The sequence below is a fragment of the Xylanibacter brevis ATCC 19188 genome (assembly GCF_000621725.1).
GTDB lineage: Bacteria > Bacteroidota > Bacteroidia > Bacteroidales > Bacteroidaceae > Prevotella > Prevotella brevis.
In genome coordinates, this window is the sequence record NZ_JHXM01000003.1 from 115,344 (window position 1) to 230,686 (window position 115,343).

General features: G+C 51.1%; 76 protein-coding genes, 1 tRNA gene and 1 riboswitch (2 of these 78 cut by a window edge). Of the genes, 25 read left to right on the forward strand and 52 right to left on the reverse strand.

Features of this window, described 5'->3' with window-relative positions; all coding sequences use genetic code 11:
• The 3 genes from secDF to T433_RS0102410 all read right to left on the reverse strand — a co-directional run.
• Nucleotides 1-914, reverse strand: partial view of a protein translocase subunit SecDF gene (gene secDF, locus T433_RS0102400; RefSeq protein ID WP_027454712.1) — the 5' end (the start) only. Its footprint begins 2,131 nt before the window's first position; only the first 914 of its 3,045 coding nucleotides appear in the window; its start codon is at nt 912-914; the stop codon falls past the left edge of the window.
• A 167-nt stretch (nt 915-1,081) separates the two neighbouring features.
• Nucleotides 1,082-2,173 carry an endonuclease/exonuclease/phosphatase family protein gene (locus T433_RS0102405; RefSeq protein WP_027454713.1) on the reverse strand — a complete coding sequence of 364 codons (1,092 nt, stop codon included), beginning with the start codon at nt 2,171-2,173 and terminating at the stop codon, nt 1,082-1,084.
• A 14-nt stretch (nt 2,174-2,187) separates the two neighbouring features.
• A complete protein-coding gene (locus T433_RS0102410) occupies nt 2,188-3,138 on the reverse strand; it encodes a rhomboid family intramembrane serine protease (RefSeq protein ID WP_027449221.1) in 951 nt (316 codons plus the stop codon).
• A 227-nt stretch (nt 3,139-3,365) separates the two neighbouring features.
• Here T433_RS0102410 and T433_RS0102415 point away from each other — a divergent pair, with 227 nt between their 5' ends.
• The 4 genes from T433_RS0102415 to T433_RS0102430 all read left to right on the forward strand — a co-directional run bounded on the left by T433_RS0102415 (nt 3,366) and on the right by T433_RS0102430 (nt 7,255).
• Nucleotides 3,366-3,638: an HU family DNA-binding protein gene (locus tag T433_RS0102415; protein ID WP_027454714.1), complete on the forward strand. Its 273-nt coding sequence runs from the start codon at nt 3,366-3,368 to the stop codon at nt 3,636-3,638.
• Between the two features lie 136 nt (nt 3,639-3,774).
• Nucleotides 3,775-5,967, forward strand: a complete 2,193-nt coding sequence (gene rnr / locus T433_RS0102420; RefSeq protein WP_027454715.1) for a ribonuclease R — start codon at nt 3,775-3,777, stop codon at nt 5,965-5,967.
• Nucleotides 5,968-5,973: 6 nt separating this feature from the next.
• On the forward strand, nt 5,974-6,633 hold the full coding sequence (trhA, locus tag T433_RS0102425; protein WP_027454716.1) for a PAQR family membrane homeostasis protein TrhA: 660 nt from the start codon (nt 5,974-5,976) through the stop codon (nt 6,631-6,633).
• A gap of 10 nt (nt 6,634-6,643) precedes the next feature.
• On the forward strand, nt 6,644-7,255 hold the full coding sequence (locus T433_RS0102430) for a DUF4294 domain-containing protein (RefSeq protein WP_027454717.1): 612 nt from the start codon (nt 6,644-6,646) through the stop codon (nt 7,253-7,255).
• Nucleotides 7,256-7,278: 23 nt separating this feature from the next.
• Here the strand turns inward: T433_RS0102430 and T433_RS0102435 are convergent, their stop codons facing one another.
• Nucleotides 7,279-8,271 (reverse strand): M28 family peptidase, encoded by a 993-nt coding sequence (locus tag T433_RS0102435; RefSeq protein ID WP_027454718.1) that lies wholly within the window; start codon nt 8,269-8,271, stop codon nt 7,279-7,281.
• Between the two features lie 161 nt (nt 8,272-8,432).
• Between T433_RS0102435 and cysS the strand changes: the two genes are divergently transcribed.
• The 4 genes from cysS to T433_RS0102455 all read left to right on the forward strand — a co-directional run bounded on the left by cysS (nt 8,433) and on the right by T433_RS0102455 (nt 14,672).
• The gene (gene cysS / locus T433_RS0102440; RefSeq protein WP_027454719.1) at nt 8,433-9,926 is read left to right on the forward strand and encodes a cysteine--tRNA ligase; all 1,494 of its coding nucleotides are present in this window, start codon (nt 8,433-8,435) and stop codon (nt 9,924-9,926) included.
• A gap of 107 nt (nt 9,927-10,033) precedes the next feature.
• Entirely contained in the window at nt 10,034-12,901 is a 2,868-nt protein-coding gene (locus T433_RS0102445; RefSeq protein ID WP_027454720.1) for a M16 family metallopeptidase, read from the forward strand.
• A gap of 89 nt (nt 12,902-12,990) precedes the next feature.
• The gene (locus tag T433_RS0102450) at nt 12,991-14,235 is read left to right on the forward strand and encodes a U32 family peptidase (RefSeq protein ID WP_027454721.1); all 1,245 of its coding nucleotides are present in this window, start codon (nt 12,991-12,993) and stop codon (nt 14,233-14,235) included.
• Between the two features lie 17 nt (nt 14,236-14,252).
• Nucleotides 14,253-14,672, forward strand: a complete 420-nt coding sequence (locus T433_RS0102455; RefSeq protein ID WP_027449230.1) for a SufE family protein — start codon at nt 14,253-14,255, stop codon at nt 14,670-14,672.
• A 9-nt stretch (nt 14,673-14,681) separates the two neighbouring features.
• Here T433_RS0102455 and T433_RS0102460 read toward each other — a convergent pair whose 3' ends face one another.
• A complete protein-coding gene (locus tag T433_RS0102460; protein WP_027454722.1) occupies nt 14,682-16,010 on the reverse strand; it encodes a histidine-type phosphatase in 1,329 nt (442 codons plus the stop codon).
• A 119-nt stretch (nt 16,011-16,129) separates the two neighbouring features.
• Between T433_RS0102460 and T433_RS0102465 the strand changes: the two genes are divergently transcribed.
• From T433_RS0102465 to ispG, 5 genes are read left to right on the forward strand one after another with little or no spacing between them, the layout of a single operon-like run.
• Nucleotides 16,130-16,777: a hypothetical protein gene (locus tag T433_RS0102465; protein ID WP_027449231.1), complete on the forward strand. Its 648-nt coding sequence runs from the start codon at nt 16,130-16,132 to the stop codon at nt 16,775-16,777.
• Nucleotides 16,778-16,780: 3 nt separating this feature from the next.
• Entirely contained in the window at nt 16,781-18,325 is a 1,545-nt protein-coding gene (gene rpoN, locus T433_RS0102470; protein ID WP_027454723.1) for an RNA polymerase factor sigma-54, read from the forward strand.
• Nucleotides 18,326-18,333: 8 nt separating this feature from the next.
• Nucleotides 18,334-18,990, forward strand: a complete 657-nt coding sequence (locus T433_RS0102475; protein WP_248616459.1) for a phosphatase PAP2 family protein — start codon at nt 18,334-18,336, stop codon at nt 18,988-18,990.
• Between the two features lie 13 nt (nt 18,991-19,003).
• On the forward strand, nt 19,004-19,510 hold the full coding sequence (purE, locus tag T433_RS0102480; protein ID WP_027454724.1) for a 5-(carboxyamino)imidazole ribonucleotide mutase: 507 nt from the start codon (nt 19,004-19,006) through the stop codon (nt 19,508-19,510).
• Nucleotides 19,491-20,885: a (E)-4-hydroxy-3-methylbut-2-enyl-diphosphate synthase gene (gene ispG, locus T433_RS0102485; protein ID WP_027454725.1), complete on the forward strand. Its 1,395-nt coding sequence runs from the start codon at nt 19,491-19,493 to the stop codon at nt 20,883-20,885. Before purE ends, ispG begins: the two co-directional genes overlap by 20 nt.
• 139 nt (nt 20,886-21,024) lie before the next feature.
• On the opposite strand, the gene T433_RS0102490 is transcribed toward ispG, so the two are convergent.
• Genes T433_RS0102490 through T433_RS0102515 form a run of 6 tightly spaced genes read right to left on the reverse strand, consistent with a single transcriptional unit; the run spans nt 21,025 to nt 31,532 of the window.
• Nucleotides 21,025-22,308, reverse strand: a complete 1,284-nt coding sequence (locus T433_RS0102490; RefSeq protein WP_162164157.1) for a leucine-rich repeat domain-containing protein — start codon at nt 22,306-22,308, stop codon at nt 21,025-21,027.
• A 43-nt stretch (nt 22,309-22,351) separates the two neighbouring features.
• On the reverse strand, nt 22,352-24,442 hold the full coding sequence (locus T433_RS0102495) for a glycoside hydrolase family 97 protein (protein WP_044109086.1): 2,091 nt from the start codon (nt 24,440-24,442) through the stop codon (nt 22,352-22,354).
• Between the two features lie 41 nt (nt 24,443-24,483).
• Entirely contained in the window at nt 24,484-25,911 is a 1,428-nt protein-coding gene (locus T433_RS0102500) for an alpha-galactosidase (protein ID WP_027454728.1), read from the reverse strand.
• 5 nt (nt 25,912-25,916) lie between these two features.
• The gene (locus tag T433_RS14405) at nt 25,917-26,729 is read right to left on the reverse strand and encodes a SusF/SusE family carbohydrate-binding protein (RefSeq protein WP_162164158.1); all 813 of its coding nucleotides are present in this window, start codon (nt 26,727-26,729) and stop codon (nt 25,917-25,919) included.
• A gap of 22 nt (nt 26,730-26,751) precedes the next feature.
• On the reverse strand, nt 26,752-28,503 hold the full coding sequence (locus T433_RS0102510; RefSeq protein WP_428837366.1) for a RagB/SusD family nutrient uptake outer membrane protein: 1,752 nt from the start codon (nt 28,501-28,503) through the stop codon (nt 26,752-26,754).
• A 26-nt stretch (nt 28,504-28,529) separates the two neighbouring features.
• Nucleotides 28,530-31,532 (reverse strand): SusC/RagA family TonB-linked outer membrane protein, encoded by a 3,003-nt coding sequence (locus T433_RS0102515; protein ID WP_027454730.1) that lies wholly within the window; start codon nt 31,530-31,532, stop codon nt 28,530-28,532.
• 245 nt (nt 31,533-31,777) lie between these two features.
• Here T433_RS0102515 and T433_RS0102520 point away from each other — a divergent pair, with 245 nt between their 5' ends.
• Together T433_RS0102520 and T433_RS0102525 are read left to right on the forward strand one after the other, a co-directional pair.
• A complete protein-coding gene (locus T433_RS0102520) occupies nt 31,778-33,427 on the forward strand; it encodes a DUF6377 domain-containing protein (protein ID WP_027454731.1) in 1,650 nt (549 codons plus the stop codon).
• A 23-nt stretch (nt 33,428-33,450) separates the two neighbouring features.
• Complete coding sequence (locus T433_RS0102525) at nt 33,451-33,813, forward strand: helix-turn-helix domain-containing protein (protein ID WP_027449242.1); 363 nt, start codon at nt 33,451-33,453, stop codon at nt 33,811-33,813.
• A gap of 69 nt (nt 33,814-33,882) precedes the next feature.
• Here T433_RS0102525 and T433_RS0102530 read toward each other — a convergent pair whose 3' ends face one another.
• The 5 genes from T433_RS0102530 to T433_RS0102555 form a co-directional block, all read right to left on the reverse strand.
• On the reverse strand, nt 33,883-34,065 hold the full coding sequence (locus T433_RS0102530; RefSeq protein ID WP_211249738.1) for a hypothetical protein: 183 nt from the start codon (nt 34,063-34,065) through the stop codon (nt 33,883-33,885).
• Nucleotides 34,066-34,241: 176 nt separating this feature from the next.
• Complete coding sequence (locus tag T433_RS0102535) at nt 34,242-35,891, reverse strand: InlB B-repeat-containing protein (protein ID WP_428837367.1); 1,650 nt, start codon at nt 35,889-35,891, stop codon at nt 34,242-34,244.
• A gap of 371 nt (nt 35,892-36,262) precedes the next feature.
• Nucleotides 36,263-37,696 (reverse strand): amidophosphoribosyltransferase, encoded by a 1,434-nt coding sequence (locus tag T433_RS0102545; RefSeq protein ID WP_027454734.1) that lies wholly within the window; start codon nt 37,694-37,696, stop codon nt 36,263-36,265.
• Between the two features lie 68 nt (nt 37,697-37,764).
• Nucleotides 37,765-38,724 carry a phosphatase PAP2 family protein gene (locus T433_RS0102550; protein WP_027454735.1) on the reverse strand — a complete coding sequence of 320 codons (960 nt, stop codon included), beginning with the start codon at nt 38,722-38,724 and terminating at the stop codon, nt 37,765-37,767.
• The gene (locus tag T433_RS0102555) at nt 38,715-39,728 is read right to left on the reverse strand and encodes an NAD-dependent epimerase/dehydratase family protein (protein ID WP_027454736.1); all 1,014 of its coding nucleotides are present in this window, start codon (nt 39,726-39,728) and stop codon (nt 38,715-38,717) included. Before T433_RS0102555 ends, T433_RS0102550 begins: the two co-directional genes overlap by 10 nt.
• Before the next feature lie 74 nt (nt 39,729-39,802).
• Here T433_RS0102555 and T433_RS0102560 point away from each other — a divergent pair, with 74 nt between their 5' ends.
• Both T433_RS0102560 and T433_RS15765 read left to right on the forward strand, forming a co-directional pair.
• Nucleotides 39,803-40,447, forward strand: a complete 645-nt coding sequence (locus T433_RS0102560) for a M15 family metallopeptidase (RefSeq protein WP_027454737.1) — start codon at nt 39,803-39,805, stop codon at nt 40,445-40,447.
• A 125-nt stretch (nt 40,448-40,572) separates the two neighbouring features.
• Nucleotides 40,573-41,553 (forward strand): TlpA disulfide reductase family protein, encoded by a 981-nt coding sequence (locus T433_RS15765; protein ID WP_052356953.1) that lies wholly within the window; start codon nt 40,573-40,575, stop codon nt 41,551-41,553.
• Between the two features lie 434 nt (nt 41,554-41,987).
• On the opposite strand, the gene T433_RS0102570 is transcribed toward T433_RS15765, so the two are convergent.
• A complete protein-coding gene (locus T433_RS0102570) occupies nt 41,988-42,791 on the reverse strand; it encodes a gluconate 5-dehydrogenase (protein ID WP_027449251.1) in 804 nt (267 codons plus the stop codon).
• 233 nt (nt 42,792-43,024) lie between these two features.
• On the opposite strand from T433_RS0102570, the gene bamJ (T433_RS0102575) reads away from it, so the two are divergent.
• The 5 genes from bamJ (T433_RS0102575) to T433_RS0102595 all read left to right on the forward strand — a co-directional run bounded on the left by bamJ (T433_RS0102575) (nt 43,025) and on the right by T433_RS0102595 (nt 48,052).
• On the forward strand, nt 43,025-43,633 hold the full coding sequence (bamJ, locus tag T433_RS0102575) for a BamJ family beta-barrel-assembly machinery protein (RefSeq protein ID WP_027454738.1): 609 nt from the start codon (nt 43,025-43,027) through the stop codon (nt 43,631-43,633).
• Nucleotides 43,634-43,688: 55 nt separating this feature from the next.
• The gene (gene bamJ / locus T433_RS0102580; RefSeq protein ID WP_027454739.1) at nt 43,689-44,540 is read left to right on the forward strand and encodes a BamJ family beta-barrel-assembly machinery protein; all 852 of its coding nucleotides are present in this window, start codon (nt 43,689-43,691) and stop codon (nt 44,538-44,540) included.
• Between the two features lie 2 nt (nt 44,541-44,542).
• Complete coding sequence (gene bamJ / locus T433_RS0102585) at nt 44,543-45,445, forward strand: BamJ family beta-barrel-assembly machinery protein (protein WP_027449254.1); 903 nt, start codon at nt 44,543-44,545, stop codon at nt 45,443-45,445.
• 361 nt (nt 45,446-45,806) lie between these two features.
• Nucleotides 45,807-46,280, forward strand: a complete 474-nt coding sequence (locus T433_RS0102590) for an Lrp/AsnC family transcriptional regulator (RefSeq protein ID WP_027449255.1) — start codon at nt 45,807-45,809, stop codon at nt 46,278-46,280.
• Nucleotides 46,277-48,052 carry a membrane dipeptidase gene (locus tag T433_RS0102595; RefSeq protein WP_027454740.1) on the forward strand — a complete coding sequence of 592 codons (1,776 nt, stop codon included), beginning with the start codon at nt 46,277-46,279 and terminating at the stop codon, nt 48,050-48,052. The genes T433_RS0102590 and T433_RS0102595 overlap by 4 nt, the downstream gene beginning before the upstream one ends.
• Before the next feature lie 51 nt (nt 48,053-48,103).
• Here T433_RS0102595 and T433_RS0102600 read toward each other — a convergent pair whose 3' ends face one another.
• The 11 genes from T433_RS0102600 to T433_RS0102650 all read right to left on the reverse strand — a co-directional run bounded on the left by T433_RS0102600 (nt 48,104) and on the right by T433_RS0102650 (nt 60,236).
• Nucleotides 48,104-48,919, reverse strand: coding sequence for a TrmH family RNA methyltransferase (locus T433_RS0102600; protein ID WP_027449257.1), 816 nt, complete (start codon nt 48,917-48,919; stop codon nt 48,104-48,106).
• A 21-nt stretch (nt 48,920-48,940) separates the two neighbouring features.
• Nucleotides 48,941-49,012, reverse strand: a tRNA-Arg gene (locus T433_RS0102605).
• Between the two features lie 244 nt (nt 49,013-49,256).
• Complete coding sequence (locus T433_RS14415) at nt 49,257-50,651, reverse strand: DUF5723 family protein (RefSeq protein WP_044109088.1); 1,395 nt, start codon at nt 50,649-50,651, stop codon at nt 49,257-49,259.
• Between the two features lie 22 nt (nt 50,652-50,673).
• Complete coding sequence (locus T433_RS0102615) at nt 50,674-52,569, reverse strand: hypothetical protein (RefSeq protein ID WP_155808301.1); 1,896 nt, start codon at nt 52,567-52,569, stop codon at nt 50,674-50,676.
• Between the two features lie 208 nt (nt 52,570-52,777).
• Nucleotides 52,778-54,079 carry a tyrosine--tRNA ligase gene (tyrS, locus tag T433_RS0102620; protein ID WP_027454742.1) on the reverse strand — a complete coding sequence of 434 codons (1,302 nt, stop codon included), beginning with the start codon at nt 54,077-54,079 and terminating at the stop codon, nt 52,778-52,780.
• Nucleotides 54,080-54,237: 158 nt separating this feature from the next.
• Entirely contained in the window at nt 54,238-54,480 is a 243-nt protein-coding gene (gene yidD / locus T433_RS0102625) for a membrane protein insertion efficiency factor YidD (RefSeq protein ID WP_027449260.1), read from the reverse strand.
• Complete coding sequence (rnpA, locus tag T433_RS0102630; RefSeq protein WP_027454743.1) at nt 54,473-54,871, reverse strand: ribonuclease P protein component; 399 nt, start codon at nt 54,869-54,871, stop codon at nt 54,473-54,475. The genes yidD and rnpA overlap by 8 nt, the downstream gene beginning before the upstream one ends.
• A gap of 21 nt (nt 54,872-54,892) precedes the next feature.
• On the reverse strand, nt 54,893-55,642 hold the full coding sequence (locus tag T433_RS0102635) for a uroporphyrinogen-III synthase (protein ID WP_027449262.1): 750 nt from the start codon (nt 55,640-55,642) through the stop codon (nt 54,893-54,895).
• Nucleotides 55,643-55,663: 21 nt separating this feature from the next.
• A complete protein-coding gene (locus T433_RS14420) occupies nt 55,664-56,446 on the reverse strand; it encodes a DUF4271 domain-containing protein (protein WP_052356955.1) in 783 nt (260 codons plus the stop codon).
• Nucleotides 56,443-57,699, reverse strand: coding sequence for a methionine adenosyltransferase (gene metK / locus T433_RS0102645; RefSeq protein WP_027449263.1), 1,257 nt, complete (start codon nt 57,697-57,699; stop codon nt 56,443-56,445). The genes T433_RS14420 and metK overlap by 4 nt, the downstream gene beginning before the upstream one ends.
• An 89-nt stretch (nt 57,700-57,788) precedes the next feature.
• Nucleotides 57,789-60,236 carry a TonB-dependent receptor gene (locus tag T433_RS0102650; RefSeq protein WP_248616460.1) on the reverse strand — a complete coding sequence of 816 codons (2,448 nt, stop codon included), beginning with the start codon at nt 60,234-60,236 and terminating at the stop codon, nt 57,789-57,791.
• 848 nt (nt 60,237-61,084) lie between these two features.
• Between T433_RS0102650 and T433_RS0102660 the strand changes: the two genes are divergently transcribed.
• On the forward strand, nt 61,085-62,314 hold the full coding sequence (locus T433_RS0102660; RefSeq protein WP_027454746.1) for an LL-diaminopimelate aminotransferase: 1,230 nt from the start codon (nt 61,085-61,087) through the stop codon (nt 62,312-62,314).
• On the opposite strand, the gene pnuC is transcribed toward T433_RS0102660, so the two are convergent.
• A complete protein-coding gene (gene pnuC / locus T433_RS0102665; protein ID WP_345938755.1) occupies nt 62,295-62,924 on the reverse strand; it encodes a nicotinamide riboside transporter PnuC in 630 nt (209 codons plus the stop codon). The genes T433_RS0102660 and pnuC overlap by 20 nt on opposite strands.
• 6 nt (nt 62,925-62,930) lie before the next feature.
• On the reverse strand, nt 62,931-65,303 hold the full coding sequence (locus tag T433_RS0102670; RefSeq protein WP_027454748.1) for a TonB-dependent receptor: 2,373 nt from the start codon (nt 65,301-65,303) through the stop codon (nt 62,931-62,933).
• A gap of 49 nt (nt 65,304-65,352) precedes the next feature.
• Nucleotides 65,353-65,452: riboswitch (TPP riboswitch) on the reverse strand.
• A gap of 203 nt (nt 65,453-65,655) precedes the next feature.
• Between T433_RS0102670 and pyk the strand changes: the two genes are divergently transcribed.
• Entirely contained in the window at nt 65,656-67,101 is a 1,446-nt protein-coding gene (gene pyk, locus T433_RS0102675; protein ID WP_027454749.1) for a pyruvate kinase, read from the forward strand.
• A 467-nt stretch (nt 67,102-67,568) separates the two neighbouring features.
• On the opposite strand, the gene T433_RS0102680 is transcribed toward pyk, so the two are convergent.
• From T433_RS0102680 to pnp, 22 genes are all read right to left on the reverse strand, one after another.
• Nucleotides 67,569-67,850: a SemiSWEET family sugar transporter gene (locus tag T433_RS0102680; RefSeq protein ID WP_027449270.1), complete on the reverse strand. Its 282-nt coding sequence runs from the start codon at nt 67,848-67,850 to the stop codon at nt 67,569-67,571.
• A gap of 183 nt (nt 67,851-68,033) precedes the next feature.
• Complete coding sequence (locus T433_RS0102685) at nt 68,034-70,040, reverse strand: hypothetical protein (RefSeq protein ID WP_027454750.1); 2,007 nt, start codon at nt 70,038-70,040, stop codon at nt 68,034-68,036.
• 22 nt (nt 70,041-70,062) lie between these two features.
• Nucleotides 70,063-72,096 carry a sialidase family protein gene (locus tag T433_RS0102690; RefSeq protein WP_248616461.1) on the reverse strand — a complete coding sequence of 678 codons (2,034 nt, stop codon included), beginning with the start codon at nt 72,094-72,096 and terminating at the stop codon, nt 70,063-70,065.
• Between the two features lie 3 nt (nt 72,097-72,099).
• Nucleotides 72,100-72,627, reverse strand: a complete 528-nt coding sequence (locus tag T433_RS0102695) for a T9SS type A sorting domain-containing protein (protein ID WP_027454752.1) — start codon at nt 72,625-72,627, stop codon at nt 72,100-72,102.
• A gap of 81 nt (nt 72,628-72,708) precedes the next feature.
• On the reverse strand, nt 72,709-74,610 hold the full coding sequence (locus T433_RS0102700) for an FG-GAP repeat domain-containing protein (RefSeq protein WP_044109091.1): 1,902 nt from the start codon (nt 74,608-74,610) through the stop codon (nt 72,709-72,711).
• Nucleotides 74,611-74,692: 82 nt separating this feature from the next.
• Complete coding sequence (locus T433_RS0102705; RefSeq protein ID WP_248616462.1) at nt 74,693-75,775, reverse strand: family 43 glycosylhydrolase; 1,083 nt, start codon at nt 75,773-75,775, stop codon at nt 74,693-74,695.
• Between the two features lie 33 nt (nt 75,776-75,808).
• Nucleotides 75,809-77,422: a RagB/SusD family nutrient uptake outer membrane protein gene (locus T433_RS0102710; protein WP_027454755.1), complete on the reverse strand. Its 1,614-nt coding sequence runs from the start codon at nt 77,420-77,422 to the stop codon at nt 75,809-75,811.
• A gap of 21 nt (nt 77,423-77,443) precedes the next feature.
• Nucleotides 77,444-80,488 carry a SusC/RagA family TonB-linked outer membrane protein gene (locus T433_RS0102715; protein ID WP_027454756.1) on the reverse strand — a complete coding sequence of 1,015 codons (3,045 nt, stop codon included), beginning with the start codon at nt 80,486-80,488 and terminating at the stop codon, nt 77,444-77,446.
• A gap of 120 nt (nt 80,489-80,608) precedes the next feature.
• Nucleotides 80,609-84,613, reverse strand: a complete 4,005-nt coding sequence (locus T433_RS0102720; RefSeq protein ID WP_044109093.1) for a hybrid sensor histidine kinase/response regulator transcription factor — start codon at nt 84,611-84,613, stop codon at nt 80,609-80,611.
• A gap of 9 nt (nt 84,614-84,622) precedes the next feature.
• The gene (locus T433_RS0102725; RefSeq protein WP_027454758.1) at nt 84,623-85,612 is read right to left on the reverse strand and encodes a family 43 glycosylhydrolase; all 990 of its coding nucleotides are present in this window, start codon (nt 85,610-85,612) and stop codon (nt 84,623-84,625) included.
• A gap of 800 nt (nt 85,613-86,412) precedes the next feature.
• Nucleotides 86,413-87,354: a glycoside hydrolase family 43 protein gene (locus tag T433_RS14425; protein ID WP_044109094.1), complete on the reverse strand. Its 942-nt coding sequence runs from the start codon at nt 87,352-87,354 to the stop codon at nt 86,413-86,415.
• 14 nt (nt 87,355-87,368) lie between these two features.
• Complete coding sequence (locus T433_RS0102735; RefSeq protein ID WP_155808303.1) at nt 87,369-87,743, reverse strand: hypothetical protein; 375 nt, start codon at nt 87,741-87,743, stop codon at nt 87,369-87,371.
• A gap of 218 nt (nt 87,744-87,961) precedes the next feature.
• Nucleotides 87,962-90,100 carry a M6 family metalloprotease domain-containing protein gene (locus tag T433_RS0102740; RefSeq protein WP_027454760.1) on the reverse strand — a complete coding sequence of 713 codons (2,139 nt, stop codon included), beginning with the start codon at nt 90,098-90,100 and terminating at the stop codon, nt 87,962-87,964.
• Nucleotides 90,101-90,250: 150 nt separating this feature from the next.
• Complete coding sequence (locus tag T433_RS0102745; RefSeq protein WP_027454761.1) at nt 90,251-92,104, reverse strand: RagB/SusD family nutrient uptake outer membrane protein; 1,854 nt, start codon at nt 92,102-92,104, stop codon at nt 90,251-90,253.
• 39 nt (nt 92,105-92,143) lie between these two features.
• Nucleotides 92,144-95,410, reverse strand: coding sequence for a SusC/RagA family TonB-linked outer membrane protein (locus T433_RS0102750; RefSeq protein ID WP_248616463.1), 3,267 nt, complete (start codon nt 95,408-95,410; stop codon nt 92,144-92,146).
• Between the two features lie 33 nt (nt 95,411-95,443).
• A complete protein-coding gene (locus T433_RS0102755) occupies nt 95,444-97,300 on the reverse strand; it encodes a fasciclin domain-containing protein (protein WP_081778327.1) in 1,857 nt (618 codons plus the stop codon).
• 78 nt (nt 97,301-97,378) lie between these two features.
• Complete coding sequence (locus T433_RS0102760) at nt 97,379-99,538, reverse strand: fasciclin domain-containing protein (protein WP_027454764.1); 2,160 nt, start codon at nt 99,536-99,538, stop codon at nt 97,379-97,381.
• A 29-nt stretch (nt 99,539-99,567) separates the two neighbouring features.
• Entirely contained in the window at nt 99,568-101,340 is a 1,773-nt protein-coding gene (locus tag T433_RS0102765; protein ID WP_027454765.1) for a RagB/SusD family nutrient uptake outer membrane protein, read from the reverse strand.
• Nucleotides 101,341-101,373: 33 nt separating this feature from the next.
• On the reverse strand, nt 101,374-104,784 hold the full coding sequence (locus tag T433_RS0102770; protein ID WP_027454766.1) for a SusC/RagA family TonB-linked outer membrane protein: 3,411 nt from the start codon (nt 104,782-104,784) through the stop codon (nt 101,374-101,376).
• Nucleotides 104,785-104,803: 19 nt separating this feature from the next.
• Complete coding sequence (locus T433_RS14430; RefSeq protein WP_155808305.1) at nt 104,804-107,626, reverse strand: fasciclin domain-containing protein; 2,823 nt, start codon at nt 107,624-107,626, stop codon at nt 104,804-104,806.
• Nucleotides 107,627-107,872: 246 nt separating this feature from the next.
• Nucleotides 107,873-111,409, reverse strand: coding sequence for a hypothetical protein (locus tag T433_RS0102780; RefSeq protein ID WP_027454767.1), 3,537 nt, complete (start codon nt 111,407-111,409; stop codon nt 107,873-107,875).
• A 613-nt stretch (nt 111,410-112,022) separates the two neighbouring features.
• Nucleotides 112,023-114,383 (reverse strand): polyribonucleotide nucleotidyltransferase, encoded by a 2,361-nt coding sequence (gene pnp / locus T433_RS0102785; protein WP_027449288.1) that lies wholly within the window; start codon nt 114,381-114,383, stop codon nt 112,023-112,025.
• Between the two features lie 147 nt (nt 114,384-114,530).
• Here pnp and T433_RS0102790 point away from each other — a divergent pair, with 147 nt between their 5' ends.
• A protein-coding gene (locus tag T433_RS0102790; protein ID WP_248616464.1) for a TlpA disulfide reductase family protein crosses the window boundary here: on the forward strand, nt 114,531-115,343 show its 5' portion. The gene runs 321 nt beyond the window's last position; the window shows 813 of its 1,134 coding nt (coding positions 1-813); the start codon lies at nt 114,531-114,533; its stop codon lies beyond the right edge, outside the window.

Genomic DNA, 115,343 nt, shown 5'->3' on the forward strand with positions numbered 1-115,343 from the left:
TCAGCAGCCTCGCTATTGTCGGCAGCATTCTTGCCACTAGCCAGCTTTGTAGCCAGGTCGTTCTGAACAGCAGCGGTGTCAGCCTTAGCCCCCTCGGCAGCCTCAGCTACCTGAGCGGTGGTGTCGGCTACCTCGCCAGTCTGATGGCTCAGCTCGGCAGCATAGTCAGAGTTCAACTTTGACAGGTAAGGCAGGATCTCCTGAGCATTGTAGGTCTCCCAGAACTCCAGGTTGGCGCTACCCTGCAACAGTTTACGAACACGCTCGGGCTCTTTCACACCAGGCATCTCGACCATGATACGGCTCTGACCCTCCAGCTTCTGGATGTTGGGCTGAACCACACCAAACTTATCGACACGGGTGCGAACAACGGTCTCGGCATTATCGATGGCAGACTGTACCTCAGCACGGATGGCAGCAACAACCTCAGCATTGGTGCTGCGGGTTGACACCTTGTCGCGCATCTGCTGGGTAGCGAAGATGGCAGCCATAGGACGAGTCTCGTTCTGCTCCCACATACGGGCAAAGATAGAAACGAAGTCTCCCTGAGTCTTCTTCTCTTCATCACGAGCCAGATTCAATACTTTGCGGAAACCAGGGTCGCTCTTGTGGTCGGCCAGCATATCAACGATATCGGGAACCGATACTTCAAGAACAACGTTCATACCGCCTTTCAGGTCAAGACCCAGGCCGATTTCCATCTCACGACACTCCTTGAGGTTGTAGGCCCAGAACCATACTTTAGAGTTCTCGACCGAATCAAGGTACTCCAAGCTAGCCTTCTCACCCTGCTGAGCAGCAATCTCAGCAGCCTTGTTCTCGTGGTAGCGAGTCACAAAAGAGAAGGAAAGATAGAAGCAGCAGATCAGCACAAGTGCGACTGCAATAAACTTTACAATTCCTTTGTTTTGCATGTTATTTATTTGTTATTTATTAAGTATTTCAAAAATTTAGCTTGCAAATATAGTGATTTTTCTACACTTACCGAAATTTTCAACCGATTTTCCTTCATTTTTTAAGGTTTCTGCACTATTTCCTTGGGTTTTAGGTTTATCGGTGATAGGTTTTTAGGGGGGTTAGGTTACTTTTTTGTCCATTTCAACGAGCAATAGATGGGGTTATGATCACTGTAGTCGGCCTCACTATCAACCTGACAGTCATAGGGTTGAAAATGGTCGGAGCAGAAGATATAGTCTATCCGCACGTTGAAGCCTTTCTTATTGTATGAAATGCCTGGCCCACAACCAGTTTCGGCATAACAGTCTATCAGTCCCTGCCCCACCGTGCGGCGGGCAAACGAGATGGGGGTGTCGTTGAAGTCGCCACACACAATCAGGGGGTACTGACGGTGATTTTCGATGTATTGATGCACAGCCTTGGCCTCGCTGGAACGCAGCACCATGGCATCAGAGAGTTTTTCCAAGAGCAACAGGGTTTCTTCCTCCGCCGCATCGCGCTCCATATTGCCGCGCAGCACTTCCTTGTAGCGCTGACGGTCGTCTAACGACAAATGGGTGCTTTCCAGATGGTTGTTGATCACAATGACGGTATCGTCATCCACCTGTAGATAGTATGCCACCGAACCGTTTGTAAGTGATTTATAGTCAATGCGTTCCTTCTTCACTATGGGATAGCGGGAGTGGATGCCTAACGCGTTGATATTGACACTGCCAGGGATGCTCACGTGCACCGTGTCGTTGTAGGGATAGGTGTCTTTGAAGAAGGTGAGCTGATTGATCTTGGTGTTCTGTTCCTCCTGAATACAAACAATGTCGGCATCGACTTTCTTCAGGTAGGAATAGATAGTGTCGTAGGCATTGTCATAGCGGAAATTACCGCCATAGCCACACACGTTGTAAGACAGAATCTTGATGCAGTCCTTGGGCTTCTCACTGCCGAAATGAATGGGAGCGTAATTCCTAATTGGTACGTACGCGAACGCGAATGCCAGGAGTGGTATCCAGACATACTTCCATTTGAAGAGCACCCACAGCACAAGGATGACCAGATTGGCCACGACAAAGAAGGGGAAAGTCATGCCCAAGCATGCCAGCAACGGATGGTCCACGGGATCCAAACGGTCGCTATAGCCCACCGCCACCATGGCCAAGGCTGTGGCCGTGCTGGCACCAAGCAGGATGCCTACCAGGAAATGTTTGATGCTCTTAAGCATGTGCGGCTACGGGGTTAACGATCATGACTGGCTTCAAAGAGTCGTCTCTTCTCGTCTTTCGACAGGCTGTCATAACCACTGATACGTATCTTGTCCAGGATACGGTCAATCTCTTCCTGACGTTCCTTCTTTCGGGCGTTATACTCCATGTCGTTGTTGGAAGTGCCATCGGTACGTGTCTGACTCGAGAAGTTGGATGTGGTGGTGAAGTTGTTGTGCCACGTCGTTTTTCTCTTGCGATCATGAGACCACCGACCGAAGAACTGGCGTCCGCCGTTCACCGTGAATCCGTTATCGGCATGATTTCGCCAGTAGCGTATCAACAGGAAACCAGAGAGCATACCGCCGACGTGCGCCATGTGCGCAACGCCATCGCCATACGAGAACATCGCTGAGAACAGTTCGACAACAATATAGAACAAGACAAACCACTTGGCCTTGATAGGAATAGGCAGAGGGAAGATAAAGATGCGCTCGTTGGGGAATGTCATACCAAAAGCCAGCAGAATGGCATAGACTGCACCCGAAGCACCTATTGTCAGAGAATGATTCAGGTAAACAGCATTGTCCGACAAACTATTGAAGACATCTATTACAGAAGCCCCGGAAACCTGACTAGCCACAATGAAATAGTAGCTCACAAACTGCACCAGCTCCTGACAGACACCTGCAAAAATTCCACACGCAATGTAATAAATTAAGAATTTCTTTGCACCCCACTCACGTTCAATCACGCAACCAAACATCCACAGGGCAAACATGTTGAAGAACAAATGGGTGAAACTGCCATGCAGGAATTGATAGGTCACAAACTGAAACAAGTGGAAATTGCTGGCCAGGAAAAAATAGAGACCACCCATCTGCTTCAGATCTACGCCAAGGGGTGCCAGCACCAACGTAGCTAGAAAAGCCAACACGTTGATGATGAGCAGATTCTTTGTAACTGTCGGTATATTAGCAAACATACGCAAATTTCGATATAAAACTACAATTAACGATGTATAACACTTTTGCGGGGCAAAATTACGAAAAATATCTCTTTTTCACTATAAAACGAGGGGTTAAACAACTTTTTTTAGGCAAAAAACAAAATTTTTCTCATTTTTTGCTTGTTATATAAATACTTTCCTTTATATTTGCGTCAGAATTTTGATAATCTTTTTGTATTATTCACTAAAAAAACTAAAAAATTATGAACAAGACAGAATTGGTAGAGAAAATTGCAGCTGGTGCTGGTATCTCAAAGGTTGACGCAAAGAAGGCTCTCGATGCAACTGTAGCAGCTATTAAGGGTGCTCTCGTTGCTGGTGACAAGGTAGCTCTCGTAGGTTTCGGTACATTCGCAGTTAACGAGCGTCCCGCTCGTGAGGGTATCAACCCCGCTACTAAGGCTAAGATCAAGATTGCTGCTAAGAAGGTAGCTAAGTTCAAGGCTGGCGCTGAGCTTGCAGACGCTCTGAACTAATTAATTCTGTAAAGAAAAAGTTAAGGTGCTTCTTTTCGCAAGAAGCACCTCTTTTTTTTTATTAACCAAGAAAAGTTGCCGCATTCAATAAAAATATGTACTTTTGCGAATGCAATCATAATTATAAGCTTTTATCATGGGTAAGAAAAAAGGTGGAAAACGCATGTCAAAGCGCGATATCGCTGACGCACTACAGGCATTGTTTCAGGCGCATCCCGGTGAAACGCTCAGTTTCAAACAGATCTTTAAGTCGCTCAAGCTGAGCACCCATCCCGCCAAGATGCTGGCCATCGACGTGATGGAAGAGCTGGCTTGGGACGACTGGTTGTCGAAGGTGTCGGACAACAGCTATCGTCTGAACCTGAAGACGCAGGTGCAGGAGGGCACGTTCATCCGCAAGGCCAACGGCAAGAACTCGTTTATGCCGGCCGATGGCGGCAAGCCTGTGTTTGTGGCTGAGCGCAACTCGATGTTTGCACTCAACGGCGACCGCGTAAAGGTGGCCTTTATGGCTCGCCGACAGAACCACATCAAAGAAGCTATCGTGACCGAGATACTGGAGCGAAAGCACGACCAGGCCGTCGGTGTGCTGCAGGTGGAGAAGGACTTTGCCTTCCTGAACACCGAAGGCAACATCTTTGTGCACGACATCCTGATACCCAAGAAGAAGCTGAAAGGTGGAAAGACCGGCGACAAGGCCGTCGTAAAAATCATCCAATGGCCATCGGCCACCTCCAAGAATCTGGTGGGTGAGGTCGTTGACGTGCTGGGCAAACAAGGCGAGAACACCGTGGAGATGCACGCCATCCTGGCTCAATATGGCTTACCTTATAAATATCCCAAGCGCGTAGAAGAGGCCGCCGACAAGATTCCTGCAGAGATTCCACAGTCGGAGATTGACCGAAGAGAGGATTTCCGCGAGGTGCTGACCTGCACCATTGACCCAAAGGATGCCAAGGACTTCGACGATGCACTGTCTATCCGCAAGGACGGCAACTGCTACGAGGTGGGTGTACATATTGCCGACGTCTCGCACTACGTGACAGAAGGCAGCATCATCGACCGCGAGGCCGAACAGCGTGGCACCAGTGTCTATCTGGTTGACCGCACCATCCCGATGCTGCCCGAGCGCCTTTGCAATTTCATCTGTTCGCTGCGCCCCGACGAGGAGAAGCTGAGCTACAGCGTCATCTTCAAGCTCGACGAAGAGGCCAACATCAAAGACTGGCACCTGGCGCACACCGTGATTCGCAGCGACCGCCGCTTTGCCTACGAAGAGGTACAAGAGATACTGCAATCACCCGAAGCTACTGCCAAGGCCAAGAAGACGGACGGCCCCGATTGGGACACAGCCCTGCGCACACTCGACAAGCTGGCTAAGAAGCTTCGCGAGCGCCGTTTCAAGAACGGTTCGGTGAAGTTCGACCGCGAAGAACTGCATTTCGAAGTCGATGAGAACGGCAAGCCTACGCGCTGCTTCTTCAAGAAATCGACCGACGCCACCCAACTCGTTGAGGAGTTCATGCTGCTGGCCAACAAGACCGTAGCAGAATGGGTAGGCAAAGCCGGGAAAGCCAGCAAGAACGAGAAGGCAGAAAAGGCCGCCAAAGGCAAGACCTTCGTCTATCGTATCCACGACCAACCCGACCCACAGAAGCTGGAAAGCCTACGCACGGCACTGTCGCCCTTTGGCTATAAGGTGAAGACCAGCGGCACGCGCGGCGCCTTGTCTCGTGGACTCAATAAGCTGATGGAGGATGCACAGGGCATGCGCGAGCAGAAACTGGTGGAGACATTGGCACTCCGCGCCATGATGAAAGCCAAGTATTCGACCCACAACATCGGTCACTACGGTCTGGCTTTCGACAACTACACCCACTTCACCTCGCCCATCCGCCGCTATCCCGACATGATGGTACACCGTCTGCTCACCCGCTATCAAGACGGTGGACGCTCAGCCAACCAGAACCACTTTGAGGAGCTCTGCGAGCACGCCAGTCAGATGGAGCAAACTGCTCAGAATGCCGAACGCGACTCTATTAAATATAAAATGGTAGAGTTTATGGCCGACAAGGTGGGCGAAGAGTTCGATGCCCACATCTCGGGCGTACAGTCGTATGGCATCTACTGCGAGATAGACGAGAACCACTGCGAAGGACTCGTCGGCATGCACGACCTGGATGGCGACTACTACGAGTTCGACGAGCGCAACTACTGCCTGGTAGGTCGTCGTCATCATCAGAAATATCAACTTGGCGATGCCATCCGCATCAAGGTGGCGCGCGCTAACATCGAAAAACGCCAGCTCGACTTTGTGCTGGCCGACTAAACTGACATGGCTATCAATTACACTAGAAAAGAAGAAATCTGGAATACATGGACACATGCCGGTGGCGCCATCATGGCTGGTGCCGTCGGCATTGCCTTTATCATCGTGGTGTGCCTGGGCAACATGAATCGCATGTGGGCAGGCATCGGCGTGGGACTCTACCTGATCGGTATGACGGGCAGCTATCTGGCCTCTACTATCTATCACGCCCTGAAGGAAGACAGCAAGTGGAAAGAGCACCTGCGCAAGTGGGACCACGCCGCCATCTATTGGCATATTGCCGGCAGCTACTCACCCATCACCCTCATCGCGATGCGTGACTACGGGCATTGGGGATGGGTGCTGTTCTCTTTTGTCTGGTCGTGCGCCATCATCGGCACCTTCATCAGTTTCATCCGATTGAAAGAGCACTCCAACATTGAGACCATCTGCTTCTGCATCATGGGACTGTCGGTACTGGTCGCCTTCAAGCCTCTCATCGACACCGTAGAGGCGTGGGCCGTGGTGATGATCGTGCTGGAAGGTGTCTTCTACATCACTGGCGCCATCTTCTATTCATTCAACAAGACAAGATACATGCACACAGTGTTCCACTTCTGTGTGCTGGCAGGCTCTATCTGCCATATCATCGCCGTGTGGGACATCTTGATACGCGGCATCTTCTAACTACGATGACATGAAAAGACATATTCTACTGAGCACACTCCTCACTGCTGGCATGCTGACCGCTGCAGCCCAAGGGCAACAAGACCTTGGCGACCCCACCTTTGTCCCCACCGTCAAGGTGAGCAAGACGCTGGTGGACGGCGACTCTATTCAGTATATGGAGATGTCGAACGTATATGTTTACCCCGAACCCACGTTCAAGAGCAAACGTCAGCAGCAGGCCTATATGCGACTGGTAAAGAATGTAAAGAAGGTACTCCCGCTGGCCAAGAACGTCAGACAGATGCTGATAGAGACCGCCGAAGTACTGGAGAAGTTGCCTACGAAAAAGGAGAAAAACGAGCACATGAAGCGCGTAGAGGCTTCGATTGTGGCAGAATACAAGCCCAAGATGAAGAAGCTCACGTTCTCACAGGGCAAACTGCTCATCAAACTGGTGGACCGCGAGTGCAACTCTACAGCCTACGAAGCCATGCAGGCCTTCATCGGTCCTGTTCGTTCGGGCATGTGGCAGGCCTTCGCCTGGATGTTTGGCGCCTCACTGAAAAAAGGTTATGAGCCCGAAGGCGTCGATCGCCTGACAGAGCGCGTCGTACTGATGGTTGAGGCAGGACAACTCTAAGCCTCAACTCCCCCACTCCCTTATTATCGCTCAGAATAAAGCACCTGAACCAGGGTCTGACCTACGGCTTTCAGCGTGGCAGGGTCGATATGCTCCATATCGTCTGTCACCGTGTGCCACGTAGGTCCGAAACTGCTTTCCATGCAATCGGGATAATAAGAAATAATGTCTATACAAGGAATGCCGGCCACCTCGTTGACCGGACCATGGTCGTCGGTGATCATGCCCCCATCCTGCTGAGGAAAGAACGAGCCGAAACCAGCCACTTCGGCAGCCTTCCACACCCGTTTCACCACACTGGGAGCATACTGGCACGAGAACATCTCACGATAGAAGCGTGCGCCCTGTCCGCCCACCATGTCCAAGAGGATGCCATAGCGATACCTACGGCCGTCCGTCTGCATCTTCTGCTGTGCAGCCCAATGCTGAGCGCCCAGCGCCCACGAGTCGCTCTCGTTGTCGGTGCCCCAGTCTTCTGCGTCAAAACAAACGAAGTCCACGCCGAATTGTCCCAGTGTGTCTGCTGCCGACTCAATAAGTCGGGCTATCTCGAGCATCACAGCCACCCCACTGGCACCATCGTTGGCCCCCATCACCGGTTTGGTGTGGTTGGCCTCATCGGGATCATTATCGGCCCAAGGGCGACAGTCCCAATGCGCACAAAGCAAAATCCTATCGGTCAGTTCCGGACGGTAGCTGGCTATAATATTATTAGCCTGCAGCGGTGTTCCGTCGAAACCTTTCAAGACAGCGCGCTGCTCGGTGACCGTCATGCCAAAGCGCTGAAACTGATCCACGATCCATGCCGCACAGCGGTCGTGCGCCACACTGTTCATCGTGCGCGGTCCAAACTCACACTGTTTGGCACAGAAAGCATATGCTGAGTCGGCAGAAAAGGTAGGTCCCGCAGGCACCATATCGCCACCCTCGTCTTTTGCACTCTTCTTCGAACCGCCACAAGCCGTGGTCAGCATCATCGTCATGATCATCACACCGATATATTTCACTACATTCATCTTCTATCCAATTGATTGATTTAGACTTGCAAAATTACTGTGAAATCCCGAAATCTCCAAATTAATTTGTGTATTTCACAAGAAAACAGTAACTTTGCCGATTGAAAAAGAATCAGGAAGCCAACAACTTAGCAAACATTCATAAAAAGATACAGATTAATATGGAATCAAAACTGGTCATTTACAATACGCTGACACGACAGAAAGAGCGTTTCGAACCACTCCATGCACCCAATGTGGGCATGTATGTCTGTGGTCCCACCGTCTATGGTGATCCCCATCTGGGCCACGCCCGTCCTGCCATCACCTTCGACCTGGTGTTCCGCTACCTGAAGCATCTGGGCTACAAGGTGCGCTATGTGCGCAACATCACCGACGTGGGCCACTTGGAGCACGATGCCGACGAGGGCGAGGACAAGATTGCCAAGAAGGCACGCTTGGAGCAGCTCGAGCCTATGGAGATAGCCCAGTACTACACCAACCGCTACCATCAGTATATGGATGCGCTCAACGTGCTGCGCCCTTCTATCGAGCCTCACGCCACGGGTCATATCATCGAGCAGCAGCAGCTGGTGCAGCAGATCCTGGACAACGGCTTTGCCTACGAGAGCAATGGCTCTATCTATTTTGACATCGAGGCCTACAACAAGAAATTCAAGTATGGCATCCTCAGCGGACGCTCACTGGAGAATATCAAGGATGCTTCGCGCGACAACCTCGATGGTGTTGGCGAGAAGCGCAACCAGGCCGACTTCGCCCTGTGGAAGAAGGCACAGCCCGAGCACATCATGCGCTGGCCATCGCCCTGGAGCGACGGTTTCCCCGGCTGGCACTGCGAGTGTACCGCCATGGGCCGCAAGTACCTGGGCGAGCAGTTCGACATCCACGGTGGTGGCATGGACCTGGTGTTCCCTCATCACGAGTGTGAGATAGCCCAGGCACAGGCTTCGATGGGTCATCCCGCCGTGAAGTACTGGATGCACAACAACATGCTGACCATCAACGGACAGAAGATGGGTAAGTCATACAACAACTTCATCACACTGGAGCAGTTCTTCACGGGCAATCACCCATTGCTCGAGAAGGCCTACTCGCCCATGACCATCCGTTTCTTCGTGCTCTCTGCCCACTATCGTGGTACGGTGGACTTCTCTAACGAGGCTCTGCAGGCTGCCGAGAAGGGCTACGAGAAACTGATGAACGCCATCAGCGACTTGGAGCGTGTGCAGGTCAGCGACAAGTGCGATACCGAGACCGAGAAGGTGGTTAAGGCGCTGCGCCAGAAGTGCTACGATGCCATGAACGACGACCTGGCTACGCCACTGGTGCTGAGCAACCTTTTCGAGGCTTGCACCGTGGTCAACAAGTTGGTGGATCATAAGGCCACCATCTGTGCCGACTGTCTGAAGGAGCTGAAGGAGACCATGCAGCTCTTTGCCTTCGACATCCTGGGTCTGAAGTCAGAGAAGAGCGGTTCTAACGACGAACGCGAGGCTGCCTTTGGCAAGGTGATGGACATGGTGCTGGAGTTGCGTGCCAAGGCTAAGGCCAACAAGGACTGGGCCACCAGTGACCAGATTCGCGATGCCCTGGCTGCCGCCGGCTTCGAGGTGAAGGATACGAAAGACGGCGTCACTTGGAAACTGAACAAGTAAACGAAAATACTGATGGGTATGAAAAGCCCGTGTATATAATGGATTAAAGAAGGGTTAGATGTACGCCAAATGGCAACATCTAACCCTTTAATTATTTCTTTCTGAATATGAAACGTATTGCTTTTCTTTTGGTTGCAGTCTTGACGAGTGTGCTGGCTTATGCGCAGCTGGATGTCAAGGAGTTGAAACTGAGTAATGGCATGACCGTATGGCTGAATGAGGATCACTCCCAGCCGAAAGTCTTTGGCGCCGTGGTGGTAAAAGCTGGTGCAAAAGACTGCCCCAATACGGGTATTGCTCACTATTTTGAGCATATCATGTTTAAGGGTACCGACCGCATGGGTACCACTGACTATGATAAAGAAAAGCCGTGGCTCGACAGTATCTCGGCTCAATACGACCTGCTTAGCAACACCAAGGACGAGGCAGAGCGCACGCGCATTCAGAAACATATCAACGAACTGAGTCTGAAGGCTGCCGACTACGCGATTCCCAATGAGTTCAGTCGGTTGATAGCAAAATATGGTGGCAGCGCTCTGAATGCTGGCACCGGTCATGATTTAACCTATTATCATAACTCTTTCCTGCCACAGTTCATAGAACAGTGGTGCTGGTTGAACTCCGAGCGACTCATCAAACCCGTGTTCCGCGGCTTTCAGGGTGAGTTAGAGAATGTCTATGAAGAGAAAAACCGTGCTGCCGATGCCCTGGGCAATGCACAGGATAAAGTATTCCGTGCGGTGTTTAAGACCCAGCCCTATGCCTATCCTATCATTGGTTCGACGGAGAATCTGAAGAATCCGCGCTTGTCGGATATGGCTGCCTTCTATAAGAAATACTACGTAGCATCAAATATGGGCCTGATTCTCTGTGGAGACATTAAGCCCGATGCTGCGCTGACGACATTGCTGGAGAAAACCTTCGGACGTGTGCAGACTGGTCCTGCGCCAGAGCGCATAAAGAGCACTATGCCTACGATTGCGGCAGGTGAGCGTGAAGAGGTGAAACTGCCTATCCCCCTGGTTGGTGCAGAAGCCTTGGTATTCAAGGCCCCTACAGAGTATGAGGCAGATGCCAATGCGCTCGATTTGGCCAACAAACTGCTTTATAACGGTAAGGCTGGCCTGCTGGATTCGTTGGTCAACGAACACAAGTTGATGATGGCTGCAGCCATGAGTGCCTCGCTGGATGATGCAGCAGGCTCTGGCATCGTGGTCATTCCCAACCTCTTTGGAAAGATGAAAAAGGCAGAGGCCCGCGTGATGGAACAGGTCAGGAAGGTGATGGACGGTGATTTTTCCAACGAGCAGATGGAAGCCCTGAAGCAAGAGATGCTGATGGAGGCCGAACAGAATATAGAAACGATCAGCAATCGCTCGGATGTGCTGATTAACGCCTTCTCGAAAGGGCGCAACTGGCAGGATGTGCTCAATAAGATGGACGGTATTCGCCGACTGACAAAGGCTGACGTGGTGGCAGCGGCAAGGAAGTATTATGGTGCCAATTATATCACCTTGGTCAAGAAATACGGTACGTCGAAGAAAGAAACACTGAAACAGCCCGGCTATAAGCCTATCAGTCCGAAAAACATGGATGCGAAGTCGGCCTTTGCCCAGCAGTTGGAGCAGGTGCCTGTCAAGGATATGGCAGTACGTACCGTTGACTTTAAAAAGGATGTGACTATACTTCCTCTCAAGTCTCAAACCCTGCTGTATTACAAAGAGAACCCCATCAACGATGTCTTTAGCTTTACCATCCGCTACAAGAATGGCGAACTGCATACGCCCGCACTGAAGATCATGGCCAACTATCTGTCACAGTTGGGCACCGACTCACTGAAAAAACAGCAGTTGGAACAGGCATGGCAGCGTATTGGCACCACGATGGAGATAGCGTCTGGCAACGTAGCTTTCAGCATCAACCTCACGGGTCCAGACAACCAACTGGTGCCCGCCCTGCAGCTGTTGGCGCATTTCCTGCGTTCGGCCAAGGGAGATCGTGATGCACTCAAAGATGTGAAGGACGAGGATGGAGTGGAGCGTAAGAGTTTCGGAAAACAGAAAGACGACGTGTTGCAACCTGTGATACATCGTATCGCTGTTGGAGAAAGGTCGTCGTACCTCACGCAGATGAGTAGGAAGGAAGTGAAGTCTCTGACAGACGAGGACTTGCTGGCGCTCTTCCAGGAGTTGCAGCAGTACGGCTGCGAACTCTTCTACTGTGGTCGCCAGCCTATGGCGTATGTGGCGAATGAAGCGCAACGCATCCTTCCCTTAGACCAGTGCACCAAACCCCAGGCTGATACCTTCCGTCCTTTCCTGCAGTATGACGAACCAGTGGTCTATTTCTACCACGTGCCAAAGTCACGCCAGAACTATGTGGTTAGCTATGATGCCGTCGGGGCATTGCCTACACAGGCAGACCGTGTGCAGTTCAAGCTCTGGGGTGAGTATTTCGGAGGCAGTATGTCGTCTGTACTCTTCCAGAATGTGCGTGAGTTCCGCTCATTGGCCTACTCCACGGGTGGCAGTGCCTTCACTACAAGTCTAGCCCGTCATCCTGATGCAACACAATGTTACATCACAATAACGGGCACACAAGCCGATAAGACATTGGAGGCGCTCTCAACCATAGACTCTCTGTTACATCACATACCGATGAAGGAGAATAACCTGGAAGCCTCGCGCCAGAGCGTTGTCAATGATATCCAGAATGCTTATCCTTCTTTCCGCACAGTGGGCGAATATGTAGCAAACCAACTGAGAGACGGATACACATCTGATCCTCAGGCAGATATTGCCAAGAGCATACCTGCTGTTACGTCTCAGGAAATCCTGCAGTTTCACCAACAGCACATTGCCTCCAACAGTAATCGTGTCTGGGTGGTTATTGGCGATAAGCATCTGACAGACATAAAGGCCCTTGCCCGCTTCGGAAAGGTCGTAGAACTGAAGAAAGAAGATGTTTACAGGTGAGGCTATACATAAGTTAAGAAATAGCCTGTAATACAAAGAAATATATTGTTTCTTTTTGCTATTCGACGACTTCTTTGTACCTTTGCATCATGAATATGAAGGATTTTGAAATCATGGCGCCCGTGGGGAGCCGCGATTCGTTGGCTGCTGCCCTGAAGGCGGGAGCCGATTCGGTGTATTTTGGCGTGGAGCAGTTGAACATGCGTTCGCATTCTGCCAACCATTTCACGATTGACGACCTGCGCGAGATTGCCGCCACCTGTAACGAGGCAGGTGTGAAGACCTATCTCACGGTGAACACCATCATCTATGGTGAGGACATCGAGACGATGCATCAGATCGTGGATGCTGCCGTAGAGGCCAAGATATCGGCTGTCATTGCCTGCGACATTGCGGTGATGACCTACTGCCGCGAGAAGGGCATGGAGGTGCACCTCAGCACACAGTTGAACATCTCTAACGTGGAGGCTCTGAAGTTCTACGCCCAGTTTGCCGACGTGGTGGTGCTGGCCCGCGAACTGAACATGGAGCAGGTGGCCGAGATCTACCGCCAGATAGAGGAGCAAAACATCTGCGGCCCCAGTGGCCAGCAGGTACGCATTGAGATGTTCTGTCATGGTGCACTGTGCATGGCTGTCAGCGGCAAGTGCTACTTGAGCCTCGACAACACAGGTCGTTCGGCCAACCGTGGTTCGTGTATGCAGATCTGTCGCCGCTCATACCTGGTGACCGACCGCGAGACGGGCACCGAACTGGAGGTTGACAATAAGTATATCATGAGTCCTAAGGACCTGAAGACCGTGCGCTTCATCGACAAGATGATGAAGAGCGGTGTACGCGTCTTCAAGATTGAGGGTCGTGCTCGCGGTCCCGAATATGTACTCACCGTGGTGCAGTGCTATAAGGAGGCCATCCAGAGCGTGCTCGACGGCACGTTCACCGAGGAGAAGAAGGATGCCTGGGACGAGCGCCTGGCCACCGTCTTCAACCGTGGCTTCTGGGACGGCTACTACCAGGGACAGACACTGGGCGAGTGGAACACCAACTACGGTTCCAGCGCCACCGAGCGCAAGAAGTACATCGGCAAAGGTGTAAAATACTTCTCGAAGTTGGGCGTGGCAGAGTTCTCGGTAGAGGCAGGCACCTTCAGCGTAGGCGACAAGATGCTGATCACGGGACCCACCACTGGTGCGCTGTATGTCACCGTAGATGAGATCCACGACGACACCCACGCCGTAGAGACCGCCCAGCAAGGCACACGCGTCAGCATCAAGGTGCCCGAGAAGGTGCGTCCCAGCGACAAGCTGTTCCTGATAGAGAAAATTGAAAAATGAGAATGGAGATTTAAGATATGACCATCAACGAAAGACAAGACGAGATCATCGAGGAGTTCAGCGATTTTGACGACTGGATGGACAAATACCAGTTGCTCATTGACTTAGGCAACGAGCAGGAGCCACTGGACGAGAAGTATAAGACTGAGAGCAACCTGATAGACGGTTGCCAAAGCCGTGTGTGGCTGCAGGCCGACTATGCCGACGGGAAGATTCACTTCCAGGCCGAGAGCGATGCCCTCATCGTGAAAGGCATCGTGGCACTGCTCATCCGTGTGCTCAACGACCAGACACCTCAGGATATCCTGAATGCCGACCTTTACTTTATCGAAGAAATCGGACTGAAAGAGCACCTCTCACCCACCCGCAGCAATGGTCTGCTGGCCATGGTGAAGCAGGCCCGCATGTATGCGCTGGCCTTCAGTCAGAAAGCATAAGGGGAGCGACTACTCTGCCAGGTTCTCATCATACGCATTGATGCGTTGCAGGTAGTAGTCGCGAAAATCATCCCAATGATAATATGGGGCGATATCTGTATTCAAAGGCAGAGTCGCCTCATTTTCGTTTAGCAGGATCTTGAAAATCACATCCTTGTCTGAGGCATTCTTGCGGTAGAAGGCAAACTGGATGTTGGCACCCATCGGCAATACGCGATAGTCCACCCAGCCACGCTTCTCCAACTGGTCCAGATCGCCCACCTGCTGGTCGTAGCCATCAAGGCCCAACAGACAAACCAGTGGCATGATCACCATCTCATGACCAAAGCGGAGGGTGCTGCCGGGATGCGACATCTTGATGCAACTGTCAGTTTGCTGAATGATGCGGCGCAACAGGTTGCGCTGCGAATAGGGCTGGTCGCCACCGTCGTACTGCGAAAAGCCATTGGTGAGATACTGCAAGACGTTCTCCTTCTGCCAGTTCTCGTATATCTCGTTGTCGGTATAGAGGTCGTAGAAGGTCATCTCCTTGCGCAGTTCGGAGCTCTGCAGATTGGAAGCCAGGCGAAAGAGGTGGCGATTCAGTTTCTCGCCGTCCACGCGTTGTTCCAGGTAGTCTTTGTCATTAAACAGCGCTCCCACCATGCGCTGCCAGCGGCGGCGCTTCTTACAGAAGGCATCAAAGGCCTGGCGCTTCTGGGCCGACAGTCGTTCGGCCTGCAGTCCACTGTCCTGCTGACTCATATAGTACATCTCGTGAAGACTGGCATCCTGATGGATGTCCAGTTTCTGGTTCAGCAGCAACAGCTGTTGCAACGCCACACCCATGGCCAGCACCGTCTGTCCGTCGATGGTGCTATGCGCCTCGACATGTGCGCCATCGCCAAACACGGGGCGGAAGCGTTCAAACATACGCGAGATGATGACACGCTGCTGTGACAGTCCCACCTCCGTCAGTTCGCCCCATCGCAGGTAGGCCTCAGCCTTCATCCGGCGGATGCGGTCCAGCACATCCTTGCCCAGGGTGGTCAGCATGCCCTGATCGTCGGCCTCTGTCAGGCAGTTGAGTGCGTAGTCATAGTCCATCTCTTCTTCATGATGATGCGAACCGAAATGGCCATAGTGACTGACATAGAACAAGCGTTTTCCCTCGGGCGCAGGCGTCTGTTTGCGCTGTCGCGGAATGGGATAAGCCAGAAACTCGCCCCCCGACAGTCTGAGATTCTTCTTGAACTCCTCCTTGGGTGGCTGTATCTGTGGCGGTGGTTCTATCTGTAGCTGCGCCTTGACGACTGAAGAATGCATCGCCAGTGCCATCAGAAAAAACAGTTTTCGCATTGTTCTTAGTTATTGTTTGGTGCAAAAGTACAAAATTAATTAGAATTCTTGTTGAAAGCATCTAAAAAAATTTGGTTATTCACGTTGTTTTCAGTAACTTTGCTCCAAAATTAAGGCACATGGCAAAGAATCAAGTTTGGCACGATGACTTCTGGTTGCTGCTACTGCAACTCTACCTGAAGAAACCTGTGGGCACCAAAGCGCTCTACAGCAAGGATATGGTGGACCTGAGCCTGGAACTGCACATTGCACCACAGGCACTGCAAGCTCGCATGCGTCAGATAGAAAGACTTGAGACGCCCCTCATCGAGCGGCTTTGGCAGACCTACAGCGAGAACCCGCGCCGCCTGCAGCGCGCCGTCTCCACGCTGCGCCAGATGAAAGACTTCGGTGCCAGCGATGCGTTCTACAGTGGCGTCGAGATCCAGGAGTCGTTTGAGAAAGACTTCCGTCCGCTGGCCGAGAACGAAAGGCTGAAGCCCGTCATGCTGATACTCGCGCTCAACCTCTATTTCCAGCTGACGCCCGCCACCATGGTCGAGGAGACACCCGAAGTCGTAGAGCTGGCCCGCCAAATGAAGCTTTCTCCTGCCGAGGTCGTAGAGGTGCTCACCACCTTTCAGTCGTGCGACCCCTACTTTACCAAGAATGATGTCGAACCATCACCCCTGCTGCCCGCCTGTCAGCACATCTGGCACCGCTATGGCAACGGAGACCCCAACCAGCTGAACGAGCTGGCACAAGAACTGATGGCATATTTCAAGTAAATAATGGCTCAGATTCAGACTCAGGAACAACGACAAGAACAGCACTTGCAGCAAACCATCTCGCAGCAACAGCTGTTGAATGCACAACTGGTGGAGCTACCCCTTCAGCAATTCATTGAACGGGTCAACACCGAGATGCACGACAATCCTGCACTGGAACAACAGACCGACGAGCCTGAATTTCCCGACAACACCGATTTCAACGACGGTCCCAACACACAGGACAATGCCGACGAGGACTACGACAGTCAGCGCGAACGCGAAGAGCGTCAGGATGCGCTCGACGCCGCCTTGGAGAGCTTTGGCCGCGACGACGAGGACCTGCCCGTATATGCCGGCAACCACTATAGTGCTGAAGAACGTGAAGACACGCCCTTTGGCGCCAGCGAGACCTTTTATGACACACTGCTGCAGCAGGTCAGCGAACTGGAACTCAACGACCAGGAGCGCTATGTCATGGAGTATCTGATCCGCTCGCTGGCCGACGACGGTCTGCTGCGCACCCCCATCGACAGTATTGCCGAGGAACTGGCCATCTATCATAACATCGATCTCAGCACAGCGGAGATTGAAAAGAACCTGAAGCGCCTGCAGCAACTGGACCCGCCAGGCATTGGTGCCCGCGACCTGCAGGAATGCCTGCAACTGCAAGTGGAGCGCAAGCTTGCCGACGACACCAGCAACGGCGCACCACAAAATAAGCTCGACATGGACCGACTCATGCTGCGCGTCCTGGAGCATCACTTCGACGACTTCAAGAACCGCCGTTGGGACAAGTTGCAGAAAGACCTCAAGGTGGGCTCTCAGCTTATGGAAGAGCTGACCGGTGAGCTGCGCCATCTCAATCCGCGTCCTGGTGCATCCATGAGCGAAACTATCGGCCACTCCATCCAACAGATCACCCCCGACTTTATCGTCGATACACAAGACGACGGTACGGTCACCTTCTCGCTCAACAACAGCGAGATACCACAGTTGCAGGTGTCCCCCTCGTTTGCCGAACTGCTGAAGGAATACCAGAACAACAAGGACACCATGTCGCGCCAGATGAAGGAAGCCCTGCTCTACACGCGCCAGAAGGTGGGGGCAGCCCAGAGCTTCATCGATGCCATCAAGATGCGTCAGCGCTCCATGACCCTCACCATGAAGGCCATCATCCAGTTGCAGCACCCCTTCTTCGAAGAGGGCGACGAGACCCTGCTGCGCCCCATGATATTGAAAGACGTGGCCGAGAAGACCGGTCTGGACATCAGCACCATCTCTCGTGTGTCTAACTCCAAATATGCCCAGACGCGATGGGGCACGTTCCCCCTGCGCTACTTCTTCAGCGAGGGCTTCACCACACAGAACGGCGAGGAACTGTCCACCCGCGTCATCAAAGCCGTACTGCGCGAGATTATCGACGAGGAGGACAAGCGCAAGCCCCTTGCCGACGATGTGCTCTGCAAGCTATTGGCCCAGAAGGGCTACCCCATAGCCCGCCGCACGGTGGCCAAATACCGCGAGATGCTGGGCATACCCATTGCGCGTTTAAGAAAGTCTAATTAGTCATCAGGATGTCAAAAGAGAAAAACATCATTAAGATGTCAAGAGAGAAGAGCATCATCATTGCCGCACGCACCATCAGCATGATGTTCACCCCTTTCTACCTGCCGCTGGTAGGTCTTATTGTGCTGTTCACCTTCAGCTATCTCAGTCTGCTGCCGGCAGGCTATCGGTTCATGGTGCTTAGCCTGGTGTATCTGTTCACCATCCTGATGCCCACTTTTCTCATTCGTCTTTATCGCAACTATCACGGATGGACACTCTTCGAGTTGAGCCACAAGCGCCGCCGTCTGGTGCCCTACCTCATCTCCATCTGCAGCTATCTGCTGTGCATACAGGTGCTCAACGCCCTCAACATTTTCCATTTCGTGTCGTCGATCGTCTTTGCAGCACTGATGGTGCAGATTGTCTGTGCCATCATCAACGTGTGGTGGAAGATCTCCACCCACACCGCCGCCATCGGAGGTGTGGCCGGTGCCCTGTTGGTGTTTGCTGAGATTTTCGCTTTCGATCCCACCTGTTGGTTGTGCCTCACGCTTGTCGTGGCAGGCATGTTGGGCAGTGCCCGCATGTTTCTGCGCCAGCACACGCTGTCACAGGTGTGCGTAGGCTTCCTCGTGGGCCTCATCATTGGCGGCGTAAGCATATTCTATTTCGCAATCGATTAAAAAAAACAAGCATATGAAACCAGTAGTAAGTATCATCATGGGCAGCACGAGCGACCTGCCCGTCATGGAAAAAGCATGTAAGTTGCTCGACGAGATGCAAGTTCCTTTCGAAGTCAACGCCCTGTCGGCTCACCGCACGCCCGACGCCGTTGAGACCTTTGCACGCACCGCTCAGGAGCGCGGTCTGAAGGTTATCATTGCCGGTGCTGGCATGGCTGCCGCCCTGCCTGGCGTCATCGCAGCCTCAACCACACTGCCCGTCATCGGCGTTCCCATCAAGGGCATGCTCGACGGTCTCGACGCTATGCTCTCTATCATCCAGATGCCTCCAGGCATTCCCGTTGCCACCGTTGGTGTAAACGGTGCACAGAACGCAGCCATCCTTGCCGTAGAGATGTTGGCACTGAGCGATGCCGCCCTTGCACAGCGTCTCAGCGACTATAAGGCTGGTCTGAAGAGCAAGATAGAGAAGGCCAACAAGGATTTAGCAGAAGTAAAGTATGAGTATAAGACGAACTAGTAGTGTCTGCCACGTGGGCAACATCGCCATTGGCGGCGACAACCCCATCCGTGTACAGTCGATGGCTACCACCGACACCAACGACACCGAGGGTAGCGTGGCACAAGCCAAGCGCATCATCGATGCTGGTGGTGAACTGGTACGCTTTACCACACAGGGCACTCGTGAGGCAGAGAACATGAAGAACATCTCTGCTAGTCTGAAGGCCGATGGCTATCATACACCACTTGTCGCTGACGTGCACTTCACGGCCCACACTGCCGATGTAGCTGCTCAGTACTGTGAGAAGGTGCGCATCAACCCTGGTAACTATGTTGATCCGGGTCGCACGTTCAAGCACTTGGAATACACCGATGAGGAGTATGCCGAAGAACTGAAGAAGATAGAAGCCAAGCTCGTACCTTTTATAAATATATGTAAGGAGCACCACACGGCGGTGCGTATTGGTGTGAACCACGGTTCACTCTCCGACCGCATCATGAGCCGTTATGGCGACACACCTGAAGGTATCGTGGAAAGCTGTATGGAATTCCTGCGCATCTTCCGTCGCGAGAACTTCAACGATGTGGTTATCTCTATCAAGGCCTCCAACACCGTTGTGATGGTCACCACCGTACGTCTGTTGGTGAAGACCATGGATCAGGAGGACATGCACTATCCCCTGCATCTGGGTGTTACAGAAGCAGGCGAAGGTGAGGACGGTCGTATCAAGAGTGCGCTAGGCATCGGTGCCCTTCTGACAGAAGGCATTGGCGACACCATTCGTGTGAGTCTCAGCGAGGAACCAGAGTGCGAGATTCCCGTAGCCAAGAAACTGGTGGAACTCATCCCCGAGTGCACACAGCTTCGTGCAGAGGCAGAAGCCAGCATCAAGGACGACACCATCACCCTGAATCTCGATGCCGCAGACTGGGAGACATTCCAACTGAAAGCTGCAATGGCCGTAGGTGCCCTGCTCATAGACCGCAAAGCCACGAAGTTGGACATAACCAGTTCCGCTAGTTTTACTACTCCTGCTAGTTTGATTAGTCTTGCCGACGCCATTCTTCAGGCCGCCCGCATTAAGTTCACCAAGACCGAGTATATCTCATGCCCTGGTTGCGGACGTACGCTCTACAACCTGCAAGAGACCATTGCCAAGATCAAGGCAGCCACCAGTGACCTTGTGGGCTTGAAGATAGGTATCATGGGATGCATTGTGAATGGTCCGGGTGAAATGGCCGATGCCGACTACGGCTACGTAGGAGCAGGTCGTGGTAAGATCTCGCTCTACAGAGCCAAGGAGTGTGTCTTGAAGAACATTCCTGAAGAAGAAGCAGTTGAGCGACTGCTGGAACTCATTCACAGCGACCGCTCAACCAATTCAACTAACTAATAGCAACTATTCCGCTTCATCGGCATCCTCTTCCTCGTCCCATTCCACGCGACGTCTTCTGAAGTTATAATCCGATGCCGTAAGTAACTTTTCCCTCTGATGGAATAAACTTCTATCAGAGGGCTTTTATATGTCTTTTTCATTTCACTATCACTTTTTTGCCTTTCACGATATACAATCCCTTGGCAGCATTCTCCACCTTACGTCCCATCAGGTCGTAAACAACTCCCTCGCCTTTGGAGAGGGCTGGGGTGAGGTTCCCAATACCCGTAGTCTCATCATCGAAAGTGAAGATGATGTCGCGGGCTTCATCCGCACTGCTTGTTGGCAACTGCAAGTAGGCTTTTCCTGCTGCTATCTCTTTGTTGGCAGTGCTTACCTTCTTAAACACACCATCCTTTAAGATAAAGTTTGTCTTGTCGCCATCAGTAGCAGGAAGAACCTTTGGAGCCACCACACCCACAAGTTTGTTGCTGACTGCCTCGGGTGTTGTCTCTGCAATACGCAATGTGTAAGCCGTGCCAGCCTCACCTTTAATGAGGAGTCCTGTTCCCGCCTTTGCACTGGTCACAGCAGTTAGCACAAGCTCAGAGTCACTATAATCAGAAGCATAGCGTACTTTCAGGTCGGAAGCCTCAGCAAAGTCAACATCGAAATCACGGGCAAAGGTAAACACATCCGTGGCAGGCGTGAAAAGGATATCAGCTGTTGCCTGGTCCTTAATCCAGTCAGCCTTCCCATTAAGTGCGGCTTTGATATCATCGAGAGCCGATGCCTTTGTATAGAACACTGGATTGTCTGTCGATTCGAAGATCTGCCAGGTATCCTCTGTGGGGATAAGTGTCAGGCTGCTACCAGCATAGTATATGTTCTTCAGCACTGAGCAGTTCTTCAACGCATGTTGGTCAAGACTAACCGAACCCAGGATAGTCAGAGACTTCAATGCATTACAATTCTCGAAAGCACTCTCACCCACTTTGATGACTGAAGCAGGAATCGCACAATACTCCAAAGAAGAACAGCCATAGAAGGTCCATCCTTCTATCTGGTCCATACTGCCATTGTTATAGACAGCACGTAGTCCGGTGCAACCAAAGAAGGTGCTGACACCCTGCAGCGAATAGACCGTAGAAGGGATTGTTACAGAAGTAATTCCTGTCATCTCGCGAAAAGCACATCCTTCAGCTATCTCACCACCTTTGATAAAGGCCACCGAATAGGTCTTCTCATTGTTAGCTACACTAGCAGGAATGACAACATCTCCCGTGAGTTCCACATCCGGACGAATCACCATCACTTCATTTTTCTCACCATCCTCTGTCACAACTTTGTACTTCAGATTGTCAACTGTGAACACGTCATCAACAGCGGCCATGACTGTCAGAGGCATAGCCATTAATAGTAAAAAAGTAATTTTACGCATAGTTTTTTTTATTAGGTTTATATTAGTTTTTGAATAACTTTGATTATTTACGTTCTTTGATACTGATGGCATAACCGCCACCGGGAGCAGCCTTCAGGCGAAGAACAGTCTTGTCTGTCACCACTTTCTTCTTAATGGTGTAAGCCTGCGGATTTGTTAGATAGTGAGCATTGGGCGCATCGGCATAGATGGTACAGTCATACTTCTTACCAGAATCCAGAAATGAAAGCGGTAATACAGACTGATACCCCTGCTCTCCACTGGTACATCCCACAAACCAGTCGTTCGTTCCTTTAGCCTTTCGGGCCACAGTAATATATTGACCAGGCTCAGCCTCCAGATAGCGTGAGTCGTCCCAATCTACTGCCACATCCTTAATAAACTGGAAAGCATCCATGAAACGCTCGTATTGCTCAGGCACATCAGCAGCCATCTGCAGTGGAGAGTACATAGTCACATAGAGTGCCAGCTGACGAGCCAGCGTGCTGTTTACATGCGAGTGGCTCTTTGGATCCACCTTACTCATATCCATCTCAAAGATACCTGGGGTATAGTCCATCGGTCCTCCTTGCAAGCGAGTAAAGGGCAAGACCGTTGTGTGCGACGGTTTATTGCCACCAAACGATTCATACTCCGTGCCACGTGCCGACTCATTGCCAATGAGATTAGGCCATGTACGGCAGAGTCCTGTAGGACGAACGGCCTCATGGGCATTCACCATGATGTGGTGCTTGGCAGCTTCGGTGACACAATACAGATAATGGTTAACCATCCACTGACCATAGTGGTGCTCTCCACGTGGGATGATATTCCCCACATAGCCACTCTTCACAGCATTGTATCCATATTGGTTCATCAGATTGTAGGCAGCCTCTAGGTGTCGTTCATAGTTACGGACAGAAGAAGAAGTCTCATGGTGCATCATCAGACGCACCCCTTTGGAGTGGGCATAGTCGTTGAGTGCACGGATGTCAAAGTCGGGATAAGGCGTCTGGAAGTCGAACACATAGTCCTTGGAATGACCGAACCAGTCTTCCCAACCAGTGTTCCATCCCTCCACAAGCACTTGGTCGAAACCGTGTTGGGCAGCGAAATCAATGTAACGACGCACATTCTCATTGTTAGCAGGATGTTGTCCGTGAGGTTTTACAAGACTATAGTCTGTCTCTCCAAGTTTAACGGAAGGCAGGTCGAACGTGTACGACCACTGTTTTCCTCCGCCAATCATTTCCCACCACACGCCAACATACTTCACAGGCTTAATCCACGATGTGTCGGTAATTTTGCAAGGTTCATTCAGATTAAGGATTAGGTTGGATGAAAGGATGCCACAGGCATTGTCAGCAACCATCACAGTTCGCCACGGCGTGTGACAAGGCGACTGCATGTGAGCCATATTACCCTGGGCATCGGGTGTTAGTTGTGTATTGAAGATAAAGCGATTGTCATCAAGATCAAGATGCATGCAAGAATAGTCTATGAGTGCAGCCTCATGAATATTCAAGTAGATACCATCTGCCGTCTTAAGCTGCAGAGCGGTCTGCACGCCCGTGGGAGAGAATAATGTCTGCGAGGCATTGTCACAGATGGCCGACTTCATCAGTCCTCTGATTTCCGATAGTTTCGATTCCGTATAGTCATACTCCTGCGTATCGTAGTCACCCGGAATCCACCAAGCCGTATGATCACCAGTCATAGCAAACTGAGTACGCTCGTCCTTTACCACAAAGTAAACCAGTTTTTCCTGCTGCGGAAACTCATAGCGGAAGCCCACACCATCGTTATAGACGCGAAAACGGATATTCATAAGACGTCCCGTTTCATCTTGCTGCAAACGAACAAGCAACTCATTATAATGATTGCGTATGTTCTTTGTCTCTCCCCATACAGGTTGCCAGGTCTCATCGAAGGTAGAGCGCTCAGTAGCAGCCAGCGTGAAGCCGTCGAGCAGAGAGTGCTCTTCCGCAAGTTCCAAGCCCAACTTACTGGGAGCCACAACTTCTTTCGAGTTAAAACTCATGGCATACGTTGGCACACCATTACCAGTAAGCGTAAAAGCAACGCTGACCAGTCCATTGGGCGATGTCACCTCAATGTTTTGAGCATGGGAGTTAAACAGTGCGCAACGCGCCATGAGAAATGCAGTAATTAGGAATAATATCTTTGTTTTCATGTTTATTTATTCGTCAATCTTACAATTTTACATCCATGTGCAGGAATAGTAGCAGAGAGTGTTCCGCTGATGTTTCCCTCATCAGCATGTTTCCAGAGGTCACGCATCTTCAGCGTGCCACTGATACCCAACTGACTCAAGTTCACGCTGACCGTAGCCGACTGGTCACCGCGGTTGAATAGTCCGACAATATAATCACCGTTGCTCATCGTGCCGTACCATATCTCGTTCTGCTTGTCGTTCAGTTGGTCACTAAGCGGTTTACCTACAAAACCGTCCTTGTTGAGAGCCAACAGTTCCGAGTTGGTATAGAACGACGTATTGTTACCTATGGTACTCTTCTGATCAGCAATAGACACGGGACCACCAGCCAGGAGCTGCAGCGAGACAGCCGTCTGCTTCTCAGCCTCGGTTGCATATTTGTTCAGTCGAAGGAAGTCACCGTCAAGTATCACCTTGTTACGACCAGCGATGTGCGACCAATAGACAAAACCATCAAACTGGTTCTTGCAGTTGGGCCAGTTTGTATAGGAACGACCCTTGTCGTGAGTGGAAGTATGATTCCATCCGCCATCTCCCGTATCAGCCACGATGCGAACCATATTACCATAACGGGCTTCCACTTCCGCATCATTATACATGTGGGGCATCACCAGCGAAGTGAAGATGCCATACTTCTTAGCCGACTGGGCGATGTAAGCCATTGCTCTTCCGTAGGCCTCACGTCCGTAGCCACGTCCCACCAGTCCTTGTCCACGGTCCTTACCATCCTCATACCACGACAGGAAGTCCATGCGGATGAAGTCCACACCCAAGTCATGATAATGCTTGAAGAAACCATCTATGTACTCCTGAGCGCCTGGTTGCGTGCTGACAACCCACGTAAACCAGAGGTCTTGCGTCGTGGGATTCTGCACAGCAGAGCTACCATTGTATATCAGGTTACCGAAGATATAGTCCGTTCCCTCTATCTTTGTATTGCGCGGACCATGAATCCACAAAGGGTTATCATAGACACCCAGACGCAAGCCCTTCGCCTTACACTTTGCGGCCAAGTCCTTCAAGGCCATAGAGCCATAGTGAGTCATATAGCCAGACTCATCCTTTGCCGTCATAGGGATAAAGCCGTCCGTACATATCATGTCGTAGCCATAAGGCTTCAAGTCGGTAGCCACCCATGAAATGATCTCATCCCACTGCTGTTCCGTGAGATCCATATCACTATTGGCCACGCCAGCAGCGCTCTGTTCGTAGCAGTATTCATACACGCTCCAGTAGAGCGGAGCCTTCACGCCATCATGTATTCCCTCCACCACGGGCAGTTCCGGCAGTTCATACTTAGGAGGATAACGCATCTCCACCTCGTCCTTGCACGACGAACACAGCATCGTCATTGCCAAGGCCATTGTCCAAAATATCATTTGTTTCATCTCTATTATTTCTTTTCTACGTGAATGGTATAGTTTTCCAAGTCGAAAGTGATGCTATAGGTTCCGGCCTCCGTCACGTGCCATTTATCGTCAGGGTTCGTTGTGTAAACGAAGTCGGAAGCCGAAACACCTGCAGACGATATCTCCACATCGCCCGAAGAAGGACGCAGGAACGGGCACGAGAAAGTACCATCAGGCTCAAGACAGGCTTTCATATCGCCCGTATTCAGGTTACCCTCCCACGTAAAGAGGTACTTATTCGACGCATCACGTGTCAGAGGAGTCGGATTATCCATACTCCAACCGTTAGGTGTCGCATCACCTATCATGTAAAGAGTCTCAGATTCCAGCGGATCTTTCTTCACCACGATCTCGCCCAACCACTCTGTGGACATCTGCCAGTGGCGCAAGTCAAAGGTCAGTCGATACTCTCCAGCTTCCGTCACACGCCATTTATTATCGGGATCACCAGCATGCATCTCAAACTTCTGATTGACCGTAGCTGTCTTGTTAATCTCCGTTCCGTGAATCTCAGGACGGATGAAGGCTGCATCCCAACTGCCAACCGTGAGGCAGAGTTTCATCTCACCCTTGTAAAGAGGTCCTTCCCAGACAAACACCAGCGCATCATCAGCCGTAGGTGTCAGAGGCGTCGGACTATCAATGCTCCAGCCATTAGGCGTCGCATCGCCGACCATATAGAGCGTTGAGGTCTTGATAGGCAGCTCACCCTCTATAATCTTCAGGTCCATCTCGCTATCGCAGGCTGTCATCAGCAGGGCTGCGAATGCTATCAACATATATTTCATAGGTTTCATCGTTATTTCGTTTTTGTCACTATCACTTGTTATATCCAGGATTCTGCACAAGCGCAGGGTTAGCATTCAGTATAGGACGCATGATGGGGAATATCTTCGTATGGTCGTCATCATCGGGCGTCTTGTCCCACCACGAGCCTGAAGTGAACTTGCCGAAGCGGATGAGGTCTATGCGACGACGGCTCTCGGCAAAGAACTCACGTCCCCATTCGTCGAGCATTTCCTTCATATCGAGCGTAGCAGCGCCATCAGGCTGATAGAGCACCGTAGGCAGATTGGCAGCAGGATAGTTGCGGCGACGCACCTTGTTGAGCAGTTTGCCAGCAGCAGTCTTATCGCCAGCACGAAGCTTGCACTCAGCCAGCGAGTAGATAATCTCGGGCAGTCGTATCTCCGTATAGTCGCTCTCCATCTGGTGAGCATCATTATCGGTATAGAAAGGGTACTTGGCAAAGTGCCAACCAGAGTTATGATCACCATCGCGCAGCGTGCTGCTGGTAGTCACGAGCCACTTGTTAGGAGCCAGGTCCTGAAACTTACCCACGGCATCGCGGATATAAAGGTCGTAGGGAGACTCCGGAGCCTGCACACGCTTGGTGGCGCCATTATCATCCTTGTACTCCAGATAGCCATAGAGGAACATACCCTCACGCTGACTATTACCCAGGTTGCGATAGAGTTTCATGCGCTCATCGCCCGCATATTTGCGGAAATGCTCCACAGGCATACCCAGCTCATAGGACAACTTTGTGCCGTTAGGCGCATAGCTTGGTGAAGCAGCATACTTCGTATTATGGTCGCCAGCCTTACACTTACTGTCGTTCAGATAGTAGCGGGCACGGGCAGGAACAGTCCACCAGTAGGTGTCACCCTGATACTGCCAGTAGCTATAGCCCGGGGCTGCAGGGAAGCCGAAGATCACCTCGTCGCACACATCGTTGTTCCAATCGAAGGCAGCATCCCAGCGATCAGCCACCTCATACTTACCATACTTGCCATCCAGGATATCCTGTGCCACCTGTGCACAGTCCGCATAGCGATCCTCATCGATATAAACCTTCGCATTCAAGTAGAGACGCACCAGCAGAGCAGCAGCACCAGCCTTGGTCCATTGTCCCTGCAGATTGGCTCCACTTCCCAGCTCCGTCTTCTCCGTAAGCAGCGGGAGGCACTCCTTCAGGTCGTTCTCTATGAGTTGGAAGATGACCTTAGGCTCCACCTGTGTCTCCGTGTTCTTCGACACATCATTGTAACTTACAGCCAAGGGCACGTTGCGGAAGCCATCCAACAGGCGCAGGTAGAACCAAGCACGCAGCACACGGCACTGTGCTTTCAGGTTGTTGAACTCCGCCTCCGAGAAGCCGAAGCGCGAAGGCGTCAGTGCGTTCAAGTCTTCAATCACATAGTTACACTGCATGATGCCCTGGAAACAACCATTCCATTCCGTCTGTGCGTCACCGCCATCCTCCACGTTCCAGTCGTGGTAGTGCAGTCGGCGCCACTTGCCACCATCATCCCACCAGCCGTCTCGTGTGGGAGTGATCAGCTGGTCGGCTGTCAGTTCGTTGAGCACATGTCTGCTCTGTATGCTCCAGAAGGCATGTTCAAAGGGACGGAACGTAGCACGGATCACGTCGTTCTTGGTGTTATAGTAGTTCTGCACGCCCACCTGGTCATAGAGTTTCTCGTCCAGGTCTGTGCAACTACTAAGTATTGCTGTACAGCATACAGCCACCACCATTTTATATATATAGCTCTTCATCTCTGCTTTCATGTTTTTGTTTCTCATTACTCATTGCGTTAGAAGTCCACTTGCAGTCCAACAATGAACTGGCGTGTTGATGGGAAATAGGTGCGCGAGCCTTGTCCGCCTGGTGTCAGACCGTTAACCTGATAGGTCGAAGGATCCACACCACTGAACTTAGTCAGCGTCAGGATATTCTTCATGGTGCCATAGACGCGCAGCCTATCCATGAAGCGCCAGTTGCGAGGGCTGAACGTATAGCCCAGCGTCATCATGTCGAGTTTCAGGTAGTCGCCACGTTCCAGGAAGTAGTCGCACACCACAGGGTTGGCCGATCCAGCTATGCTGTAGTTCTTGGCATAAGCCTTTTGCAGACGGTTACCCGTGAAGTTGCGCGTGCCATAGTAGAAGTCATGGATATTGAAGATATCATAACCGAAGGCACCACGGAAGAAGAGTGAGAGGTCGAAGTCGCGCCAGCGGAAGTTATGGCTCGACGACATCGTGAACTTAGGCATGCCGTTGCCCACCACCTGGCGGTCTTCATCGCTGGCCTGCGAAGCACGAATGATGTCGCCGTCCCTGTCATATACCAGCCACTCGCCATCGATAGTATGTCCGGCATAGCGCCACATGTAGAAGTTACCCAGCGACTTGCCTTTCTCAATGCGTTGCAGGTTGTAGAAGGGATAGGGATCCTCCGTGCCGCACACGTCGTAATAGTCCTGTCCCACGTACTGAGAGTTGCTGAAGTCCACAAACTCGTTCTTCATCGTTGTACCCACGATGTTCAGGTCATAGGAGAAGTCCTTTGTGTTCACCACCTTCAGGTTCAGGTCGAACTCGAAACCGGTGTTCTTCATCGTGCCCACATTGACGAAGGTCTCATCAAACAGATAAGGCGGAACGCTGACCTTGTAGTTGCCCAGCAAGTCCTGCTGACGACGGTTGAAGTAGTTCAGCGAACCATACAGACGACCATTGAACAGCGAGAAGTCCAGACCAACGTTCCAGTTCTTACCTTTCTCCCACTTCAGGTCGGGGTTCACATTCTTCGATGGTCCCCACACCTGGAAGTACTTACCATTATAATAATAGTAGCCGAAGCCCGTCATGGTGTTCAGTGAGAGGTAGCTTCCGAAGTCCTGATTACCCGTCACACCATAGTCGGCACGCAGTTTCAGGTCGCTTATCCAGCGAATATCCTTCATGAACTTCTCCGACGAGATGCGCCATCCAGCCGATACGGCGGGGAAGTTACCCCACTTATTGTCAGCACCAAACTTAGAAGAACCTTCGTGGCGCAGCGAGGCGGTGAAGAGATAGCGACCGTCGAAGTCGTAGCTCACGCGACCGAAGAAGGCTATCAGCTTTGCGTCGTTCTTGTAACTGCCCATCATCACCTCGCCCTCTTCCTTGGCATATTCGCCAGAGCCCAGGTTGTCGGCACCAAGACCATCGTTGGGAAAATCCTTGTTCTCGGCACTCAATCCAGAGTAGCGTGAGTACTGATAAGAGTAGCCCACCATTCCCTTAAGGTTGTGCAGACCTATGCTGCCACTATAGTTCGTGAGCCATTCCACCACCCTCTGACTCTCCTTGCCATACGAGCGGCTAGCCTCGCCGTCGCGACCGTTGTTGATGGCGATGGTACTTGTTGAGGGACGGAACCACGTATTGTCGTTGCTGTACTGATGATCAGCAAACATAATCTGAGTAGTCAGCCTGTGGCGCATCGTCTCGTCGTTGGCGAGCAACGGCAAGAGGTTAAGTCGCACCGTGCCATCCAAGTCCAGCAGACGCGTGTCGGCATGGTCGGTCTCCAGTCGCTGACGCTCCACAGGGTTCGAGCCTACCACCTGTCCCATGAAGTTATAGTAACGTACAGGATTCTCGGGATCCATGAGCGGTGTGGTGGGGTTCGCCTCGATTGCATCCTTGAAGACACTCCAGTCGGCATTGTCGCGGTCTATGATGCGCGGTGCGACATTGGCGGTTAAGGTAAACAGTCCATTCTTTGTTGTATGCATGATTGATGCGCGTGCGCCATATTCCTCGCGCTTAGAGCGCAGGTCTATGCCGTGGGCATTGCGATAGTCGGCACTGATGCGGTAGTTGCTCTTGTCGTTGCCTCCGCTCAGGGTGAGTGTATGCTGTACGGTAGCGCCCGTGCGGCTCACGGCATCGAGCCAGTCCACGTTGCCTCCCAGGTCCACACCGGTGTCGCCCCATCCTAAGCGCACGGCACGATAGTCCTGGGCGTCCATCATCTTCAGTTCCTTTTTGATCACGTCCCACGACATCATCGTTGAGTAGGAGGTGTGCATATTGCCGTCCTTACTGCCCTTCTTCGTAGTAACCACGATGACACCGTTGCTACCGCGCGTACCATAGATAGCTGAGGCGGCACCGTCTTTCAGAATATCGAAAGAGGCTATATCGTTAGGATTAAGGTTGGTGAGATTGCCACCGGGCACACCGTCGATGACAATAAGCGGGCCCAAGCCAGCCGAACGCGAGCTGACACCGCGTATCTGTATGCTGGCCTGGTTGTTTGGATCGCCGGCACCTGTGTTGGTGATGCTGACGCCCGCTACCTTACCCTGAATCATCATCGAGGGATCCAGCGAACTCACTGTCAGGAAGTCTTTCTCGCCTACGTGCGACACGGCCGATGTCAGTTCTTTCTTGTCCATCGTTCCGTAGCCCACCACCACTACTTCGTTCAGCACCTTGTTGTCTTCTGTCATCGTAATGGTGAGCTGTGTCTGTCCGTTCACTGCCACCTCTCGGGTCTCGTAGCCCAGGTAGCTAACCACCAGCGTGGCCTTTGCAGGGACATTCATCACGAAGCGACCGTCCAGATCGGTGATGGCACCCGTAGCCCCTTTCTTTCCTTTCTGAACCACAGACGCGCCTATGATGGCGTCGCCCGAGGCATCTTTCACCAAGCCTTGCACGCGTACCTCTTGTGCAAGTAGTCCTAAAGGCATGAGCAGCAGGATTAACATGCTGGCCACCCATCGGACGGATCGTTGTCTTTGTTGTCTAATTCTCATGATAATCATCAGATTGTTTTTGATGTTATTGTTTCGTTTTTAGGATTTCGATGGCAAAGGTAGTGCATTACCCATGAAGTTATATCACATAGTAATGGCTTGGTAAATATATCAGATCCACATAGACATAAATCAATTTGATAATCAGTAAGTTATAAAAGATATTAAAATCCTCATAGTAAACACCTCCGTTTCCCGTTGTTTTGTTATTTTTGCAACATAATTACTAAACTATATAACTTCGCATGGTCAGAATCATTCTATTACTAACCCTCGTCATGCTGTCTTCCGCGGTGAAGGCAGACAACCAGCAGCTCTATGAGGAACTGGATGCCACAATAGCGAAACGTGGACAATACATAGAGGCAAAGGAGAACCAGATTGCCTTTTTGAAGAAGAAACTGCGCACGGAGCGCGATAGCAGCGCCATGCTGAAGGTGGTGGAGGATCTCTACAGCGAGTATCATGTCTATCAGTTTGACTCGGCCATGGTCTATGCTAACCGCGGACTGACACTGAGCCAGCGACTGGGCAATCGTTACTATACCGACCTGTTCACGGTCTATGTGGCTCAGATCATGGCTATTGGCGGACTCTATAGCGAGGCAATGGCCTTTCTCGACAACTTCAAGCCGGCGGAGGCCGACAAGCGGTTGCTCTTCAAATACTATTTCACCTACTTTAATATATATGCCTATTGGAGCGACTATTGCGGCGATACAACCTTCACGCCCCACTACCGGCAGAAGGCCAACGAATACTTGCGCGAGGCTATGCAGCACGCTAATCCGCAAGACCCCGACTACCAGTACTACAAGGGCGAACAGATGGTGTATGTGACTGCCAACAGCAAACAGGCTCGCGAGCACTATCTGCGCATCCTCGACACCACCGAGGAAACATCGCGCATCTATGCGATGTCGGCCTTTGCCTTGGCTGGCAACTACAAGGTGGACAACCAGATGGAGAAGTACGAGGAGTATCTCATACGCTCGGCCTTGAGCGACCTGAAGTGCTGCACCAAGGAGAACATGTCCATGCAGGTGTTGGCAGAATATCTGTTCAGCCTCAGCGACCAGCATATCGAACGGTCGGAGCGCTACATCAACGTGTCGATGGAGGATGCCAAGTTCTACAACAACCGTCTGCGCATACTGGAGATATCGCGTACGCTGCCGCAGATCATGCTGCGCTATCAGGAGACGGTGAAGACGCAGAACCGCGCCTTGCGCTACTCGCTGCTCTTCATCTCGCTGCTGGTCGTTGCCATGTTGTGGGCCATCTGGCTCATCTATCGCAAGAACCGCCTGCTGGCGTTAGGACGTAGGGAGTTGGCGGATAGTAACATGCAGCTGACTGAGGCCAACCGCCAGTTGGCTGTGTCCAACGAGCAGCAGGGCATTCTGAACCAGAAATTGGTGGACACCAACAAGCGCCGCGAGGGACTGGCGTCCATCTATATAGACCTCTGTGCACAGTACATTGACAAGCTCAACAAGTACCAGACGCTGGTGAAGCGCAAGATCAAGGCGAACCAGGCGCAGGAGCTATTGCAGACCATCTCCTCTACGCGCATCTCCGAGGAGGATGCAGCCACCTTCCTCACCCGTTTCGACAAGGCTTTCCTGGAGCTCTACCCCACCTTCATCGATGAGTTCAACGAACTGCTACTGCCCGAGGGGCGCATCCTGCAGAAGACGCCAGGCACGCTGACCACCGAGTTGCGCACCTTTGCTCTTATTCGCCTGGGGGTGAAGAAGACCACCGACATCGCCGACCTGCTCTTCCTTTCCTCACAGACCATCTACAACTGCCGTTCTCTGGTGAAGAACAAGGCAATCAACAAGGACACTTTCGACGACGATGTACTACAACTGTGCACCGTGATTAAATAAAGGATAAGTTAAGAGGAACGATTATGAGTAAGATTACAAAAGAACAATATGAGTTTGCATTGGCACGAATTGAGGAGCTATTGCCAATTGTTGACGACAACACACCAGCCAACGACCGCAATGCCGTAGAGCTAACAATGATGTCAAACATAGTCATAGATTATGAAAAGGAGCATTTCCCCATCAACAAGCCAACAGTTGCACAACTGATTGAGTTATCGCTTGAAGAAAAGCAGATGAGTCAGAAACAGTTAGCAATTGAAATTGGTGTCAGTCCTTCTCGCATCAACGACTATGTCTCTGGCCGAGCAGAACCTACATTAAAGATTGCTCGCCTTCTTTGCTCCACACTTGGCATTACGCCTGCAGCTATGTTGGGCTGCTAATAACATAAAACAATGCCGCTACCCGTTCTGCAGGTAGCGGCATTGTTTTTATATAACGATAGCGCAGGATTAGTAATCCCCTTCATCGTCGAAGTCGAAGAAGCGGGAGAGGCCTTCACTATCTGCATCTTCATCAATCAGGTTTTCTGAAGTTAATTCGCCCTCACCATTCATTGCGAACGAACCAGCGAGAACAGTTTGTATCTCAACTTTAGTCATAGCCATTTCGGGCTTCATATATATCTTTTTCATATCTTCTTTCGTTTTATTGTTCTTAATGTGGCCGCCTTTGGCGGGAAGGTTTAGCTCGACGGCCGAAGGGAAAGTCAAATTTTTCAAAATTTGGTTCAGAATTTTACAGAATAATTTTCTTTTTCCTGAATAATTTTGATTTCAATTTTATATAATTTCCTGCGAAGCAGCCTCCTTTACTTAACTATTACCTTTTTACCATTCACGATATAAAGTCCCTTTGCAGGCTTCATTACCTTGCGTCCCATCAAATCGTAAACAGAGCCCCCACCTTTGGATATTGCAGGGACAAGGTCATATATCCTTGCAACCACTTCATCATTAAGTTCTAGACTGATACGGGCATTGTTAGTAACAGACTGCAAGTAAGCACGGTTCTTGGCTACTGTTTGACCTGCTGCCTGATAGAAGCCCACCACTCCGTTTTTCTTGTTCAAGATATAGTTATAAGGACCTGTACCCGTTGCAACAGCAGCACCAGTACCACGAACGAATGCATTATCAGCATCTGCCCATGCGGAAACACTTGAAGCAACAACAGGAACGGAATAAGTATCCTCGTCGCCTTGCAGAAGCACGCCCTCGCCTGCTGGTACAGTTGTCACCTTGGTAAAGGTAATAGCACCTTGATCATCTACAACAGCTTTGTATGCTTTCAGGCCAGTAACGCTAGTATAGTCCAAGTCAAAGTCACTAACATAGGTAGCAAATCCTGCTGCAGAAACAGCAACTTCCTCATTTGGTACTGTTGTGCAGTAGCCAGAGAGTGTTTTATATGTTATAGAAACATCATCTACATATCTTACTGCTGTTGTATTATAACAATGAAAACGAACATACAGAGTTTTCTTACCATCAAAGTCCTTTGACTTCAAAGAGTAAGCTCCATTATCATCAAAAGAACTCATCGCATAAGTTGAAACAGCAGTCCAACTAGATCCATCTTCGGATGTTTCTATATATACATTATAATTATTATTATTCGTTTTCCTAGCAAAGGCAAAAGAGAAATTTGTCACATTTACTTTATTTTTGAAAGTCACATAAGAGTTTGCAGTATTAATCTTTCCAGAGTAACTTCCAGAGTTCTTACTTTCATTACTTTGCGCAGGACCCGAAATTGTCCAATCATCGTCTGATGAAGTTTCAAATCCATATGTTTTTACTGTCATTGGAGCTTTGGCTAATACTGCGTAATAAATAGCATCAGCTGTACATGTTGCAGAAGTCACATAAGTAGGAGCCGTATTTTGAGGGACATCTAATGTACTGGCTCTCCATCCCACAAATGAATAACCTGTCGGGATTGAAACTGGGGCAGCGAAATCAATTGCTGTGTTTTCTTCTATATTCTCTGTTTTAACGATTACACCATTCACACTCCATTTTATCTCGTGGGTAACCACAGCCTCAAAACTTGCAGTAACTGTCGCATCAGCTGTACCCATGGTGATTGTTGTTGAAGCAGCCTCATCGTCATCAATTGTTGCACCTGTACCTGTAATAGTCCATCCCGTGAACTTATAGCCAGCATTAGCGTGCGCCTCTATTGTCGTTGTAGAACCCTCGCGTACAGATGTAGCGCCCAAGTCAATTGTTCCTCCAGCCACAGGGTCAGCTACAGAAGACAACGTGTGCGTAGGAATTGCTTCAAAGTTAATTCTAATAGTGCAATCAGTAGAAGCAGTTACTGAGAATGTATTATCTTCATTGTTTGTTACCGTAGCAGTACCACTGGTCACTGTATATCCTTCTGCACCAGATTTTACTCGATAACCAGATTTTGGCGTAGCAGTAATGGTTGTTGTACCAGATACTGTACCCATGTCTTCGTCATTGGAAACGGCCGTGATTGTATAGGAAGCTGCTGCAGTATATGTAACTGTAATCGTATTTATCTTACCAGTACCTGTTGCTGTCAATGTAACTGATGCTGCATTACCAGTCCATGTTCCATCACTAAAAGCTCCCACATTTGCAGAGAAAGTATCTACCGTGCCAAGGAGTGCGTGCTGAAGAACATTCCCGAGGAAGAGGCCGTAGAACGCCTGCTGGAACTTATCAACAGCGACCGTGCCGCCAAGGCGTAAGTTCGCTGACAATAAACGAAAATAAAAAAGAAGACCCGAACATGATGTTCAGGTCTTCTTTTTTTATATCAATGCTGCTTCGGCTTATCCGAAGCCTTAGCTTTGCTTTAACCAAAGAACTCGCCGTCACCCTGCTGATCGTAGCTGCTGCCATCGAAACAGTGAGTACATACGCTGTTCTTGGGCAAGCCGATAGAGGCTACAAGGTCCTCGAGTGTGGCAAACTTCACAGAGGTGAGGCCCAGTCGGCGGGCTATCTCATCGACCATGCGCTTGTATTCAGGCGAGTCGGTCTGTGCATACTTGTCGAGCATGGCCTTGTCGTCGCCCTCGAAGTCGCGGATGATCTGACGCGTGATCAGCTCCATGTCGCTCTTTGAAGAGGTGAAGCCAATGAACGGACAGCCATAGACCAGTGGCGGACATGAGATACGTACGTGTACCTCCTTGGCGCCGTTCTCGAAGAACTCGCGCACATTGTCGCGCAACTGCGTGCCACGCACAATAGAGTCGTCGCAGAACACGATGCGCTGATCCTTCAGGATGTTGCCGTTGGGAATCAGCTTCATCTTGGCCACCAGGCTACGACGCGCCTGATTGTTGGGAGTAAACGAGCGAGGCCATGTGGGGGTATATTTCAGCACGGCACGCTTGTATGGAATCTTGGCACCGTCGGCATAGCCCAGCGCCATACCTACACCCGAGTCGGGGATGCCACATACCAAGTCTGCTTCTACATGATCTTTCTCGCCCATGCACTTACCATTGCGCTCGCGTACCTCCTCGACGTTGATGCCCTCGTAGCAAGAGGCAGGGAAACCATAGTAAACCCACAGGAACGAGCAAATCTGACAGCGCTTGAAGGCTGGCTGCATCACCTCTACCGAGTCGCTCTTCACCTTGACAATCTCGCCAGGACCGATGTCGCGCACGGTCTTATAGCCCAGATTGGGGAAACTGGTGCTCTCGCTCGACAGGGCGTAGCCGTCTTCGCGGTGGCCCAGCACGATAGGTGTGCGGCCCAGGAAGTCGCGTGCAGCAATGATGCCGTCCTCGGTCAGGATCAGCATAGAGCACGAGCCCTTAATCTTACGATAAACCAGGTTGATGCCATCCACAAACGTGTTGCCCATATTGATGAGCAGCGCCACGAGCTCCGTTTGGTTCAGGTTGTTGGCGCTCTGCTCGCTCAGGTGCATGCGCTGTGCCAACAGCTCGTCGGCAATCTCGCGCAGGTTGTTGATCTTTGCCACCGTGACCACGGCATAGCGTCCCAGATGTGAGTTAATGATGATAGGCTGAGGGTCGGTGTCGCTGATGACGCCTACGCCCTGATTGCCTGAGAAATCGTCGAGTTCATCTTCGAACTTCGAACGGAAATAGTCACGCTCCAGCGAGTGGATGCTACGCGAGAATCCCTTCTCTGTATCGTAGGTTACCAAACCTGCACGTCGTGTACCAAGGTGTGAATTGTAGTCAGTTCCGTAAAACAAATCGTTTACGCAACTCTTCGTAGAGATTGTGCCAAAAAAGCCGCCCATAATTGTTATCGCTGTGTTGATTAAAATCGGGTGCAAAATTACAAAAATCTCGCTGAATGCGCAACATTTCAACGAGATTTTTTGTATATATATCTTAAAAGGAAATAATAAACTGTACCAACAAATACACCGGCCACGGCATCAATGGCGTAATGGGCCATGATATAAAAGGTACCGAAGAACATCAGCACGGCGCAGGGCAACAGGCAGAAGAACAGCCAACGGCTGCGGGCCTGCCACGCCAGCCACAACAGGATGGTGGTGACGCCCACATGACTGCTGGGGAAAGCGGCGGTGGGGCGCTCGCCGGCGTCGTGCGAGATGATGGTGAGCTGATGGAACAGTCCGTCTTGCCATCCGGGAATGGGCAGACAGTCGGTGTTGTTTTCAAAATAGTAGCCCACGTTGGGGAACACACCTTGCGCTATCTGGTCCACCCCTACGGCGCAGTAGTAGAACTGCGGGCCGGCCACGGGCAGGAAGATAAACACCAGGTAGAACAGGAAGAAGCCGCCCAGCATGATGAATGCCATGCGGTCGAAGTCTTCAAAACGCTTGAAGAGGTAGTAGAGCATCACGACCACCATGACCACATAGTAGCTCTCATAGCCCATCTTCACCAGTTCGCTGACCAGCGGTTGCGGGTATTGCTGGGCAAAAAGCAGTGCGGGCTGACAGCCGAAGAGGGTCTGTTCCCACTGTGCAAACACGTGGTCCAGATTGGGCAGCACGCGGTTCAGCTCATACGTATCGGGATACCACAGGCCCAGCAGCAACATTTGTGCCAAGGCACGCAGAAACATGGTGAAGCGGCAAGGCTTCAACGCATAAATCTCTTTCAGTAGGAATATGGCTGCCAGCGTCTGCAGACGCACGCTCAGCATGGGCATCAGGTGCATTTCATGACCGAACGAATAGTAAGTCATGAGTATTGAAGTAAGCACCAGGTAGGCCATGATGAGCCATTCGAAGGCCAGGAATCCCTGGCGGGGTTGCTCGTCGCGAGCAAAGAGTTGCTTTAAATCCATCCGTTATCTTGATACCATTTCACGGTGAGGGGCACTCCCCTCTCCAGTGTGTATTGTGGGTTATAGCCCAACTCGCGTCGGGCGGGCTCTATGTCGCAGCGCCAGTTGCGCTGCTTCAGAATGTGATACTTGTCGTTGTTCAGTGCGCTGATCTTACCACGCAGATGACCTATCTTGTCGCCAAACCAGGTGACCACGCGCAGCACCCATACCGGGGCGGTGATACGAATCCACCAGGGGTTGCCCAGTTCGCGGCGAATCAGATCAGAGAAGGTGGTTGACTGATAGACCTCGCCATCGCTGAGGAAGTACTTGTGGCCCACCTCGCCATGTTCCAATGCCAGGAACACAGCCTGCACCACGTCGAGCACATAGACGAAGGTGATGTCCTGACGGGTGAAGCCCACGGCGAAGTCGCTGTGCTGCTTGATGCTCTGCACCATCAGGAAGTAGTCGCGCTCACGGGGACCATAGACACCAGTGGGGCGCAGCACGATATAGGGGAAGGGCTCACCTGTGGACGAGGCGCTGTTCAGCGAGTCCAACCAGCGCTCGGCTTCCAGCTTGCTCTTGCCATAGGCGGTGTTGGGCTGCGGTGTGTCGGTGTCTTTTATCTCGGTATATGGCTGCTGTTCGCGGATGGCGCCATAGATGCTGAGCGAACTCAAATACACGAAGCGCTTCAGCGGCATCTGCAGTGCCATCAGCGCACGCACCAGGTTCTTGGTGCCCTCGGTGTTCACACGGAAGAAGTCGTCGGTGTTCAGGCATTTCGTCACACCGGCAGCATGCACCACATAGTCGAACTGATGCGGGCGCAGCTGCTCCTCCAGTCTGCTCTGGCTCGACAGGTCGAGCTCCAGGAAGTGCAGTCCGTCGATGTTCAGGAAGTCACGTTTGCTACTGCCACGCACGGCTGCCCAGGTGTCAAAGCCCTGGCGCACGGCCTCTTCGCAAATGAACGAGCCAATGAATCCGCTGGCTCCCGTGATAAGAATCTTCATAGATATTGAAATTTGGGTGCAAAGGTAGTAATTATTAAACGAAAATATGTATATTTGCAGCAAAAATTAATGTTATGAAATGGCTCTTATATATTAATATGGTGATGCTGATGCTCTGCGCGCAGGGCTGCAAGGCACAGTGTGAAGACTTCAGTATCAGCGAGATCAGCGACTCCGTGTGGAACGTGATGCAGGGTAAAACCTACCACAAGAACCCGCACATCCAGCGCTCGGACCTGCGCTACATCCGCGTGCTGCACTGGGACTACGATGGTAAGACGCGCCGGGGCGAGATGGTGTGCAACAAGCTCATCGCCGAGGACCTCATCGACATTTTCCGCCAGCTCTACAAGGCGCACTACCCCATCGAGCGCATGGTGCTGCCCGACAACTACGATGCTGACGACGAACGACAGATGCGCGACAACAACACGTCGTGTTTCTGCTATCGCGTCGTGGCCAACTCGAAGACGCTGTCGAAGCACGCCATGGGCATGGCCGTGGACCTGAACACGCTTTACAATCCCTACTACCGCCGCTACCCCAGCGGAAAGGTGGTCATTCAGCCCACCACCGGCAAGCCTTACTGCGACCGCTCGAAAAAGTTCCGCTATAAGATCACCAGCGACGACCTGGCTTGTCGCCTCTTCAAGAAGCACGGTTTCACGTGGGGAGGCGACTGGAAGTCGCACAAGGACTACCAGCATTTCGAGAAGTAAACACAGTGTAAACATAACATAAAAAAAGCAAACTTCTGAGCTTTTTGACGACTATACAGAGAGAATCAAAGAGAAAATAACTATTTTTGCAGTCGAAACTTATTAATAAAACAACACAACAGAAAATGAAAAGACTTTTTTCACTGGCTGCACTACTGGCAGCAGCACTGCCTTTCATGGCACAGACACAGTTCACCGTGAAAGGTACGGCTCATAAAGACGCCAAGACACTGGCCTTGATGGAGATAGGCACGAACCAACAAAACGAGACCATCAACGTGACCAACGGCACTTTCACCATCAATACCGACAAGCCCGAAGGCACGGTGATGGTTATCATGGATGCTCAGAACAACCTGTTCAACATGTTCGTGGTGGATGGCAAGGAGATGACGCTGGATATGAACACCGACGAGGTGAAGGGCTCGGCACAGAACATGGCACTTGCCAAGTTGGCGCTCGCCATGAGCAAGGCAAAAACGGAAACAGAACAGGAAGAGGTACTGCGCCAAGGACTGGCTGCTAACCCCAACAATGCTGTGGGCGCCTTCGCCATGTCGCAACTCATGTATGTCATGAGCTACGACGAGCTGAAAGCAGAGATTGAGAAGGATGCGCCCTACCTGAAACACCCCCTGTGTGCCAAGGTAAAACCATACTTGGAGTCGCTGGCCCTGCGTGCACCCGGCACCATGTTCAAAGATATTGAAGAGGCCGACACACTGGGCAACAGCCACAAGCTGAGCGAATATGTGGGCAAGGGCAACTATGTGCTGATAGACTTCTGGGCTTCGTGGTGCGGACCCTGCATGATGGAGATGCCCAACGTGAAGGCTAACTTCGAGAAATACAAGGCTAAGGGCTTCAACGTGGTGGGCCTGTCGTTCGACCGCAATGCAGATGCTTGGAAAAAGGCTATCGTCGAGAAGGAGCTGAACTGGACGCACCTCTCAGACCTGAAGTTCTGGCAGACCATTGCTGCCCAGACCTACGGCATCCGCAGCATTCCTTCGAGCATCCTGTGCGACCCCACCGGTAAGATCATCGCCTTAGACCTGCGCGGCGAGAAGCTCGGCAACAAGCTGAAGGAGATTTACGGTTTCTAATCACGCACCATAGCATCATTATAATACGCTAAAAAGGGCCGTTTTGAACGCGAAAAGAGGCACTCTTGCCATCTGATAGAAGGCCTCTTAAAGTGCAATACCAAAGCCCTTGTTTCTGACCTAGCCCCTGGAGAGCTTGCTTCTAGCCCCTAGAAGTGCCGCATCCAGGGGCTAGATCTGTTCTGTCTAGGGGCTGGATGCGCGCGCTCCAGGGGCTAGATGGACACCAAAAGTGGCACTATTGCAGCGCAAAAGTGGCACTTTTACAAGATAAAAGCATAACTATTACATGATAAAAGTGCCACTTTGGCAAAACAAAAGCAAAGAGATGGCAAAACGAAACACACCCCGATGGTTGCCGGCAGCAAACCATCAGGGTGTGTTTTTTTGTTTTCTATGCGCTCTGTTAGAGCTAGTTAAGACAAGTCACGGAGTTACTTAGGCTGCTTGCCGATGTAGGCCAGAATACCGCCATCGACGTAGAGCACATGACCATTCACGGCGTCTGAAGCGTGAGAAGCCAGGAACACAGCAGGACCACCCAGCTCTGAGGGGTCGAGCCAACGACCGGCAGGAGTCTTGGCACAGATGAACGAGTCGAACGGATGACGGCTTCCATCTGGCTGACGCTCGCGCAGAGGTGCAGTCTGAGGTGTGGCGATATAGCCCGGGCCAATGCCGTTGCATTGGATGTTATACTCGCCATATTCCGAACAGATGTTGCGGGTCAGCATCTTCAAACCACCCTTGGCGGCAGCATAGGCGCTGACTGTCTCGCGACCCAGTTCGCTCATCATAGAGCAGATATTGATAATCTTACCCTCGCGGCGCTCCATCATCTCGGGAATCACGGCCGAAGAACAGATAAACGGACCAACCAGGTCGATGTCGATGACCTGCTGGAACTCGGCACGCTTCATCTCGTGCATGGGGATACGCTTGATGATACCGGCATTGTTGACCAGGATATCGATCTGGCCTACCTCTTCGTGAATCTTCTCTACAAGAGCCTTGACAGCATTCTCGTCGGTAACGTCGCAGACATAGCCCTTCACGTTCTCGATGCCAGCCTCCTTGTAGTTGTCCAGTCCACGCTGCAGAGCAGCCTCGTTGATGTCGTTGAAGATGATGGTCTTAGCACCGGCAGCCACGAAAGCCTTGGCGATGTTGAAACCAATACCGTAGGAAGCACCTGTGATCCAGGCGTTCTTACCCTCTAAAGAAAAAATATTAGCCATAATTAGTTTTATTTATATAGTAATTGTTTTCGATGGGCAAAGTTACAAATTAATTTCCAACCGCCACCATATTTGTCCCGTTTCTTTAGAAAAACTTACTTAAAAAAACTAATTTTTGACCGGTGAGACAAAATTATTCATAATTCATCGTGCTATATTCATATTTATTTCCTAACTTTGCACGGCTTTTTAAGAGTAGAATACACATTATAATATAAAGAGAAAGAAAAGAAATGGATAAAGTAAGCTACGCCCTGGGACTGGGCATTGGACAGCAGTTGGCACAAATGGGCGCCAACGACCTGAACGTAGATGACTTCGCACAGTCTATCAAAGACGTGCTGGCAGGTAACGAACTGAAGGTTTCGCACCGCGAGGCACAGGAGATTGTGCAGGAATACTTTGCAAAGAAAGAAGAGAAGCTGAACGCCGAGCGTGCCGAGAAGGGCAAGGCTGCCAAGGCTGAAGGCGAGAAATATCTGGCTGAGAACGGCAAGAAAGAGGGCGTCATCACCACCGAGAGCGGACTGCAGTACCAGGTGCTGAAAGAGGGTAACGGCAAAAAGCCATCGGCCAAGGACTCAGTGAAGTGCCACTACGAGGGCTTCCTCATCGACGGCACCGTGTTCGACAGCAGCGTACAGCGCGGCGAGCCCGCCACCTTCGGACTGCAGCAGGTCATCGCTGGATGGACCGAGGGTCTGCAGCTGATGCAGGAGGGTGCCAAGTATCGCTTCTTCATCCCCTACCGTCTGGCCTATGGCGAGGGTGGTGCAGACGCTATGATTCCTCCTTTCGCCACACTGATCTTCGACGTAGAACTGCTCGAGGTTGTGAAGTAAGCCTCGGCTGGACAGCAGAACGAAACAACATAACAACAATAACAAATAAACAACAATGAAAAAGTTAACATTTGTGGCCGGTATGGCCATTGCTGCTGTAGCACTGGTATCGTGCGATGGCGGCGCACCTAAAGCAAGCCTGAAAAGTGACATCGACACACTGACCTATGCCATCGGTGTAGCAAACTCTCCCTACATGAAGCAGATGATCCAGGACACTGCCTACACTGCTGAGTTCATCAAGGGTATCAAGGATGGTGCTAACGCTGGTGACGACAAGAAGAAGGCTGCCTACTTCGCAGGCTTCCAGCTGGGTCAGGAGATTGGCAACCGTTGGAAGAAGGGTCTGAACGAGCAGATCTACGGTGCCGATACCACCAAGACTATCTCTATGCGCAACCTGTTGGCCGGTCTGATTGGCGGTATCAAGGGCGACGCTACCATGACTCCCGAGGAGGCTGGCGAGACCGCTCAGCGCCTGATGGACCAGATCCAGAAGACACAGCAGGAGAAGGCTAAGAAAGAAGGCGAGGCTTTCCTGGCTGAGAACGCTAAGAAAGAGGGTGTGAAGGTGACCGAGAGTGGTCTGCAGTACAAGGTGCTGAAGGCTGGTAATGGTGCTATCCCCAACGACTCTTCTATCGTTCGCGTAAAATATCGCGGTACACTGGTTGACGGTACTGAGTTCGACTCTTCTAGCAAGTATGGCGACGAGCCCGCTACCTTCCGTGCAAACCAGGTGATCAAGGGTTGGACCGAGGCACTGACCATGATGCCTGTAGGCTCTAAGTGGGAGCTTTACATCCCCTATCAGTTGGCCTACGGTGAACAGGGTTCTCGCGGCATCCGCCCCTACTCTGCACTGATTTTCGAAGTAGAGTTGGTTGAGATTAAAGACGCTGAATAAGTATGAAGAAATCACTCATCATTGCACTCGCCATCATGGCGGGTGCTTTCTGTTCTACCGCACAGGCCGGTAAGAAGAAGGATAAGAAAAAGAAGCAGGAGAAGACCGAATGCTGCGTGGCTCCCGTGGTGCTGACCAACAATCACGACACGCTGAGCTATGCTGCCGGCCAGATGATCACCAACGGACTGACCAGCTACCTGAAGAACCAGTTTGACGTGGACGAAACCCAGATGAAGGACTTCGTGCGTGGCTTCAACGAGGTGGTGAACGCTGCCGACACACCCGAGCAGAAGGCTCGCCTGGCTGGTATGCAGATTGCTGCCCAACTGCTGCAGCAGATGCTGCCCGGCATCACAAAGGAGTTCACCGACACCCCCGACACCATCGTCAAGCAGGTGCTGTTCCGCGGTTTCACCGACGCACTGCTGAACGACAGCACGGTCAAACTGGCTAAGCCCGCCGACGAGCTGTTCCGCGACCTGCAGCAGAAGAACAAGGATGCTAAGGCCGAGAAACTGACTGCCGAGGGACGTAAGTTCCTGGAGGAAAACAAACTGAAAGAGGGCGTCATCACCACCGAGAGCGGACTGCAGTACAAGATACTGGTGCGCGGCGAGGGCGAGGTGCCACAGAAGACCGACAAGGTGAAGGTGCACTACGAGGGCCGACTGATTGACGGCACCGTGTTCGACGCTTCGTCAAAACACGGCACCGAGCCTGCCACCTTCCGTGCCGACCAGGTCATCAAGGGATGGACCGAGGCGCTGACCATGATGCCCGTGGGCTCAAAATGGCAGTTGTATATTCCTCAGAACTTGGCCTACGGCGAGCGTCAGGCCGGACAGATTCCTCCCTACTCTACGCTGATCTTCGACGTGGAACTGGTAGGCATTGAGAAGTAACAACACTCGACAAGCCTCTCGCAAACCTAGTTTTTTGTCAATCGAATGTAGTTTTTGTCCTTTTTAAAACTTTTATTCTTCATTATTTCGCGATACAAGGTATTTGCATTACCTTTGCAGAAGAAAAAGAAAAGCCAAAACAAACTACGTAAAAATATATTAGGTTTTAGAAACGAGAGGAAAAAGAAGTCGACAGGAAACAGAAATTACGATGACCCGAAGCCTAGAATAGGCAGAAAGGTCATCGTTTCTTTATGTAAGTGAGTTGAATACTTTTTCGAAAAATATTTAGCTAAAAACTTGCATTTTTCATTTCTTTTACTTACTTTTGCTTTCAGAATGCTAATCAAATAGTAAAAGAATGGAAAAAATAGACAACCTAGACAAGCGAATATTGAGCATCTTGTCAAAAAACGCACGTATCCCATTCAAAGATGTTGCCGCAGAATGTGGCGTATCAAGAGCAGCTATCCACCAGCGCGTACAGCGCCTGATAGACAATGACGTCATCACGGGTAGCGGATTCGACGTTAACCCTAAGTCGCTGGGCTACAAGACATGTACTTACGTGGGCATCACCCTGGAGAGGGGCTCGATGTATAAGGACGTGGTGAAACGTCTGGAACTGATTCCTGAGGTGGTGGAGAGCCACTTCACCACAGGTCCATATACCATGATGGTGAAACTCTACGCACGCGACAACGAGCAGCTGATGAACCTGCTGAACGGACAACTGCAGGAGATTCCCGGCGTGGTAGCCACAGAGACGCTGATCTCGCTGGAGCAGAGCATCAAGCGTGAGATACCGGTACACTTTGACGACGTAGCTGAATGAACACATTTGACCTTAAGTCACAGACGGCCGATGCCTACAAGCAACTGCATGCTGCGAAGCAACGGCCCGTCGTTGGTATTACGGGAAACTACAACGAACAGACCTGCAAACTGGCCGAGGGTTACTACAAACAGATCATAGCAGCCGGCGGCACTCCTGTCATCATACCACCCACCAGCGACAAGGCGGCCATCATGAGCGCCTTGGAGGGCATCGATGCGCTACTGCTGAGCGGTGGTGCCGACTATAACCCGCTCTACGCTGGCGAAGAGCCCTGCGCAAAGTTGGGGGGCATCAACACGGAGCGCGACCTGCCCGAACTGCTGATCACACAACTGGCCTTCAATCGCCAGATGCCTATCCTGGGTATCTGCCGCGGCATTCAGACACTGGCCATGGCACTGGGCGGACACGTGAAGCAGGATATCTCAGACATCCAGACGGTGAAGCACTCGCAGGATGCCGATCGCGCCACCGCCACCCACACGGTCACCGTGAAAGAGGACAGCACGCTATGCGCTATCTTCAAGCCGTCTGTCAGACAAGATAATACGCGCAAGCTGGCCGTGAACTCGTTTCACCACCAGGCGGTGGACAACCCCGGACCGCACTTCCGCGCGGTGGCACACGCTGCCGACGGCATCATCGAGGCTATCGAGAGCACGGAGTACAAGTCGGTGCTAGGCGTGCAATGGCACCCCGAATGCATGGGCGAGGACGGACTGCCACTGTTCTGCTGGTTGGTGAGCAACGCCAAGGAATACCACGAGGTGCAGAAGGTGCACGACCGCATCCTGACATTGGACACCCACTGCGACACGCCGATGTTCTTTGACCTAAAGGTGGACAGCGGCGAAGCCGAGCACTTCGGACAGAGCATCCACTTCGAACAGCGCGATGAGCGCATCCTGGTGGACCTGCCCAAGATGACCGAAGGCCGACTGGACGCCACCATCATGGTGGCCTATATCCCACAGAAAGGACTGGAGGTGAGCCCGAAGGCGTATGCCGACGGCATCTTCGACCAGATAGAACGCATTGCAAGAGAGAATAAAGACTATCTGAGCATTGCGCACACACCAGCAGAACTGCTTGTCAACAAACAGGCAGGACGCAAGTCGATCATGCTGGGCATTGAGAACGGTCATGCCATTGAGGGCAAGATAGAGCATCTGGAGCACTTTGCACAGCGTGGTATCGTCTATATGACGCTGTGTCACAATGGCGACAACGACATCTGCGACTCGGCCAAAGGGAGCAAGACGCATGGAGGCGTCAGTGCTTTTGGCGAACAGGTGATCAGGCGGATGAACGAGCTGGGCGTGATGGTGGACTTGAGCCATGCGGCTGAGTCGAGCTTCTACAACGCCCTGGAGATCAGCAGCACGCCCATCGTGTGCAGTCACAGTTCGGCAAGAGCGCTCTGCGACCACCCACGCAACCTCACCGACGAACAGATGCGTGCGCTGGCTAAGGCTGGCGGCGTGTGCCAGATTACGCTCTACCCTGGCTTCCTGCGCACCGACGAGAAGGCAACCATCATGGATGCCATGCAGCACCTGGAGCATGCCATCGAGGTGATGGGCATCGACCACGTAGGACTGGGCACCGACTTCGACGGCGATGGTGGTGTGCCAGGACTGGCAGATGCCAGCGAGCTATCTAACTTCACTCGACAGCTGTTGCAGCGCCGCTATAGCGAAGCTGACATACAGAAGATATGGGGTGGAAACTTCCTAAGGGTGATGCAGCAAGTGCAGCAACATCGTTAGGAGAAAGAACAAAGACACTTTGCTTCCGAGAAGAAAAAAGGAAGCAAAAAACTAAGCTTTCGGATTGCGCTGGCGTACGGCCTCGAAGAGCAGGATGGCAGCGCTCACAGATACATTCAACGAGTCAAGACGGCCCAACATCGGAATACGGATGTGGGCCGTCGCTGCTTGGCGCCACTGGTCCGTCAGTCCGGTTGACTCTGTTCCCATGACAATAGCCGTAGAACGACGCATGTCGGTGTCGTAGTAGAGATGTGAGTCTTGCAACTGTGCCGTCAGGATGCTGATGCCACGCTGCTGCAAAAAGCGAATGCACTCCTCACTGCTGCATGCCACCGTGGGCACCGTGAAGATGGCGCCAATACTGCTACGAATAAGATTGGGATTATAAAGGTCTGTCAGGGGATCGCAGACAATGACGGCGTCGGCCTGTGCAGCATCGGCAGAACGAAGGACAGCGCCCAGGTTGCCGGGCTTCTCAACGCGCTCGAGCACCACAATCAGGGCATCCTCGCGCAACTGCAGGTCTTCCAACTGAAGCTGGCGGGTGCGCACCTCGGCAATGACGCCTTCGGTGGTGCCACGATAGGCCACCTTCTCATAGACTTGCGGGGTCAGCTCGAAGACATGAACATCCGAGGGGAGCGAACGCAGCAGCTCGTCGGTCTGAGCCTCATCGACATAGAGCGAAGGACAAATGAAGAGGGTGTCGAGCTGATAGCCCACCTCCACACAATGTTGCACCTCGCGAAGGCCTTCTACTACGAAAAGACCTGCCTGGCGGCGTTCTGATGATTTCTGTTGGAGTGCCAGCAACCGCTTCACCTTGGGGTTCTGAGCACTTGATAAAACGGATGCTGCTGTCATGTCGTGATCAGTTTTAAGGTGTACCCCGACCGAGAATCGAACTCGGAACTAAGCTTTAGGAGAGCCTTGTTATATCCATTTAACTATCAGGGCAACATTCATAAGTGGTTGCAAAGGTACGAATAAGTGAGAGAAAAACCAAATATATTTGAGTTTTTCCGAACGAGAGTACTTTAGAACGAAGTTCAAAGGTACGAATAAGCAAGCGAAAATGCAAATTAATTTGCAATTTTCCGAGCGAGAGTACCTAAGAACGAAGTTCAAAGGTAAGAATAAAAAGTGAAATGCAAAAGAAAAGGTCGCTTTTCTTTTGCATTTCACTTATATAGGAATGACATTAGAATGCCACGTTCATACCCAAGTTGATATTCATGTTAGACTTGAGGGGCACACCCTGCTTAGCCTGTTTACCCATGATGTGGTCCATACCGATGAAGATGTTTGCACCTACGGGATGGATGTTCAGAATCCAACCAGCACTGGTTCCGAAGTCGCTGACAGCCACGTTGACACCACCATCGAGCCATTTCAGTGGCTTCCAGTTGGCGCTCAGACGGCCCTCGGTCCATGAGAAGTCACCATTGAAGCGACGGGTGCCCAGGAAACCGAACGACATTTTGCGATACATAGGCAACTCATATTCCACGCCCAGACGTGCTGTGGCACCAACACCGGTGGTCTTGCTACCCTTCTCGCCCGTGTCGCGCAGATTGGCAAACTCGGCCAACTGATCGCCATACTCATCAAGACGGTCATCGAAGGTGTCGCCATTGCCATCATCGTTCACCGACATATCCTGGAAACCATTGAAGATAAACTCCTTGTTGGGATTCACGGCTGTGACATGCTCTGACCAGTTGATGAAACCAAGGTCGGTCAAGGCTGCGCTGACGGTGAGCTCGTCGAGCACCTTGTAGGTGGCACCGAGGTCAACAGCAAAACCGAAGCCACCAACGCCTCCGCCATCAACATCAACGTCGTCGATATGCTCGTAGGTGCCGGGCTTGGTCTTAAACTCTGAATTCTTTGACTTGAACTTGAAGCCCTTCATCATAACATCAGCCTTGGCATCGGCTGTGATGCGCCACTGCTGGGCATTTGGCAACAGCTCAGCATGCACATTGTTCATGGTGAAGTCTGCACGACCAGCACCTATCAGGGCTTTCACCTTGGCACCAACGCGCAACTTGTCGTTGATACTGCGAGAATGGCCGAAAGCTACCTCAGCAAAAGAGTGAGCATGCATATCCAGATCACTGAAGTCATAAACACTGTTGCTCAGATCCTTAGCAAAGCGGAAGAAATCGTAGGGCAGTGACAAGCCCATCATAGTACGCTCGTTGATTTCAATGGTGTTGTAACCACCAAAGCCCTTAAAGCCTACGCTCACGAGGGTGAGACGAAGATCGAGGTTGAACTTATTGGCACCGCTGTGGAAGCCCTTCAGAGCCTCATCGACAGACACGTCGGGGTGCATAAAGGTGCGATCGTACTTACCGGTGGTTGGGTTCTTAAACAACAGGTCGCCCAAACCGAAGTTTCCCTGGGTGCGCACGTTGAGGTTGCCCAAGACGGGGATGGCCACATAGCCCTGGTCGTTGCCAAAGGCTGGGTTCATGTCATGACGATACTTATAATCCTGCGTGAAGTAAGCAGAATTCAGTTCCTGCGCCATAGCCTGTGTTGACACGGCCATGACAGAAGCGGCTAAGATATACTTATATAGTTTCATAGTCTTTTCGATGTTTGAAGGGTTAATTTAAATCGAGAACGACACCACCAACCAGTTTGATAGAGATATCTTTCAACTGGATCTTGTGGTTTTCCTTATTCAGCGTGATACCTGGTGTGGGTTTAGCCACCAGCTTATAACGCAGGCCGTCTATCTCTTTCAACTTTGCATTCGTGTAAAGACCCTTAGCATCGGGCAACGGGTTGATTTCAATCTTCAGATCGGTGACACCCTCTACGAGATTGCCTGCGGCATCCTTAGAAGCACCAGCCAGTACGCCTGCCTTGGGATTGGCAACATCCTGCGGTGTGATGACCACCTGAACATCTTCGACCACAGAACCGTCCTTACGGATAGCCTCGGCCTCGACAATCATAGAGGCAGGGATGCCATTGATGGCCTTAGCGCCAAACTCCAGTTTGAACTTGCTCAGGTCCATATCGTCGGGCATATCCTCTTCCCAACCGTCGAACGTGTCGTCGTAAACAATCTGGGCTGCGTCACCGAATGCCAATGGAACGGTGACGTCATAGTTGATATCCTTCATGCTATAGGTGCCGAGAGCTACCGTATGCACGTTATCCTCATCGGCTTTTGCATCGATCTTCACATCAATGCGATAGGGCATCTTTGGCAAGAAGATCTTATTCAAGTCGGCAGTCTTCACATCAGTACAACCTTCTGGGATATCCTCGTTCAGCTTGGCAATACAGATCTTATTCAGCTGGTTATTGCCTGCCAGAATCTTAATACCGTCAACGACAATCTTACGCGACTGACCATGCTCATCCTTTGACTCGGTGCCATCTTGCTCCATTGGGATAATCGTAGCCTTGATGGTGCCAGGCAGAGGCAGTGAGGTCTTTGCATTAAAGACAATCTGTGGGTTATACAGATCAAGCTTCACCTCGTCTTTGGTCATGAAGTCAGGCAGGTCGTCCAGATCAATCTTACTTTCATCAACATTGATAGTAGGTGTGAACTTTCCCTTGACCTCCGACACAATCAAATCCTGGGTGGTTACAATGGTGTTAATTTCATAGTTTTTACCATCATCAACCGCAACATTCTGGACCTCCAAATCGCCAACGGTCACATCGATATAGACATCACCCTTCATGGAAACACGCGACTCGCCAGGCTTGCCAGTGGGCGCCAGAGTGATAGCGCCATATTTCGTTGTCTGACGATTGGCACTGAAATCAACACCAACAATCTGCAAGTTTAAATAGATATCGTTCATTGGCGACAGGTTCGAGAAGGTAATCCTGCCAGGATGATTGGTATCCAGCACACCACCATTTGGATTGTCTGTAGCAGCATTCTTGAAGGCTATATCAAGATAGGTTGGGAGCTGCACTTCGATCTTAGAGAAGCTCTTGATATAGCGCTTAACTTTCTTCGAGAAATTCAGCCTTACCTGTATGCCACCGTTCACGCTGGCATACTCCAACTTAGAAACATAGTCCTGAGCATCTGAAAGGTTACTGAAAGTACCGGCATGTTCATTAATCGATGGACCTGTATAAGTTGCCGACTGCCCTACACTGAGCGACTCAATAGAGGACGGCATATTGGGGATCTCGATATGATAAGAAGTAGGATCACTCTTAGACACCTTAATCTCACCGAGATCTACCGTTACATCGTCAATATCCGATCCTGTCTCATGATAGATATAGTCGCCATTAGCATCAGTACTTACACTACTTGACTCATCAAGATCCATAAAGTCATCAAGTGTAATATCCTTCACAGAGTTATTGGTCGGAAGCTGAAGGCCACTTCCACCAATACCAATTTTCTTGTCCAGATTGTCCAGGTCGTAGTCATTGTTCATACAACCTGACAATGCCAAACTGCCACCCATAGCCAATAGCCCTGAGAGTAGAAGTACGAAATTACCGTTGTTTCTCATCTTATTTATAATTATTGGTTTATATTATCATTAGTTAAAAGTTCTGCAAATATAGTCATTATTTCTTAGTTTCAAAACATTTTTTAAGAAAAATAGCGCTCAATACGTATATTTTGTTAATTTGAACGGTTTTGAATATCAAATACATACAAAAAGGGTGAGGCTTTGACAGAGCCTCACCCTTTGTTGATATGAAGAAATAAGAAAATTAGTCTTTAACTGTGATCAGGTAATAGTTCTTCTTACCCTTCTGAGCCAAGAGATATTTTCCATCGATCAAATCGTCGGCCGTGATAGCACGGTTCTGGTCGGTGAGTTTTTCCTTGTTCAGCGACACGCCACCGCCCTGCACCATCTTGCGCATCTCGCCCTTTGAGGGGAACACAGGTGCTGCTGTGGTCAGGATCTCAATGGCAGGCTGTCCGAGCTGAGCCTTTGAAATCTCGAATTTCTCTACGCCATCAAACACATCGAGGAACGTCTGCTCGTCGAGCTTCTCGAGGGCTTCCTTGGTTGACTTACCAAAGAGGATGTTTGAAGCCTCGATGGCCATATCCAGAGCCTCCTGTGAGTGAACCAGCACGGTAACCTCCTCGGCCAGGCGCTTCTGCAGCACTCGACGTCCGGGATCCTGCTTGTGCTCCTCTACGAGAGCGTCGATCACGTCTTTCTCCAGCGAAGTGAAGATCTTGATATAGCGCTCGGCATCCTCGTCGCTGACGTTCAACCAGAACTGGTAGAAGCGATAAGGTGTGGTGCGCTTGGGATCGAGCCAGATGTTGCCGCTCTCGGTCTTACCAAACTTCTTACCGTCGCTCTTGGTAATCAGCGGACAGGTCAGCGCGAAGGTCTCTACCTCGTTACCCAGTGTACGGCGGATCAGCTCGGTACCTGTGGTCATGTTACCCCACTGGTCGTTGCCGCCCAACTGCAGTTTCACCCCCTTGTGCTGATACAGATACAGGAAGTCGTAGCCCTGCAACAGCTGGTAGGTGAACTCGGTGAAGCTAAGACCGTCGCGAGCCGTACCGTTCAGGCGCTGCTGCACGCTCTCCTTAGCCATCATATAGTTCACGGTGATATGCTTACCCACCTCACGTGCAAAATCGAGGAAGGTGAAGTTCTTCATCCAGTCGTAGTTGTTCACCATCTCGGCAGCATTAGCTTCCTTACTGTCGAAATCCAGGAACTTAGCCACCTGAGCCTTGATGCACTCCTGGTTGTGACGCAGGGTCTCATCGTTCAGCAGGTTGCGCTCCTGACTCTTACCTGAAGGGTCGCCAATCATACCCGTAGCACCACCCACCAGGATGATGGGCTTATGGCCACAGCGCTGCAAGTGGCGCAGCATCATGATACCGCAGAGGTGACCAATATGCAGTGAATCGGCAGTAGGGTCGGTGCCCAGGTAGGCAGTCACCATCTCCTTCTGCAAGAGTTCCTCTGTGCCTGGCATAATCTGTGCCAGCATACCGCGCCAGCGCAGTTCTTCAACGAAGTTCTTTTTCATCGTATATGCTTAATTTTTCGTTATTTATCTCTGAGAGTGCAAAGGTACGAATAAGCGAGCGAAAAACCAAATTAATTTGAATTTTTCCGAGCGGGAGTACCTAAGAACGAAGTTCAAAGGTACGAATAAGCGAGCGACTTAGGAGGGAAAAGGATGTATCAAGGCACCGGATCATACCCAGAACCGCCCCACGGGTTGCAACGCAGGATGCGCCAAACGGCTAAAGCCAGACCCTTAAACGGGCCATGTTTAATGATTGCCTCTTTGGCATACTGCGAACAAGTGGGGGTAAAACGACAGGAAGGAGGTGTAAACGGACTGATACAGCGCTGATAGAAGATAATAGGCATCAGCAACAGCCACTTCAGCACGGTCAGTATCAACTTACGCACACTATTCATTCCCAATCTTCTTTGCGATGCGCATCAGGATATGCTTCACACGACTGTCCACCTCGGCAGAAGATATATGTTGGTTGGACATCCAAATGAATGCCACAGCAACCATCATCCCATCGCCTACTCTATCGGCCAACAGCTGTTTCTGCTTGCGGTAGGCTTCACGCACCTGACGCTTCACCCTGTTGCGATCCACCGCATGCTTGAAGTGCTTCTTAGAAACACTAATGAGCACCTCGACTGACACTTGCTCGTCAAGGTGCTCTTTAACTAAATAAACGGCTTTCAGCGGAAAGGCCACCACGGCATGACTGTGGTCGCCACCAAAGAGCTCATCCATCAGTTTTCGGCTGACGATTCGCTCTCGTTTCTGGAATATAGCCGAAGCCGTCACAATATATAATATTATATGCTTTTAATCTTCTTGCATGATCAGGAAATGCTGCAAGGCACTTGTCATGGAAGGATACTTCTCTGAAGGAGCAGACAAATCCAAGCGCAGACCAGCATCCTGCACCGCCTTGGCTGTGGCAGGACCAAATGTGGCGATAGCAATCTCGCCCTGGTCGAAGTTGGGGAAGTTTTTGGTCAGCGACTCAATACCTGCAGGGCTGAAGAACACCAGCATGTCGTAGTCGAAAGCCTCAACCTCCTCGGGGGTGAAGTCGTTGCTCACCGTCTTATACATCACGCACTCAGTGTGGTTCAGCTTCTTAGAGTCAAGCAGACGAGCCACAGAGTCGTTGTGTACATCACTCATAGGAACAAGATACTTCTCGGTCTTGTGCTTAACCATGGTTGGTATCAGGTCATCAATCTTACCAGTTGTACCAAAGAACACCTTGCGCTTGCGATACTGCACGTACTTTTGAATGTAGAGTGCTATGGTCTCTGTCACACAGAAGTACTTCATATCTTCGGGGATTGCAACACGCATTTCTTTTGCCAATGCAAAGAAGTGATCGATGGCATGGCGAGAGGTGAACACAATAGCAGTATAGTCGAGAATGCTGACCTTCTGTGTTCTGAATTCACGGGCGCTGATACCCTCTACTTTGATAAATGGGCGGAACACCAGCTCCACACCAAATCGTGATGCTATATCAAAGTAGGGTGATTTCTCACTCGTAGGCTTCGGTTGTGAAACCAAAATCTTCTTGATCATCTCTTGTCCTAATATTTTATTTTATAAAGTATCAACAATCTTCTCCATAAAACCTATCAAGGCCACGAATGGAGCGATTTCGAGGGCACAAAAATACAAAAAAGATTGCAAAAATAAGCCTTTTTGAACGAAAAAGATGCTTTTTACCTTATAAAATGCTATTATTTTAAGTAAAATGAGAACTAAAATGAAGAAAAAAGCCACTTTTTCTATGGATAAATCAAAATACACCAACAGCAGTATAACGGGGTGAGTTATAACGCCTTCCAGCACCCAAAGGAAGCGTTGTATTCTCATCCAATGTAAGTTCTCTTTACTCCTATAGAAGACAAAATTCACACCAGAATAGAGCAACCATTTGAACACAAAGTATAGGGCAAAACCACTAAAGGCTGCCAGCAAGAACAGCGTGCGGTTGTCGCTAAGAAAGGCAAGTCCCAACTTCCGTGTGGCCCAACAGAAGGAGAAGAAAGCCAGCATCAGACAGTTCACCGTGATAAGTGACACCTGAAAAAACTTCTCTTCACTGGTATCACCCATGGCATCCACCTCACGAGAGGTATAGAACAGCTCTCTCAGGCGATGACTGGCATAGCCGATGGTGCGTGCTATCGAGACCACATAGACCATGAAGCACACCAACAGCAACAGCGTGAAAAAGGTGCTATTAGTAATGGTGTCAGGGATAGGGTCGCCTGCAACACCTATTCCTGACACCACATTGATAGAGTCTCTCGAAACGAAGTTCGCGATATTCAACTGGTCGATGCCAGTTTGTGCCGCTACCTCCAGGGTATCATTCATAACGAGAACTCACGCTTGATATCATCTACACGGTCCAGTTTCTCCCATGTAAACAGTTCGATGTCCATCGTCTTTGTTTCGTGATAATGACTGGTGAAGGTCTTTGTCACCACCTCAGACTGACGTCCCATATGACCATAAGCCGCCGTCTCCAGATACATGGGCTGACGCAGTTTCAGACTGCGCTCAATAGCCTTTGGACGCAGGTCAAACAACTTCTCGATGCGCTTTGCAATCTCAGCATCACTCATGTTCACATGCGAGCGACCATAGGTGTTCACATAGATATTCATGGGCTGAGCCATACCGATGGCGTAGCTCACCTGCACCAGCATCTCGTCGGCCACACCAGCAGCCACCATGTTCTTGGCAATGTGACGGGCAGCATAGGCAGCCGAGCGGTCCACCTTCGAGGGATCTTTACCACTGAAGGCACCACCACCGTGTGCACCCTTACCACCGTAGGTATCTACAATGATCTTACGACCCGTGAGACCGGTGTCTCCGTGAGGACCACCAATCACAAACTTACCAGTGGGGTTCACGTAATACTTAATATCATCGCCAAAGAGGGCCAATACCTTCTCTGAGTGAATCTTCGCCATAACACGAGGCATCAGGATATTGATCACATCCTCTTTAATCTTAGCGAGCATAGGCTCGTCCTCATCAAACTCATCGTGCTGTGTAGAAACCACGATAGTGTCTATGCGCTCAGGAATACCGGCATCGCTATACTGCACCGTGACCTGACTCTTTGAGTCGGGACGCAGATAAGTCATCACCTTGCCCTCCTTACGAATCTCGGCCAGCGTGATCATAATCAGGTGGGCCAAGTCGAGCGACACAGGCATATAGCTCTCTGTCTCGTTGGTAGCATATCCGAACATCATACCCTGGTCGCCAGCGCCCTGATTCTCATCATCCTCGCGCTCCACACCACGGTTGATATCGGCACTCTGCTCGTGGATAGCAGTCAGAATACCGCACGAATTACCATCGAACTGATATTCTGCCTTCGTATAACCAATCTTCTTGATAGTTTTTCTTGCAATAGTTGGCAGGTCGATATACACATCACTGCGTACCTCGCCCATGATCACCACCTGACCTGTCGTCACGAAGGTCTCGATGGCACAATGCGCCTTTTCATCGTAGGCCAAAAACTGATCCAGCAGTGCGTCACTAATCTGGTCGGCCACTTTGTCAGGATGTCCTTCCGACACCGATTCTGAAGAAAAGAAATATGACATATTTAGTCCTTACTTATTTAATAATTAACGATTTCTGGGTGCAAAGTTACTACATTCTTTCCACACCACAAAGGAATGACACCTTATTTTTATTGTTCGTAACCGCCAAAGCTCTCGGTATCATCCTCACCGCCTTGCATCTCATCGCGTCCCTGACGTTTCTTTTGGTTCATATTGCCAAAGTTCCATGTCAGCTGCAGATTGATGCGCGGGTCGCGCCAGTTTTTCTGATGGCGCCAGAACGTGGGACCCTCGGTATAGTTCTCAAACTGACGGGTGTTGAACACGTCGCGCCAGTTCAGCGCCACAACAAAGGTCTTGTCGAGGAACGTCTTTCTCACGCCCAGGTCCAGACTGCCGTTGGCCTTGCGATAACCCTGTGTGATCACCGAACGCGAACGGTAGTTGCCCGTAGCCTGCAGCGAGATGCTGTAAGGCAGGATGACAGAAGCCAGCACGCGGGCATCCCAAGCAAAGTTCTCATCGCTGGCACCAGTCACGGTCTGTCCCTCTACCAATGTAGAGAAGCCATCCAGCTTATAGTAGTAAGCATTCAGCGTGGTGGTCAGGTCGAGAATGCGGAACAGCTTGTCCTTCAATATCAGTTCGGCACCTGCACTCTGACTCTTTGCCACGTTCAGGTTGGTCATAAACATCACTGGCTGATCATTGTAGACGCCCTGATAGCGCACGCGCTGCATCACATCGGTCGTCGGACGATAGTAGGTGCCCAGCGACAAAGTGTGAGCAGCCCACGTCTTCAGATAGTTCACCGAGAACGAGTTGGTGTACTCAGGTGTCAGCTCAGGGTTACCAAACTCAATCATCGAAGCATCACGTGTGTTCTTGAACGAGTTCAGCTGTCCGCCCCAAGGACGACGCAGACGACGTGTATAGTTTAACTGCAACTGTGACGTCTTCGTCAGTTCGTAGTTCAAGAACAGCGAGGGAAACAGCTGGAAATAGTCCTTCTTGAAAGGCTCTTCTGCACCATCGTAGTCACGGCTCTTGGTATCCACGCGCCAATACTCACCACGCAGTCCGGCCATGATGCCCATACGGCCCACCTTCAGGTTGCCGGTGGCATAGAGTGCATGCACATCCATGTCGTAGATGAAGCGGTTGTAGAAATAAGGCTCATCCTCATACTGCTGAGTCTTCTGGTTCCACATCTGCGACTCCTGCGGCGTGTTCTCATGCGAGAAACGACCATTGTAGCCAGCCTCCAGCTTCAAGGCCTCGGTCAACTGGTTCTCGTAGTCCACCTTGGCCTCCCAAGCCTGGTTGTTGATATTCATCGGACGGTATTGCAGGCTGTAGGTAGGCACTCTATCATCGAAGTAGGTCGTATCGTTGCGATAGGTATTCGAGCCATCGCTGGTCCACTTGTTGAACGACAGCGAAGCATCCAGCTTATGCGTACCTTGTTCGTTGAACTTATGCGTAAACGACAGTTCGCCGTTGTACATATGATGATCGCCATCGCCCGTTGTAGTGCGCAGCATCTGTCGGTCGTCGCCCGTCACCACGTTGCCATAGCGATAAGTCGTCTTATTATCGTTAGAGTGGTTACCACGCATCATCATGCCCGTCAGCGACAAGTCATCGTTTTCGGTCATGTGGAAGGTCAGGCCGCCACGCATAAAGAGGCCGCCACCACGGTTATTATCTTCACCGTCAATCATCTGATAGTCGCTACGGTTGCCGTTGGCATCCTTATAGTATTGTTCACTCTTACTGCCACCATCGCCCTTACGACGACGATAGCCCACGTTGGCAAACGCATCAAACCACTTCGACGAGTAGTTGATATTACCACCCAGGTTCCAACCGCCCTGCTGGTTCACACCCGTCTGCACCGACCCATAATAGCCCGCACGACGATCACGCTTCAAGATGATATTGATAATACCGGCTGTTCCCTCGGGCGAGAACTTCGCACTGGGGTTGTCGATAACCTCGATACGCTCGATGCTCTCGGCAGGAATCTGCTGCAGAATCTCAGCACGGTTGTCGCTGGTCAGTCCGCTGGCCTTACCGTTGATCCACACCTCCACACTCGAGTTGCCGCGCAGCGAGATCTGTCCATCGGTGGTCACCTCCACACTGGGGATATTCTCGAGCAGGTCTGTCACACTACCACCGGCAGCCGCCAGCACCTCATCGACCGTGAAGGTCTTACGATCCACCTCCAGTTTCATCTGCGAACGCTGGCCCGTGATCTGCACCTCCTTCAGCGTCTGGGCATCTACCGCCATAAACACGCGGTTGAAATGCGCCGTGCGCTTCTGGGGCGTTATCTGAAACGTCCTGTTGACAGGCTTATAGCCTACAAAAGACAGCTGCAAACTATATTCACCATCCTTCAGTCCACTTACTCCGAAATGGCCCTTTTCATCGGTCATTCCGCCACCCACCAACTTACCGTTGGCATCGGTCACTCGTACGTTGACAAACTGCAGCACCTCGTCGGTCTGCTTATCAGCCACTAATCCGCGCACCATACCCTGAGCACTCATGCCCATCGCGGATATCAAAAAGAAAAAAGTAAATAATAACCTAGTCATTAATGTATATAAAGTACATAATCGCTGCATACAATATCAATAAATAGCTACAGCCTTTCCAAATTTTTCCAAATACATAACATGCTATCACCAAAACAACCAACCAGAATATTAGTTCCACAGTGATGTTTGACGCCATAGAGTCCCAAAGACTGGTCGGCGTATCGTCCAAGCCTTCCAGACCATCCAGACCTTCCGGATAATCTTTCATCGACCTTGACACATCTCTCACCGACCTTGACACATCTCTCGCCGAACGAGAACGCATCTCCATCTCTTGGTCGTCATTGCCCTTTCGAGCCCATATACCCGTCCAACTCAACAAAGAGCAGAACAAGAAAAGCAATCGGGAAGGTATCCTATGTAACATTCCAGGACTCATCATCTAGTTTTGGTGCAAAGGTAACTATTATTCATTACACCAAGAAATCTTTTATAGAATTTTTGTATTTTTATCATCTTCATATCATCTTAGCCATATCACCTTGGCTTTTTACCCTTTATCCGTCCCCATAAAAGAACAATAATTCTCCACATATTTACAATTTGTTATATTTCACCCATATTATCCTTTCGGATTGTAAGAAGCGCGATAATCATTTATTACACTTTGTTACTTATTGTCATTTTTAAGATAAAAGAACACGTCGTTCATCCCATTCTTGTATAAAAAATGAGTAATTTTGCAGCCAAGAACCTCGGTTCTGCCCCACAAATCCCGTCGCAACACAACACAAATTAAATAAGATTGGTGCAAAGAAACGAGATATTATTCGTACCTTTGCACCATCATTGTTTATTATAGAGTCAGACCGCTTATGGCATTAGTCAATGAACATTTCCTGAAGCTGCCCAACAACTACCTCTTTGCAGATGTAGCAAAGAAGGTAAAGATCTTCCGCACTATGAATCCACGCGTCAACGTGATCACCCTAGGTATCGGTGATGTCACGCAGCCCCTTTGTCCTGCCGTGCGCCAAGCCATGCACCTCGCCGTCGACGAGATGGGCACAGAGGAAGGTTTTCGCGGCTATGGCCCCGAGCAAGGCTACGACTTCCTGCGCGATGCCATCCTGAAGCACGACTTCTTGGCACGTGGTATCCACTTGGATGCCGACGAGATTTTCGTCAACGATGGTGCCAAGAGCGACACGGGCAACATCCAGGAACTGGTGCGCTGGGACAACAGCATCAGTGTCACCGACCCCATCTATCCCGTCTATATCGATTCTAATGTGATGATTGGCCGCGCCGGCACCATTGAGGACGGCCGCTGGTCCAACGTTTTCTATATTCCCTGCACCGCAGACAACAACTTCATCCCTCAGATACCCAAGCAGCGCGTGGACATTATCTACCTCTGCTATCCCAACAATCCCACGGGTATCGCCCTCACCAAGCAGCAGTTGCGCCAGTGGGTGAACTACGCCCTGCACAACGATGCCCTTATTTTCTTTGACGCTGCCTACGAAGCCTACATCCAGGACGACGACGTACCCCACTCTATCTACGAGATCAAAGGAGCCCGCAAGTGCGCCATCGAGTTTCACAGTTACTCAAAGACAGCAGGTTTCACCGGCCTCCGCTGTGGTTATACTGTGGTGCCCCACGAGGTGACAGCCTCAACCCTCAACGGTGAGCGCATCCATCTGAACCAGTTGTGGTATCGCCGTCAGTGCACCAAGTTCAACGGCACCAGCTACATCACGCAGCGAGGTGCCGAGGCCACCTACTCGCCCGAAGGCAAGCAACAGGTCCGCGAGACCATCAATTACTATATGGAGAATGCGCGCCACATGAAAGACGTGCTCACCAAACTGGGTGTCGAGGTCTATGGCGGACAGAACGCGCCCTACCTTTGGATGAAGACACCCAACGGAGCCTCATCGTGGCGCTACTTCGAAGAGATGCTTTATGGAGCCCATGTGGTATGTACCCCGGGCGTAGGGTTTGGTCCTAGTGGCGAAGGCTATGTCCGTCTGACGGCGTTCAACAGCCACGAGCAGACCGAGATAGCCCTCGACAGACTCAGCAAGTGGTTGGGTTAGCAGCCCGTTTCTGCATCATACGACGCCATTTCAGATAGCCCAACACGGCTATCACCACACTGATGGCATAGTAGCTGCCCTTCACCGGGATGCCTTTATAGGCATAGAGTGCCACCTTGATGGCATCCACCACCACCCAGATGAACCATTGTTCGATGTATTTTCTCGACAATGCCCACAGGCCAATGATGCTCAGGGCATTGACAAAGCTATCGCTGATAGGCACGTTCGACGGTGTGCCGTACGTCAGCCACAGCCACACCATGGCCCAGACGGCCAGGAAAGCCGCCGTCACAGGCAGCAGCTTAGCGATAGGAAAATGGCCTATCTCCAAGTGTTTCTCCTTTCCTCCAGAGACTTTCGTCCCCTCTTTTTTTCCCCACTGCCACATGCAAAAGCCCCAGATGGCAGCCACAGCATAGTAGCCATCCATCACCGAGTCGGCATAGAGTCCGTTTTGCCAGTAGAGCACAATGTCCACCAGTGGCATCACGATGCCCACGAACCACAGCAAGATGCTGGCGCGATACTCGCACCAAAGATACACCAGCCCCAGTGCCATAGAGAAGCACTCGAGCTGGTGTGTCTGTATATAGTCAACAATCATCATCTTGTGTTAGAATCTCAGCGTCAGGTTGGCCATGGCCGTACCGGTGGTCATGGGGAAGAAGTAGAGCTGATAGTAGCGGTTGTCGTTGGGATGACTGCCGCTGGCTATGCAAGAATAGACATACGCCGCCGTAGCATAGTGAGCGTTAAACACGTTGTTGAACGTCAGTCCCAGTTCCACCTCCTTCAGCGGAGCCACCTTCTTCACCTTCGAGGTGTAGCTCAGGTAGAGGTTGCTGAAGGTGTAGGCAGGCAGCGAGCGGTCGCGACACTCGGTGTTGTCCAGATACTGGCGCGACACGTAGTTGGTGTGCCAAGTAGCCTTGAAGCCTTTATAATGGAAGTCCACAAAACCATTCAGCACCGCAGATGGCGAACAAGCCAGTGTTGAGTTGTCGTAGTGGAAGGTCTCCACGCCATGCCAGTCCACTTCTACCACCTCGTCGAAGTTCTTAATCTTGTTCTGACTCAGGGCTGCATTACCCTCGATGGTCAGCAGCGGACAGATGTCCCAGGCAGCAGTCAGCTCCACACCCATGCGATAAGAGTCCTTGATATTGGTGGTCAGCGCCTCGCCGATATCGCTCATGGCACCAGTTTTCACAAACTGGTCTTTATAGTCCATATAGTAGAAGTTAGCACCGGCACGGAAGTTGCGCGATGAGAAGTTATAGCCCGCCTCATAGTCTATCACCTGCTCGGCCTTGGGGAAAGGATAGTTGTAGTTGTCGGTGAAGTTGTTGCGCTCTGGCTCGCGATGACTCATGGCCACCGAAACGTAGGCATGGTGTGGACCATGGTTGTAGCTCACGCCAGCTTTGGGGTTGAAGAAATGATAGGTCTCGTCAACATCCAGTTGCTGAGCCACCAGTTTGCCGGCACCGTTGGTATAGAAAGCGTCGTTTGTGCCGTCCGTCTTATAGCCCACATAGCGATACTGTGCATCGACAAAGGCGCTCCAGTTGCTGGTCAGCTCATAAGCAGCCTTCAGATAGACGTTGGCATCGTTCTTCGTAGCTTCCGAGTAGTTCATGTCGTATCCCTCGCGACCAATGCGGGCGTCGTGCAGCTCTTTGTTCTCAGCATAGGTCAGGCGACTGTAGTGATCGCCTTTGAACTGCTGCAGAGAGAAGCCGCCAATGATATTCCAACGCAGGTCCTTATAGTTCACGTTACCCAGTGCACCGTAGGCATCCTGACTCATGCCTTTCTTGCGGATAAAAGTACTCGTTTTCACCTGGTTGCCCTGTGCATCGAAGAAAGGCTCCAGTCCGTACTTAGCCAGCTTCTTATTATACTTCAGGTCCTGATAGTAACCGTGACCATGGGTATAATGTGCTGTCAGCGTAGCAGCCCAGCGGTCAGACAACTGGAAGGCACCGCTCAGGATGTTGTGTCCCTGCCAGAAGTTATCGGTAGCACCGCTCCACAGCGTGCCGTCGTTCAACTGATAGCGCTCGGTGATGTAGCGGCCCTCGGCATCGCGGGCGAACTCACTGCCCAAGTTCACCATGTGTTCATACAGGTCGTTATAGCGTCCCAGCCCTGCCTTGTACAGGTCGGCATAGTCCTTAATACCCGTGTTGGCACCCCAGGTACCGTCCATCAGCGACAGATCGCCGTCGCCAGGCGTGATGCCGTTCCAGGCCTGTCCCGTCTTCTCAAAGTTACCAAAATGCTTATAACTGATCTGCAGTCGGTCGTTCAACCAGGTCAGGCCGCCATAGTAAGAACCCGAACGTCCAGCGGTGCCATGCACATAGCCGCCCGTTCCTGTGGTGTGATAGGCTCCGTCCACCACCAGGTGGTTGAACATCAGGCCTGTCGTAAAGGTTCCACCTATATTATATGTGTTATAACTTCCGAACGAACTGTTCAGCTCTGCCCCAGCCTTCATCGATGGCGCCTTCGACTGCAGCGCCACCGTTCCGCCAAAGGCGCCGTCGCCATTGGTCGAGGTGCCCACGCCACGCTGTATCTGTGCCGACTGCAGCATCGACGCATACGAGTTCATGTTTACCCAGAACACACACTGGTCCTCGGGCGAGTTGAGGGGCACACCGTCCAGCGTCACGTTGATACGCGAATCGCCCGCACCACGGATGGCCAACTTCGTCGTACCCGTGCCCATGCCGTTCTCACTCCAGGCCGTCACACCCGGCGTACGTGCAAACAGGAAAGGCAACTCACGTCCCGATGTAGAGAATGCGCTCAGCTCCTTCTGCTTCACATTAGCCACCGCATAGGGGGCGTTCTTCTGCGTGCGCACACCACTCACAACCACCTCGTGCAGTTGCTCCATTTTCAACGAATCAATAGGTTCGGCTACCATTGCATTCACGACTGTGAATGCTGTTAATCCCAAAAGAATCCTTTTCATCCCTTTTCTTTATGTTATTACTATCAAGTTACGGGGTGTGCGTGCTTGCGCTGGCTGACAATTCCATCCCTACGTCGGTATGACCCGCATCAGGTTTAGAGGGTATCATCTCAGCCGGCCAACAGACTCCGGCACCCCTTGAATTTTGGCGCAAAGTTACAACTAATAATTGTAAACGCAAAACTATTGACGACAAACTTTTTGTGCATTCGATTGCCTTCACAAGGATGTTTCCAGTTTTTTGTTCAAAAACGGCTTGAAATATATCAAATAATTACCTGTCACTCACCGTTATTTCAGAAATCTTTTGTACCTTTGCAGTCGAATTCAGGTACAATGGTAAAAAGATTATATGAAGCAGACTAAAATTGTAGCATCCATCAGCGACAGACGTTGCGACACAGAGTTCATTCGCTCGCTTTTTAATGCAGGTATGAACGTGGTTCGCATGAACACTGCGCACGCTCCAGAAGAGGGCATCCGTCAGATTGTAAAGAACGTGCGCGAGGTGAGTCATCACATCGGCATCATGATTGACACCAAGGGTCCCGAGGTACGCACCACCGCTTGTGCAGAGCCCATCCAGTATAAGACGGGCGACGTGGTGAAGATCTTTGGCCGCCCAGAGATGGAGACCACCCACGACATCGTGAACGTCACCTATAAGAACTTCGCTGCCGATGTGCATGAAGGCTGCCATATACTCTTCGACGATGGTGCACTCGATATGCAGGTCATTGGCATCAGTGGTCCGCAAATCGTGGCTCAGGTGAAGAACGACGGTGTGCTGGGCTCACGCAAGAGCGTCAACGTGCCTGGCATTCACATCGACCTGCCTGCCCTCACCGAGAAAGACCGCAAGAACATCATGCTGGCCATTGAGCTCGACATCGACTTCATTGCCCACTCATTTGTTCGCTCAGCTGCCGACGTACGTGCCGTACAGGCCATCCTCGATGCCTACAATTCCGACATCAAGATTATCTCAAAGATTGAGAATCAGGAGGGTGTGGACAACATCGACGAGATTATCGAGGCTTCCTATGGCATCATGATTGCCCGTGGCGACCTGGGTATCGAAGTACCCATCGAGCGCATCCCCGGCATTCAGCGCCGCATCATCCGCAAGTGTGTGCAGGCCAAGAAGCCCGTTATCGTGGCCACCCAGATGCTTCACTCCATGATTCAGAATCCTCGACCCACCCGTGCCGAGGTGACCGATATTGCCAACGCCATCTACTACCGCACCGATGCGCTGATGCTCTCGGGCGAGACCGCCAGCGGTAAGTACCCCATCGAGGCCGTTACCACCATGGCACAGATTGCCGAACAGGCCGAGCGCGACAAGTTGCGCGAGAACGACATCGAGATTCCCCTGTCTTCCGACTGCGACATCCGCGAGTTCATGTCGCACAGCGCTATCGAAGCCACCGAGAAGCTGGGTGTTAAAGGCATCATCACCGACTGTACCACAGGTCTTACCGCCCGTTCGCTGGCAGCCTTCCGTGGTCCCAACCCCGTGCTGGCCATCTGCTACCATGAAAAGGTGCAGCGCCTACTGAACCTCAGCTATGGCGTCATTCCTGTCTATCAGAAGGAGCACATCGACAGCGAAGAGCTCTTCCTGGCTGCCGTACGCATGCTGCGCCAGAAGGGTTACCTGGAGGACGACGACAAGATTGCCTATCTGAGTGGTAATGTGGGCGAGTGCGGTGGCACCAAGTTCCTGGAGATTAACACCGTGAGGGAGCTGTTCACCAACAAATACAGATTCCACCTGCCTAAGAAAGACAAATAGTTATTGGTAAATCTCATTATAAAATCCCGGAAGCACATCGCATGGCTTTCGGGATTTTTTTTAATACACAAAAACAATAAAAAAGAAAACTCACAACACCACAGGCTGTCTTCCTCACTCCTTATTTTTAAGTAATAGCGGGGGTTGACGCGCTGGGCAGCGGGGTTCCTATGCCAAAGTGCCACTATTCCAAGCGATTAGTGGCACTTTGACTTGCTGATAGTGACACTTTAGTGCGTTAAAAGTGGCACTCTGGCAACTTTCGACTTAAGTCGTGAGATCTTTCGACTTAAGTCGTGAGATCTGTTGACTTAAGTCGTGAGATCTGTTGACTGGAGTCGTGAGATCTGTTGACTGGAGTCGTGAGATCTGTTGACTTAAGTCGTGAACTAGCAAACTGGCGCTTTTAGATGACCGAAACGCCACTATTTAGTGGGAAAACAGCCTAGGTCAGTCTCCAATACATGCTATTTGAAATAGTCGTTATACATTTTGATGGCAAACACGATGAGACTACATGTGCTCGTCACCAGATTGGTGAGAAACAGCGACCAGATGATGTCGGGCTCGTGAAGCAGTCCCTGCAACATGAAAGCAATGCCGCCAATACCCATCATCAGAAAGGTGGGCAGTGCAATGCCATCGGTATTGCGGGTACGAATCGTGGTGATGGCCTGAGGCAGATAGCCCAGAACCATACAAATAGTGGCTATATATCCACATATCTCTACAAAAGATCCTTGTTCCATAGTCGTCAATATAAAGTTAATAGTTCTGGTTGCAAAAATAAATAAAAATTCCGATAAACCTCACAATTCACCGGATTATTTATCTCGAAGCACCGCTATAACAAGACGAAAGCATAACTATGATAATACAAAGAGAGGATGCGCAAGGGCGCATCCTCTCTGCAATGATATGACGTGGTTCACTTAGAACTTCTTCGTGGTCAGGAACGACGAGGTGCGGGTGGGACTATACATCTCCCACAGCGATGCAACGGTCCAGCCGGGGGCAAAGATATCGTTATAAAAACCCTTACCATTGCGACCGTAGTCCCAGTTGGTGTGCTGAACAACCTCGGGGTTGAAGCCCGGTACGCCAATGCCGCAGAGGCGCTCGGGTGTGGGCAACAGCTGATTGAGCGATGAGTAGATAAGGTTGTAGGCCTGTGTGAAGCGCTGTTCGCGCAACTCCTCGCCCAGCCACTTCACGATGTGGGGCAACTCGAAGACAAACACGTCGATGTGGTTGTTCTCTACAGAGACGTTACTCCAGCCACGGCTCTTGAAGCCCAGGTCGCCCAGCATCTGTCCTTTAGCGAAGGGTACGTCCCAGAGGTAGTACCATGACAGGGCGAAGTAGGTGGCCTTCTGACAGAGGTCGATGTAGTGCTGACGCTCCTGCTTCTTGGTGACCATAGCCATGTAGTAGGTGGCGGTGACGGCGCTGATGGCAGCCTCCTTGTCCTCGCAGTTAGCATCGAGGGTAGAAGAGAAATAGTCGCTCTTAGAGATGATGTTCTTCTCCAAGTAGTCGATGGTGCGCTTAGCTGCAGCCAGGTAGCGCTTGTCGCCAAAGAACTTATAGCCCATGACCAGTGTTGAGGTGGCACTGGGGGTAGAACCGCCCGAGGCGTCAACATCGCTGTGGTCGTCGCGATACTTGCGGGGGAAGCTACCGTCGGCCTTCTGCAACTGCAACATCTGGTTGAGCAGGGTGCGCATCTTCACCTCCCAGTCCTTATGCTGGCGACCCTGTTTCTTCTCGTAAGCCAGATAGTGAAGCACGGCATAGACAGCCTCTGACTGCTGACGGATGCTGTGGATGCAATCCTTGTCGGCAGGAATGCCACGAGCAATGTGGAAGTCCTCCTTGAAATAGCCACGAGCGGTGAAACCATGCTCCAGCCAGCTATTGAAGATCTCCTGTCCCATGCGTACGAACTCGGCATTACCCTTCTGTTCGCCATACTCCAAGGCATTGAAGCCGTTGAGCAACACGCGACCGCAGAAGCCCAGCTGCACATGATCCACGGGGATACAGTCGTCGCAGCGCAGGCCGTGGCCTGAGTGATACTTCAGGGCATACTTGTCAACATAGCCCTTGGCAAAATAGTTAGACAGCTGTGCTTTCATCTCGTCAGCGGTGTAGAGCGGCTGAATGGGCTGAGGGTTGATCTCGTCCATGCAGAAGTTCCAGGTATCAGCCACGAACTGTCCGTAGTCCTTAGCCTGGCCACGGGTGATGACCCAGGTAACGCTCTGCTTTGCGCCTTTCTCCAAACTGGCAAAAGCCTGAATGGGAGCTGTCAGCGTCAGCTTGCGGATGTAGCGCTTAGGCGTCTCCATATAAGGATAGCCGAAGGTCAGGCTGGCTTTGCCTGTGGCATTGTCGAAGCCCAGATAGCCCAGCGAAGTCTTGCCGCTGACGATGACCTCACCCTCCTGATGGGTGGTGAGTGCCTCGACGGGGGCATCCAGCTGGCGCAGCACAGTCAGGGTGCTGCCACTCTTAGCATCGAACACACCGGTGAGGGGCGACGACAGACGGTCTTCGCGCACGTTCCAGCTCTTTGAGGTGTGGAACGATGGTGCCTCCTTAGGCGAACGAAGGTTCTTGTGATACCAGAAACCGGGCAGGTAGAAGTCGCAATCGTCGGTAGCAAACTCCGTGGGGAGCATCGCACCGAAGTTGAAGTACACCTGATCCTTGGCCTGGAAAGTGATGGTAAGCAACTGGCTTTCGCCTTCCTGCTTCACATTTTTTGTAATGGTCAAGGGCAGATCTTTGGCTGCCTTCAGCTGTCCCTGTTGCTCAGAGAGATGATAGGTGACAGCATTGTTGCCTGGTTTTTTAACACTAATGTAGAAACGCTGTGCTGCGCCCTGCATGGCAAAAGCAGCAGCTAACGAGAGTAAAGCAAATCTGTAGTTCATAAATCAGTTAATTATATAATCATTATTGAATTGCAACGATCTTGCCTTCGAGCAGCTCCACCGTGTTCTTGGTACAGGTAGAGCCATTGTAATAGCTGTGAGAGTAGAGCAACCAGATGGTGTCGCTATCCTTCTGGAACAGCGAACCATAATAGGCACCCTCACCACGTGGCAGCGACGAGAAAGGAATGGTGGTGTACTTGAAGTTGTGACCGGTATTGTCGCCCACACAAACCTTCAGACGGTTGGTCTGCCACACATCGCCATTCTGATCCAGGTGTCCCATCACAACCACCTCGCCGGTTTCCAACTGCAAGGCATAGGGGGCACATCCGCCACGGATGGGCTCTGCCACCCAACGACGATCGTCGAGCTGCTCGTCCCAGTCGGCACTATCCCACTCGCCGTCGAGCGGACGCCAAGAGATAGATGGGTTGTTGCCACTGCCAATGCTCTCGTAGCTAAACAGGATACCCTTGTTGCCCTGCAGCATCACCTGCACAGGCATACCATCGCGCTTGCCGGGGTTATAGCTGGCACGCTTTTGTGCGGTCCATGTCTCGCCATTGTCGGTAGAGCGCGACACCACGATTTCCTGATTGAGATTGCCGCCAGTGCCCCACCATTGTTTCTCGCTTGACACGAGCAGTTCCAGTTCGCCGCCGGGCAACTGCACAATCTGTGGTTCCCACACACGACCACGCAGCACCGTGATGGGGTCGCCCCAGGTTTCGCCGCCGTCTTTTGAGATCATGACCAGCACCTGACAGTTGTCGTTGGTCTCGGGATTGGCATTCGATGACCACGTCATCAGGATCCAGCCGTTCTGCAGCTTCACCATGTCGGCATTCGTGAAGCGAAACCAACCGTGAGACAGCCATGTCTTGGTCTTGTCGAGAATCTTCTCGGGGGCAGTCCATGTCTTACCATTGTCGTAAGAGTGATGGATATAGATGTCGTGCCAGTGGTCCACGCTGCCAGTACCATCGCCACCATGATAGGTCAGGATGAGCGTGTCTTTGCTGACGCGCAGCATGCGGGGATACTCGGCCTGAATGTCTGAGGGGTTCAGCTGGATAGCCGTCTTACGGTCGTTCCACGAAATGCGGTGGGCGGCTGGCTTGACCGTCTGGTCAACCTCGTAGGTGCTATAGTCGGTCAGGGTGCGAACTGTCTTCTCAATGACCTGCTCGTCGCCATCCACATCGGCAGTGACACGCAAGTAATAGGTGGTGCCAGGCTGCAAATTTCTCAAGAGAATTGACTTATACTTATGCGCATCTGCATTGGCCGTTAATATAGTAGCCGTCTTCATATCGTTTTTATCCGTGCCGTACTCAAACTTCATCGTCGGCTTGGCACCCACATAACCAGAGAGCATGAAAGTTGGCTGAAGCATGTTCTTCATGATGACCCAATCCTCACTGTTCCACTCCAGTCCTGGGAGTGTCGTCACCAGCTTGCCTGGACCATAAACGAACGAGCCGTCCGCGGTCTTGATATAAAAACGGATGCTATAAGTTTTGTTGGGCAACAAGCCTGGACAAGTAGCCTCAAACGATTCACCAGGCAACTGTGTGCCTACAGCCACGTGCTGCATGCTGCGATAGTTGCGGTTCACACCACTATAATTATAGCAGAAGCCATATTCGGCTACGGCCGATGGATCGATTGTCAGGTTGTTCACCTCAAAGGTTGCCTCATGACTCAATTTCTGTGTAAGGCTCACACTGAAGGTGAACACCTTGATGATGTGGGTCTCGGTAAGCGGTTCGCAAGCCTCATCGCCACTGACCACCACACGCAGATAGGTGTCGGCCGAAGGTGTCACCACGTACTCACGACTGGTAGCGCCACTGATGTTGGTCCACGTCTTTCCCTGATCGGCAGACTGCTGCCACTGGATGGTGCCATAGTTGTCGGTGTTCCATGCCAGACTAAGTGTAGTCTTCACGCCACTACGTGCATAACTGGTGATGGTGCGCTGAGCCTGAATGCCCATGCTTACGAGCAGGGCAAGAAGAGATATGAGGAGGGATTTATTTGTCTTCATCATGAGTTACTTTTTAACAGTGATTTTCTGGACAGACTCGGTGCCATCGGCATAGATACGACAAAGCACATAAGTGCCATTCTGGAGTCCATCGGTATATGTTGTGATTGAACGAGTATTCTTAACCAGACGGCCCTTCAAGTCGAAGAGCTTGATTTGTTGTACATCCTGAATATCGGTGGCAGCTATGCCTGCTGGGTCGGTAGCAGTGAACATCACGCTGACCTGACAGCCATGACCATCGGTCACCTTTAGATAATAGTTACCCCAATGATTAATCTCGTAAGTCTTCTGGTTGCCCACCTGCTGTCCGGCAGCATTGGTCCAGAGATAAGTGTAGGAGCCGTCGCCACCTTCCACGCTGACGTCGCTACCCACGGTGATGGCACCTTGCGAGACATCTACAGTGACCGTCTCGGCAACGGCTTTCAGCGGTGGATATTGATCTACTTTTACGGGGATGACAGTCTGTGCCGCTGCTGAAGCTGCGCCCAGCACCATCATCATCATGACTGACAGCAATAGTTTCTTCATATTAGTTCGGTTTATATTGTTTTGTAGAAAAAGAGTTAAAGTGGGAGACGCTCTCCCACCCTAACTCTTATTTGAAAATAATTACTTCATGACTTTGCGAACCTCGCCATTAGACATCTTCACGATGTTGAGACCCTTCTGGGCAGCAGCCACACGCTTACCGTCGATGGTAAAGATGTTGGCAACAGCTGCCTTCTGGTTCATATTGCTGATACCATCCGCCTGCTTGGCAACAGTGAATGTGCCAGTAGCAAAGGTAGAACCCTGCAGGTCGGCAGCAACGGTCTGAACACCCCATGTATATTCGCCAGCAGGGATATTGTTCAGGGTCAGCTTGGTGTTCATGAAGGCATTACCCTCGCGGAGCACCTTGCGCACACCGTCCTTGTCGCCGCCAATGAATGAGGTAGCACCATTGTAGATCTTACCGTTAGCGTCCTTGATGAAGTACTCATAGGTAACGTTCTTCTGAGCAGTAGCAGCAGGAGTCCATGACAGTGTTACAGTATTGTCGTTAACCTCTGCCTGGGGAGCTGTAGGAGCAGCAGGACGTGCAGCCTTTTCCCAAGGATTCTTGGTGAAGACAGCGGTACGTCCCATGGGGAATTCTGGATTTGGATTGGCCTCTGTTGCCTTAGTGAAGTAAGTAGCATCAGCATGATAACCCGTCATCATATAGTTCAAAGAACCCTCATTGCCATAGTCAAGGAATAGAACTGCTTGCTCAGATGCGCCAGGAATACGCTGGTAAGAGGTGAAACCATTCTCGCCACCAGGAAGGAACCAGCCAGCTTGCGTGCATTCAGTATTGTCAGGCATCGGATCACACCAACCCATCCAAAACAGATCATAATAGCCATTACCGTTATAGTCGATTGCACGCATACCTACATTAGTAGAGCTCAAAATCTTTGTATTAGTTCGGCGCAATGGCATCTGCATGTATTCACTATAGGATAGCTCATTACCATCAGTGGTCTGCTTAATCTTTCCATACATCATCATAGGAATGTAATCCCATTCATTATGGAATCCAAGACCTGACGCACTGGTAGGATCTTCACCAGTAACAAAAACATCAGGTGTACCATCATTATTGAAGTCTGCAACAAGAATATTACCATTACCGTAGTTATGTGTGATGTCTGTTAGCCCCATATCATAGAAAGACACGACATCTGCAGGATCTGTATCCACACCAAGATTCAAATAAGCAATAAAGGTACGATCAAAAGGTCGTCCTTGATTATCCACATTACCTTGAAGAAGGAAATCTGCATAACCATCATTATTCAAATCATAAGCTTTGATAGTGGAAAGAGCAAACTCATAAATCATATCACCATTACCTATCAAATCCGTAGCACGTGCAGTAAAGGTTCCATCTCCATTATTAATAAGAACGCCACAATTGGGCTGACGGACACCACCAACACCACTCCAACCGATAGTTACAATATCGGGCAGACCATCAAGATTAAAGTCAGCAACATCGACAGAACGAGGATACCATCCAATAACCTCACCATCGGTATTCTTTACGGCAAAATTAGGATCTGCAGTAAATTTACCATTTCCATCATTCAGATAGACAGAAAAGAAATCATAGCCTTCTCCTCCAATCGTAACATCAATATTTCCGTCACCATTGAAATCTGCAGGAACTATCTGTCCACGCATACCAACAGGGCTGATAAATTCCTTTTTCTCATACGCACTTCCATTCCAAGAAATAATCCATGCTTGATTTTGCGTTTCTATCTCATTTTGGTCAGCATCAAGAACAATCATGCCTGGTGCTTCGCCACGTGTCCATCCGCCAACAATGACTTCTTTCAAACCGTCATTATTGAGATCAATCTCACATCCACTGGCATAGTCAATACTGATGTCTTTGTCCACGCTGGCAACAGAAATCTGCTTTTGTGCATTCACGCTCAGTGCCAAACCGGCAGCAGCCATTAATGTAAATAATTTCTTCATAATGTTTTGTTGTTTAAGTTAGTATTTGAGATTGGGAGTGCAGACGCTCACGCCTGCGCTCCGTCTCTCGTGATTATTATTGTTATTCGTAACGTGGGGAAGTCCATCCCTTTTGTGCTTTTACACTGCTTTTGAACCAGCCGTCATCGCCTAATTCAATAGGAGTAATAAGCATTGGTTTGCGCGCAAATCCACTCTTCATCTGAGCAGTTCCCGCCTCTGTAGCATTATAAGCCACATAGACGTGAGTCTGATCTGAATTCATGAAAGCACGCATAGGATTCTCTGGATTAATCATAACATCACCACCTTCAATAAGCAATTCTCCATTGCTGGTTGTAGCGACATCATTGCCACTCTTATCAAGATATGGCCCAGTGAAGCTACCAGCACGAGCATAACGGATTTCCGTATTAGCACCATTCTTCACTGTGAACATCAAATAAAGTTCGCTTGAGCTCTTTCTGAAGATTGCCACATCGTCCATATTAGCATTACCAATGAGCGTACGGGTTCCAGAAAGCGCTGCACTGGCAGCATCAGCCTTAGCTCCTTTCAAGGTAATCTTCTGAATATAGGTACCATTCTCAGTTGTGTAGCACAGGTAATAGTTTGTAGCAGCTACAATAAAGAATGGATTCTTAATTGTGGTTGCCCCTGCATCAGCAGCTGTCAGCAGCACGCCTTTATCTGTATATGGTCCCTGTCCAGAAGTTGAGAAAGCATAACCAATACCATCACCACCTTCCAACGTGTAGAACATCCAGAAACAAATCTTTATCGTCTTTGCATAGTCGATAGACAGTGAGTTCACACGACTGTCGTTCCACGATGGAATGGCTGTTTTCTCGAAAGCATCGTTGGCCACGGTCCAGTTCATCAAGTTGGTAGTGGTCAAGGTGGGACAATAGTTTGTGAGGCCCTTGGCCCACTGAGTGGTGCTTGAGATGGCAACAAACGTGCTAGCACCCTTAACCACTGTTCCTGCCTCGACCGATGGTTCGATGACTGGGTTGTGGAAGCTGGTGTTGTCGGGGTTCTGACTACCGTTCCAAATCACGGAGTCCACACCATCGCCTCCCATGTCGGTGCAACTGGTCATGCCGGCAGGAACAAGAGCGCCCATGCAGGCAACAGCAGCTATATATTTAATGATATTCTTCATAATTGTTCACTCTTAATAATTAATTCATAATTCTTAATAGCCAGGATTCTGTTTCAATCCCTCCCAGTTGTTGATCTCATGGTTGGGGATGCACCACAGGTGACTGATACCCAATCGGTAGGTCTGGAAGTCGGCATCGCGCTCGGCGAGCTTGTTAATCTTCTCCTGATCGTGGATGTCGCCCCAGCGGTCCAGGTCGAACCAGCGTGTGCACTCACCGCAGAGCTCTACCAAGCGCTCATGCTTGATTTGCTCGAGCAGTGTGTCGTAGGTGGTGTAGTCACTAGCTGAAAGGTCCTTCATATTGACACGACGGCGCACCTTATTAATATATTCTACGGCCAGGGCACGATCGCCATCCAGTTCGTTGAGCACCTCGGCATACATCAGATAAACGTCGGCCAAGCGAAGAATACGGATATTAACACCTGTCACATAGCCTTCACCCTGAGCGCTAGGATCGTTCTCCACACTGGTATATTTCTTCCAGTAGCATGACTTTGCGAAAGGCTCTACGCTGTTCCACTCGTCCCAGGTCTTACCATAGTAGATGGCGGTCACGGTCTGAGGTTCATTGACATCCTTATAGAACAAGGTATGGAACTTACGCATATCGATGTTGCCATCCTTATCGCGCTCCTTGTCGAACTCGTCGAGCAGCCATGAGCGTGCAGAACCGTCGTCCCAAGAGAGGCCCGATGATGCACCGGCATAGAGGCCCAGGAACTTCGGACGCTGGTTGCCCACTTCCTTACCATTGACGGTACCCTCCTTAAAGTTAATCTCGAAGAGTGACTCCTTGTTATTCTCGTTGGCCTCGGTGAAGTTATCCATCCAGTTGGGCACCAGATCATAGATACCCAGTTCAAAGATGTCCTCGATATTCTTCTTGGCAGCCTGCCAGTAGGCCTTGGCAGCAGCGGGATCCTGGTTGGCAGCATCCCAAGGACGGTGGCACTTCATGCCAGCCAACTGCATGTTCATACGTGCCATCATGCCCAGTGCGCCACCCTTGGTGGCACGACCGGCCTCGGCAGCGGGCCAAGTGGTGGGCAGCAACTCGGCAGCCTTGGTGAAGTCGTCAAGAGCTTGTTTATAGAGCTCTTCCTGTGTGCCGATAGGACCATTGCCCACAGAGCTGGTCTGGATAGGACCACTGCCATAGATACCAGCGATAGACCAGAAGGCAACGGCACGGATGAAGTAACCCTGACCCAGAATCTTGTCGGCCTCGGACTTCTCGAAGAGGTTGTAACCGTGGTCGTTCATATTGTCGATGACCTGGTTCACATAGTACAAGCTGTTGTACATAGCCTGCCAGGGCAGGTTCAATCCCTCGTTGCTGTCGTAGTTGTATGAAGACATCACGAAGTTGGCATCGCCGATGAACTCAGGGTTAGGACTGTTGCTCCAGCCCTCGTCGCCGCGCAGCACGGTGAGCACCTGGAACCAACGGCTGAAGTAGCCGGGACGGCGCCATGTAGAATAGGCAGCGGTGAGTCCTTCGTTAAACTGTTCGCTGGTCTGCCAGAAGGTGTCGGCAGTCTCCAGGTTAGGATCGCTCAGTGAGAGCCAGTCGTCGCTGCAAGCAGTCATTCCAGTGAGCAGCGATGCCGCAATCATTGTATTTGCTATAATCTTTTTCATGTTATTGCTCCTTTCTTATTATTAGAATGTAACTTGCAAGCCGAAGTTCACCTGTCGGCTAGAAGGATACTGTCCGTTGTCAATGCCCTGAGAATAGACATTATTACAAATGATGTCAGGATCGTAACCCTTGTACTTGGTAATGGTCAGCAGGTTGGTGCCACTGATATAGGCACGCACCTTGCGGATATAAGCTTTCTGCGTGAGCGAAGCAGGCAGGGTGTAGCCCAGCTGCAGGTTCTTCAGGCGGAAATAAGAGCCATTCTCAAGGAAGCGGTCGCAATAACCGATATTGTTAGATGTGGTACCTGCCAGCATGCGGGGATACTCCGTAGAAGGATTGTCCCAAGTCCAGGGTGCAGCATCGGCAGGAATATTATCGACGTTGAAGTTGAGCAGGTTCTTGCGCAGCTCGTTGTAGATCTTGTTGCCAAACTTACCTGCCCAGAACATGTTGAAGTCGAAGTTCTTGTAGGCCAGGCTGACATTCAGACCCAGCTCGAACTTAGGCAGTGGGCTGCCGCTCCATGTGCGGTCGTTGGTATCGATGACACCATCGCCGTTGACATCCACGTAGCGCACGTCACCAGGCTTAGCATCGGGCTGAATCACCTTGATGGTTCCGTCGGCCAGTGTGGTGGTGTGGTCGTAAACCTCGTCCATTGACTGGAAGATGCCTGCGAAAGGAATCAGATAGAAGTCGCTGATAGAGCGGCCCACCTCTGTACGGGTGTAAGCATCCATCACGTAAGACTCACCCATGCGGAGCACCTCGTTGCGTACGGTCGATACGTTGGCGCTGACGCTATAGTCTAGCTCACCGGCCTTGTCGCGCCAACCTAAGGTCAGCTCGATACCAGAGTTACGCATCTCGCCGAAGTTGGTCCAGATAGAACCTACGCCAGTGGCCCACGACTGTGGCTTGTTCAGAAGCAGGTCGGTAGATTTAGCGGTGAACCACTCGAAGGTACCGAAGAGGCGGTTGTTGAACATATTGAAGTCAAGACCGATGTTGGTAGTGGTCTTCGTCTCCCAACCCAGGTTCACGTTGACCATGGCACTCTGGGTGGCACCGTTCAGCACGGTCTCGTTCTTTGAAGGACCGAAGATGGCGTAGAAGCCCTCGTAAGGACCGCTATGGTCGATGCTGGGAATATAGGCATAGTTGCCCAGCGACTGCATGTCGCCCACCTTACCCCAGCTGGCACGCACTTTCAGGTTGTTGATGGTCTGCTTCAGTGGTTCGAAGAATTTCTCTTCAGAAACACGCCATCCGAACGAGAATGAGGGGAAGTAACCACGACGGTTGTTAGGACCGAACTTAGAGCTACCGTCCGAACGGAAGTTGAACTGAGCCAGATATTTGCCATCGTAGTTATAGTCAATACGACCGAGGTAAGACAACTGACGGCGCTGCTGCTCAGAGCCCGACATGCTGTGCTGTTCGCCAGCCAGGTCGATCTCAACGAGTCCGGGCACCTTCTGGTCGTAGCCGACGGCCTCGAGCCAGTGCCAGTTCACATCCTCTGCGGTGTGACCTGCCAAGACGGTGAGGTTGTGCTTGCCAAAGGTGTTCTGGTAGGTCAGCGTGTTCTCCAGAATGGTAGTGATACGCTGGTCGCGGTTGTCGTAGAGGGCATTGGTGAAATGCGTTTCAACCGAGTTCAGGCGCAGCGTATAGCCGTAGTCGAAGTTCTTATGGCGACCGAACCATGCATCGATACCAAAGTTAATCTTATAGGTAAAGTGCTTGAAGAGGCTCAGCTCGGCATAGACGTTACCCAGCGCACGGTTGTTGATGCTCAGGTCCTGATAGCGTTCCTGCTCGCCCACGGGGTTCGAGGTGTAGGTCAGGAAGTTGGTGCCACCATAACCGTAGCCGCCACGACCAGAACCCTCGTTCGGGTCGCGAACGGGAATCACTGAAGGCATCGACAGGGCATTCCAGAAGCCGCCGCCGGTGGTCTCGTGGTGAATGGTGTGCTGGAAGGTCAGGTTCTCGCCAATCTTCAGGATGCCATAGGTGGCATCGCTGTTGATACGAGCGGTGAAACGACGATAGTCAGGTCCGTCAATCACACCTGTCTGATCCATATAACCACCACCGATGGCCATGTTGACATTGTCAGAACCCTGACGGTACATCACGTTATAGTCCTGTGTGAAACCTGTCTGGAACTTAGCCTTCTGCCAGTCGGTAGAGGGGATATACTTTCCAACCATGTCCTCGGCATAGTAATGGGCGGGCCACTGCTCACCGGCGTTGATATACGCCTGTTCATTATATTTCATGAAGTCGGTGGCCGACATCATGTCTATCTTCTTCGGCATGTCTGAAACACTCCAGGTAGCGGTCACATCGAGTGAGGGCTCGCCCTTCTTACCGCGCTTGGTGGTGATTAAAATCACACCATTGGCACCGCGAGCACCATAAATGGCAGCCGCCGAAGCATCCTTCAGCACCTGCATGGTTTCAATTTCGTTGGGGTTGAGGTGGTTGGCATCGTTGGCAATCATACCGTCGATGACGTAAAGAGGACCAACGGTGTTGAACGAGCCGACGCCACGAATCTGCACCTTACTCATCACACCAGGCTGACTGGTGGTAGAGACAGAGATACCTGGCACCTGGCCTTGCAGCATCTCGTAGATATTGGTGGCAGCAGTCTTGGCGGCCTCTTTCATATCGACCACGCCTACGGCACCGGTCAAATCGGCCTTTTTCTGCGTTCCGTAACCAATCACCACGACATCGTTCAGGGTTTGAACATCGGGCGACAAGGCCACATCGATGGTTGATTTATTGCCCACGGGCACCGTCTTCAACAGATAGCCAATGTAGCTAAACTGCAGACGTTCGTTCTTGCCGGCCTGGATAGAGTAGTTACCATCGAAATCGGTCACTGCCATTCCCTTGCCGTCAATCGACTTGACGCTGACACCAATCAGTGGTTCGTTGGTCTCAGCATCGGTTACCGTGCCTTTCACGCTCTGAGCCTGCAACCCGAGAGGGATGAAGAAGAGCATCATCAGCACAGTTTTCCATGAAAATGTTCTTTGTTCCATATAATTATTGTTAGGTAGTAATATACTCCCATTAATTAGGTTTAACGCTGCAAATGTACAGCTAAAGGGTGAATTTGATATGTAATATTGTTTAGATTTCAGGTAAAAATGAATTTCACTCTAACTTTTCTTGCTACAGTAGTCTGTAGGACTCATGCCCACATGTTTCTTGAACGTCTTCGAGAAGTAGCTGGGATCTGAGAAGCCGGTGCTGTAGGCTGTCTCGGAGACGTTATAGCCATTCTGCAACATCTGACAGGCTTTGTCGAGTCGCTTCTTGCGGATGTAGTCGCCCATGGACATGTTGAGGATGTTCTTCATCTTGATGTGCAGCAGACTACGACTGACGCCCAGCGCCTCGGTGATGTCGGTAATCGAGAAGTCGCTGTTGGCCAGGTTGGCCTCAACAATCTCGGCCATTTTCTGCACAAAGGCTTTGTCGAGCTCGCCCAGCGTGTCGGTGGCATCGATGTCGGCACTGTCGGCATCTACAATCTCCTTCTGGCGCTTCTCCACCAGCTGCATGATATTGCTGACCTGCAACTGCAGGATGTCGGGGTCGAAGGGTTTCGAGACGTAGGCCTCGGCACCGCTCTGATAGCCCTCGAGCACATCGTTGCTCTCGCTCTTGGCTGTGAGCAGGATGACGGGGATATGGGAGGTTTGCATGTCGGCCTTCAGCGTGCGACACAGCTCGATGCCGTCCATCTCGGGCATCATCACGTCTGAGATGACCAGCTGCACCTGCTGCTCGTGTGCCAGCTGGAGCGCCTCCTTACCATTGGTGGCGGTGATCACATGATAATCCTTTGAGAAATAGTCGCGCAGGAACTGCAGCAGGTCGGCATTGTCATCGACAATCATGATCGACATGCGGTCGTTGTCTTCATGCTGTTCCAGCGGCACGCTATCTGTGGGGGCGACGATGGCCGGCTGGGCAAACTTATACTGGTCGATGGGCTTGATCACCTTATCGTCGGTAATCAGGCTCTTTTCGGGGAAGGCATTGGCCGACACGTTCATCCAGACGGTAAAGGTGCTGCCCTGCCCTACGGTGCTGTCCACTTGTATCTCGCCTTTATGCAGATCAACCAGTCGTTTCACCAGCGACAGGCCAATGCCCCAACCGCTGTTGTTGGTATTGAAACCGCGCTTGGTCTGATAGAAACGGGTGAAGATGTTCTCCAGTTCTTCCTTGACAATGCCAATGCCGGTGTCTTTCACTTGGAAACAGAGGTAAGTGTATGGACTGTCTTTCTTGACGGTGATGCAGGCGTTGACCGTGATGTTACCGCCCTGTGGGGTGAACTTGATGGCGTTAGAGACCAGGTTGTTCAGGATGCGCTCTACATAAGAGGGCGAGAACCACACCTCCTCACCATTGTTCTCTGTGCTGACGCTCAGGTTGATGCCTTTCTCATTACAAGCCACGTAGAAGTTGGCCATGCCCAGCTCGATAAATTCCAGCGGGTTGCCTTTCTGCAGATAGAACGAGAAATGGTCTGTCTCTATCTTATTGAAGGTCACCAGCTCGCCAATGAGCTCTTCCATCTTGTTGGCATTCTTGATAATCATGTTCACATGGTTGCGCGACTCCTCGCTCATGGTCTCTTTGGCCATGCTCTTCAGCGGAGCAATGATGAGCGACAACGGGGTCTTCAGCTCGTGCGAGACGGTGGTGAAGAAGTCAAACTTAGCCTTGTCAAGTTCTTCAAGCTTCTCTTTTTCCATGTTGGCAATGCGCACGGCGTTGCGCTCCTGCATGCGCACCTTGAACAGGCGCTGAGTCAGTGCTACAAGCACGAAAAACACAAGCAGATAGAACAGATAGGCCCAGGTGGAGCGGTAGAACGGTGGGGCCACCACGATGGTGATCACCTTCTCCGGACAGTTCTCCCAACCGCGGTTGCTATTGTTGGCTCGGACGTGCAGGGTGTAGGTGCCCGGCGGCAGGTTGTAGCCCGAGAAGCGACGCTCGGTGCCCACGTTGCGCCACGTGCGGTCTATGCCCTCGAGCCACACCTGATAGTTGATGGTCGAGGTGTTGCCTGGCATGATGACGCTATAATCGATGCTAAACGAGTGTGCCTGCGAGTAAGAAAGTTCAATTTTGGCGGTTTCATCGAGTTCTTGCGTCAATGGAGAGTCCTCGCTAAGGCTATTGATTTCCTCATCGTTGATGGTGAGTCGCTTCAGGTGAACATAGAAAGGACCGGTCTTTTCCTTGATATCTTTCGGATAGAAAGCAATGAGACCATTGATGGTGCCGAAGAACATACGGCCGTCGGCGGCCTTCAACGAGGAGGCGAAGTTAAACTGGTTAGACGGCAGACCGTTCGACTCGGCCGAGAAGCGTACAATGGCTTCGGTCTTAGGACTATAGCTGAACAGGCCCCTACTGGTACTGATCCAGAGGTGTCCGCTCTTATCTTCCTCGATGCTGCAGATGGTGCACTGCGACAGGATATCGCTCTCGATGGAGTGTATCTTGCCGTCAGGGGTCATAAACTGCAGGCCGTTGTTGTTGTTGCCAATCCACAGCGTGCCATTCGTGTCTTGATACAGACAGATGATATAGTTGTCTTTCAGTCCTTTGCCGTCAGAGGTCTTGATGCTGCTCACCGTGCCACGCTGACCATCCACGCGGAAGATGCCATGGTTGATGACGCTGACCCACAGGTTGTCGTGACGGTCTATGTGAAGCGAATAGATGAAGGTCTCGTCCAGATCCTTGGTACCGGTGACGAGGAATTCGTCTTTCTGGGCATCATAGTAGCGGAGTCCTTCCATCGTAGCCACCCAGATGCGACCGTTTTTCTGCTTGGCAATGCTGAAACAGGCCTCAGAGGGCAGACCATTAGAACGGAAATAGTGCTTGATGGCTTTGGTTCTGAGGTTATAGCGGTAGAGGCCGTCAAAGCGGGTACCTATCCAGATGTCGGCAGTCTCGGCATCATAATAGAGGCCGTGCACGTTGTTGGCCTTGGCGGGCAGACCGGCAAAGACTGAGAACTGGTTGGCGGCTTGGTCGTAGATGTTGATGCCGCCATCCTCGGTGGCAATCCAAAAGATGCCTGGTGTGGTCTCGATGATGGTGCGGGGCACACGTGCTTTCAACTGATTGGGCTGCAGGCCGGGCTTGAACAGCAGTATCTGGTCGTTGTCGTTCTGCAGATAGTCCACACCTCCGAAGTAGGAGCCCAGCCAGATGTTCGACTCCTTATCACAGAAAATGGTATAGATTGCATTATCGCTCAGCGAGTTGGCATCAGACAACTGGTGGCTGAGTGTCTCTATCTCGCCATTGGGATGGATAATGCTAACACCCTTCTCCGTGCCCAACCAGATGCGATGACGGTTGTCCTCGGTGATGCAACGCACGATGCCGCTGGACAGTACCTCGGCTGGATAGACCTTGGTGGCGCCACTCTTCAGGTCGATACGCATAGCGCCCTGACCATTGCGACCAATCCACAGCCGTCCCTGCGAGTCGAACTGCAGGGGTACGATGACGTGGGCGCCCTTCATGAAGTCCTGATAGTAGGTTTGCGGCAACAACGAGAAGTTAGTCAACGAGCGGTCGTAGCTAAAGATGGAGCTATTGGTTGCCACATAGAGATTGTCGTTGTGGTCCACGGCCAGCGAGTTGACGAAGTCGGCAATCATCGTAGGGATGGTGATCATGGAGTCTTGCTGCTCGTCGTAGCGGCACAGCGTGTTACCACCAAAGAAGATGTCGCCCTGCTTGGTCTCTGTGATAGACCAGAAAAGGCCCTTGCCAACGGCATAGTTGTAGAAGTCATCGGAATCGGGACGATAGCGGCTGATGCCGTTCTCGGTGGTAATCCACAGGCGATTCTTTCGGTCCACGTGCAAGCCATGCACAAAGTTATGACTCAGCGTATGGGGCTGAGAGGTGTGATAATAGGTGCGAATGTCATAACCATCATAGCGTGCCAGGCCGTTGCGGGTGCCTATCCACATGTAGCCCTTGGCATCCTGCGCCAGGGCCTCCACCTGCTGATGGGGCAGTCCGCTCTTGCTGTCAACATGCTGAAAACGGTAGTTGCCCGCCCAGCCCATCGACGCTAGTAGCACGGAGATGATGGTGATGATGTATCGCATAGGTATTTCTTAGAATTGAGGTGCCTCGTGTTCGGTGGATGGCACACTGTTCTCGATGTATGGCCAACCGTCTTTCCACTTCACTTCGTCGAGCAGCAACACTCTGCCTGCATCGGGGTCATCACGATGGAAGGCATGATAGAGCATCCAGTCGCGTCCGTTCTTGTCGGTGACGAACTCGGCATTATGTCCGGTGCCCACAAACTGATCATTCTTGTGCAGGATAATCTCGTGGTGGTTCTTCAGAAGGGGCTGTCCCTGCTTATCGACATAGGGGCCCAGCAGTTTCTTCGAACGGCCCACAGTGACCTGATAGGTGCTCTTGGCGCCCTCGCAGCAGGTACCACTCGAACCGAAGAGGTAGTAGTAGCCGTCGCGCTTCAGGATATAGGTGGCCTCCATGAAGGTGTCGGCCACCTTAAATAGCTTCTTGGGGTTCTTCAGTGCCAGTCCGTCGGCTGTCAGCTCGGCACCATAGATGCCTCGGAAACTACCCCAGAACAGGTATTTCTTGCCTTTTTCCTCGATATAGAAGGGGTCGATGCAGTTCTGCACGCCAATCTCTTTGCTGATAAACATCTTACCATGATCGGTGAAGGGACCCTCGGGCTTGTCGGCAGTGGCCACGCCAATGCCGCATTCCCACTCGCCTCCCCATGTTGACATGGCATAATAGAGCACGTAACGACCGCCGAAGTAATTGATGTCGGGGGCCCAGATGCCGCCACGCTTCACAAAGCGAGGACGTGTCTCGTCGGTGAATGCAGTGCCCAGGAAGGTCCAGTTGACCAAATCGTCGGAGCGATAGATGGGCAGGTTACGAACATTCTCGGTGGCATAGAGATAGAAATGACCGTCATCGGCCTTGATGACTGTGGGATCGGGCAGACTATTATCTACAACAGGATTCTTGTAGGTGGTCTGTCCAACAGCTGTTGTCGCCATGCCAAATACGGAAGCGGCAAAGGCACCAACCAGGATCAAAAGTCTAGAGTTCATGTTTTACAATTTGTTTGTTTGATTAATACCGTGCAAAAGTACGTATTATATACAAATCACTACGGCACTATCGTCCAACTCTTAGGTATTTTTGTCCATTCATTAAGCTAGAGAGGTATTCTTCGTAGCATTCTATCGCAAAGATACAACTTATTCCGAAATGAACAAAAGAAATTGACTAAAAAAAACGACCTACCATTTGAAAAAGGCGCAAACACAGGCATTCCAGCACCCATTCGGCCAGACCTCATCAATCATTTGCCTTGTTTCAGCAACTCATCGCGCCACTATCAAAAGCTGATACTAGCTCTTTTCACAGGTAAGACTAAAGTCTTTAAACTGATTCTAAAGTCTGAAAAGACAAAATCTAAAGTCTAGAAAGACAGAATCTAAAGTCTAGAATCATCATTTCTAGAGTCTAGAATCACCACTTCTAGAGTCTAGAATGGAATCAATAGTGGCACTTTAGCAAGACAAAAGCGGTACTATAGCAAGACGATAGCGGTACTATAACAAGACGATAACGGTACTATAGTAAGTAGATAGCAGCCCTTTCCCTTTTTCAGAGCTGGGAACTGGCGAGGTAGCGAGAAGATACCACATAAAAGAAATTTAGCCCCCCTTCACAGGGAGGCTAAGCTCATGAAAAAACAAATAATTCCTAAAAATAAAACTACTAACTATTTACTAACAATGTATGATCAAGAATCTGTATCTTGTGTTATATGTCTATAGTCTTGTGTTGACGATGCAAAAGTACTACTATTTATTTAATTACAATTGTATTTTTGTTTATTTCTTCAGTCATTTTGTGCATTTTGGTTCGGATACAACAATTTCTGACCTAATATTTTCATTTTACCGCGCGAAAATTTCATTGTTCCGATATACATACCGCGCGGATAAACCTCTGATACTGAATAGTGTGCATGAAACACTATTCGCATTTTTCCGTCCTTATCCGTGAAGAAAGAATGGTGTCCAGTGCCATAAAGTCCGTCCACGCGCTGCACAATCGGGTTGTACTTGAACTTGGTCCACGGACCCATGGGCGACTGACTAGTGGCGTAGCCCACTCCATAGTCGTGACTGCGGAAATCGTTTCCGGAATAAGTAAGATAGTACGTACCCTTATGTTTTACCATGAAAGGTCCCTCGTTGACACGGCCCAACTTCTCTTCCCAGGGTGCCGACACACTGAAACAGTGCTTCAACGTGCCCTGTTTGGGGGTGATGCCGTCGGCCTCGAGCTCGCACACCCAGATGCAGTTGCCATCGGTGAAACGGACAAAAAAGCAATATAAACGACCATCTTCGTCCTGGAAAACACTAGAGTCGATACATTTCTCATCGCCTATCAGGGGCTTCATCATGCGCCCACCCACCTGTTTGAAGGGACCACGGGGCGAATCGGCCACCGCTACATAGAGGTGCTCGTTGGCAGAATAGTACATATAGTAGCGCCCGTTGCGCAGATAGACCTCGGGAGCCCAGAACCACTGTTCCTCGCTGGTGTTGTCCTTATGCAGCGCCAGTCCGCCGCGCTGCCACGTCTGCAGGTCTTTCGAGGTGTAGTACTCGATGCCTTCCTTGGCACCTGTGCCATAGGCATAGTAGGTATCGCCATCTAAAAGTATATAGGGGTCGGCCAGGGGCACCTCGCTGACGCGTTGGGCGCGACATACCGTTGCGCTGACCACAAACAACGTCAGCGTCGTCAAGATTATCCAAAATTGTTTCATTGTTGGGAGACTATTTAATGAAAAATGCTTTGTATCTTAGCCTCATCGACCAACAGCTTCACTTTGCCAAAGAAGCCAATCGTGATGGGCACGTTCATACCGTGATACTTCACCATGCCTACGTTCACCACCTTGTAGTCATGAACCTCAAAGTTCTGACGCATGAAGTTGTCAAACGTACTCACAGCCGCGTTTGTGCCCATATCGACCGCCATGTCAGAAAGGGAATCAAGCATGTCGTCCGACAAGTTCTCTCTCAGTTCCTCGGGCAACTGGTCTGCCACAGCATCAGCCACAGGCACGGCAGCCAGTTTCTGACTTGCCACCTTCATGGCGACAACGCGTACAGTGACATAGTGATCCGATTCATTGGGTTTTGTGAAAGTCATAATGACAAGTAAGGCAATCACAAACATCAAAAACAAAACTACTACTCTTTTCATTGAATTTGGTTCTTAGTTTAGTTAATATCGGGTGCAAAGGTAAGAACAATTATTGAGAAAAACAAACTTTTGTGTCTTTAAAACGGCATCGCCGTATAACAAGAGCGGCACCATTCGCTGAGAATGATGCCGCTCTAATGCGTTAATATCGTCGGTTTTATCGCTTATTTAACAATCTTCTTGCCGTCAACAATATACAAGCCGCGTCCCAATGACTTGACATCACGACCTACATAACGGCCATCAAGAGTATAGACGGCGCCCGACTGACGGGCAACAGTCTGCTCGCTGATGCCTGTGGCATTCGGATTCTCCACCAGCACGTCGTCCAGGAAGAAACGGCTCCTGATGTCTGCACCTTTGAACGACAAGGTTACCGCGCCATTAGCAGTAATCACGGCCTCGTATTCATCGAAAGAGCCCTTGTTCAATTGGATTTTATCCGGCTCTATCGTGCCACCAGTCACTGAGAGATGCAACGTGGTTTGTTCGTTGTTAGAATTCCATGCACCTGCAGAGAAAGTGAGTTTGGCACTGCCATTAACAACAAACGAGGGGGTGGTGGCTAAACCTGCCTTATCTCTGGTGCCAAACTTTGCACAGCCTAATGCACCGTAAGCATTCTCGAACACCCAGCCTTCATTGTCACACTTAATATCAGATGAAGCTACCGAACCAGACCACGCACCGTCATTACCGCCAGTGCCTTCACATTCATCGAAAGACTCATAGAAGAGGGTCGCGTCAGAGAGTGAACCAGATGCAAGCTGAGCCATGAAGTCAAAAGACACGGTTTCATCGTCATTTTGCTTAATATTCTCTACTGAAGAGTTCATATAGTAGCTCATGTCGCTGTTCTTGTTGTAGAACATAGCAGCAGGCCTTGTCCTCTTGTTAAAAGCATTACGATTGCCATAAGGGAAGGGGTCGGTGTTCATACCTTCAAAAGAGTAGTATTTATTCCCTTCCTCCATAACGTACTGATACTTATTGTCAGCAGGCATCCAGGTGAAACGCTGACGTGCGGGATCATCATTAGGTTCATTATTAAACCACACTTCTTCATCGTAGTCACAATGCAGAATCAGCAGACCAGCACCGGGCAGCGAGGCATCCCAGCCATCCAGTTGGCGGTTCTCCAGCAAGAAATACTCGTCGCGGTGACCTTGGTTATAGATGATGTAGCTCTCACCGCCATTCTGCAGCGACTTCATGTTCTTCACGCTGACATCCTGGTCTTCCAGCACAATGGGTTCCATCCAACCTGCCACCCAACGCTCGTAGCTGGTATAACCAGCAGGCTGATAGCCGTCATCATTATAAGAACCAGCATCCATCAAGTCCCAATAGCCCATGCCCTGACCTCCAGTATAGTCAATGTCGTAGAAGTCAGGATAGCCCAGACAGTGGGAAAACTCGTGGCACATGGTACCAATACCAGAGATTTTACCATAAGAATTAAGCTCAGCACCGCAGGCATAGGTGTTTACCTTCTTGCCACCATTCACGCTGACAGGGCCAGGACCATCACCGTCATATTGAGCGGCTGCAGCTAATGAATAGGCATGAGGCCAGACAGTGTCATCATCGGGGTAATCAGCCTCACCGTGACCGGCATAGACCACATAGACCTGATCCACCTCGCCATCGTTGTCCCAGTCGTAGGCAGACCAGTCGGTCACATCATTATTGGCCTTTTTAACGGCCTCAGCAACCATGGTCGCAGGGTGCTTATCATTATCATTATGCTCCGAATCGTTTTCACCATAATAAGCATAATCCTGGTTCAACGTATAAGGACCCACCACATCGAAGTCCAGTTCGAACTGTCCACGACTTTGATCTTTGAAATAGTCGCACATAGAACCTTTGAAATTGCCCTCGCTAAAGCCAGACTCGTTGGCAATACGCTTGAAGAGTGCCTGGTCGTGCTCTGCAACAAAGGTAGAATTCTGGAAGTTTACCAAGATGATGATACCTTTCTTTTTGCCAAAATAGCCAGTCTTCTCTGCCCTACGCGGCAGTCGCTGAGCGCGCTTTGCGTTCATCTTCTGACGGTTTGCCTTGGCTCTATGGATGGTGGCCTGAAGATCTATCGCCTGATAGGTCCCATCGGATGTCTTGCGGTAGGCTTTTCCTTCGGCACCTCTCCAAAAATGGCCGAATTCATCGCCTTCAAGACATGCTTTCACTTCTGTACCATCGGCCAGTTTCAACGTCTGCACGACGCCGCGCTTGGCTGGTACGGCTGCCACTGTCAGGGTCATCACCAACAGTGACAGAATCAAAAACATTCTTTTCATTTTTAAATTGTTAGCTTAAACTTTTTTATTTATTAGGTCAATCAAAGGAAATGCAAAGATAAATAATAAAATTCATTTTCCAAAACATTTTCAACAAAAAAGCCGTTCGCCCATCGCGAACGGCTTTTTTTTCATTTCATATTGAGTTTCTTATTTGAAGCCCAACTTGCCTTTCCATGTCATATACCAGTTCTTTGGATCGCTCAGATCGCGAGAAACGGGTGCAGAGTTTTTCTTGCCCTTGCGTGCCTCGATGTGCTTCTTCATGAAAGCGCCGGGGTTAGCCTGACGCTTGGCAAAGCGCATCAAGTCATAGTAGCGGGTACCCTCGAAGGCAAACTCCAGTGCCATCTCGTCCAGCAACAGACTATCTACATAGGCTTGCTGTTCGGCAGTCAGCTTGCGATACTTAGCCTCGTCGGTCTCAACGGTGTCGTTGATCAGCTTGTAGAACTCGTTCATGGGCGTATAACCTGAGCCACGGGTGTGAACACCGATGGTGTTAGGTGTCTGCTCAGCATTGTGCGTTACGAAGAAGTTGGCCGAAGCACGACGATAGTTGTTTGAGGGGAAGTCGAACGCAGCCAGCTTGATAGAGTCGGCCTCAGGAATCGTGCGACCGATAGAGTCGCGCAGGATAGCGTTGTCCAGTCCCTCGCTCAGCGTAGCAAAGGCTGCACGTGGGAAACCAGCTTGGTTCAGAGCCTCTGCCATACGCAGGTAAACCATGTGCTTGCGGTAGATGTGTACATTACGTGTGTTGTACTTTCTGATCAACTGAGTGCTTACGGGATCGCCAGTCACAGGATCGCGATAGCCATTGGGATCAGTAACGCAAGAATAAGCCAAACGAAGGTCACCTGAACGTCTTTCTGAAAGACCGCTAGGCGAGTAGCTGACCGTAGTACCGTTGTTACCCAGCACACAGTTAACCATAGACTCAGAGAGCTCCGTCAAACGGTTAGAAGGTGTGATGCTGTACTTATAGAGATTCTCAGTAGTAGAGTTGAACAGGTTACGCAACTCACTATAGTAACCCTCGGCACGAATAGAGTCGCCGGGAATCATAGTGATCAGCTCGCCATTGTTAGAATAGCGCTCATCGCCCCAGAAATCTTCCACCAAAAGGTTGATAGACACCCATGAGGTAGTACCCTTAGGCCACTGAACGACATTGATACCCACAGGGTAAAAGCTGCTGGCAGCCAGTCCATTGCGGTTGTTGATGAAGTTATAGTAGCAAGTGGCAGCCTTGTAGTATTCTGCAGGTGTCTTAGCACTCCACAGATAGAGATCGCCCAGCACCACGTCGATGGGGAAATAGAAGAAGCGTGAGTCCGTATTACGGATGTTACCGATACCGGGATACTCCGTGCGATACTGCACGGGGATGCTCTCCAGGTCAGCAATCAGAGCCTGGCAGATGTAGTCCAGGTCGCGCTTAGGTGCTCTCTCGGCAGCCTCAGCAGCCTCCTTGGTGAGCAGAGGCTCCTCGTAGTAAGCCACCTCGCCATAGTTCAGCACCAGCTGCAGGTAGGTCCATGCACGGATCGCCTTGATGGCTGCATACTCGGTCATGAACACATACTTGTCCTGACTGTTGCGCATGTCGGTCTTGGCATTGGCAATGTAGTAGTTGCAGTTGTTGATGATGGCATAGTAGTCGCGAGGCGAGTTATAGACATTATCATCTTTCTCCTGGAACAAGGCCAGATCGCGCAGGTCAGAGCCGGCAGCATCGGTCAGGTCCACCAAGTCGCCACGCACCTCGCCCAACAGCACGGTACGGTCGGCAATGACCTGCAGTTTGTTCAGAATGCCAGTCAGCGAATACACGGTATCCGTCCAGTTGGTCAGGTGGTCCTTGTCTGTGAAGATTACATCTTCTGCCTCGGGCTCGAAGAAGTCCGCGCAGGAAGTCATCATGGGCAGCGCCATGAAGGCAGCTGCAAAGCCGCAGCACACTGAACCAGCCCCTTTACGAAATATATTCTTGATTTTCATAATCTTATTTATTTCTTGATTCTTCATTCATTATGAGCATTACAGATTAATCTTCACACCAGCCACGATAGAACGGCTCTGTGCCAGACGACCCAGGTCGATGCCCTGACCAATCACCTTTGAAGAGGTAGAGAACTCAGGATCGGTGCCCAGATACTTTGAGAACGTGAGCAGGTTGTTGCCCTGGATCCAGAACTGAACGCCCTGGATGAACTCAGAGTTGACAGGCAGGTCGTAACTCAGTGTAGCCGTCTTCAGACGCAGGTAAGAGCCATCTTCGATCCAGCGGTCGCTGAAGCGGCTGTTGCCCAGAGGATCCTGGAAGGTGATGCGAGGCATATCGGTCTGCTGACCTTCTGCCTGCCAGCGGTGGTTCATGGCCTTGCTCTGGTTCATGAAGCGGCTGCCGCCCTCCAGCTGTGAACGCATGTAGTTATATACATCGTTGCCCACGCAGTAGTTGAAGTTCACGTCCAGTTTGAAGCGCTTCCAACTCAGCGAAGTAAAGATATTACCATAGATATCGGGATTAGGATCGCCAATGACCACCATATCCTTCTCGTCGATGACGCCATCACCGCTCACGTCGCTGAAGTGCACGTCACCAGCCTCGAAGTAGTTGTGGTCCTTACCGTTGGCACCCAGCACGTACAAACCGTTAGGATCGCTGGTACCTGCGGCCTTAGCCTCGGCTGTGGTAGCGAAGACACCCTCGGTGCGATAGCCGTAGAACACGTTGGCAGGACGACCTACCTCGGTCAGGATGGTAGCGCCATAGAGCTCTGTCTTCACCGTCTTATTGTTGTCGGGCAGCTCGGTAATCTCGTTCTTGTAGTGACCCAGGCTAGCGCCTACCTGCCACTGCCAGTCTTTCTGTGCCAGCACCTTGACGGTAGCGGTCACGTCGAAACCGTTGTTCTTCAGCTTACCAGAGTTAGACCAGTTGTCGTCCAGACCGCTCAGGAAGCCCAGCGACTGGGTGGTGAGCAGGTTATCGGTGGTAGAGCGGAAGTAGTTCAGGCTCAGAGCTAGGCGGTTGTCAAACAGACTTGACTCAACGCCGAAGTTCATACGGCGTGTGGTCTCCCACTGAATCTTGGTATTACCAATACCGGCGAAGGTCAGTCCAGACACATCGTGCAAGAACTGATTAGCACGGAAGTAACTACGGGCAGCGTAGTAATCAATATTATCGTTACCGCTCACATCGAAACCAGCCGACAGACGCAGGTAGTCCACATTCTTAACGCCAGCCATCCAGGGCTCGTTAGAGAGCACCCATGATGCCTGCACGCCGGGGAACACGCCCCAAGCGGCATCGAAGAGGCGGAAGTCGCCGCCGTCCTGTCCGAAGAGTGTAGAACCGTCAACGGTCAGGTTGGCCTGCACGTAGTAGCGGCTCATGTAGTTATATTCAGCCTGTGCATACCATGAGATAGCGTTCCAGCTCTCTTCCACACCTGTTACATCCACGTTCTTCAAGCCACCACTCATGAATGGAGTCTTGTCACTACCCGTGTTGTAGCCCAGCTGTGTGTTGCTGGTGAAGTTCTCCCAGTTCACACGCACGCCACCAAAGGCATGGATGAAGTGAGCACCATAGCGGTTGTTCCAGTCCAGACGGGTGTCGCTCATCACCGAGTTCTGCTTAGAAGCCAGCGAGCGCACCTCATTGGTACGATTACCACCGATACTCTTCACGTAGTATTCGGGAATACCATTGATAGGAATATAATACTGGTTGTGGGTGTTCACCAGGTTATAGCTGAAGTGCTCGCTCAGTGAGAGGTTTGCATTGAACATATACTTCGGTGTCACGCTGAGGTTCAGCAGTGAGTTCTCGAAGCGGTTCTTGTTCTCAGCATCCGAGTATTCCAGGATAGCGGCGGGGTTACCCAGCTGCCAGTTGTAGCCACTGTAGCCCGACAAAGCCTCACGCAGGTAAGTCTCGGGGGTGATGTCCCAGTGATTGTTTGACAGCAGACCACGGCCGTAGCTGTAAGGGCTCATGAAGGGGCTCTTTACATAGGCCAGGAATGAAGGTGCAGAAGGCGTACCTTCGTCGTAGGTTGTGGGAGCACCGTCGTTACGCAGGTTGCGTGTCTGGTTAGAGAACGAAGCATCGAAGCGCACGCTCAGCTCTTTCAGCAGCGAGATATCGGTATTGAAACGCACGTTCAGGCGGTTCATCTCGTTGTTCTTCAAGGTGCTGTTAGCGCCGGTATAGCCTACCGAGAGGTTATAGTTGGCCACATCATCACCACCCTCTACGTTGATGCCATAGTTCTGTGTGAAGGCAGTTCTATAGACATAGTCCTTCCAGTCGGTATTCTGGTGGTAAGGGGTGTAATAGTAGTAGTCGGGATCCTCGTTGAGGAAGCTGAACGTACGTATGTTCGTGTTCGTGGTGCGCAGCATTTCAGAAGCATAACCACGATACTGCGAAGCATTCATCATATCATAGTACTTAGGCTCCATCACCACACCCATCGAGGCTGTGGCAGTGATGCGCGTAGCCATCGACTTGTTGCGGCGGGTCTGGATCAGGATGACACCGTTGGCACCCTTCGAACCATAGAGGGCTGTACCGTTGCGCATCACCGTTACCTTCTCGATGTCGGCAGGGTTGATGCTGGTCAGCAGGTCGTTATAATAGCCCTGGTGCAGCATGTTGCGACCATACTGCTGGTCCACGATCACATCGTCGATGACAACCAGTGGCTGTGCATTCACATTGAGTGAGTTCAAGCCCTGCACAAACATCACGCTACCAATACCAGGTGTGCCGCTCAGTGTCTTGGTGTAGGCCTGTGCGCCTAGCTGCTTCTGAATCTCGTCCTTGATATTAATGGCGCTGGTGTATTTGAAGTCGGTGGCTGAATAGTCACCACGCACATTGGTCATCGCAGCATATTCGGCTGCAAAGGTGCTGGGATAGAGGGTCACCGTCTTCTGCTGCTCCACACGCTGCAAACCAATCTTCACGGGGTTGTAGTCGGGTGTGGACACATACAGAGCCGAAGTGAACACAGGTACCTTCAGTTCGTAAGCACCATTGTCCTCGGTGAGCACACTGTAGCCGTCGATCTCGGCTGCACGCACAATAGCACCGCTGATGGGCTTACGTGTGGTAGCATCGAGCACAATACCCTTGACCACACGTGTCTCATACTGCTTCTGTTTCTGAGTGAACGTGCGAGCCTTGACCTCGACTTCCTCTTCTTCGTCGTCGAACTCGTCTTGCGCCCATACATTCATTGGAAGTGCCATCAGTAGCGTGATTCCAAACAATATATATTTCTTCATAGTCTTCATAATTCGTTGTTTAAAAATCATACATTATTCCACATGTGGTTTCAAGATGACACAGTCAATACGCATCACAGCAGAGTGAGTACCTGTATCCAGACGAGTCTCCCTACTCTTCACGTCTGTACTTACTTCCAGCGTGATGCGTGGGTTGTCCTCGGTCAAGCCATAGTTAGACGTGGGGAATACATATTTCTCTGCCAGCTTCAGGTAGCCAACCGACTCCGTTGGGGTCTCCAGCTTAGAAACCAAGCTCTTACCGTTACCACGGCCTATGACGTCACCATTCTCATCCTTATACTTGATATAGGCAGCCACCTTGGTGGGACGACGCTGATAGGGAGACACGTTCTTGGTCTCGGCCTGTGCAGGTACGGTCACCAGATAGATGTCATAAGGCACGTTCGAGAGCACACCGGTGATATTGAATACCACCGTGTGGTTGATACCCTCCTGAGGTGCAAACTCAATATACTTATTGTTTGATACCTTATTATAGTATGGATTAGGTGTGTTGTCTGCGTAAGCACTCGGTACGGTCTTAGGAATAGGACTGATGGTAGGCATTGAGTCCTTCGTTTCCTCGTTCACCTGGTACTTGCTGACCTCCTTAATGGCATTCTGACCTTCAGCCTCAACGATGATGGTCTGGATGAAGGTCTCCTGAGGATCGAAGTTCCACTGCGAAGCCTTCAGCAGCTTACCGTTACTACAAGCCACCTCGGTAGTGCCACTCAGCACACCCTTGGCACCACGAGGATCGAAGTACTGATAATAGTGCAGGCTATCGTTGCCCCAATAGTAGCGGCGCAGCTCATACATAGGCACCGCATTGGTTGACATCAGCGAGTCGGTGGCTGCCGACGCGCCGTCGAACACGGCCTTGTTGATGGTACGGCTGAACACCGTTCCCTCTACAATCGCCTTACGTGTGTTGACATAGTTCAGCGAGTCGATGTTACCTACGCTCAGGATGCGGTCCACGGTCTTGTCGTAAACAAAGTGCTTGCTGTATTTCTCTACCAGATCCTTCCAGACGGTATTTGTAGGAGCCACCATCCAGTAGGTACTGTCTTCCTTGTTCAGCAGACCGATAGAAGAGAACAATTTGCTGGTCTGTTCTGAGATAGAGTCCAGATAAACGGTGCGACCCAGCGAGTCGATGCCACCCTCTACGCTCTTCGAAGCAATGAAGTTCTTGTAGTAGAGCTTCCACTTAGAGTCGCTGTAAAGGGGATCACCGCTATAGAGGAAGTTACGGATGCTGTCCAGTCCCTCACCCTCGTTGCGCAGATACTCAAACACATTGGGCACGAACTTCACGCTCTGGTCCACCGTGAACAGCAGACCGTTGCTATAGAGCTTGTTGAGCTGGTCGCCATCCTGCAGGAAATTGGCATTGGCAATGCCATTGCCCGTCAGCACGTTGTACTTACCGTTCATCATCGTGATGGTATCCTTGCTGGTGCTCGACACCGAGTGGTTGTACAGCGCAATGTGGTTTTGCAGGAACTCCACCACTACCGAGTTGTCCTTATCCTCGATGCCCTGCAGCTTCTCGGTCTGATAGCGGGCTATCAGCGACTCGGTCTGCGCATCGGTGAGCGAAGCGTTGGTGGGAGCAAACACGGTGAACACCTGACTGCTCTTCAGTGCACGGTCGTAGCCACAGGCCACAGCCACACGCTTAAAGTTAGACAGGTCGTTATTGTTTTCGATGGCCTGCCAGATGGTGCCACTACTAACGCCCGTTGCCGTACCATCATAGTGGTCGTCCCATGCATCGGTACAAGAGACCCCCACCCAGCCTCCCCCTAAAATGGGGAGAAGCATATAGACACTGAAACGAAGTAGTTTCTTGGTCTTTTCTATTATCATTTGTTTCATAATTAGTTGGTATTTCTTATTTGAACAAACTACCCTTTTCCCCTCCCACCAGGGGGAGGGGTTGAGGTGGGTCTTTTTTTACAGGTCGTCCTCCATATCGCCATCGCCATCTACGCTGTAAACGCTACGTGGCACCATCTCGAAGTAGTCGAGCATGAACTCGTTGTTATTACCCTGCTTACCATCGCTGGCCACACGGAAGCGGATGTAGTAGTCCTTCGTGCAGTCCACCTGGGCCGTACAGAGCACACGACGATAGGTACGTTCGTTACCTGCGAAGTAGAACTTCTCACCCGTGTTAGGATTGAAGTGGTAGGTAGAGGTACCGGCGCGATAGGCTTTCAGGTTCTTCAGGATCTTCTGTTCCGAAGCCTTGTCAATATCAGTCTTGCTGTTATAGTCGTTCAGCTTCTCATCGCTCTTGAAGCGGCTACCCAGATACATCTCTGAGTTCAGGTACTTCGTCATGTCCAAGGGGATGCCCTGAGGTGTCAGGTTCTTTGGATCGGAGCCGAAGTACACCTGCATCACACCACGGGTATTCAGAGCACAGAAGCCCAGACGGAACTGCCACTCGCCAGAGAATGGCACTGGTGGGATGCGGAAAGTCAGGTCGTAGTCACCAAAGAGGTTCCACTCGTCGCCCTGCCATGACCAGAAGTTGGTGTGTGGGCGGCGTAACACAAACAGACAGTTCTTGTTGAAGTCCACACCTTCCAGATAGCCCAAGGGGAAGTAGAAGTTACGTCCGTTCTTAGGTGTAGAAGAGTCATCTGGTGTGTCTTTACTGTCATCTGTATAGGGATTACCCTCCTGGCGCATACCGTTGGTCATCACCTCAGGGAATATACTTGAGAAGTCCATGCGGATACGCATGTTCTGCACTTTCTCCAGTACGTCCTGACTAAAGGCAATCACGTCGTCGATGTAGAAATAGTGTCCGTTCAGACCATCGTGCACGGGCTTCTTCTCGACCGTTGCATCGATATGCGAACCCTCGAAGGTGAAGTCGGGAGCTGCATAGCGGCGGTTGATGTAGCGCTCGCCAATAGAGCCCTGTCCCTTATTGTCACGACCAGCCTTGTCGGTGCGCACCGTCAGCTGCTCAATCTTCACCATGGTGTGAGGCAGCAGCGTGGGATACCAGTCCACGGGGTTGATGATCGTGGTGCTGATACCGAAGGCCTCGGCCGTCTTTGTCATCACGATAGGTGTCAAGTCGGCCGTACCAGCCACCTGACGGTTCAGGATGTGATACTGGATGAAGCGCTTCAAGGCGTTGTTGTCGGCCTTCAGGTCGCTATAGCTGTGCTTTCCTTTGTCGTCGGCATAGTTCTCGTTGTTGTCGTAGTACAGACAAGCCAGGTCGTAGAGTGCCTTCAGCGTGTCCTTGTTCACGATCTCAATGCCCTCTTCCTCAAACTTCTTCAGGTAAACCTCGTTAGGCTCCACAAACACCGTATAACCGATATTTTTCTTATCAGGAACACTGGCCACCTCGTTCCACTCATGTGATTTGTAGTACTCACGGATATACTTACTGGGATCGTAATTCTCATCAGCAACGCCTTGGATCTCGTTGATAACACCAGTAGCCACCAAAGCCTTGTAGAACACAGACACCTTGGGGTTAACACGCAGCAGGTCACTGATCAGGCTATTCGATTTCTCAATAACCATATCAACGGGATGTACAATACCATTCTCCACCGAGTCGTTCTGGTGAATATAGTCGCCATTCTCGGTCTTGCCAAAGATGGTCTTGGTCACACCTTCCAGCAGCACGATGGCATTATCCTCCTCGTCGGTCATCTGCTCAGTAGCGATGTAACGACCCAGGAAGTTGGCTGTCTGCAAGCGGTCCTGCGACATCTCGAAAGTAGAATAGAGGTTATTGATCAGGTGCGTACGTGCAATCGTATCGCAGTCCTCATCGCTCAGGTCAGCCACGCTTGTCAGTCCGCGCTCAGCCAAGAAGGCATCCACAGCCTCGTTGGTAGGTGCGAAACACGTATAGTGGCCATAGCCTGCCAGCAGGTCCATCAGTCCGGCACGCTCTACGATGGTCTTGAATTCGCTGAACGACTCGCGATTGTTCAGATAGTCGCTCATCATCTCACCCGTGAAGGTGTAGAAATTCTCCTTGTCTGGTTCGTCAGAACAACTGTTCATAGTGCCCAGCGTCACAACGGCGGCCAGAGCCATCAGTATGGTTTTGATATTATTCTTGATTTTCATATCTTTCAGTTTTCAGGTGTTCAACATCATTACTCATAGCTCTGATTCTCTCCAGAACCGAACGATGGATTCTGTCTCAGGTTCTTGTTCACCTTCAGCTCATCGTTGTTGATGGGCCAGAAGATAGCATCAACCTTCTTGAAGAAGTTCTGCACAAACTCACCATTCGTGATATCGCGGCGAGCCATGGCCTGCGACAGGCGCTGGGTGTTGCCGTCGCGCATCGAGCAGCGCACCAGGTCGTAGTAGCGCTTGCCCTCGAACATCAGTTCGCGCTGGCGCTCACGATAGATCAGGTCTTCCATCTGGGCCTTGGTCTTATAGTCCTCGCGTGCCAACTGCACGGTGGCGATGTTGTTCTGTGCAATCGAGCGGTTGTTCACAGCCTGCACCAGCTTGAAGGCAGCGTCCAGCAATGGCTTGTTGCTGGCTTCGGTTTCCAAGTCGCTACCTTCCTTCGCTTTCATACAATAGGCCTCAGCTTCCAGCAGCATGATGTCAGACAAGCGGTAGATAATCCAGTTGCTGCTGTTGTAGTGGTGGTCCACATTGCTGATCTTGGCAAACTCGTACTTATTGATCCATGAACCAGGCGTAGAAGAACCGGCAGTCACCATGATGTTCTTATAGGTGTACTTTGCGATGACTTCTGCCGATGTGTTGCAGTTCACGAAGAAACGAGAGTCGGACTTCATGTTCTTATCCTCATAGATCACGCGGCCGCTGGTCAGCGCATAGTCGCCGATCACAACCGTAGAGGGCTGCAGTTCTCCGGCGTTGGTATTGTTGCCATAGAACACGCTGACAGCCGAGTTACCCAGCATCGTCTTTCCAGCTTCGTCATTGTCATAGACCAGCTCGAAGATGGTCTCCGTGCTGTTGCCATTCACGAAGATGCTACTATAAGCATTACCATAGGTGGTGCTGCCGAGGGCGTTGTTCACCAGGGGATAGCCGTTGGTGCGATCGAAGTTGCCGCTGTTCAGCGAGCTCATCGATGTGGTGTTAGCCTGCTGCTCCTTGGCCAGGCTCAACTTGTCGTTGATCACCCATTCAGCGCAGCGGATACAGTTGTCGTAGTCCTGTTTCCACAGATACATCTCGCACAGCATGGCATAGATGGCACACTTGGTGATGCGTCCGGTCTGATACTGAGGCTTGGTGGTGGGATAACGCGTAATGGCATTCTCCTTCACACCCTCCAGGTCGGCAATCAGGTTGTCGAGAATGGTGTAGAAAGGCGTTGCAGGCAGATCCATCTTCTGGTCGTCGTCCAGGTACACCTCTTCCGTATAAGGCACGTCGCGGAATGTGCGGATCAGATAGAAGTAGCACAGCGAGCGCAGCGCCTTCATCTCGGCGATGGTGGCATTCATTTCACTCTCGGTGTAACCGGGGTCGCGCTCAGCCACTGTGGGCGCATAGTGAATCACCGTGTTGCAACGGTTGATGATGTTATAGAACCCATCCCATGTGGTATAGGGGTTCATGGCGGTGATGTTCTCGTTGAGCACATAGGCCAGGTTCACGTCCTTGTCGATGCTACCACCGGCCATCACGTTCTCGCTGCGGCCCTCGCCCCACACAATCATGCGGCGGATGATGGGATCGGCCTCCAGTCCAGAGTAGCAGCCAGCCACGATAGCATCGATATCGGCTTTCTCGTTCCAGAAGTCTTCCAGCACAATCTCGTTCTGCGGCTTGATTTCCAGGAAATCGCTGCACGAAGAGAAGAGGAGCCCCGAGAATGGAACCAGCAGTGCCAGTCCCTTCACCTTTTTATATATATTATAGCTTCTCATAATAGTCATGTTTTGTTTCGATTATCAATTCCTTTAGAAGTCAACAGTTAAACCCAGTGTGTATGAACGTGAACGTGGGGTCTGCGCATTGTCGATAGCGGGATCGTAGCCAGCGTTCGAGATATCAGGGTCAACACCCGAGTACTTCGTGATGACGAAGGGGTTGTTGATACTTGCATAGATAGAAATACGGTTCAGACCAATCCAGGTGAGGTACTTCTTCTTGATGGCATACGACAGCTGAGCATAGCTCATACGCAGGTAAGAACCATCTTCCACGAAGCGGTCGCTGACCAGCGAGTTGTATGAATAAGGACCATCTTTGAAGTAGTGCATAGCGCGAGGAATAGAGGTGACGTCGCCCTCCTTACGCCAGCGGTAGTTCACAGCCTGGCTCTGGTTGTCGTTGCCAGTCATGGCCTCGGCACGCAGACGTGCCATATTGATAATCTTGTTGCCCACACGATAGTTGAACTGGGTAGTGAGTCGCCAGTCGCCATAGTTGAAGCTGAAGCCGAAACCACCAGTCAGCTTAGGCAGCGACGAACCCAGATAGGTAATATCGAGTGCGTTGATTTGTCCGTCGTGGTTGATATCCTCGTACATGGCATCACCACCGTTGAAGCGCACGTTCTTACCGGTGTTGTCGTTGGTATAGTTATAGACCATACGCACGGGTGTGCCTGTAGCATCGAGAATCAGCTTACCATCGGCATTCATAGCCACAGGTGCGGTGTAGGGACGCTTCTCCCAACCACGCTCAGCATACCACTCGTCGGGCAGTGTGCCACTGAGGAAGCCCTGCTGCTCGGCAGGTGTCAACTTGATGAACGTGTTGTAGTTGTGCGTATAAACGCCCTTATACTTGAAGCCGTAAATAGCACCGAATGGGTTGTGCAGCTGCACGTAGCGCAGGAACTCGCCGTTCTCGTACGAGAAGGTAGAGTTCAGGTTCTTCAGCAGGTACTCATCCATCTCCAGAATCTCGTTGCGGTTGTTACCGAAGTTGGCATTCAGGTCCATGATGAACTTACCGGCCTTGATCAGACGGTTGGTGTTGATGTGGAACTCCCAACCCGTGTTGCGCATCTTACCACTGTTGCGATAGGGAACGTGGGCGAAACCAGCGTTCGAAGGAATGCGGTAGTTCTGCAGCAGCATGTCGGTGGTGGTAGAGCTATAGGCCTCGATGGTCATGTTCAGACGATCGTCGAGGAAGCCCAGGTCCATACCTAAGTTATAGCTTGATACGATCTGCCACTTCAGATCGGTCAGACGCAGGTTCAGGGGCACCATACCAGCCATGTCGATATAGCGGTCGGTGGTACCATATTTAGAGGTGAACAGATAGTTCTGGTTGGGCTGGTTACCCACACGACCCCAGCTGGGACGGATGGCCAGCATCGAGAGTGTTGGCTTCAGCTTCTGCATCCAGGGCTCGTCGCTGACGATCCACTTCAGAGATACAGAGGGGAAGAAGCCCCAGCGGTTGTTAGGACCAAACTTCGTAGTACCGTCGGCACGCAGTGTGAAGTCGGCCACGTAGCGACCCTTGTAGGCATAGTGCGTAGAGAAGGTGTAGTACATGGAGCGCCACTGGTTGTACCATGAGCTGGGCGAGAAGTTCAGACCGCCGGCAGTAGGTGTCGATACGCCTGAAGCCAGACCGTTGGCACCCGTAGCCTGTCCGTTAGACGAACCTGATGTCAGCTCAAAGCGTCCCATCATCATCATCGAGTGGTCCTTGTTGGTGAACGCAGGTGTCAGCGTCAGGGTCTGCTTGGTGTTGAACGATACGCTCTTCGAAGAACCCTTCGAGGCACTGTTCACACCACCCTTCACGCCTACGGGGTTCAGCTCCCAAGGATAGTACTTGTCGTCATACTGGTTGAAGATGTTCATATACACACTACCACGCCAGTTCAACTGCCAGTGGTCCTCGTCGGTGCCCAGCAGCTGGTAGTTGATCACCAACTCAGGCGACATGTCGTAGGTGCGGCGCTGGTTCTTAGCCAGGTTAGCACTGGCCACAGGGTTGACATAGGTGCGCTGGTCTTTCTCGAATACGTCCGAGCCGCGCATGGGGTCACCATCGTAGCGGGGACGGCGCATGGTGAAGTAGTCTGAGGTGTCGAGACCCGTCACGGGGTCTTTCACATAGATGCTCATGTTAGGCATGATTCTCTGTGCGATAGACAGCAGGTTGTCAGAGTTCATGTCGTTCTTCGTATAGGTCAGCGCGAAGTTGGTGCTGATGCGAATACGGCTGCTGACGTTGTAGTCCAGAGCCACACGAGTTGAGAAACGGTTCAGCTTCTGCTTGATCATGGTACCGGTCTCGTGGTCGAAACCACCACCGATACGGAATGAGGCCTTCTCACCACCACCCGAGATGGTGACGTAGTGGTTCTGACGCAGACCCCACTGAGTCACAGCATCGCGCCAGTCGGTGTTGGCACGATATTCGCGCCAGTCGGTGAAGCCTTCGTTGTCGCCCAGATAGTTGATCTCAGGGATAGCATCCTTGTCGGCAATCGTACCGTCCTGCATGGGGTTGAAGTAAGCCTCCTTCAACATCATGGTGTAGTCGTCACCACTCAGCAGGTCGTAGCCCTTTGGCTGATAGGTGCCGGTGAGCTTCAGTGTGTAGGTGAGTTTTGGTTTACCGCGCACACCACGCTTGGTGGTCAGCTCGATCACACCATTACCACCCTGCGAACCATAGACGGCCGTAGCGGCAGCATCCTTCAGCACGGTGATAGAGGCGATATCCTCAGGGTTGATGTTCAGCAGCTCGGCAAACTTCTCGTTGTTGGCACCAGCCATATCGAAGTTGTCGAGGCTCACCTCGCGGATGTTGCCATCCACCACGATCAGCGGGTTGGCATCGGTCAGCGACGAGAGTGAAGAGGCACCACGCAGACGCATGGTAGAGCCCGAACCCAGGTCACCCGAGTTACCGATGATATCCAGACCGGCGATACGACCCTGCAGGGCCTCATCGACCGAGGTGATGCCCAGACCCTCGAACTCCTTCATGGAGATGGTCTGTGTGGCATACGAGATCTCTCGCTGTGGGATAGGCAGCGAGTTACCGGTGGCACGCTTTTTTGATTTGATGGTCACTTCCTTCAAGACGGTCTTAGACGTCATCTTGATGTTGTAAGTGGTCTTATTGATAGGCTGCGTGATCGTGTTCAAGCCCACATAGCTGAAGCGGATGTGGTCTTTCGGGTTACGGATCTTCATGGTGAAGTTACCATTCAGGTCGGTAACGGCCGACTCGATGATACGTCCCGTAGCATCGATCTCGCAGACGGTAGCACCCATCAGCGGACCCAGCTCGTCGCTCAGCGTTCCGTGAACCGACGTAATGTTCTGTGCGCCTACTGCTGTGGACAACAACAGTGCCAGAACGAATATCATGGATTTAAGTATCTTCATAGTGTTCGTTCCTCCTTGATTATTTAATTACTTTAGCAGCAATGAGGGCCTCTTTGACAGCCACAGTCCATTTCTTCATGTCGGCATACATCAGTGCGCCCGAGTCATCGAGCAGATGTACCATGGCATTGCTACCCATGAAGAGGCGAGCCGTCTGCTCTTTCTCTGTATAGTTGCCCTGGAACCAATATTCACGCACAATATTATTATAGAGTCCGGGAGTGGTTACCACGTGGTGGGTCTTACCCTTGGCGTCTTTCACAGAGAGAGACGACTTGGTGTAGGTGGCATTGATGGGATAGAAACGTCCGTTGGCAGGGTTGCGCTTCATACTCTCGTAGTTAGGACCTACGCCATCCTCGGGTGCCATGTCAATACCAATGGCATGGTCGTGCACATGATAGCGGACGAAGTCGTCGACGATGGTGGTCAGTGCGTTCTTCACAGCGGTACGCACCTTGGTAGAGTCGGCATCGCTTTGGGCATGGGCATCAGCAAACCAGTTGTTGGCCGTGCAGATACTGTCAATCACGCTGATCTCGATCTTCTCGCCAGGTGAAGAGACAGAGTCGATGCGGGTCTCGTCGAGCTCCTGCCACTTAGGCAGCTTGCCAGCAGCCTGCAGGTCCTCGATGGCCTTGCGACCGGGCACATATACTGTGTAGTTATAGTTATCAAAGAGCTTGAAGTTCTGGTTACCACGATCCTTACCACCACAGTTATAGGTGTTAGACAGGGTCTGTGTCAGGAAGTCGCAGTAGCTGCTGTTCAGCAGGTTCAGGAAGGGCTTGTACTCGCTGTGCTCGTTCAGCACCGTAACCAGCGACTTCTCGGCACCCAGAGGTACCTGAGCCTCCAGTTCGTAGGCCTTACCGTTCTGCTTCAGATATTTGTTCACCACGGGGATGCTGGTGTTGTGCTCCACCTGCCAACCGCCGGCCACCTTCAGGTTGCTGCCGCTGCCGTTGACCTTGATGATAGAGCCGCTCTTGGTCTTGTAGTAGCTGTAGCCACTCTCGATGTCGCCAACCACGATGAGCTGATCGACCAGGTCTTCCATCATCTTCTTGATGACGTCGCGCTCTACCTCGATAGAGTCGGTGCTGCTGTTCTTGACGATGCGACCATCGGCATCGATGGTTGACTTCCATCGCCAAGCCTTCAGCTGTGTGCTGCGCGCAGCCACCCTGGGGTCGATGTAGAACTCGATGATGTCGGGAGTCTCAGTGCCCGTTGCCTCTTCCTTCAGTCCGTAGGTGTAGGGATCTACATAGAACTTCATGGCATCGTTGGTGGGCAACAGCAGGCTATAGTGCTGGTCCATGGCCAGGAGGTAAGGCAGGAAGTTCAGCTCCTCAATACCCCAGTAGATGGCGTTCATGGTCTTGCTGTGTGCCAGTGCTGGATAAACGACCGAAGCATACTCAGCAGGTGTGAAGATGGGTTTGGCGGCATCTTTGGGTTCAACCAGGTAAACCACGCCGTTGCAACCCATGTAGCACTTCACGATGTCTTCCTTCTTAATGCCGAGGCTCTCCTTGGCATCGTTGAGCACGTTCTGGAAGTTAGAAGGCACCGACTCGTAGAACGAGGTCAGCATGTTCACGTTGATCAGCTTGGCCAGCGTCTTCAGGGGCACGCGATCCAGGTCGCCACCATATTCATTATAGAGGTCGGAACCAGGACCAGTGGGGCTCCACCAGTTCTGCATGGCTGCATTGGTAGGCACGATCATGGCGCCGGCATCGAAGTGCATATCGAAGTCCTTATCGTCGCGATAGATATACTGGTTCCATCCTGGATCAAACTTCAGCAGACCGATCTCGTCAGAAGGGATCAGCTTATCCTCGTCGGTATTCACTGGCTTCAGACCTACAGACAGGTTGCTAAGGTAGCGGAAGTTATAAACCGTATCCTTATCGGCACCAGCTGCTTTTCCCTTGTTGGCCTGATAGTCGTTGGTGGCTGTCACATTGCGATAGGGCACCGAGAAGCGGTCCAGAATCTTTGACCAGATAGAGGCTTCGGGCAGGTTGCGGATGATCTCGGCCATGTTGGGCGAAGACTCAATCACGCCGTCCACCTTGTGAATGTAACCGTTCTTACAGGTGATGTCGTGACCCTCCACGCGGTTGCCATTCTCATCATAGTTTGGCAGCACGCGCTTGCCGTTGACCCACGACTCCTGTATAGAGGTGGCGTGACCATTGGTCAGCAACGAGAGATCCTCGGCTGTGATGTTGTGGTAGCTCATGAACGAAGGCAAGAAGTGGATCATGGGTGCTGCGGTCTCATCCTTCAGCACGGGCACGGCCTTGCCGCGTGCACGCAGTGCATTCCATGCGGGATTGTTAGGCATGTCGGCTGGCTGCAGCACCTGGATAGAGTCATAGATGTGGGTTGACGTCTTGCGACGCATGGCCTTACCCTCGCTGGGAGGCGTACCCTTGGTGTTGCCCAGCAACTCGAGCAGATAGGCATTGTCTATCATCGAGTTTTTCAGCAGCAACTTCTTCTGCGAAAGATTCAAGTCTTCATAGCGTGACACGTTCCAGTCGTTGTTCTGGAACCAGGCGTCGTAGGCCTTGTCGTCTGCTACGAAAAGTGTTTTTGAACCTGTCTGATTGAGGACTTCTGCCAAATCCAAGTCCTCAATGAGGCGCACCGTGTAGTTGTAGTTGCCGTCTTCTTGCAGGCGCTGGTAGATGGAGTTGCCCAAATAGGAGGGCTGTCCGGTCAGCACGTCGTCCTTACACGACTGCAGTGCTGAGGCTCCTATCAACGCGCAGCAGGCAGCCATCACCACCCGTCGTCCTTGCGATACGATAGTTGTACGATTCATAGTGTGTTAGTTGTTTATATTAGTTGTTTTTTGTTTCTTCTTTGGGGTTCAGCACGCAGAGGCGCCGAACAGGGTTTGTCTCTCCCCTATCGGGAGACTGTGTAGTCCGTGTTGTCATGGTCAGATAATTTAGGTTTTCAAAGGCTTGTATGACATAAAACAAGGGGTCGGAGACAGCATTTTCAGCTGTCCCCGATCCCTTTTATAGGAATATCAGTTGATGATAATTCATTATCAGTCCACTAATTACTTTTGTACTTTGCGTACTACCACCTTGCCATTGTCAAGAACAATCTTCTGGATGAAGATGCCCTTCTGAGCGGCATTGGTCTTGCGACCGTCCAGAGTGAAGAACTCAGACTTAGCACCGCGCACGTTGATGGTGTTGATACCAGCAACATCGTCGCTAGCTTCCTTCTGGCTGTTCTCGCCGAAGTAAGTCAGTGTGAAGTTATCCAACAGAACCCAGTCATTGCTAATCTGCTCGGGCTTCTTCACGCCAATGCGCAGCTTGTTCTCAGTTACCTTCACGATGAGGCTGGTCTTGTACAGATTCATATCGAAGAATTGGCCGCAAGATACCATGTCGTTAGGCATGTAGTAGGTAGTACCTTCAGCGGTGTATGAGCTCTCATTTGCGATTGCAGGATCATTTGTCAGAGCACCTGCTGTAGCGCAGACTGCAGGAGCAGAGCTGGTCTTGCCGCCGCTTACAGCATAGAGGTAAGCCTGAGCAGCCTTAGGATTCTTGACAAACTCCTCATAGTCGTTATCAAAACCACCGATACGGTTGAACAGCTGTACGCCTACTTCATAAGTACCGTTGGGCAGACCAATGATGTCCTGATACATATCAAATGTCTTCTGATAGAACTCCAGAGCGTAAGCACCCTTCTGCTTATCGTCGTTACCGAAGTTGTAGCCAGTAGCGTTCTCCCAGCCCTCGATAGAGTTGCTCTTCACTTCGTTCTCGATCTTCTCGAAGCCAGGAGTCTGGATCAGTGAAGTCATGGGAACAGGGTTTTCATCGCTAGCTTCCTCATAAGGAGGAGTGTTGACCTTTGTCATCATTTCAGAAATCTTCAGCAGATAAGCCTCTGCACCAGCATCGGTCAAATTGCTCTGATTAATCTTACCCTGAATCTCATCGCAGAGTAGAGCTGCGTCGTTAGCTGCAGCCTCATTGATGGGATTCTCGAGCAAACTAGCCAAAGAAGTTTTTGCAGTTGTCAGCTTCTCGAACAGAGCAACAGAAGTCTTTGCTCTCTCATTCAAATCATAAACCTCAGTCAAGATTGCGAACAAAGCCTTACCATCTTGCGGATCAGCCTCTACAGCAGCCTTAGCAATCAGAGTCACGCTATCCTTAACGTTCTTACCATAAGCCTTACCTTCGATAGCAGTGTTCAAGTCGTTCAGCGCGCTCTGCATTGCAGACTGTACGACATCTGCTTTGTACTCATGATAGGTCAGTTTGAAGTTATCGAAGATAGCCCAGTTAGGACCAGTGCAGTCACCCTTCACACCAATACGCATAGGATCACCATCCTTAGCTACGAGACCGAATGCTGAAGTCTTATACATACCTGCCGCAAAGGCCTCTGCTCCAGTGGTCATATCGTTGGGGTACCAATTGTTATTAAACTGATCGGTACTACCGGTATACTTGATGGGTTCCTGAGTCACAGGATCAGTCCCCAGAATACCATCCAAAACAGGTTCATCGAAGACACACTTCAGAGGAGTCTCGGCCTGGTTCATGTAAACTACACCAGGAGCAATCTGGTTGCCAGCGAGATACAAGTCGTAAGCCTCTTGTGCACGCTTCAAACGGAAGAAGCTCTGTACTTCGATCTCATAAACACCTACAGGGGCATTCTTCAGTTCCTGATAGATATCGAACTTCGTGTCGTAAGCCTCAGCACATATATTGGGGCTACCACCAGTTGTTGGCTGCTTAGTACCGAAGCCATTCCAATCCTGGGTACCCTTCTGGAAATCTGCATTCTTCAGGTAGTAGGTGCAGTCTGTTCCAGGAGCCAGATGCTTCTTGGTCTCAGAGATAATGTCAGCAAACTCAGCAATGAGGTCACGGATTTCGGCGTTGTTCAATTCATGACGCCTCTGGGCATCATACACATCCGCCATTTCATCCTGCAAGTCTTCCTTCCAGTCGGCAGAGATATTCTTGTCAGTCTGAACGGCTTCTGCTTCAGTGTAGAGAGCAGCCAGATCTTTCCACAAATTGATGTTGGCAATCAGAGAGTCCTCAATACTCTTAATAGCAGCTAACTTGGCGAGCACCTCGTCACGAGTGCTAGCGGTAGCACCAACAGCAGCATTCTCATAAGCCTCCAGATATGATTCAGTGCACTGTGTATTCTTGTCGTACTGATTGCCATTCTTGATAGCTTCAGTCAACCAGTACTGATAAGCCTCAGCCTTGTTACCGAAATAGGTCAGCTTGAAGTTGTCGAATACGGTCCAGTCGTTACCACTGTTGTCTTCGGTCTTCTTGACGCCCAACTTCACGCTACCACCATCAACACTGAAGAACAAATTGTTCTGGTAGAAGCCCTTTTCGAAGTACAAACGAGCTGCTGCAGGGTCGTTAGGAGCATAGTAGGTGACATCACCCTCGAGCACATTAACCTCAGAAGCAGTATTTCCGAAATCTGTAGCACCGGCCATTGGCTGTGTGTTCAGGCAAGACCAGCGAGAAGTAAGGGGCTGAGAAACCTCCTTTTCGTCGGCCACTGCATAGAGTTTGGCAAACTTATTGGTGCCATTCTTATACTCATCCCAGCCATCGGCAGCGTTACGGTAGAAGCCGTTGGCACTGAGCATATATACACCCTTAGGCATGTCGGCCAGCTCCTGATAGGTATCGAAATCCTTATTGTAGTGCTCGGCAACCTCTGATAAATTCTGATCACCATTACCCCAGTTAGGAGCAGTGCCCTTCCAACCTGTGGACACATGACCATCAAAGTTGGGGTTAACGATGCTTGATGTCAAATCAACGGGTTTCGCTACAGAAGCAGCATCCTCGGCAGCCTTAGCAATGATTGCCTTCACCTGGTTAATAGCTTCTTCCAGCTGTTCCATAGTAGCACTCTCATTCAGATAGACAGCTTCCTGATCAGCCACATTCAGATTCTTCTCTTTGGCTGCATCCAACTGTGTCTTCAGGTCCTGAGCTTTCAGGAATACAGCAATAGAATTTTCATAAGCCTGATAAACTTCGCGGGTCATGAATTTCCAGTCGATGCTGGCAGTATCGCCAAGTTCTTCGGGATCAAAGAAATAAAGGCGTGTATCGTCTGCATGACCATTCCAACCAAGGTACATACCAGCGATTTCCGTCTTGGTGTCATTCGAAATGCGATAAGCGCCTTTCACCTCTGTAACAGTCCAATAGCGGTTAGCCTCACCATCATTGTCCACAAAGATGTTATTGTTTCCCGCATCTTTAATAACAAAAGTGGCCATCCACTTCTTGTGCTTCTCGACAGAGTCGCGAAGTTCAACACCTTCATCCGTTCTGGTGAAAGTGACTTTGAATCCCTTCTCGCCTACACTGGCACGGGTGTCATAGTCGTTACCTCCACGGAAAAACATTTTAGAGCCCACGTTGTACATATACAGCGTGTCTCCTTCAGCAAACTCTGTAAACTCCTGTGGCACCTCAGGTTTCTGGCGCTCACCGTTCACAATAGCTGCTGTCGCGCCTGTGGCCGAGAGGCTAAGCGCGGTCAAAACAAAGAGTTTTGAGATTTTCATAAGCTAAAATTTGTGAAGTTAGTAAATATTATATATATAGTAGTAACTGTTTGTTTTTGAAAACACACTCTTTCGAATGATTTCGGATGCAAATATAAGCAAAATTTTAATATTGCATATCAATTTTCAAAGTTTTTTTTGCATCAGAACACAAAAAAGTGTAATTTTAACACAAATCAGCAAAAAAAAAGATGTATTTGATACACCCTAATTGTCAAAACAGCGATTCATCAAAATCAGGGATTGTATTCACATATTATACAAAAACAATAACAGCACCAGTATCTAAGTGCCACTATTAGAACAGAAAAGCAATGCTTTCGGCATCTAAGAGCACAACTATAAGCACGCAATAGTGCCACTATAACCAATCAAAAGTGCCAGTTTTACCGACCAAAAGTGCCACTTTTGCACCCGATCTAGAGTCTAGAATGATCCAATCTAGAGTCTAGAATGACCTCATCTAGACTCTAGAATGACCTCATCTAGACTCTAGAACGCACTCATCTAGCCCCTAGACGAAAAACAAAAGCTCCGCTTTCGCATTGGAAAACGGAGCCTATTGCTACACCTTATTATATATATAAGGCGACGAAACGACTAGTATTGCGTTTTAGAAGTCCATGTGATCGAGGGCATCGCTGAAGTCCTTGGGCTCATGGTTCTGAGCTGGATCGCGATAAACCTCGCCCTGGGGCTGCTCAGCACGGGGCTGACGGTCCTGACGGGGCTGACGACGATCGCCACGATCGCCACGGTCCTGACGGGGCTGACGGCGGTCGCCACGCTCGGGACGCTCGCCACGCTCACGACGAGCAGGACGCTCGCGCTCTACGTAACCCTCGGGCTTCTCTACCAGCACGCGGTGTGAGAGCTTGTACTTGCCAGTCTTGGGATCGATCTCGAGCAACTTCACCTGGATGTGGTCGCCCTCCTTGATACCTGCTTCCTCAACAGTCTCAAGGCGCTTCCAGTCAATCTCTGAGATGTGGAGCAGACCATCCTTACCAGGCATAATCTCTACGAAGCAGCCATAAGGCATGATGCTGCGAACAACACCATCGTAAACCTCGCCTACCTCGGGGATTGCAACGATAGCCTTGATCTTAGCAAGGGCTGCGTCGATGCTCTCCTTATCGGGACCTGATACCTGTACCTTACCAACACCGTCGGCCTCATCGATAGTGATAGTGGTCTTGGTGTCTTCCTGCATCTGCTGGATGATCTTACCACCAGGGCCAATAACTGCACCGATGAACTCCTTAGGAATCTCGATCTGTACGATGCGGGGAACCTGGGGCTTGAACTCAGCACGTGGCTCTGCGATGGTGTCGGTCAGACATTTGAGGATATGCTCACGACCAGCCTTAGCCTGCATGAGGGCCTTCTCGAGGATGTCGAAGCTCAGACCGTCGCACTTAATATCCATCTGGGTAGCGGTCAGACCGTCCTTGGTACCGGTGGTCTTGAAGTCCATATCACCCAGGTGGTCCTCGTCGCCGAGGATATCGCTCAATACGGCATACTTATCTTCGCCGGGGTTCTTGATCAGACCCATGGCAATACCGCTGACGGGCTTCTTCATGGGAACACCTGCGTCCATCAGGGCGAGGGTACCGGCACAAACGGTGGCCATTGATGAAGAACCGTTAGACTCGAGAATCTGTGAAACCAGACGTACGGTGTAAGGGAAGTCCTCGGGGATCTGACCCTTCAGACCGCGCCATGCCAGGTGACCGTGACCAATCTCACGACGACCTACGCCACGCTGGGCCTTAGCCTCACCAGTACAGAATGGGGGGAAGTTGTAGTGCAGGAGGAAACGCATGTAGCTCTTGTCGAGCACATCGTCCACCATCTTCTCGTCGAGCTTGGTGCCCAGCGTACAGGTAGAGAGAGACTGTGTCTCACCACGGGTGAAGATGGCTGATCCGTGAGGCATGGGCAGGGGTGAAACCTCGCACCAGATGGGACGGATCTCGTCGGTCTTACGACCATCCAGACGGATACCTTCGTCGAGGATGCAACGACGCATGGCGTCGCGCTCTACGTCGTGGTAGTAGCGATCCATCATTGCCTCGTAGTCTTCCTTCGAGATCTCTGAATCCTCGGGCAGCTCCTCCAGGAACTTCTCCTTGAAGTCGGCCAGGATCTTCTCGAAAGCCTCAGCACGTGCGTGCTTCTCGAGGGCCTGCTTAGTAACGTCGTAGGCGGGCTGATAGAGCTCCTTATTCATGCGCTCGCGCAGAGCCTCGTCGTTGATTTCGTGGTTGTACTCGCGCTTCACGTCCTTGCCAAGTTCCTTGCTCAGCTCTTTCTGCAGCTCGCACATGGGCTTGATAGCCTCCATAGCGGCCTTCAGAGCGCCCAGCAGATCCTGCTCAGATACTTCGTTCATCTCACCTTCCACCATCATGATGTTCTCGGCAGAGGCACCTACCATGATATCCATGTCGGCCTGCTTCATCTGCTCGAAGGTAGGATCAATCACATACTCGCCGTTGATACGAGCCACGCGCACCTCAGAGATGGGGCACTCGAAGGGAATATCCGAGCATGCCAGCGCTGCTGAAGCAGCAAAACCGGCCAAAGCATCGGGCTGGTCAACGCCATCAGCTGAAAGCAGCATCACGTTGACGAATACTTCTGCGTGATAGTTGCTGGGGAACAACGGACGGAGCACGCGGTCCACCAGTCGGCTGGTAAGGATTTCGTTATCAGAGGCTTTACCTTCGCGCTTGGTGAATCCACCAGGGAAACGGCCGGCAGCACTATACTGCTCACGATAGTCAACCTGCAAAGGCATGAAATCGGTTCCGGGAACTGCATCTTTTGCGGCACAAACAGTGGCCAGGAGTACGGTGTTGTTCATCTTCAACATGACAGCACCATCGGTCTGTTTTGCCACTTTCCCGGTTTCAATGGTGATGGTACGTCCATCAGCCAATTGAAGGGTTTTTGTAATTACGTTCATCTTTTAATACATCTTTAATAAAAAAATACGTGCAAATTTACACTTTTTCAGTTGAATAAAAGAATAATTATCAAAGTTTTACTATTTTTTAATGATTAAAGAGGCAGAAAAATAGTAACTTTGCACGCAAATCATAAAATGACAACAATGAAAAAGATAGCGTATCTTCTACTGGCCGCAGCCACAATGGCTGCCTGTAACAACAAGAACACATTCACCATCGAGGGACATATTGACGGCGCACAGGACTCTGTGCTCTACCTGCACCACATGGGCGTGACAAAAGCCGAGGTGGTGGACTCGGTGAAACTGGACGAGAGCGGCGACTTCTGCTTCGAACAGGCTGCACCACAGGCTCCCGACTTCTACGTGCTGCGCATCAGCAACCAGATCGTGAACCTGAGCATAGACTCTACAGAGACGGTCAGCGTGAAGGCGTCGTACCCGGGCATGGCTGCCAACTACGAGGTGGAGGGCTCGATGAACTGTCAGAAGATCAAGGAGCTGGCACTGAAGCAGCAGGCTCTGCAGGAGCGCGTGGCTGCACTGGACCGCAACACATCATTGGGACGTGAGCGCGCCCTGGACTCGCTGGAGCACATGATCAATGCCTATAAGGAGGACGTGAAACTGAACTATATCTATCAGGCTCCCAACGAGGCATTTGCCTACTTTGCCCTGTTCCAGACAGTAGGTCCTTGGAATATCTTTGACAAGAACAATCCTCAAGACCTGAAGGTGTTTGGCGCCGTGGCCACCAGCTGGGAGACTTTCTATCCTGAGAGCGACCGCGCGAAGAACCTGCGCAGCATGACGCTGAAGGGCATGAACGACAACCGCCAGGCTGCTGCCCGCCAGCAGCGCGCGCTGAACAGCGACATGGTGGTGGAATCGGGCGTCATCGATTTGAGATTACCCGACAAAAACGGCAACCTCCGCACACTGACTGAGCTGAAGGGC

What these genes read in the sequence shown, in the direction of transcription:
- T433_RS0102450 (WP_027454721.1), top strand. Translation starts at nt 12,991, where the DNA reads ATGAATATGAAGGATTTTGAAATCATGGCGCCCGTGGGGAGCCGCGAT.
- T433_RS0102460 (WP_027454722.1), bottom strand. Translation starts at nt 16,010, where the DNA reads ATGCGAAAACTGTTTTTTCTGATGGCACTGGCGATGCATTCTTCAGTC.
- T433_RS0102750 (WP_248616463.1), bottom strand. Translation starts at nt 95,410, where the DNA reads ATGAAGAAATATATATTGTTTGGAATCACGCTACTGATGGCACTTCCA.
- trhA (WP_027454716.1), top strand. Translation starts at nt 5,974, where the DNA reads ATGGCTATCAATTACACTAGAAAAGAAGAAATCTGGAATACATGGACA.
- T433_RS14415 (WP_044109088.1), bottom strand. Translation starts at nt 50,651, where the DNA reads ATGAAACTATATAAGTATATCTTAGCCGCTTCTGTCATGGCCGTGTCA.
- T433_RS0102590 (WP_027449255.1), top strand. Translation starts at nt 45,807, where the DNA reads ATGGAAAAAATAGACAACCTAGACAAGCGAATATTGAGCATCTTGTCA.
- T433_RS15765 (WP_052356953.1), top strand. Translation starts at nt 40,573, where the DNA reads ATGAAAAGACTTTTTTCACTGGCTGCACTACTGGCAGCAGCACTGCCT.
- T433_RS0102530 (WP_211249738.1), bottom strand. Translation starts at nt 34,065, where the DNA reads ATGAAAAAGATATATATGAAGCCCGAAATGGCTATGACTAAAGTTGAG.
- T433_RS0102745 (WP_027454761.1), bottom strand. Translation starts at nt 92,104, where the DNA reads ATGAAAATCAAGAATATATTTCGTAAAGGGGCTGGTTCAGTGTGCTGC.
- T433_RS0102720 (WP_044109093.1), bottom strand. Translation starts at nt 84,613, where the DNA reads ATGCGATACATCATCACCATCATCTCCGTGCTACTAGCGTCGATGGGC.
- T433_RS0102760 (WP_027454764.1), bottom strand. Translation starts at nt 99,538, where the DNA reads ATGAAAATCAAGAATAATATCAAAACCATACTGATGGCTCTGGCCGCC.
- T433_RS0102740 (WP_027454760.1), bottom strand. Translation starts at nt 90,100, where the DNA reads ATGAAAAGAATGTTTTTGATTCTGTCACTGTTGGTGATGACCCTGACA.
- T433_RS0102680 (WP_027449270.1), bottom strand. Translation starts at nt 67,850, where the DNA reads ATGGAACAAGGATCTTTTGTAGAGATATGTGGATATATAGCCACTATT.
- T433_RS0102515 (WP_027454730.1), bottom strand. Translation starts at nt 31,532, where the DNA reads ATGAGAATTAGACAACAAAGACAACGATCCGTCCGATGGGTGGCCAGC.
- yidD (WP_027449260.1), bottom strand. Translation starts at nt 54,480, where the DNA reads ATGAATAGTGTGCGTAAGTTGATACTGACCGTGCTGAAGTGGCTGTTG.
- purE (WP_027454724.1), top strand. Translation starts at nt 19,004, where the DNA reads ATGAAACCAGTAGTAAGTATCATCATGGGCAGCACGAGCGACCTGCCC.
- T433_RS0102570 (WP_027449251.1), bottom strand. Translation starts at nt 42,791, where the DNA reads ATGGCTAATATTTTTTCTTTAGAGGGTAAGAACGCCTGGATCACAGGT.
- rpoN (WP_027454723.1), top strand. Translation starts at nt 16,781, where the DNA reads ATGGCTCAGATTCAGACTCAGGAACAACGACAAGAACAGCACTTGCAG.
- T433_RS0102490 (WP_162164157.1), bottom strand. Translation starts at nt 22,308, where the DNA reads ATGCGTAAAATTACTTTTTTACTATTAATGGCTATGCCTCTGACAGTC.
- T433_RS0102660 (WP_027454746.1), top strand. Translation starts at nt 61,085, where the DNA reads ATGGCATTAGTCAATGAACATTTCCTGAAGCTGCCCAACAACTACCTC.
- metK (WP_027449263.1), bottom strand. Translation starts at nt 57,699, where the DNA reads ATGTCATATTTCTTTTCTTCAGAATCGGTGTCGGAAGGACATCCTGAC.
- T433_RS0102705 (WP_248616462.1), bottom strand. Translation starts at nt 75,775, where the DNA reads ATGAAGAATATCATTAAATATATAGCTGCTGTTGCCTGCATGGGCGCT.
- T433_RS0102445 (WP_027454720.1), top strand. Translation starts at nt 10,034, where the DNA reads ATGAAACGTATTGCTTTTCTTTTGGTTGCAGTCTTGACGAGTGTGCTG.
- T433_RS0102435 (WP_027454718.1), bottom strand. Translation starts at nt 8,271, where the DNA reads ATGAATGTAGTGAAATATATCGGTGTGATGATCATGACGATGATGCTG.
- T433_RS0102520 (WP_027454731.1), top strand. Translation starts at nt 31,778, where the DNA reads ATGGTCAGAATCATTCTATTACTAACCCTCGTCATGCTGTCTTCCGCG.
- T433_RS0102635 (WP_027449262.1), bottom strand. Translation starts at nt 55,642, where the DNA reads ATGATCAAGAAGATTTTGGTTTCACAACCGAAGCCTACGAGTGAGAAA.
- T433_RS0102545 (WP_027454734.1), bottom strand. Translation starts at nt 37,696, where the DNA reads ATGGGCGGCTTTTTTGGCACAATCTCTACGAAGAGTTGCGTAAACGAT.
- T433_RS0102715 (WP_027454756.1), bottom strand. Translation starts at nt 80,488, where the DNA reads ATGGAACAAAGAACATTTTCATGGAAAACTGTGCTGATGATGCTCTTC.
- ispG (WP_027454725.1), top strand. Translation starts at nt 19,491, where the DNA reads ATGAGTATAAGACGAACTAGTAGTGTCTGCCACGTGGGCAACATCGCC.
- T433_RS14430 (WP_155808305.1), bottom strand. Translation starts at nt 107,626, where the DNA reads ATGAATCGTACAACTATCGTATCGCAAGGACGACGGGTGGTGATGGCT.
- bamJ (WP_027454739.1), top strand. Translation starts at nt 43,689, where the DNA reads ATGAAAAAGTTAACATTTGTGGCCGGTATGGCCATTGCTGCTGTAGCA.
- cysS (WP_027454719.1), top strand. Translation starts at nt 8,433, where the DNA reads ATGGAATCAAAACTGGTCATTTACAATACGCTGACACGACAGAAAGAG.
- T433_RS0102455 (WP_027449230.1), top strand. Translation starts at nt 14,253, where the DNA reads ATGACCATCAACGAAAGACAAGACGAGATCATCGAGGAGTTCAGCGAT.
- T433_RS0102780 (WP_027454767.1), bottom strand. Translation starts at nt 111,409, where the DNA reads ATGAAAATCTCAAAACTCTTTGTTTTGACCGCGCTTAGCCTCTCGGCC.
- T433_RS0102770 (WP_027454766.1), bottom strand. Translation starts at nt 104,784, where the DNA reads ATGAAGATACTTAAATCCATGATATTCGTTCTGGCACTGTTGTTGTCC.
- T433_RS0102755 (WP_081778327.1), bottom strand. Translation starts at nt 97,300, where the DNA reads ATGAAACAAATGATAATAGAAAAGACCAAGAAACTACTTCGTTTCAGT.
- T433_RS0102600 (WP_027449257.1), bottom strand. Translation starts at nt 48,919, where the DNA reads ATGACAGCAGCATCCGTTTTATCAAGTGCTCAGAACCCCAAGGTGAAG.
- T433_RS0102690 (WP_248616461.1), bottom strand. Translation starts at nt 72,096, where the DNA reads ATGATGAAGACAAATAAATCCCTCCTCATATCTCTTCTTGCCCTGCTC.
- T433_RS0102535 (WP_428837367.1), bottom strand. Translation starts at nt 35,891, where the DNA reads ATGGGTACAGTATCTGGTACAACAACCATTACTGCTACGCCAAAATCT.
- pnp (WP_027449288.1), bottom strand. Translation starts at nt 114,383, where the DNA reads ATGAACGTAATTACAAAAACCCTTCAATTGGCTGATGGACGTACCATC.
- T433_RS0102735 (WP_155808303.1), bottom strand. Translation starts at nt 87,743, where the DNA reads ATGACTTTCACAAAACCCAATGAATCGGATCACTATGTCACTGTACGC.
- T433_RS0102525 (WP_027449242.1), top strand. Translation starts at nt 33,451, where the DNA reads ATGAGTAAGATTACAAAAGAACAATATGAGTTTGCATTGGCACGAATT.
- T433_RS0102685 (WP_027454750.1), bottom strand. Translation starts at nt 70,040, where the DNA reads ATGAACTACAGATTTGCTTTACTCTCGTTAGCTGCTGCTTTTGCCATG.
- bamJ (WP_027454738.1), top strand. Translation starts at nt 43,025, where the DNA reads ATGGATAAAGTAAGCTACGCCCTGGGACTGGGCATTGGACAGCAGTTG.
- T433_RS0102405 (WP_027454713.1), bottom strand. Translation starts at nt 2,173, where the DNA reads ATGCTTAAGAGCATCAAACATTTCCTGGTAGGCATCCTGCTTGGTGCC.
- T433_RS0102670 (WP_027454748.1), bottom strand. Translation starts at nt 65,303, where the DNA reads ATGAAAAGGATTCTTTTGGGATTAACAGCATTCACAGTCGTGAATGCA.
- T433_RS0102595 (WP_027454740.1), top strand. Translation starts at nt 46,277, where the DNA reads ATGAACACATTTGACCTTAAGTCACAGACGGCCGATGCCTACAAGCAA.
- T433_RS0102555 (WP_027454736.1), bottom strand. Translation starts at nt 39,728, where the DNA reads ATGAAGATTCTTATCACGGGAGCCAGCGGATTCATTGGCTCGTTCATT.
- T433_RS0102430 (WP_027454717.1), top strand. Translation starts at nt 6,644, where the DNA reads ATGAAAAGACATATTCTACTGAGCACACTCCTCACTGCTGGCATGCTG.
- rnr (WP_027454715.1), top strand. Translation starts at nt 3,775, where the DNA reads ATGGGTAAGAAAAAAGGTGGAAAACGCATGTCAAAGCGCGATATCGCT.
- T433_RS0102615 (WP_155808301.1), bottom strand. Translation starts at nt 52,569, where the DNA reads ATGAGAAACAACGGTAATTTCGTACTTCTACTCTCAGGGCTATTGGCT.
- tyrS (WP_027454742.1), bottom strand. Translation starts at nt 54,079, where the DNA reads ATGAAAAAGAACTTCGTTGAAGAACTGCGCTGGCGCGGTATGCTGGCA.
- T433_RS0102500 (WP_027454728.1), bottom strand. Translation starts at nt 25,911, where the DNA reads ATGAAACAAATGATATTTTGGACAATGGCCTTGGCAATGACGATGCTG.
- T433_RS0102710 (WP_027454755.1), bottom strand. Translation starts at nt 77,422, where the DNA reads ATGAAAAAGATTATAGCAAATACAATGATTGCGGCATCGCTGCTCACT.
- T433_RS0102725 (WP_027454758.1), bottom strand. Translation starts at nt 85,612, where the DNA reads ATGAACTCTAGACTTTTGATCCTGGTTGGTGCCTTTGCCGCTTCCGTA.
- T433_RS14420 (WP_052356955.1), bottom strand. Translation starts at nt 56,446, where the DNA reads ATGAATGATACCCTGGAGGTAGCGGCACAAACTGGCATCGACCAGTTG.
- pyk (WP_027454749.1), top strand. Translation starts at nt 65,656, where the DNA reads ATGAAGCAGACTAAAATTGTAGCATCCATCAGCGACAGACGTTGCGAC.
- T433_RS0102475 (WP_248616459.1), top strand. Translation starts at nt 18,334, where the DNA reads ATGTCAAAAGAGAAAAACATCATTAAGATGTCAAGAGAGAAGAGCATC.
- bamJ (WP_027449254.1), top strand. Translation starts at nt 44,543, where the DNA reads ATGAAGAAATCACTCATCATTGCACTCGCCATCATGGCGGGTGCTTTC.
- T433_RS0102495 (WP_044109086.1), bottom strand. Translation starts at nt 24,442, where the DNA reads ATGGCGCGTTGCGCACTGTTTAACTCCCATGCTCAAAACATTGAGGTG.
- T433_RS0102510 (WP_428837366.1), bottom strand. Translation starts at nt 28,503, where the DNA reads ATGAAAGCAGAGATGAAGAGCTATATATATAAAATGGTGGTGGCTGTA.
- T433_RS0102695 (WP_027454752.1), bottom strand. Translation starts at nt 72,627, where the DNA reads ATGAAGAAACTATTGCTGTCAGTCATGATGATGATGGTGCTGGGCGCA.
- T433_RS0102410 (WP_027449221.1), bottom strand. Translation starts at nt 3,138, where the DNA reads ATGTTTGCTAATATACCGACAGTTACAAAGAATCTGCTCATCATCAAC.
- T433_RS0102415 (WP_027454714.1), top strand. Translation starts at nt 3,366, where the DNA reads ATGAACAAGACAGAATTGGTAGAGAAAATTGCAGCTGGTGCTGGTATC.
- T433_RS14425 (WP_044109094.1), bottom strand. Translation starts at nt 87,354, where the DNA reads ATGAAACAATTTTGGATAATCTTGACGACGCTGACGTTGTTTGTGGTC.
- T433_RS0102550 (WP_027454735.1), bottom strand. Translation starts at nt 38,724, where the DNA reads ATGGATTTAAAGCAACTCTTTGCTCGCGACGAGCAACCCCGCCAGGGA.
- T433_RS0102560 (WP_027454737.1), top strand. Translation starts at nt 39,803, where the DNA reads ATGAAATGGCTCTTATATATTAATATGGTGATGCTGATGCTCTGCGCG.
- T433_RS0102700 (WP_044109091.1), bottom strand. Translation starts at nt 74,610, where the DNA reads ATGAAGAAATTATTTACATTAATGGCTGCTGCCGGTTTGGCACTGAGC.
- pnuC (WP_345938755.1), bottom strand. Translation starts at nt 62,924, where the DNA reads ATGATGATTGTTGACTATATACAGACACACCAGCTCGAGTGCTTCTCT.
- T433_RS0102465 (WP_027449231.1), top strand. Translation starts at nt 16,130, where the DNA reads ATGGCAAAGAATCAAGTTTGGCACGATGACTTCTGGTTGCTGCTACTG.
- T433_RS0102765 (WP_027454765.1), bottom strand. Translation starts at nt 101,340, where the DNA reads ATGAGAAGCTATAATATATATAAAAAGGTGAAGGGACTGGCACTGCTG.
- T433_RS14405 (WP_162164158.1), bottom strand. Translation starts at nt 26,729, where the DNA reads ATGAAACCTATGAAATATATGTTGATAGCATTCGCAGCCCTGCTGATG.